The following is a 115343-nucleotide window of genomic DNA, read 5'->3' on the forward strand; positions in this document are numbered from 1 at the left end:
TCCCATAGCATAAGCTAGTAAGACCCCTGAAAGACGATCAGGTTGATAGGACAGAGATGGAAGTGTGGTAACACATGTAGTTGACTGTTACTAATAGGTCGAGGGCTTAACCAAAAAGAATCTGACACATGATGGAAGCAAAGATGGTGGAAGTCATGAATCAATGTGTAGTTTTGAAGATATAAGAGAAAAGCAAAACTCTAAGGGTATAAGAGCTCTTAGAGTTTTTTTGTGTTTATATATAAGAATAAAAAGTAAAAGAGTAAAAAGTATAAAAAGAAAGTAAAAGAAGAAAGTAAAGAGAATTGGGAATTTGCATAGACATTGATGGTTAATCATGTATATACAGCAATAATTTTAGATGATAAGAATATTGTGGAATTAGAAATATACGAAAAGGACGATTGGAAGTATATTAGTGATAAAATGTATCATTTAGAAGGATTGACGTGGTAGTTATTCTATGGTATCCTAAGTTAGCTTAAGCTAACCGAAAAATGTAGAAATAAGGAGACATAGAATGAAAAAGAAAATACTTAGTGTAGCATTAGCATTAACATGTGCTACTATATTTGCAGGTTGTTCAAAGACAAGTAATAATGTAAATCTGCAAGAAAATGAAACTGTTAACATAGAGGAAACAACCAATGATAGTACAACTTATCCAATGACAATTGAACATGCTTTTGGAGAGACTGTACTAGAAAAAGAGCCAGAACGAATTGTTACAATAGCTTGGGGAAATCAAGATGTTCCGTTGGCACTTGGCGTAGTTCCAGTAGGTATGTCTAAAGCGAATTACGGAGTAACAGATGACAGTGGTTTATTACCATGGACGGCTGAGAAACTTACGGAATTAGGAGTAGAATCACCTGTTCTTTTTGATGACACAGATAGTTTGGATTTTGAAGCAATAAGCGATGCAAAACCAGATGTGATCCTGGCAGCTTATTCGGGAATAACACAAGAAGATTATGATCTACTTAGTCAGATTGCACCTGTTGTTGCATATCAAACTAATGCATGGCAAACAAAATGGCGTGAGCAGATTCAATTAGATGCAAAAGGTATGGGGAAAGAAGAAGAAGGAAATGCACTTGTCGCTTCTTTAGATGAGTTAATTGCTGAAAAAGCAAGCGCTTATACACAATTAGAAGGAAAAACAGCAGCTTTCTTTTACTTCAATCCTGCGGACTTAGGAAAATTCTATATCTATTTACCAACAGATCCTCGTGCAGCGTATTTAACAGATTTAGGACTTGCATTCCCAGAAAGTGTTTATAAGATTGCAGAAAGCAGTGATAGTTTTTCTGTTGAATTAAGTGCTGAAAATCTTGATTTATTATCAGATGTTGATGTTATGGTTGTATATGGAGACCAGACGTTATTAGAAGCAATGCAAGCAGATCCTTTAGTTGGTACAGTTCCAGCAGTGAAGAATGGTGCGGTTGCTCTTGTTGAAGATGGTACAGCTTTAGCAGCATCTTGTACACCAAGTGCTTTATCGATTCCTTCAACAATTGATACGTATCTTGCTTTACTTGGAGAAGCTGCTAACAACGTACGATGAAACAAAAGAGATTAGGCGTTGTAATGGGAATTAGCCTATTCTTATTAGTAGGATGTATGCTAACTTCCCTTGCATTTGGCGCCAAATATATAGAATGGAAGGAAGTTATCTTTGCACTGTTCCATATCGAAGATACTTCATTTGCGTCATTGGTAGTACGAGAGCGAATACCAAGAACTATATTTTGTTTGATAGCAGGCGCCTCTCTTGGTGTTTCTGGAGCAATCATGCAGGCAATAACACGTAATCCTATTGCTGATCCTAGTATATTGGGTGTAAATACAGGGGCTTCTTTATTTGTAGTAGCAGGTATTACATTTGTTCAAATTAGTTCTGCTAACCAATATATATGGCTTGCATTATTAGGTGCAGGTATTACAGCAATTTTTGTATACGGAATAGCTTCTATAGGCAGTGGAGGAACAACGCCTATTAAACTAGCGTTGGCAGGTGCTGCAACTAGTGCTGCTTTGTCCTCCTTGATTAGTGCAATGACATTACCGCGTACGGATGTTATGAATGCCTATCGTTTTTGGCAAGTTGGTAGTGTAAGTGGCGCAACTTGGGAGGGAATAAGAGCGGTATTACCATTTATCATGGTTGGTATCATTATTAGTCTACTTTGTATACCGGCACTGGATATCCTTGCTTTAGGGGATGAGGTAGCAACTGGATTAGGTGTAAATACCGGAATAATCCGTTTGATTGGTGCATGTGCAGGGGTATTATTGTGTGGCGCAATTACAGCACTTGCCGGCCCAATTGGATTTGTAGGATTAATGATACCGCATACTATGCGTTTGATTGTTGGACCCAATATGAGAAGGATAATGCCAATGTCAGCAATAGGAGGAGCAATCTTATTATTAGTGGCTGACATTATCGGAAGAGTGGTTGGAAGTCCAAGTGAGTTGGAAGTTGGCATAATAACTGCATTTTTAGGAGCACCTATTCTGATTGTGATTGCTAGAAAGGCTAAGGTACGTGCATTATGATTACAAAAGAACATAGCTTTTTAAGAGAAGGGTATAGCAAGAGAAGAAGGCGAATGGTGATTGTTACAATGGGATTGTTGTTGCTAACTCTTATTCTTAGCATTACCATGCTCCTATACGGAAATACAAGATATTCTGTTGATACAGTTGTGCATGTTCTTCTGGGGAAGGATATAAAAGGGGCTACTTTTGCAATTGGTTCAGTACGTTTACCAAGAATGTTGATCGGTTTATTGGTAGGTATGGCTTTTGGAATGGCTGGTAATACGTTTCAAACAATATTAAGAAATCCATTAGCAAGCCCAGATATAATTGGTGTAACTTCAGGTGCAAGTGTAGCGGCGGTATATTGTATCTTGATGTTGAAATTAAGCGGTAATATAGTATCGATCGTTTCGTTAGTTGCAGGAATAGCAGTTGCTATATTAATCTATCTTCTATCAGGAAGAGGAAGTTTTTCAGGTGGAAGATTAATCTTAGTAGGAATAGGAATGCAAGCAATGTTAAGTTCAGTCATTTCTTTTCTCTTGTTACGAGCAAATCAATATGATGTCGCTGGAGCAATGCGATGGTTAAGTGGAAGCTTGAATGGTGCACAGATGAAAAATGTGCCAAGGCTCGTGTATGTTGTACTTGGAATAGGTAGTATATTACTAATACTTACAAGACATCTTCACATATTAGAGCTAGGAGAAGAGTATGCAATTGCATTGGGACTTAATACGAATCAGACTAGAGTAATCCTTATTGTATGTTCCGTGTTTTTGGTAGCATTTGCAACAGCAGTAACAGGACCTATTGCATTTGTAGCATTTTTAGCAGGACCAATTGCAAAGAAATTAATTGGAGCTGGTAATCCAAGTGTGATTGCAGCGGCATTGGTCGGTGCCTCCCTTGTATTAGGCGCAGATCTTATTGGACAGTTTGCGTTTAGCACAAGATTTCCAGTGGGTGTGATTACTGGTATTGTAGGAGCTCCATATTTGATCATATTACTAATCAGTATGAATAAGAGAGGAGTGGCATAAATGATTCAACATGAATATCAAGCAAAAGCGGTTGTTACCGGTTATGACAAAAAGATTATATTAAATGGCATTGATGTCACAATTCCAAGTAATAAGATCAGTGTTATTATTGGTGCAAATGCATGTGGCAAATCCACATTGCTAAAGACATTTGCAAGATTAATGAAAGCAAGTAGTGGTGATATTGTACTTGATCAGAAGAAAATATCTTCTATTCCATCAAAACAATTAGCCAAGGTATTAGGATTACTTCCACAAACGCCAATTGTACCAGAAGGGATTAAGGTAGCAGACTTAGTAATGAGAGGACGATTCCCACATCAAACAGCGTTCAAAGGAATGACAAAGAAGGACTTTGATGCAGTGGAAGAAGCATTGCAGATTATGGGAATTACAGAATTGGCGGACCGTCATGTGGATGAATTATCAGGCGGACAGAGGCAGAGGGTGTGGATTGCTATGGCTTTGGCACAACAAACTGATATCTTGTTACTTGACGAACCAACGACTTATCTTGACATTACCCATCAAGTCGAAATCTTAGATCTATTAACGGATCTTAATAGGAAACGTGGAACAACGATTGTTATGGTTTTACATGACATCAACCTATCTGCAAGATATGCAGACTATATGTTTGCCTTGAAAAATGGGAATCTAGTATCTGAGGGTGCACCAGAAGAAGTTATAACGGAAGAATTAATTAAGAATGTATTTGATCTGGCTTGTACCGTAATAAAAGATCCCATATCTGGCACACCATTTATCGTACCAAAAGGTAGACATCATGTAGAAAAAGCAGTTTAAATAATAGAATAGTTTAGAGTAAAAAGCAATTGTAAATAAGGTGGATTGAATCGTTGGTATTAATCCACTATTTGCAATTGCTTTTATGCTATGATAAGGACAATAAGAATGTGAAACAATATGATATCTTTGGATAGGCATTGGAATATGTAACTGCTATAATAAGTGTATATTACTAGAGAATCGGGAAAAGTATGTTAGAACACATATGGTGGGTGTTTGGTTTTAACAAAGATGATAGAATTAACTGCTCTAGTATTCAAAATAGTTATGAAGGTAGAGGGAGAGCGTAATTGTGATAGAAAATGGTGTGAAAGATCTTCCATCTAGTATGGTTTCCTGTTTGATTGATGGGGAAGAGGCACAGATTCTGGAATTGGGAATGGAAGGATTTATTTTTCGAATTGATAATAGAATCGAGGATATTCAAAGGATTCAAGTAAATTACTTTTTTCTTGAGGATAGCGTATACGAAGAAAGGACTCTACAGGAGTTTCAAGTTAATGAAATTGAAGAGAAGGAATTCTTTTATGTAATAGAAATTAAGACAAATGATAACGAGTATCGTGAGCGAACGGGGCGTCTATTGAGAGAGTATGGAAAGTATATTACTTGTAAGAGCATGGATGACTCTTATTGTGCTAGTGAAATTGCAGGATATCCCGTGGAATTTGATGAGACTTTCATGGAAACTTTTGAAGAACAACGTAGAGAATGGTTTGAAGAAAGAAAACTGGTTGAAGAAGATAAAAAACAATGGATACAAGTGATGAATAACCTGGAATTAGCCATTGCAATAGACAGGCCAGATCGATACACATCGTATATGGAAAAAGATTGGGAGGATTATTGTAAATATTATTGGGAGCAACAGAATCTAGAATGGCATCCCATATCCAAGAAAAAGGTTGGGTGTATCTATATTGGAAATACTTTTTGTCATAAGCTGTTTCCAAAGGAAAAAGAGTTATTTACTATGATGGAGAAGGCTAGAAACAATGGTACACAGATTGTTGTAGTATTCTCGTATCTTCGGGATTGTTATGTGGAAACCACTAAGAGGTTATTAGAACGGTTAGAAGAATGGTGTACCAGATATCAAGTGGTAATGGAGATTGTAGTAAATGATCTTGGATTATTACAATTACTAGTAGGGAAAGAGAAATGGTTCAAGATATCATTGGGTGAATTATTGAATAAACGAAGAAAAGACCCAAGGCTTTCTTACAAATTGGGATATGAACAGCAAGCCTCTTTACTTAAAGAAAATGCTTTAAATACCAAGGAGTATCAGGAATTGCTGGATTCCTATGGTGTACAGGAATATGAATATGAGAGTTGTAGTTATCCAATCAAGTTGAACAATAGAAAGGCACATCTTCATTTTCCATATTATCAAACGAATACATCACAGTACTGTACCTTATATGCAAAGTGTCATAACGGAGATCGTGGAAAACAGAAGCTAGTAAAGAATTGCCCATATTATTGTAGAGAATGGGTGTTTCTATATCCAAAACATTTGAAGATGGTAGGGTACTATAATACACTTTTTGGTCTGGATGACCAGATTCTGAAAGAGTACACCATTTTACAAGCGTATGTTGCACAAGGACTAACAAGAATTGTTTCCAACTTGCTGTAATCATTGGGCGGACATATCTAGAATGGCGTCAATTGATGTGTGGTTTGGAGGAATAATCTCTATAAATGAAGTTAATAACAAAGTTAATAACAAAGGAAAGAAGAAAATGAAGATTGTATCAGGATTAGGATCAGTTGATGAATATATCCCCTATGTAAAAGCAGGGGCAGATGAATTCTTTTGTGGCTATGTTCCTTATGAGTGGTTAAGAAAATACGGCGTGTTCCTTCCACTTAATAGAAGAGAAGTTGTATGCTGTCAAGTTCAGATTGGTTCACGTAGTGAATTGAAGATATTAGGGCATATGATGGAGAAGTATGGGAAACCTATACAGATTACACTGAATTCCCTCTATTATATACCAGAGCAATATGCAATTATTGCAGAAATGATTCAGGACTGTATGGAGATCGGATTTGACACATTTATTATTGCTGATCTGGCATTATTAAATTATATAAGAAGGCAAGGAATCCAATGCAAAGTGCATATAAGCGGGGAGATGGCAGAGGTAAATCGACCAATGATGGAAATGTTAGATTCATTTGATATCGAGCGTTACATCTTTCATCGTAAGAATACAATTGAAGATATGAGATCTTGTATCGATGAGCGTAAGAACAAATCCACTGAATACGAAGCATTTATCTTGAATGAATGGTGTCATTTTACAGGCGCCTATTGTAATTCTCTTCATTGTGATGAACTACCACACTTATGTAAAGTACCTTATGAACTGAAAAGAATTGAGAAACAGACAAAAAACCAAATAGGAAAAAGAATGGAAGAGCCAATGTGGAAGGAATCCCAAGAGGAAACCTTTCATTATCAAACAGGAAAAACAGGTTGTGGATTGTGTGCATTAAAGCAACTTCAAAAAGCAGGGATTACCCATCTTAAATTAGTTGGTCGGGGCAACTATCCAAGTTTCATGCAAGAGGACATTAAACAATTAAAAAGAGCAATGGAATTGTCTGAAGATATAGAAAATGAAAATGAATTTAGACAAGAAATTCGATACAAGATCATGAATGGCAGCTGTTCACAAGTTTGTTATTATCGAGAAGAAATAGAGAACGCAGATTGATGGTGAATAAGTATGACAATATGTATCATAAAAAGGTCATCTATGTTATACAGCATAGATGACCTTTTAAAATTGGCTAGATGTTGTCCAATACATATCATTAATCAATTAAATTTTGTGCTACACTTAATGTGGAAGGACGATAGATGTTTGGTAACTCATATGTGGAGTCTCCATAAATCTTTTCTGCAAATAAACGAGTAACAGCTTCTAACGTAGCACGTTTGTATTTAAAATGAAAAACTGTAGCAATCTTATCAAATAAAATTGGATCAATACAGCAACCCCAGTTTGTATCATCATCAATAATGGAGATCAGTTCTAATGATTTAGGGGTGATTGGAAGAATCGTATTGGAGTCGGTATGAATAGCAGATAACGTAATTACATTATGGTGTACTTCGAACTGTAATTCATATGTAAGAGTACAATCATAATCCACTAAATTGCTTAATACTTCTTCCGTTTCATTTTCAGTTTTTTCCGTAATACCAGCGATGTCAAATTTTAATAGATCAAAATCCTTATTGGATAGTAATTGTACTAGCTTATCAATGCTTTCTTGGGTAAGAACAGTAGTTTGCAATCCTTTTTTTTGATCAATTAAGAATTGAACCAAGGTATCAATTTCTTTCTGTGATAGAAGTGCTTTATTGTTTTCGCTCATTTATTTGCCCCTTTCGACATAATATCTATTATTGTAATTATATAGCAAATCCAGAGTATTATCAATAAAGACATTTTACTATATTAATGCGAATATACGGGGAATTAGCGAATCACAATTTCACCGAAAACTGCTGAATAATCAATATAAATGGTTGGTTTATTCGCATTTTGGACAGTAGAAGCATGATTTTTTAATGAACCAAATACTTGTGTACCAGAAGGTTTAATATTTACTGTTGGTGGTACAAGAAGCTGAATATCGCCAAATGCACAGGAACAGTGTATCACAATGTCTTGTGTAACAATGGCACCAGTAAGATCAATCAGTAGATCACCAAATACGGAATTCAAGGATGCTCCATAGAATGGTTCATTAGGTACATAGATTTTTCTTGAGTGAAAAACAGTCGTATAGTATGAAGAATTCTTATCATAGTGAATCTCAAAATCATGAATGTTATTGTGAATCGTATTGCGTGCCATATTCTTGAAGATAATACCAAGACCGATAATCACAAAGATGATTGGTATGATTAATTTACCTGTCATTGCATGGTCGATCACATCTTGTCTCATTAATAAAAGAAGGATACCAATGGTTAATCCAATTACAGGACTTATATGAATACCATCGGATATAATTCGTATAGCACATGGTATGATAAGGAATAATGTCCACCATCCATCAAAGAATAAGGTCACATCCCAGAAATTCACAATGTTACCGACAATTAGTATTCCAATACTTATGAAGAATAATCCCCATAGGGTTGAAGACAAAGTTTTTCTCATAATTATCTCCCCTTTCTATCTATAGAGTAGCGTATTTACAGTCCATAAGCAAGTTACATTTGTCATATGTTCAAGTTTGATTCATTCATTTGTTTGCTATCAATATAGGTATTATAAACCAATCCAAAGATGATTAAGATACCACCAATAAGTTTCCCTATGGATAAGGTATTGTAGCGCAACCAATCGATGAGTAATCCAGTAAAGATCTGGCTGATGAATAAGATGATTGTCAATTGAAATGCGGAAATTCTCGGGGTAACATAGTTTGAGAGGGAGACGGATAATACGCCCACAATTCCACCAAGATACATGAGGGTACCAGACCATGTTTTTGGGAGGGAAAGTGCTGGTAGAGTTTCTTTTGACAACAATAAGAACAGAAGGGCTACCACACTTCCAGTTAAATAGTTATAAAATGTACTAGCCGATATCCGAATGCTTTTTCCTAACTGCGCATTGGTGGTACGGCTTATTACAATGGTAATACCACAGGCAAAAGCTGCTAATAATTCCATAGTGATTCTCCTTTCGATTAAAGCATTGCAAAAATGCCTAGACAGATACAGCTTAAGCCAATTAACTTATGCTTGTTGAAGGGGTGCTTTTTCATTCCTAATAATCCAAAATGATCAAAGATCAGTGAGATGACGGTTTGTGCAAATAAACAAATACCAAGTGTCACAGTGACACCAAGTTTATTGATCGCAACATTGGTAAATACTACAGTCAAAACACCAATGATTCCACCAGAGTAAAGATAGAGAGGAATCTTTTCCTGTGTTTGTGGTGTACGTTTGTGTTGTCTCCAATAAAGGACTGCAATAGGTAGAAGTCCTGATAAGTGAATAAAGACCGTGGCATGATAATTTCCTATTTGTGCTGCTAAATCACCATTCATGGTTGTCATGGTGGTAATAAGGATACCATTAAGTATCGCTAGTAATTGTATCATAGTAGCTCCTTTCTAAACGGCTATATAAACCCTTCGGGGGGATGTGCACTTTGTTATAAAGTATTTTCTTTGATTATAAAAAGAATCCTTGCAGAAGTATATGACATATGTCATAGTATAGGAAAAAGATATTTCATGTATACATACGTAGTGTATATCGATTTCTTTAGACCATAAATCTGCAAAGATAATCTAGTTGAGAAAAGAAATACGATTGGAGAGGGGCAATATGATACAGATACAGGATAACGCAATAATTGAAACATATGTTAAGAAGTATGCAATTGATAAAATCCTTACGATGGAAAGAAGATATGAACTTCAATTGTGTCAGTTCCGTCAGGGAGAATTCGTATGTCGTGCAGGAGATGAACTTCGTTATCTCTATTTCTTTTTGGTAGGAAAAGCGAAGGTATATACGATGATGGAAACAGGAAAATCTCTTTTGTTCTCCTTTTATGATACGTTTGATCTGATCGGTGACGTGGAATTCATATTAGGGACTCCTATTCAATGTAATGTAGAATGTATGACACAAGTGTATTGTTTACGAATCTCATTATTGAATTATCGTGAGGAATTATTACAAGATAACCGTTTACTAAGGGGAATCTCCAACCATTTAGCCTCGAAACTTAGCGGAATATCCAATAATAGTGCAAGAAACCTATTATATCCTCTAGAAAATCGCTTGGCAGCATATATCTTATCAATGGAAAAAGAAGATATTTTTTCAGAAAATCTCGTTCAGACGGCGGAGTTATTGGGAACAAGTTATCGGCATTTGCTACGATGTATCAAAAAGTTTTGTGAATATGGCTACATGAAAAAAGAAGGAAAGGGTTATTCTATTATAGAACAAAAAAAACTACTGGAATTAGGTGAGCGAGTCTATAAATAGAGGTAAAGTCATATCATATTTTTATATAGCTATGGAATACAAGACTTTAAAATATTTGCTGGGGTAGAAATCATTTTAGATAATAAATTTGATTGACAAATGATACGAATTTGCTTAGAATAAAAATATCATACTCTTTGCACTGCATATAAACCTACAGTACAAACTGAGCAGGCGACGAATTTATCGTGGAGCCGGGCCATACTATTATGGCAGCAGATGAAACATATATACATCTGTGGGACAGTAGTTTACTTAAATTATTGTTCCATGGGTGTTTTTTTTATGGAACGACAATTGCAAGTGACATAGGGCTATCTTAATTATGGAGGTAACTATTTATGGAACAAACAAAAAGTCAAACAGAAAAATCACAACAGACTGAAACACAAAGCGTCCAAACATTGGAAAGTACGAAGCTAGCAATGCGGGTTTCAAAAGTTAGTATTATTGTAAATGTGCTTCTGTCTGTGGCTAAATTACTAGCAGGTATTGTTGGGCATTCAGGGGCGATAATCTCTGATTCAATACATTCTGCATCGGATGTATTTAGTACATTTATTGTTATTATTGGCGTGTCGATTGCTGGAAAAAGTTCAGATGAGGATCATCAATATGGTCATGAGAGACTGGAATGTATCGCATCTATTTTCTTGGCTGTGGTTTTATTGGCAACAGGAATAGGAATTGGCTATACGGGAATTACAAAGATTATATCAGGTAATTACACAGAACTGGCAGTACCAGGATTATTAGCGCTGGTTGCAGCAGTAGTATCCATAGTGGTAAAGGAATGGATGTATTGGTATACGAGGGCAGCAGCAAAGAAGATCAATTCAGGAGCTCTTATGGCAGATGCTTGGCATCATCGTTCGGATGCGTTATCCTCAATTGGAGCATTTGTAGGTATTGCAGGAGCAAGAATTGGATACCCTGTTTTGGATTCAGTGGCAAGTGTTGTAATTTGTGTCTTTATTGCCAAAGCATCCTTTGATATCTTCAAAGATTCTATTGATAAATTAGTAGATAAATCTTGTGATGAAGAGATTAGTACTAAAATGCGAAAAGTCATCTTAGCACAGGAGGGGGTACTTGGTATTGATAGTTTACGTACTCGATTATTTGGAGCAAAGATTTATGTGGATATTGAAATTGTTGCTGATGGTTCAAAAACATTGAATGAGACACATCATATAGCAGAAATGGTACATGATGCCGTAGAAAGAGAATTTGTCAGTGTAAAACATTGTATGGTTCATGTGAATCCAGAAGAAGAGAAGGAAAAGTAAAAAAATGTTCAAAGAAAGCGAAGATCAATCGTATCGATGCTCTCTAGTTAAGAAGGAAGAAGATATTTCGGATAAGAAATAAAACAATAGCAGTTGTAATAGAGAGGGAAAGCGTCTGGAAAGCTGGCGCTTTCTCTCTCGTGATTAGATGAAAAATGTAGATAAAGAAAGAAATAAAAAAAAATGAATAAATATTTAAAATTATATTGACAATTAAAACAACTTATTGTATTATATAGAAGTACTGTTGATGAGCTACTCATTAAGAGACAATTGAATATAGGGGTATAGTTCAGCTGGTAGAATATCGGTCTCCAAAACCGCAGGTCGTGGGTTCAAATCCTACTGCCCCTGTTATAAAAGCCTTGTAAACATTGTGTTTGCAAGGCTTTATTTGACGATAAAATAGATAAACAGTGCCATAAACGGTGTCACCTCAAAAGAATCATAACATCGTATTCGTATTTGTTAATTGTTACACGATTTATTTTGGTCATTCTCTTTTGTACTTTTACAGCATGCTTCTAGATAACTTTCATTAGCTAGAATTGCTACGATCGTATCACCTAATTGAACCAAAGAAGCTGATAATAAATTTAACTCTTCCTCTGAAAGACACTGGGATAGTGTACAAGCAATTCCAGTAAGAGAAGCAACAAGATTACAAGAATTCATGTTTGTTCCACCTATATTTGAATATTTATTAGGTATATATGATATATATGGTTGTCATTATTCACAGATAATTATTAAGGTGTAAGTATAATAATTTCAATTCTAACTATACTAGTTACGTATAGTGCTTAATTGTGTTGCATAATATAGAGTTAATACTTGGAATAAGTGGAAAGATGCATAGGATGCGATATGTAATGATCAGATGCTTGAAAGGAGTAGAATTAAAATGAACGAGAAGGAAAAAATGAAACTGGAAGAAAAAAAGGAGAGAGAATTATTCAATAGTGTAACGAATAAAGTTAAAGTAGAAAATCAAAATCAGACCCATAATGTACGTGAAGAAGGGATAGGAAGACAAGGAAATAGGAGATAATTGTGAACATTTTTAAAAAGCGTATCATATGATATCATAAAAAGTGGCAAATTAGTATAGTTTGTATAAGTTTTTATAGAAATTTTTGTCATTTTATCGTTTGACTAAATTGGCTAAATATGTTATAACTATAACATTCACTTAAAAGAAACTTATAGTAATGTATACGCAATAGAGTTATTCGCCACTTTCTATTGCAATTAAAGGAGTCGTGTTTATGGAAGCTGTAGAAATTAAATTACAGGCACCAGAAGATGTAAAGGAATTAGTATCAGCCGCTGAGAAATGTGATTTTGATATCGATGTTATTTATCAAAGAATCATTGTCGATGCAAAGTCATTTTTAGGAGTACTTAGCATGGGATTACAAAAGTCATTAACCGTATCTTGCCACGGATACGATGAAGCTTTTTCCAATACATTGAAAAAATATGCTGTTATGTAAGCCGTAACAACAGTGCTAACAAACAAAGGAATCATCATTTCATGATGGTTCCTTTTTGTTTTGGGACTATAAAAAATAAATAATGTTTGCATACAAGTATTAAAACGTTAAACGCTGAATAATAGGAACTATGAAAGTATATGGATTAATTCTTCAGGATGCAGTGGTTTACTATATAGGTATCCCTGTATCAGATCACATTGTTTTTCTCTTAATAGATTTAGTTGGTTTGGATCTTCAACACCTTCTGCAACAACTTTAACTTCAAGATTGTGTGCAAGAGATATGATTGCTTCCGCAACATAATTATCCTTTTTATTCAAGTTAATCTTATCTATAAAAGCCTTATCGATCTTAAGAGTATTGATCGGCATTTGCGTTAGATAATTTAAGGAAGAATAGCCTGTTCCAAAGTCATCTAAGGATATACGAATACCAATTCGTTGGAGTTCTTCAAGTATGGAAACCGCATCACGAATTGAGGAGGCAATGGCACTTTCTGTTATCTCTAATTCAAGGTATTCAGGGGAAAGTCCTGTTTCTTTTATAGTATCAAGTACAAGATTTGCAAATCCTTTTTGGTTCAATTGAATAGTAGAGATATTGACCGCAACAGTGCAATATGGAAAACCACTATTCTGCAGATGGCGGTTAAAGTTACAAGCTTCTCGCAATGCCCATTGGCCAAGATCATTGATCATTCCACTTTCTTCTGCGATGGGGATGAACTCTGTTGGGGACAGTTCTCCAAGTTTCGCACTGCGAATTCGCATTAATGCTTCAAAGCCAATAATTCTTTCAAGATTTAAGTCAAATTGTGGCTGGTATACAAGATAAATTTCATTATTTTCAATTGCATGACGAAGAATTTCAATAATTTCAGAGTGTCGGCTAATTTCTTGCTGCATACTATCATCAAAAAGAGTAAGTCGGTTTTTTCCAGTGTCTTTCGAACGATACATGGCAATATCAGCGTTTTTGATTAGCGTATTGTATTGGATTCCATTAAGTGGGTAGAGGGAGATTCCAATACTCATGGATATATATATGAATGTACCGTTGATATTGACAGGGTCTTTGAATGTTTCAAGGATCATCTTGGCAAGGTCGAGGGCGTCATCTTGTGAAGCGATATTGGTTTTAAAGAATAAGAATTCATCTCCACCTGCACGAGCTAAAACATCTTGACCTTTAATGAAATAGTTCAGTCGTTTCGCAGTTTGAATTAGCAATTCATCTCCATAATCATGTCCTAAGGTGTCATTTACATTTTTAAAGTTATCCAAGTCAACAAAGAAGATTGCATGTGCTTGGGAACAACCAGGTTCGGAATTTAACGTTTTACTGAGATAGTCGTAAAAGGCAGCTTTGTTTGGCAGTCGAGTTAAGGAATCGTGGTATGCAAGAAACTCTATGTGTTCATAATTGGAGCGTAGCTGTTCTTCTTTTACAAGTAATTTTTTATGTATAAAAGATAGTTCATCGTAGTTGGATTTAATGATATGAAGCATTTTGTTAAAACTTCTGGAAAGTTCGCCAAATTCATCTTTGGATTTCACATTACATAATACGGTTAAATTGCCATCGGCAGCCTGTCTCATACAATCTCGTAGGTTCAGAAGAGGAGAAGTAAAGCTTTGGGCAATCTTTCGGCTTGATATAAGTATGGTAATGAGTAATATTATTATGCAGATGAGGACGATTGTTATTGCATAAGAATAAACCGTATGAAACAGATTTACATTTTGTCCAATTACAAAATAACATTGCATATTCTCTAGATAGTAATAAGAATAGATAGCACCAGAGTAGGAAGAACCCATATGAAATGTTCCCTTTGTTGGTTTGACACGGATGGCATGTAAAAAGAAGGAGGAAAAATCCTCTCCCTTCTTTTGAAAGGCCTGTCCATCCCCATGTGATAAAAGTGTTTCTCCCGTTTGATCAATAATACAGGAATAATTTGAATCTCCCAATTCAAGACCAGATAGATAATCTTCTAAAAAGGCTACGTCTACAGTTAAGACAAGATAGCCAACAATATGGTTACTCTGTTGCTGAAATATAGGAGCACCAATTTCGAAAAGAGTATTATCAGCTGGAATCGTTTGATAGGTTCCTTTTTGAACAGAACCAATTGCAGTTTCCTTGGTCTTTGTAATTGTTTGAATTAGTAGGGATGAGGAAACATTCTGGTAATTTTCCAAGCTACTTGTGGTAGCAAGTACATCACCCTTATGATCATATATCGTTAGCATCTCATAGTTCGGATTAAGGTGTAGTTTCTGTAACAGATCTTTTTGCAACTCCTGGTAAATGTTTTCGTAACGATTCTGTGTCTCCGTAGTGGTACAGATGGATACAATCTCATTCTGTCGAGCAAGAAAAGATAATTCCGATTCCTGGGTACGAAGGATACAAGATATAATCTCGGAACCGGACCTTACGCTTGATAGGAGGTCTTTATAACGATCGGATTCTATCTTCTTTCCATAAACAAACAATGTAATCGTAGTGATAACGATTAGTGGAAGTATGGAAAAGATGATTAAGATAGTGTTTAATTTTGTTTTCATTTACACTGGCCCTTTCAATTGTAATTATTATGAAAAATCTACAGGAATTACCAAATATTGTATATTAGTATTTTAGCAAGAAAAATAAGGAAAATCAACAGAAATATTCATAAAAGATGCTTTTTTTATTCGAAGTTGCAATGAATTTGTTAGTAAATGCAATGAAAATGTTAGAATTACTAGGAGCTTTGAACTATAATGAATAAAAACAAAGAGAAGAAAACAAAATCTATATAGATGGTTTTTGTTTTAATAAAAAGTGGGGGTGAAGCTATGGCACATGCAATTGAAAGAGATATGACAAAGGGAAATCCGACAAGACATATAATCGCTTTTGCTTTACCATTATTAATTGGAAATCTGTTTCAACAGTTATATAATATGGTGGATACGATCGTAGTTGGTAAATTCATTGGACCAGATGCAGTTGCATCGGTAGGTACTTGTAGTTCTGTGGGATTTTTGATGTTTTCATTAAGTGCAGGTATTGCAATTGGTATTGGAATTATGGTTGCACAATATTTTGGTGCAGGTGATTCAGAGAGTATTCGAAGAACAATTGCCAATGCCATATATGTACTTTCTGTAGCCTCTGTCATAGTTGGAGTTCTAGGAATTGTACTAGCGCCTCCTATATTAAAGCTAATGAAAACACCAGATCATCTGCTTGCAGATGCAGTAACCTATATGCGTGTGACCTGTGTGGGAATCATAGGTATTGCAGCATATAATGGTGTATCGGCAATAATGCGTGCGTTAGGAGATTCAAGGACACCAATCTACTTTTTGATTTTGGCTAGTATTATTAATGTAGTACTTGATTTGGCATTTGTATTAATCTTTCATTTAGGGGTATTTGGTGTTGGCCTTGCGACCATTATCTCACAGTTTGTTTCTGCCATTACTTGTACTATATTTGCTTACAAGAAAATCTCCTATTTTAAGAATCTGAGAGAGTATATGGTTCCTCAAAAATATTATATTATGAAATCATTATCGTTAGGTATACCAATTGCATTACAGAATTCACTGATTGCAATATCCTGTATTATACTCCAAAGTGTTGTTAATAGTTTTGGTGCCAATGTTATGACGACCTTTACGATTACAGGACGTATCGAGCAGTTGATCCAGCAACCATATTCTTCTCTTGCAATGGCTGTAACAACGTATACAGGACAGAATATTGGAGCCAATAATATTCAGAGAGTAAAGAAAGGGTATCATCGGGCAACCATTATAACGTTAATATTTAGCCTTTGTATGTTACCAGTAGCATATATATTTGGTGCATCGATTATCAGAGCATTTGTTAGAAAAGAAGTTGTGGTTGATTTAGGAGTGCAGGCATTACGAATCACGAGTTTATGCTATTTCCCGTTAGGTATGATTTATGTACCAAGAGCTTTGCTCAATGGTGCAGGGGATACAAGATTTGCTATGATTAATGGAATCACTGAAGTAGCTTGTCGTATTGTATTTGCCAATGTATTGACTTCGATTCCTTCCATTGGATATTGGGGAATTTGGATTACATCAGGAGCAACTTGGACGGTGACCGCTTTGGTTTGTCAAATTCGATATTTCAGTGGAATTTGGAAGAGCAAAGCAATCATGAAAAAGTAGCAGTAAGTAGACATGAATGAGTAATATTAAGTGAATATGATTTTGTGATGAAGTAGATCAATTTAACAGTTAAGAAACAAAATCCCGTAGTGATACGAAAATAATCGAATCACTACGGGATTTTTTGGTTAGAAGAATTGACATTATAAACGAATAACAGTAGATGATATAAGATGTCAATAAGAGTATGGAGGCAGTTATCGCTTATTTATAAATTTTTTCATCATATCTAGTTTCATTTTGTCTTGAGGTGACATATCCTTACTCAATACCTGAATCAGTAGTTCGTTTTCTTCTGGAGAAAAACTTAGATTTTGGGCACGCAGTTTGGTATTTGCATTCATTATAAAAGGAAGGCTTTGGTCCAATGGTTTTCCTTCGGCTTCATTGGCAAGGTCAACAAGTATGGCTAATTTACGCGGATCAATATTCTCCATTGCTGGATGATCAATCCAAGACAGATCTTTCATAAAATGCTCCTTTCGTTTCTTTGAATAGTAAGGGTTTATTCAACTTCAAATGAGGAATTCCAATTTATCGGTTCATGTTCTTCATTTTCGGGTGAGAGGTCCATGGTATGTAATTGATTCATGGTGGGTGGACTCATGGAATTTCGATAATTCATGTTGTTCCTACCATTAAAAAGCGTATTGTTGCGAGGATTACCCATTCTGTAAGGTCCAGTATTCATAGAATTATTGGTATTACCGGTATTTGGTTGAGAATTCATAGTAGTGAAAGAGGAAGGATTCGTATTATTCATACCATCTGGTGTGTTCACATTATTAGGTGCGTTCATGTTATTAGGTGTGTTCATGTTATTAGGTGTGTTCATGTTATTAGGTGTGTTCATGTTATTAGAGACGTTCCTATTATTAGGTGTATCCATGTTGTTAAGTGTATCCATGTTGTTAGACATGTTCATGTTATTCGATGTGTTCATGTTATTAGAGGCATTCATGTTATTAGATGTGTTCATGCTATTAGCGACATTCATACCATCTAAACTGTTTACATTATTATTTGGTGTGTTCATGTTATTTGCAGCATTCATATTTTTCATCGTGTTCATTACGTTCACCAAATCCATTGGATTCATGGAATTATTATTCATACCAGAGTAGTTCATAGGATTAGAGGCATTGTTCATAAAGTTGTTCATATTGTTATTATTGTTATTTGCCTGTGTACCATTCATAGAATCAGCTCCATTCATGGCATTCATCATGTTCATTGTATTCATCATACTGGTGATATTATTAAATGAATTGCGTTGATCCGGTGTCATGAAACTATCCAACATCTCTTTCATTGCAGGATTATTAAGAATGGTATTCATACGATTCGTATTCCCAGTTTGTGTTGTATTTCCGGAAGCCTGTTTTCTATTTCCAAGGCTGGCTGCACTTAATGTTGGTTCATTTGGAAGTGTAGAAGCGATGGATTGGTAGGTTTGGTAAAAACGTCTGGCACGTATGGTATTCAGTAGCATAGTGATGATATCTGCTTCTTGTCGGTAACAAACACCTTGCAGACTGGTTAACAGTCCCTCCATGTCAAATCCACCTTTTGCTGAATTTATGCTGCAAGCAGATAACTCTGGTTCGGGGTTCCGTACAGAATTCATAAGCTCGGACATCTTTAAGAAGATATTCATGGATTTTTGACGATCGGGCGTGGCATAAGGCAAAGCCGCACGGATTAACTCTGCTTGGTGGCTAATTGGATTAGGTTTTCTAGACTCTTGTGGAATCTCCTCTGAATTTTCTTGAAATGAAGAAAAGTCAAAGGTAGAATCGGAGTCATATTCATCTGTAGAAGGCTCTTGTAGATCGGAATTTGGTATTGAAGAAAAGTCACTCATATTAGAAAAGACAAATAATTAATATCTGTCTAACCTCCTTTGATTCATTTATTAGTAATGTATATGAGTAAAAGAAAGAATTATTCTTGTCTTTTTGGACAGAGACTAAATTAAATCGTTGCATAAAAAAAGAACCTCTATCTAAGTACGATGAGAAGCATGTTGGAATTACAACGTACATACATAAAAGGTTCTGTGATTTTGAATTATTGTGGATATACTAGGTTTTCTGGTTTAATGTTGTAGAGAACTTGATCCAGATAACGTTTCGCTAGATATTTTGCCATATCAAGGTTTTGATCGAGGTAATTTCCACAGTTTTTAGCCGCTGCACCTGGAATTTCCCCTTCAAAATCACGGATAAATTCAAACATTTCAGTTATTAGTGGAACGATATCTTTGGAATCGTAATCTCCTGCTAATAAGAGATAGCAACCAGTTCTACAACCCATTGGTCCAAAATAAACAATTTTCGAACCAAATTCGGCATGATTTCTTAAGAACGTTGCGGCTAAATGTTCGATGGTATGAAGTTCTGCATTGTTCATGACAGGTTCAAAATTTGGTCTTGTCATTCGAAGATCAAAGGTGGTGATCACAGCATCTCCATAGGAATCTTTTCTAGAAACATAGATGCCAGGTAATAATTTTAAATGGTCTATTGTAAAACTTGCAATTGGTTTCATTGGTATCCTCTTTTCTATAATTATTGTATTTTTTTATTATACCATAGTATGATTCAACTGACAAATGTCTGCAATTCCTGTAAAGCAGTTTATCACATGATAAATAGAAGATACAAGAGGAATGTACTTATACAGGGGGAATTGTAAGAGAGTAAGAGTGCGTGTTTAATGTTCACGTATTAGATAAGCATTATGGTCAGGATCATAGAAGGTAAACATTTTTCCATAAGGCATGTCCATCAGTTCCTTAATATCTACTCCTCGTTCTTTTAAGGTATTATACGTTGTTTGGATATCATCCGTTGATAAGATCAAAGAAGGATGAGTAAGGGGATTCTCTGGATTTTGCTGTTTCATCCATTCTTTTTCGTAAAGGACAAAAGAGGTAGAAGATGCTTTATTGGGTGCCACTTCAAGCCAAGTCATAGTTGGTCCCATTGGTTGTTCTACTATAATTTGAAAATCCATTTGATCAAGCCAGAATTGCTTTGCTTTATGTTGATCGGATACGTAAATTGTGATCTTTGATATTTGTTTTATCATAATATGTCCTTTCTTTGCTAATCTTTGCTATAGTATCTGTAGTTGTGTGAAATCTATTCTGTTTTATATTCACAGGATTGCAAATAGTTACATAGTTGAATTCTACGATTATTAGAATAGGAAAATGGGACTTGGAAAGAATAAAAGTAGGATTCGAAAGAAGTAAGAATCCATTTAAATGATACAAGTGTCAAAAGAAAATTTTGACATCCACATGTAACCTTGTAGAGAAAAGAGGTGTTTCTATGTCAAAAGTAGGAAAAACAATGAATTCGGTAACGGAAGGCGTTGTTAAAGTAGGCGGTGTGGTTACCAAATGTAGTGGCGAAGTGCTTAGCGAGATTGGAAAGACAGTAGGAGTATCGAAGAATCTATGCGATAAGGTGGAAGATAAAGCCGATATGCTTGGAAAAGATATGTATTACGCAAGCCGTAAGATTGGGCATAAGGTGGAGAAGGCAACAGAAGAAGTAGTAGATGGAACAAAACGCGTGTATGAGAATATGACCAATAAGATAAAATAGCGAGAAAATGGTAAGTACACGATAAACCAAAGAAATAAATAAACAAAAATAGTAATACGAAAAACAAAAAACTAAAAACAAAAAACTAAAAACCAAAAGACTAAAAACCAAAACAACAAAAAAACAATTTTCAATGGACTGAGAATCTAAGTTCAAACACATAGGGGTTGACTTAGATATCCAATTCTTGAAAATTGTTTTTTGTTGTTTTTATTTATACGATGTTTTATATAACAAATTCTTACAAGTTCCTATATAAAACATCTATATCTGTTTGAGGTATATCATGATAATGGAGTCAATAGTATGTCCGGTTATTGAGACATTACTTCACGCCACTTTTCATCATAGTAAGCAGTCATTTCATCGCCAAGGTATTGGAATGTTTCACAGTTACTTATGATCGAACTATCTGGGAATGCCACTTTACTGTTTCGGATATCATCATCTTCAATCATTTCTTTCGCTGCGGTATTAGGGGTTGAATAGGTGATGTATTCAAAGTTTAGTAACGCGATATCAGGACGACATAAGAAATTAATGAATTTCTCTGCATTTTCTTTGTGTTCGCTGTTTTTTGGAATAACCCAGCCATCAATCCAGATATTGGAACCCTCTTTTGGTACAACATATACAAGGTCGGAATTCTCACGTTGCGTGTAGATTGCTTCCCCAGAATAGATAATACCGATTGCAGCATTATTACCGATCATACTATCACGTACCTGGTCCACTACATAGGATTGAACCAAAGGTTTTTGGTCAATCAATAACTGCGTTGCTTCCTTTAATTCCTCCTTGTTTGTGGAATTAAGGGAGTATCCTAAGTATTTCAATGCAATACCCAGTGCATCACGGACACTGTTGATCATCAGAATGTTGTTCTTGTATTTTTCATCGAAAATAGCACCCCAGGAATCAATTGGTTCATCCACCATTGTTTTATTATATAGAATACCTACCGTACCCCAGCAATAAGGAACGAAGTATTTATTCCCTGGGTCAAAAGACTCTGCACTTTGCAAGTAATCTTTACCAATGTATTTGATGTTTGGAATGTTATCATAATTGAGTTCAGACAATAGGTCGGCATCAATCATACGCTGTACCATATAATCGGAAGGACAGACAACATCGTATTTTACAGCGCCCGTTTCAACCTTTGGAAACATCTCCTCATTCATCTCGAATTCGTCGTAGACAACTTTGATACCTGTTTCTTGTTCAAACATGGTAATTACATCGGGATCGATATATTCACCCCAGTTGTATACGTTAAGAGTGTCACCCCCAGAGGTCGAATTCATACCAACTAAGGAACCAATAATCAAAGCGGAAATCGCAACGACAGCGATAACTGGTTTTAAGAAACTATAATTGCGTTTGGATTCATTATGAATTCGTTGCTTCTTGTTTTTCTTTGCGGTTTCTTCTTTTGGTGCTCGATTGATTAGAATCAATAACGTAAGGACAGAGAGGAAGAGCAAAGTAGATAATGCATACATCTCTGGCTTAATACCCTTACGAACTTCGGTGTAGATCTTTGTAGATAACGTATTAATTCCAGGACCCTTTGTAAAATGGGTAATAACAAAATCATCAAGTGACATGGTAAATGCCAACAGAAAACCGGACATGATACCTGGAAAGATATCTGGTAAAATAACTTTTCGAAAAGCATAGAAATGGGACGCTCCCAAATCAAGAGCTGCTTCGTAGGTATTCTTGTTCGTTTGTTTTAATTTAGGCATAACACTTAGTATGACATATGGTATGTTGAAGGTTATGTGAGCAATCAAAACACTGGTGAAACCTAACGTGTAATGAATGGCTACAAAGATCAACATAAGGGAGATACCAGTAACGATATCAGCATTTAACATAGGAATGTTGGTTATACCCATCAGTATGGTTCGTGGGGTACGCTTCATGCTGTTCATTGCAATGGAAGCAGCAGTACCGATAATCGTAGCAATCAAAGCGGATACTAAGGCAAGAACCAGGGTCGTATAGAGCGCGTTCATGATTTGCTCATTTGCAAAAAGTTCCTTATACCAGTTAAGTGTAAATCCACCCCATTTGGCACGTGATTTGGATTTGTTGAAGGATAAAACAATCAACACAGCAATTGGTGCATAGAGGAAGAGGAATAATAGTGCTATATATAATTTTTGTATAAATTTCTTTACCATATATTCGTACCCTCCGAATCTTTATCGTATTTCGCAAGGATAGCCATACTTAATAAAATGAATATCATAAGAACAAGGGATAGACCGGAACCAACATTCCAACGGCTGGAACGGAAGTCTTGTTCAATGATATTTCCAATCAATAAAATCTTCGCACCACCTAAGATATCAGAGATAACGAAAGTAGTAAGCGCTGGAACGAATACCATTGTGATACCACTGACAACACCTGGTAAACTTAAGGGGAAGATGATCTTCATAAATGTCTGGGTTGAGTTTGCACCAAGGTCACGTGCAGCGTTGATCACGTTTTGATCAAGTTTGATCAGTGTATTATAAATCGGTAAAACCATAAATGGTAAAAAGTTATAAACCATACCGAGAATAATAGCACCGGAAGTGTTGATGATTGAAATTCCAGGTAGACCAAGATGTCCCAGAATGGTATTGATTACACCATTTTTTTCAAGTAAAGTCTGCCAAGCTAAAGTACGTAATAAAAAGTTCATCCACATAGGAAGTATGAAGATGAGAACGATGAAACTATGACTGTTCATCTTTATTTTCGTTAAAATCATGGCAAGTGGATATGCCAATAATAAACAAATGATCGTACTGATCAAGGATAATTTTAAGGAAAGCAACAAGGCTTTCATGTTATTGTGTGTTGCAATATTCTTAACGTGTTCCAACGTAAAATTACCGGAATCATTGGTTAAACCATAGTACACGATTAGAATGAGGGGAATAATGATAAATGCTGCCAACCAGACGACATAGGGTGTGGCTAACCATTTTTTCTTATTCATCTAAAATCACCGCCTCTTCGTCATCGGATTCTGGTTTATTCATGATCTGAATGTCGAATGGATCAACATGGATTCCAACTTCTGCACCAACTGGGGAGAGATCAGTACTGTGTACCAGCCATTCATGACCATTTGCCATAACTTCCATCTCATAATGAACACCTTTGAAGATAAGAGAAGTTACCCTTCCCGTAATGGTTCCTTGTTCTGGAGCAACTAAATCGATATCTTCTGGACGGATGACAACATCAACCGGTTTGTTCTTGCCAAATCCCACATCCACACAGGCAAAGTTTGTTCCAAGTATATTCACCAACTTGTCTTCAACCATGGTACCTGCAATAATGTTACTTTCTCCAATAAAGTCCGCAACAAATGCATTCTTCGGTTCATTATAGATGTCTTCTGGGGTACCAATCTGTTGAATGTAACCTTGGTTCATGACCACAATGGTATCGGACATGGTCAAAGCTTCCTCTTGGTCATGGGTAACATAGATAAAGGTAATCCCAAGCTCATTTTTCAAACGGATCAATTCGTATTGCATATCTTGTCGAAGCTTTAAGTCCAATGCACCAAGTGGTTCATCAAGAAGAAGAACTTTTGGCTCATTAACAATGGCACGGGCAATGGCAATACGTTGTTGTTGACCACCAGATAAGGAATCTGGTTTTCGATTTTCATAGCCATCTAAGTTTACTAGTTTTAAAGCATACTTAATCTTGTCATCAATATAACTCTTGGATTTTTTCTTGATCTTTAATCCAAATGCAATGTTTTCTGCAATAGACATATGGGTAAATAAAGCATACTTTTGAAAAACGGTATTCAATTGTCTTTGATTTGGTGGAAGCTTGGTGATATTCTTGCCATCAAATATGACATTTCCCTGATCTGGATTTTCAAAACCACCGATGATACGAAGGGTTGTTGTTTTACCACATCCACTAGGACCAAGTAGTGTTAGAAATTCATTTTCTTTTATATAGAGATTTAAGTCATCGAGGACAATGTTATCACCGTATGCTTTTGTTATGTTCTGTAAATCGATTAATTTATTCATCGCTATACCACTACGTATCGCAAAGAATACTTACGATACTGCCACTTCGATAATCGTCTGTACACGACTATGGGGCAAATTCCTTTCTTTTTTAATGTTAAAAACTTGGTGGTGTTGATACCCATAGGAGACTGGCTCCTGATTTATTATTCGCTGTGAGAAAATGTTTTTTATTCGGTGTAAAATAAAAAGCTTCCCCTTTTTTGGCTTTGTAGATCTTATTGCCTATGTGAATGGAAATGCTTCCATTTAGCACATAACCGAATTCTTCTCCTTCATGGGGATTATCGGGATAGGTGGAACCTTCAGGCTCTAATGTTAATAAGATGGGTTCCATCATATTTTTTTGTGCATTGGGAATGATCCATTGAATTTCATTCTTGAGTTCGGAATCGTATTTTTCAAAAAAATCTGTTTTATGGAATACGACTTGTTCCGAGGTTGTATTAGAAAAGAACTCTTCTAAGTTTGTTCCAAGGCATTGCAGAATATCAACTAATGTTGCAATAGAAGGAGAGGTAAGGTCACGTTCTAACTGTGAGATAAAACCTTTTGATAATTCTGCACGGTCTGCTAATTCTTCCTGTGTCAGGTTTTTTTGAACACGAAGTTCTTTAATCTTATGACCAATCTGCATGGTAGCTTCCTTTCTATTATGAAGTATGTGCTTTCTATTCAAGTTTTTACGATTCAATCAAGCATAGATTGCCAGAAAAAACCAGGATAGATTAGCATGACTGCACTCAAAGTTTAGCAAAACTAAACAGCAGCATAATTTATTATACACAGAATACCTATGCTGTCAACAGGATTTTACATAAAACTATAAAATTTCATAGAAATATTGTGCAAAGACGAAAAAACGTGATTTTATAAGGAAAAACAGAGGAAAAGAATAAGAAAAAAACAAAAGAAGTTAACTTTTACTAAACTGGGAACAGTAATGATAGTAAACTGTAATCATAGAATATTTAGATGGATAGAAAGGAAAACTGTTCAGAGCAAGCTTATGAGATTGCTCTAAACAGTTACAGCAGTAGCGATATAGATAAATGGAATATATTAATCCTTTGTATAAAAGGCAGTAATCCTGTCCATTCGAGAACTCATATTGATAAAGAGAAGATCCACTAAGGTAAGAGCAACCATGGACTCCACCACAACCACTGCACGTGGAACAATGATGGGATCATGACGACCTTTGATTTGTATATCGATGTTTTCGCATGATTGGTTAATGGTATGCTGGGTTTGTGATATGGATGGAGTTGGTTTGATTGCTGCACGTAATCGAATGGTACTTCCATCGCTCATACCACCAAGTATTCCACCGGCATGATTGGTTTCTTTTTCAACATGCCCGTCTTTGAAGCAGAAAGAATCGTTGTTCTCACTTCCAAGTATGGAAGCACATTCAAAACCATCACCAAACTCGACGCCTTTTACAGCACCTATTGACAGGATAGCTTTGGCGAGATTGGCATCTAGTTTATCAAAAACAGGTTCACCAATACCTGCAGGCATACCATCTACGATACATTCAATGATTCCACCTACGGAGTTTTGCTCCTTCATCTTTTCTAATAGAAAGTCTTCTGCACGATCAGAAGCTTCTAAATCAGGCATATAAAGTGGACTTTTCATAATATTAGCCAGATCACTGGTTTGTTCATTAATGGAGATTGGACCGATCGAACGGGTATAAGCTTGCACTTGTATCCCTAGGTTGGATAAGATTGCTTGGGCGATGGCTCCAGCAGCGACACGGGCAATGGTTTCTCGTCCAGAAGAACGTCCGCCACCACGATAATCCCGAAACCCATATTTGGAATCAAAGGTATAATCAGCATGTCCAGGTCGATAATAGGAAGCAATTTCTGAATAATCAGCAGAACGTTGGGTTTGATTATAAACGATCATAGAGATTGGAGTACCTGTGGTACGACCTTCAAAAACGCCGGATAAGATTGTAACAGAATCATCTTCTTTTCGTGGAGTCGAATATTTGGATTGTCCTGGTTTTCTACGATTGAGATATTTCTGAATATCTTCCTCAGATAGAGATAGACCAGAAGGACAACCATCTACAACAACGCCAATTCCCTGCCCATGGGATTCCCCCCATGTTGATATCTTGAATAGAGTACCTAATATAGAACCTGCCATACAAACACCTCTTTCTATAGAATAGACACCGAATTACTGTGTCATGTATTGTTGAATTTACACCATTTGAATTATTATAAGGGAAAATTGGATGAATAGTCAATGTAAATGTGGACATTTCTTCGTCGTATTTCATATATTATAGTAGGAATATTAACTTCTTGCCCTTGCCATCATTCTATAGATACGCTTTGTTGTATTTGGTGTGTTTCATTAGGAATAAGTCAAAGGGGGAAAAGAGGATATTCTAGGAATTTGACAGCTGCCTTTGGTGGTTGCACACTTCACTTCGCTACGGCGCAACAATCATTTGCGTTTTCATAATAAAAGCTAGGAGGAGTAGTATGGATAATTATTATAGCAAGGTTACACAAGATAAGGTAGATGAATATAGGCAACGCTTTGCGAGTATCGAATCGGAAGGAGATACGAGGGGGCGTACGCGAACGGTGGATAAGAGAGCGGATTGTGAGATTATAATAGATGATACAACAATCTATGAGATTGATTTGAATTGTTATGAGTGTTTGAAGAAAAAAATGAATAAATATTCAAACTTTCGCTAAACAAGGAAAGAGACCATCGAAGAATCGATGGTCTCTTTGGTGTTAATTAGCAGAAGCCATTTCCACCACAACAGCAGAGGATAAGAATAATCCAGATAATACAGCTGCAATCATTTCCGCCACAGCCTGAACCGCAGTTGTTTCCACCAAAGCCATTACCGCCACAGCAGAATAAAAGGATAATAATCCACCAACAGCCAAAGCCTCCATCATTATTGCATCCGCATCCACATCCAGAACCACAGTTTGTTGCTGCTAAATCACTCATTTTAGTTCCTCCTAAAATTAACTTACAATGTATCATATGTGATAGGGCTTGTCACCTTTACAATTTTTTCAGGTCATTAAAAAAGAATTGATTGTGTTTATTCGAGATTTTATTCTAAAATTGTGGAGGGAAAAGATAAAATATTCACTTCAATTGACTAAAAAAAGCAATTATAGGAAAGAAGGGGCATAAAAATTATATGTGTTCTTAATTAGAGTATTGAATGAACAAGAAAAAACAATACGGAAATCGAAGAATTTGTGTAAAATGTTGTTAATTGAAACTACATGTGCTATTCTAAAAAATGAAAATCGTAAAGGAGTTAGGGAATACGCTCAAATGTCTATATCGATAATATTTACAGGGGAAAAATTTAATAAGAGAGGTAGAGATGAATGAATCAAGAAAAACGAAAGAAAAAGCAGTTCCTTGCAACTGTTTTGTGCCTGGTATTGATTATAACTTCTATTCAAATACCAAATCGGCGCATTAATGCGGAGGAATATGACGCACTTGAGAATTACATTGAGAATGCACAAGTGACGAAGAATGGAGTTGATGTATCTGATCAAACAAATTTGAAGATAACAGATTACAATTCATTAAAGGTAGCGTATCAGATTAACCTTCCCAAGACACAGATTACTTCAGGCAGTGCAATTACGATGGAAATTCCAGAGAAAGTAGTTGCTTCTGTTGATTCGGTGGAAAATATAACAGCACCGTATACGTTAGCAGTATCAGGTTCTGCAATTGTGTTGTCTTGCTCTGGAGAAGACCCAGACCCAGGAGAAGAACAGCTAAATGGTAGTTTTACAATGGATTATGCGATTGATGCAACGCAAGTAAATGTAGGAGATCAATTTGATTTTCCAGTAAAAACGAAGATGGGGATTACCAATTACCAGATTATGTATACGTCAGCAGTTGATTTTATTACAGATATATCTTTACGCCTGAATGGAGCTGCGATTGGATCAACAGCAGTAGATAAAGATTCCAGTGTGGTACTGCGATATGAATTTTCTTGTGAAGATGGTGCCATGTTATCTGATTTTTCAGTAGGGTTACCGAATGAAATTTTAGTCGGGGAGAGTTTTTCAAAACAATTGACGGATAATAGCGGAACACTACTATGTACTGCGAGTGTGGATCAGGCTTCCCGTCAGATTACATATTCCTTTACAGATGCCATAAAGAAAATGAAAAAGATAAAAGGATTCTTTGATTTTGGGCTTCGGTTCAACAAAGAGGTTATTGGAAAAGCAGATTCCAAAGAAATTCTATTTGACAAAGGTAATGGTAGCGTAGGTATAACGGTTAATTTTAAGATACCTGCTATTGAACCAACGATTACAAAAGAACAGGGAGAGTTAACAAACCGAAAAGTTGATTGTATCACAACTGTAACAGTGGGAAACACAGTTACGGGGGCGGCCATTATACAAGATACGTTAGACCATCAGGAATTGGTGGAAGGTTCCGTTAAAGTAAACGGGATGCCGTTGGATTCCAGTGAGTATACATATAGTAAGAATTCCGATGATGTGAATATATTACAATACACCATCCTAGACATGGGTCTTTATGATGAATCGGATGAAATCAAATTGGAATATCAGACAAAAGTTATGGATTCTGTCTACACGGAAGGTGAAACGAAAATATTAAATAATACAAGTGCACTGTACAACAGTGATGCTGTTTTGGTTGCTTTTTATGAGGGAACAGCGGGACAGATTACGGTAACGCCAAACTGTATTGAACAAATTGTTGAAATTGATTTGCGTCAAAAATTAGCAACTTGGTCATTCGAAGTGAATCTAGATGAATTGGATATGTATTATCCGATCTTTACATGGCAAGTAAATGATGAATTTCTTACATTACGCGATGGTAGTTTTACCGTTTCAGATGGAGTAAGTTCGTATGTCACAAGTATTGCACAGCTAAATGAATTTTCTGCAGATGGGTGGAAAGTGAATAGCGAAACAGGGTATGGAAGTGGAACGTATGCATTTAATAATGCGGGGACATATGGAACCCTTTTAGACAGAAAAATAACAATTACATTTATTACAGATATCAAGGATAGTTTCTTCCAACAAAATAGACAAGGATATATCTTTCATATTGCATCGAATATCTCTTGGCTACCAAAGACAGGTGGTTCTGGTGGTGGTCGTGTTGACCGAAACAGTAGCCCTGATGAGAAAGAACAGAAGATATCCTACGCAGTTGTTAGAAAGCAAGCAGTTTCCTATGATGAAGCAACAGGAGAAATCCTTTGGAAAATCAGTTTGAATGATAATTCAGATGCTTCTGAGTTACAGTTATCCAACGTTGTAATTACGGATAAGATTGGCGCAAATCAAACCTTTGTTCCAAATTCCATTGAATATGAGAAGGAAGGACTTACTGATAAGGTGACCGTAGATCAGGATGCAGCGGATGGAGAATATTATGAGGTTACGACGGTAGATGGAGAAGAAGCGGTAGCAATCCATTATAGTTTTATTTCGGAAAAACGAGATACCTATATAAGAACAAAAGTAAATGATGCAATCATTTACAAAAATGTCACCAATAAGGTTATGAGCAATTCCATTGATGTGACAGCGGATGGGATTGAAGGTATACAAAAAGTTGACAATGCAACGAAGAAGATTAGTAGCCAGTTGTTACAGAAAACTAGCACCTATGATGAAGCAACCCATACCATCACATGGAAGGTTTATGTGAATAAAAGTACGCTACCAATCAACAATCCAGTATGGACAGATTGTATACCAGATGTGGATATGGAGGAATATGTAGAAGATTCTTTTTCTGTAAAGAATGTAACAAAAGGAAACATCAAGGTGGCAGATCAGAATAATCTTGATCAGGATTTACTAAGTGCTGACTCGACCTTATCCTATGATTTTACAGGAGAGGCAGTAGCGGGACAAATCAACGATTATTATCTAATTACATATAAAACATATATTTATGATGTGGATAAATTCTATACAAACAGTGTGATTGATGTAACGAATACAGCAAAGCTTGAAGGAGATAGTGGATTAGATCTAACAAGCCCTGTTCATTTTGTGGTAACGCATACGAGGATACAACCTGTAACCGTTAAAGTAGTAGCAAAGGAAGCAATATTTGCTAATAATCAATACAACATTCAATGGAGAATTACGGTTAATCGAGATGAGTTAGAACTAAAAGATGCAACGATTACCGATTGTTTTGCCGACTTACCAGGAGATTTGGAGTTCGATTCTTCTGACATAAGGTTGATCCAAGGAGAGCGAGATAGTGCAGGAAAATGGAAAGTAGATGGAAAAGGAGCCTGGGCAGGACCAGAGATAGAAGTTTTAGCAACGGACTTTTCTTATGATATAGAAACAAAAACTTTAGTATTCCATCTACCAGAAGGCTCTACTCATGCATATCAATTAACATTTACAACAAAGATTAAAGATAAGACGTTAGATGCCATTCGAGCAGAGAATACAGCTTACTATAGGAATACTACCTTGGGAAATCAAGTAAAAACAGAGTTTGCCAGTGCAACGGCTGAGGGATTCTTACCAACTGGTGGAATCAGTGGAGAAGAATCGGGTACATTGGTCGTTAACAAATACGTTAAGGGCACGACAAATCCAATTCAAGATACAAAATTTGTCCTCTATGATAAATATGGGGTACAGGTTGGTGAGGTAAAGAGTACAGATGAAGAAGGAAAGGTAACATTTGATGATCTTACCGTTGGAGCAGACTATACGGTACATGAGGTGGAACCTGCAATCGGATATCAGATTGATGATACAATTTATGACACACCATCTACTGTGGGAAGTAATACATTTCAAGCGACGAATTCCACTGTTGTACGGTATTCTTATGCAGAGAAGTTAAAAGCGGATATCACGTTCAAAAAAGTGAAGGAGTCTGCAAGTGGGGATGGATTAGCAGGTGCAACATTTGCTCTATATGCAGCAGATGATGTAGAGAAAGCTACAATTATAGCTACAGCAGTTAGTGAAAGTGATGGTTCCACAACCTTTGAAGACATTCCTTATGGAGATTATACCATTGTTGAAAAGACTGCACCAACGGGGTATTACTTATCCTCTGCTACAATTTCAGTTTCCATGACAAACCAAAAAGTTGGAGAGGGGGCTGCTGTTCATTATCAAGCCATCGTACAAGTTTCCAACGCCGTATATATTAACACAACAATGCCAGGTAGTATCGTGGTAGAACTGTCCGATGAAGAAACAGGAAAGCCAATCGCAGGTGGTGAATTTAAGGTCTATGATGATAAAAACCAACTGGTTACAACGTTCTTAACAGATAACGATGGTCAGGCAGAACTGACAGGTATTCCATTAGGTACGTACACCACGATTCAAAGCAAAGCATCTAGTGGCTATATTAAGAGTGAACAAAGAAAAGAAGTGACACTGATTCCAACAAATCGTGACCAGATTGTGGAGTTTACAAATCATCAGATCTTGGCCGACATTATATTCGTAGTGAAAGGATCAGACGGTTCCGATCAACCGGTGGTAGGTGCAGAATATACGATCTACGATGAAACAGATACAGAAGGAAAAAATCCAATTCAAGTAGCGACAAGTACAGAGACAGGTGAGGTACATTTTCGAGATCTTCCAAAGGGAAAATATCACATTATTCAAACCAATGCGCCAAAGGGATATCTAATCAATGAAGAAAAGATTCCTGTTGTGGTAGATGATACAATTACCAGTCTAAATCAAACCATTGTACCTGAATTGCCAACACCAGGAACGCAGACAGCAGATAAGGTAACAGGAGATATTGTTGTTCAGGTTGCGACCCATATGCCTGGTATCACTTATACACTATATGATAAAGATGGGAATGAAGTAGCCTCACAGGTAACGGATGCTTCTGGTAAGGTAATATTCCCTTCTATTCCTTATGGTGAATATACGGTAAAACAAACAAAAGCTCCAAATGGATACGCGGTAATCGTAACAGAGTATACCATTTCAATTACAGAACAGGGGCAGAGTGAAAAATCGAAGCTGAAAATCCGAAGAAACTTGGAAATGGAAATTATGAACTAGAAGTGGATGATGAGGAAATCGATCAAGAGGAAGAGGAAACAGTCCCAGAAGAAGATTCCAAAGATTCGGAACAAAAAGAAGATAGTTCGAAGCAAGACGGGAACAAGGATAAAGATAAGAAAAAAGATAAGGATAAGAAAAAAGATAAAAATACAAGCAAAGACAAGAATTCAAACAAGAATTCAAACAAGAATTCAAACAAGAATAATTCCGCCAATAATAGTGGAAAGAATGCGAGCAAAGATAAGAATGCAAACAAGAATAATAATGAGCGCAATAGTGGAAAGAACGCCCAGAATGATGGGAATGGAGATTCCAGTATATCAAGTAAACAAAATTCTGCATCTGATACAAATGGTGGAAAGAAATTACCACAAGCAGGTTACTTCTTTGACCTTCCAGTATTGCTTTATCTTGCCGTAGGTTTATTAGGAACAGGTATTATATATGAAACGAAACGGAAAAAGGTACGTAGGTAAATTCCTGATCCTTCTTGGATTGCTCCTCCTGATTATTGTAGGAGCAATCCATTTCTATACATGTTACATGGAGAAGAAGAAGGTCGAGTCTTTTCTGGCTTACCGTGAGATTTACCAACAGAGTATTGACACAACAGAGAACATCAAATCCACAGAGGATCAGGAAAAGACAGAGGGGAATGAAACGAAGACAGAACCAGTGGATGAGGAAAGTCAAGATACACCTACATCGGAAGATGGTGACATCGATCAAGAAAGGGCTTTCCAAACAGAAACAGCAAAAGATGGCCTAATCGGTATTCTCTATATCGATCGGATTAATTTGCGAGTTGCAATTGCAGAAGGAACTGACAAAGAAGCACTGCGGTATTCGGTGGGACATTTTGAGAATACTGTTTTTCCGGGAGAAAAGGGGAATGCGTGTTTTACGGGACATCGAAGTTATGCATTTGGACAGTATTTTAATCGACTTGATGAAATGCAGGTAGGAGATCGGATCAAAATTCTTACCCTTGATCAAATACTGGAGTATGAAGTGACAGAGAGTTTTGTTGTTGAACCAGAAGATACATGGGTATTAGATCCTACAGAAGAGGAAATCATTACATTGATTACATGTACACCTGTGCGAATTGCAACACACCGCTTAATCGTTAGAGCCAAAAGAGTTTAGAGCTTTTAGCAAACAAGGATAGCGTCTTTCATGACGTTTGAAATGGTTTGCAAAAGCTCTTTCTTATGTTAGAATGAATGCGAGATGTATGAAAAGGAGAGCGGATATGAAAGCAGAACAGATAAAGGAAGTATTTCATAAGAACATTATGTTGATTGGTTTTATGGGAACAGGCAAGAGTACAATCTCTTCTTACTTGAGCAAATGGCTTGGTTTAGAAGAGGTGGATCTTGATGCAAAGATTGTTGAGAAGGCAGGCATGAGCATACCCAAAATCTTTGAACAGTATGGAGAAGTGTATTTTCGTAACTTAGAAACGGAAGTCTTAAAAGAAGTACAACAACGGGAACAATTAATCGTTTCTTGTGGTGGTGGAATTGTATTGCGTGATGAGAATGTTGCCCAAATGAAGGCACATGGAAAGATTGTATTGTTAACAGCAACACCTGAAACCGTATATGAGCGTGTGAAGGATAGCAAAAATCGTCCAATCTTAAATGGACATATGAATGTAGAATATATAGCACAATTAATGGAAAAACGTAGGGAACGATATGAGCAATGCGCGGATCTTGTTGTTGCGACAGATGGAAAAACGGTAGAACAGATTGGGGAAGAGATGATGATGCAACTATTGGCATAAATCTATCCCTAAATGAAAGAACCCTCATATTATAATAGTAAGAAAGAGTAGTATACAGTGCTCGAAATTACTGGAGGGTTAAGGAATGAATCGGGCTCGAGATATTGTGCATGCAAAGGCAGCATATGAAAGAGGGATTTATGGGAATGGCATTGGCGTTGCTGTCGTAGATACTGGAATTATGTCCCACATGGATTTTATAGCAGATGGGAATCGAATCGTCGCATTTAAAGATGTCATACATGGTAGAGTCGATCTATATGATGACAACGGGCATGGAACACATGTCTCTGGAATTATCGGAGGGAATGGAGTCGCTTCTGATGGTAAATACATGGGAATAGCACCTAAATGTAATATCATTAGTGTAAAAGCGTTAAATTATAAAGGAAACGGGAATGTTTCCGATGTATTATCTGCATTCGAATGGATCATAGAAAATCAAAAGAAATATAATATACGAATTGTAAATATATCCGTTGGTTCTACTTCGGAAGAAGCCAGTGAAGATTCCAATTTGGTTGTTGGCGTAGATGATCTATGGGATCGAGGATTCGTCGTTGTTGTTGCAGCAGGGAATAATGGACCTGGGCCAAGAACAATTTCCATGCCGGGAATCAGCCGAAAAGTAATTACAGTTGGAGCAAGTGATGATAATGTATCAGTTGAGGTATTCGGAACGAGGACGATTGACTATTCTGGACGTGGTCCAACCCCTGCTTGTATAAAGAAGCCAGATGTAGTGGCACCAGGAAGCAACATTGTCTCTTGTTGTCCTCCAGGTAGTGAGTCACATGGCAATCGAGGGTTACTATTCGGAAGGGCTAGAAATGAACCATATGGAAAAATGTATACGAACAAAAGTGGTACGTCCATGGCAACCCCGATCGTTACAGGTGCAATGGCACTTTTGTTATCTGCGTATCCAGATATGACAAATCGTGAAGTAAAGATTCGGATTAAGAATAGTTCTACAGATATGGGGTTACTCCATCAGCAACAAGGGTGGGGTTTGTTAAATATTAAGAAATTGATCCCTTAATGAATGGTTCAATGTCCTGTTCATAGGACCTTCTGGTATACATTCGTTATAAAAAATATGAATTACGTAAACACCTACGCTACTTATGGTCTGGGATGTGTGAAGTCGAATAGCGATTAAGCTTCACACATCTACCTAGTAGAGTAGAGAAGATAAGATAGAATAGAAAGGGAAAACACAGGCTTTTTCGAAAGCGTGTATAAGAAGAAAATGAAAAAGACTTTAGTTATCGGAGCAACTGTTTTAGATTTGATTATTCAGATTGATCATCTACCAAGAACAAGTGAGGATATTCATATCCAGAAGCAGAGAATGGCATTAGGAGGCTGTGCTTACAATGCTGCGGATATCCTTCGTAAGTTTGAAATTCCATATTACCTCTTGTCACCAATTGGTAGCGGAAGATATGCATCAATTGTTGAAAACATGCTAAAGGAAAAAGGAATGGTCAGTCCTGTTAAGATCGAAGAAGAGGATAATGGGTTTTGTCTATGTATGGTAGAAAAAGATGGAGAACGAACCTTTGTTGTTCATCATGGCGTTGAGTATGGATTTCAAAAAGCATGGGTTACAGATCAGATGAAAAAGGAAGTGGATAGTGTCTATATCTCTGGATTCGAGGTAGAAGAGAGCAATGGAGAAGAAATCATCTCGTTTTTGGAAGAAAACAGGGAATTCCAAGTGTATTTTGCACCAGGACCTCGTTTGGGCAAGATTCAGCCAGAGCGCATTAGCCGAATCTTTGCTTGTAATCCAATTATTCATCTGAACGAAGAGGAAGCAATGGAATTAAGTAAGGAAAAAGATTATGAACATGCTGCAAAAGCAATCTATGATATAACAGGCAATATGGTTATTATTACGTTAGGAAAAGCAGGTGCATATTACTATGAAGATGGACAGGGTCATCTAGTTCCAGGAAGAGAAGCAACAGTTGTGGATACCATAGGAGCAGGGGATTCTCATATTGGAGCGATTATGTCCTGTAGAAAATTAGGATTTTCCATGCAACAGTCAGTAGAATGTGCGAATAAAGTATCCGCAGCTGTAGTTGGTGTACAAGGCTCATCCTTGAATGAAGAGCAATTTAAGCAAGCAATTGGTCAGATTCCCCGTTGAAGAATGATAACAGGTGTGCTATAATAAGCGCTGTGCGTTTGAGCAAAATTCACAGTCATTATTGACACAGAAGTTTGCATTACTTTTTTAAGTAATTTCAAAGTGTTTATAGTAGACATTTTGAATTAAACACAAAAGACTAAATTATGAGACAAAGGAAATGAGAAAAAGTTATGAGTTACAGTGATATTGAGAAAATCTCTGCTATGGCAGCAAAGAAGAAGAATATTGCAGAGAAAAATCCAAAAAATTATTTATTTCGCTCCATTGTTGCAGGTTTTTACATAATTGTAGCAACAATATTATCTTACACGATGGGAGCAATTTTAAATCCAAAGTATCCAGAATTGGCAAAGATCATGGTTGCAGCTTGCTTTGCAACTGCCATTGTATTGATCTATATGTTACAGGCAGAATTATTTACTGGCAATAATCTGGTTATGGCTATGGGAGTCTATGATAAGAAGACAAATTGGCTTGATGCCCTACGTGTTTGGGGATTCAACTACATTGGAAACTTTATCGGATGCTTTATCTTAGCATTTATCTTGGTATATTGTGGTTCTAATAAAGAAATCTTGAATGATTATTTTACACCGTTGATTGATAAGAAACTACATATACCTGCTATGGAGATGTTCTTACGCGGAATTCTATGTAATTTCATGGTCTGTATCACAGTCGTGATTGGTGTGAAAGTAAAAGAAGAAATCTCCAAGATTGTATTGATGTTCTTAGTTATTACAGCCTTTGTAATTGGCGGTTTTGAGCATAGTGTTGCAAACATGGGAATCTTCTCAATTGGATTTTTCCAACAAGGTGCACTCCCAGCAGCATTAGTAGCAAAGAGTATGTTCTTTGTAACATTAGGTAATATTGTTGGTGGAGCAATTGTATTGGGCTTACCTCTTAAATTGATGAGCGTAAAAGAGTAATTTCGAAATAAATTGATAAGTAAGGAAACTTCCGCTATGAAACAGGAATCGTTTTGCGATTTATGTTTTCCATAGCGGAAGTTTTTTCATTTAGTATCGGAGATGATTCTACATAACCTTAGCTCAGACGTAAAAATGAAATATAATCCTAAAAGAAAAACAATATAAAAATTCTATAAATAGTAGTAATTATATTGACTTTAAGAAAAAACTTACTATAATTAAAAGTTATCTAAGGAAATAGTTTCTTTGAGAAACTATTTCCAATGACAAGTATGAACTAGATGAGATGAGAGGAGGATCGTTAAATTGGGAGAGGCTGAGATTTCATATGGGCAGGAATTGATTGAAGTATTGAATAAACTGCATTGTATGAAAAAAAAGAATAAAGGATTCAAAGAGTTTACACATATGGAATGTATGATTTTATTCTATTTGGAACAAAATTTGAATGAGAGTAATCCTTTGGGAGTGAGAATTGCTTCGATTACGTCTGATCTGGATATACCCAAACCAGCTACATCAAAAGTATTGAATTCCCTAGAAGAAAAGGGCTGTATCCTACGTAATTATGATTGCTCTGATCGTAGAGCAACATTTATCCGACTAACAGAACAGGGGATAGAAAGCATACAAAAGATAGTGAAAAGGAGAGATCAATTAGTTGATGAGTTGATGAAAAAACTTGGGGAAGACGATGCAAGAGAACTAATCCGTATTATTGACAAACTATACCACATTGTAACAGGGGAGTAATCTTCCTGGGTTTAAAGTTTTCAGATAGGGAGATAGAGCATTTTGAAACATGCTCTAGAATAAGAATAGGAAGGAAGATAAGATGAAAAAAATAATGCGTTATTTAAAACCGTTTCGATTATCCATCTTAGCGGTTGTGGTACTGCTTTTTATACAGGCATTCAGTGACTTGTCTTTACCACAATATACATCGGATATCGTAGATGTTGGTATTCAACAAGGAGGTATTGAAAACAGTGCCCTAGAAGCAATTCGTGTATCTACTTATGAAAAAATGCAGTATTTTATGAGCAGTGAAGATGCACAGTATATGTTAGAACATTACAAATATGTTGGAAAAGATTCTGTTTCTGAATCCGAGTATAACAAATACAAAAAAGATTATCCAATCTTAGAGACAGAGGATATCTATGTACGAGATACAAGTAAAAAGGATACCGTTAATAAATTAAGCGCAATCATTGAAAAACCACTTTTTATTGCAGCAATGTTTGATGGTTCTATTAGTATGAGTGCAGATTCTGATGCATCAGGTGATACTGCACAGCAAGGTGATTCTAGTAGCATGTCCTTTTTACCAGAAGAATTACAAGGGCAAGATATCTTTGCAATGTTATCTATGATGACAGAAGAACAGATAGCAGAATTTAATCAGCAGCTTGATGCAACTTTGGAAAAAATGCCTTCTATGATCTTAGAGCAAAGCGCTGTTGTTGTAGTAAAGCAGGAGTACAAAGCAATTGGTATTGATGTGAATCAGATACAAAATCGTTATATCTTTATTGCAGGTGCTAAAATGCTAGCCTTAGCATTAGTTGGTATGATGGCGGCTATCATTGTTGGTTATCTTGCTTCTCGAATTGCAGCTGGAGCAAGTAGGAATATACGTAAAGACGTATTTGGTAAGGTAGTTAGTTTTTCAAATGCAGAGTTTGATAAATTCTCTACTGCTTCCTTGATCACAAGAAGTACCAATGATATTCAGCAGGTACAGATGCTCTTAGTTATGATGCTACGTATGGTATTGTATGCACCAATCGTTGGTATTGGAGGTATCATTAAAGTAACCAATACGAAGACGAATATGGGTTGGATCATTGTTGTTGCTGTGTGTGCAATTTTTCTTCTTGTAGGAATCTTAATGATAATTGCTATGCCAAAATTCAAAAGCATGCAGAAGTTGGTTGACCGTCTAAACTTAGTTACAAGAGAAATTTTAACAGGTCTTCCTGTTATTCGTGCATTCAGCCGTGAAAAACATGAAGAGAAGCGATTTGATATTGCCAACAAAGATTTAACAAGAACGAACTTATTCGTTAATCGTACAATGACATTCATGATGCCTACGATGATGTTTGTAATGAATGGAATTTCTTTGATGATTATCTGGTTTGGAGGAAAAGGAATTAATGCTGGAAATCTTCAAGTTGGTGATATGATGGCATTCTTGTCTTATACAATGCAGATCGTAATGGCATTCTTAATGCTATCCATGTTATCGATCATGTTGCCAAGAGCAACGGTTTCTGCAAATCGTATTATGGAAGTTATGGATACTGATAGTATGATCTTAGATCCAAAGAATAAGAAAACATTTACACAGGATAAGAAGGGTGTAGTTGAATTCCGACACATGTCATTCCGCTATCCACATGCAGAGGAAGATGTTCTTGTAGATATTAATTTTACTGCTAAGCCAGGAGAAACTACAGCAATTATTGGAAGTACTGGTAGTGGTAAGTCAACCTTAATCAATCTGATCCCACGTCTGTATGATGCAACCGAAGGTGAGGTTCTTGTTGATGGTGTGAATGTAAAAGAAGTTTCACAACACGATTTACGAGAGAAGATTGGTTTTGTTCCTCAGAAGGGAGTATTATTCTCTGGAACAATTGATTCAAACCTACGTTATGGAAAACAAAATGCGAGTGAAGAAGAAGTTAAGAGGGCTGCTCGGATTGCCCAGGCGCAGGATTTCATAGAAGAAAAACCAGAACAATATAAGGAGAGTATCGCACAAGGTGGTTCCAATGTATCTGGTGGACAGAAACAGAGATTGTCCATTGCACGTGCAATTGCAAAAGATCCTGAAATCTATGTATTTGATGATAGTTTTTCTGCTCTTGACTTTAAGACCGATGCAACACTGAGAAAAGCATTAAAAGAAGAGATTTCGGACAGTACGATTATTATCGTTGCACAACGTATCTCAACAATCTTACATGCGGAACAGATTCTAGTATTAGATGAAGGAAAGATTGTAGGAAAGGGTACACATGCAGAATTGTTAGCAAATTGTGATGTATATCGCCAGATTGCATCTTCTCAGTTATCAGAAAAAGAAATCGAAGCAAGTATTGCAATGCATACAGAAAACGTGAAAGGAGATGAGAGCCATGAGTAATGAAGCGAAGCACACATCAAAGAGTAGAGGGCCGATGGGTGGACATGGAATGGCACCAGGAGAAAAGCCAAAAGATTTTAAAAAAGCCATGGCTGGTTTAGGTGGTTATCTCGCTCGTTACAAATTTCGAATTGCCATTGTTATTCTATTTGCCATTGGTGGAACGATATTTAGTATTATTGGACCTAAAATCTTAGGTAATGCTACCACTGAGATTTTTGAAGGTTTAGTACGTAAAATACAGGGTACTGGTGGAATCGATTTTGATGCAATTTTGAAAATTATTATAACTATTTTAATCCTATATGCGGTATCTATGTTATTCTCTTTAATTCAAGGATTTATCATGACAGGTATCTCTCAAAAGGTAACCTATGAATTAAGAAAAGAAATCGCTGCAAAAATCAATCGTATGCCAATGAAGTATTTCGATTCAAAGACACATGGAGAAGTTTTATCCAGAGTTACGAATGATGTGGACGTATTAAATAACAGCTTGAATCAAAGTATTACCCAGACCATTACTTCGATAACAATGGTTATTGGTATTACGGTAATGATGCTTTCAATCAGTGGTTGGATGACATTAGTTGCTGTATTGACATTGCCTGTGTCCATGATCATCATTTCCATGATTATCAAGAAATCACAGAAATACTTCGTACAACAACAGGAATATCTTGGTCATGTAAATGGTCAAGTGGAAGAAGTATATGGTGGACATAACGTTGTAAAAGTATTCAACGGCGAAGAAGATGCCACACAAGAATTTAACAAAGCCAATGATAAATTATTCGAATCTGCATGGAAATCACAATTTTTATCAGGTATGATGATGCCAATCATGCAATTTGTAGGTAATTTAGGATATGTAGGGGTTGCAATCTTAGGTGGATATCTTACGATTAAGAATCGAGTGTCTGTTGGTGATATTCAAGCATTTATTCAATATGTTCGAAGTTTTAATCAGCCAATTTCACAGATGGCACAGATATCCAATCAATTACAATCTACTGCTGCAGCAGCAGAACGTGTTTTTGAATTCTTGAATGAAGAAGAGGAAGACCAGACGGTTGAAAATCCTGTGGATACAGAAAAACTGGAAGGTAATGTAGAATTTAAGAATGTTCATTTTGGATACAATCCGGATAAGATCATTGTAAATGATTTTAGTGCAAAGGTAAAAGAAGGCCAACAGGTTGCCATTGTTGGACCTACTGGTGCAGGAAAGACAACGATGATCAAGTTATTGATGCGTTTCTATGATGTAAGTGAGGGTGCAATCTTAGTAGATGGTCATGATGTCAGAGACTTTAATCGTAGCGAATTACGTGAATTGTTTGGTATGGTATTACAAGATACGTGGTTATTCAATGGTACAATTATGGAAAATATCCGTTATGGAAAACCAGATGCAACAGATGAAGAGGTAATAGCAGCAGCAAAAGCAGCCCATGTGCATCACTTTATTCAAACATTACCAGACGGCTACAACATGGTACTGAATGAAGAAGCTAGTAATGTATCCCAAGGTCAGAAACAGTTGCTTACCATTGCCAGAGCAATCTTGGCAGATCCAAGAATCCTGATTCTAGATGAAGCAACTAGCTCCGTAGATACGAGAACAGAAATCCGTATTCAGAAAGCCATGAATAACCTGATGAAAGGTAGAACAAGTTTTGTTATTGCCCATCGTTTATCAACCATAAAAGATGCAGACCTTATTCTTGTTATGAATAATGGAGATATCGTGGAGCAGGGAACACATGAAGAACTTCTTGCCCAAGGAGGCTTCTACGAAAAACTCTACAACTCTCAATTTGAAGAAACTGCATAGTATGCAGAAAACGCCTGTTTCGTTGGAAACAGGCGTATACTTTATGAGATAAAGGAGGAAAAACCATGCAGGATCGAAGCGTATTAGTACCAGGGACGCTCATGAGACATTTTAAAGGAAACCTATATCAAATCGTAGCAGTAGCCGTACATTCGGAAACAAGAGAAGAATATGTAGTTTACCAAGCATTGTATGGAGATTATGTTGTAACGGTTCGCCCACTGACGATGTTCCTTAGTGAAGTGGACCATGTGAAATATCCGGATGTAAAGCAACAATATCGATTTGAAGTATTTGATCCGAAACATCAAATATTACCTGTACCACAACTAAAGACAGAAGTGAAAACCAATGAAGTACAGATGAGAAGCGAGAATATGAAAGAGCGACAGGAAACAGATATACAAGCGAATCTGCTTACATTCTTGGATGCCAGATCTTATCAAGAAAAATTGGAAGTTTTGGGTGCAATTAAGAATGAGATTGATGAGCAGATGGTCAATAGTATTGCCATGTCATTGGATCTTGTCTTAGCAACAGAGACAGTTGAAGAACAGATTGATGAAATCAGAAATTGTCTAACTACCCATGTGCGATTTGAAGATCGAAGATTACGTTAGTTTTCTTAACAAATATAGACAAATAAAAAACAATTTCCGTACCTGGAAATTGTTTTTTATTTGTCTATATATTCGGTGTTAATTTTCTTTTTAGCTTCTCATTTAATGAATAGCCAGTTTTTAAACACAGCATAAAATTTATTTTACGAAATGAGTTCCAGTTTTCCCTTTTACAGCAATCTTTGCTTTATCAAGGTTTGTAATGATTGCAGTATGGGAAGCATTCGTTGATACAAAATTAATGGCAGCTTCTACTTTTGGTTGCATGGAACCAGCAGCAAAATGTCCTTCTTCCATATACTTCTTAGCTTCCGTTGTGTTAACGGTATCAAGTGGAGTTTCATTCTCTTCTCCGAAATGCAAGCAGACACGATCCACTCCTGTTAATAGAAGCAAGGTATCTGCTTCAAGTAATTCAGCTAGTTTTGCGCTCACTAAGTCTTTTTCGATTACAGCACTGGCACCTTTTAGTTTAGTTCCTTGCTCTAAAACTGGGATACCACCGCCACCACAAGCAATGACAACTTGACCAGCATCTACTAAAGTACGAATAGCATCAATCTCATAGATGTCTATAGGCTTTGGAGCAGCTATTATTCTGCGGAATCCATCACCTTCAGGAATTACATAATTCCCTTTCTTTTCTTCTTCTTTTGCTTCTTCCGCAGACATGATTCGTCCAATCACCTTTGTTGGATTGTGAAAGGCAGGATCAAACGTATCTACGCGAACTTGCGTAATGATCGTTGAAACCGTTTTATAAATCCCACGATTTAAAAGTTCTGTACGGATGGCATTTTGTAAGTCGTATCCGATGTATCCTTGACTCATTGCACTACAGATTGACATTGGTGCAACGGTCTGTTCTTTGTCAAGACGGCTGTATTCCGTCAAGGCTTTATGTATCATACCAACTTGAGGCGCATTACTATGCGTGATCACTACTTGATATTTGGCTTCGACCAAATCAGCGATAGCAACAGCAGCATTCTTAATCGCTTCTTGTTGTTTTGGAAATGTCTTTCCAAAGGAGCTGTGTCCTAAAGCAACTACAACTTTTTTGTTCTGCATGGGCATTACCTCATTTCTTAATTATGTATTCCTAGAGAGTGTCTCATCATTATAAAATGATCAGGTATTTGTGAATGAAAGATTCCTAGTATTATACAAGGAAGAATCGTTCAAACAGAGGCCAAACGGTGATTTGACTCTTTGATACTAATATAGCATAAAAAGAGGTGGATTCCAATGTGGTATTTGTAATCTTTTCATTTTCTTTGGTTGCGTTAAGGAAAATTTCTAGTAATATATGTTCTTGCTTTGAACAAGTATGAAAGAAAAAGTAAGGCAAAAAAGTAGTAGTAATTTATGAATAGGTATGATATAGTTATGTATATATTAAAAAAGTATAAAGAAAGTATAAAATATATATAAAATTACATAAATAAGCAAATTCGGTAAAAGTAAGTAAAGTACTAATAATTCAATAAACCATTATCAAATTGGTTTCCTTTCGCTAGTTCCTATATTTACATAAAGAACTAAGTTATGAAAAATCTAATCATGGATAAATCTACATGGATAGGGAGAATGAAGGAAATGTTTAGATTACATGATGATTTAAGATGTGGAGGGGATTTCATAACAAAAAAAGAATAAAAGGAGGAATAACAATGACACTTTTAGGAATCTTATTTTTATTAGTAGGAGCAGGGTTAGCAATCTATGGATATAGTTTGAACAACTCTGTAGAAGCACAATTAGAAAGTTTCTTCTCCAATGGTTCAACTAATCCTGGAACAATCTTTATCATCATTGGTATTGTTGTTGCTGTACTTGGAATTGTATTTATTTTGAAAAAAAAGAAACAACAATAGAAAGTATATCATAGCATCAGCAATAAGAGAACTTAAAACGAATGAAAGAATGAGTGGGAGTATTGATATGACTTAACTTTTCAAAAGTATATTTTGAGAAGTTAAGTCTTTTTTTCTATAATCGAAAAGTCCTCCGACTTTCCGCTTATAGAAACCCTCCGGGGGGATGCGCACTCGCACATAAGGAAGATGTGAGATGGAGTTTACAGTGCTAAAAAGCAATCCTAGCATACTTCTGAAATTGGACAATGATTGAAAAAGATACTTAAAATTGTCTTTTTTACTCTTCAATCTTAAAAAAATTAAAATTTTTTCTAAGAAAAATCACAAAAATAGTTACAAATGATAGAAAATAATATATAATATATTTGTGTAGTGTAAATATTTGAAAATATTTTGTAACATAACAACTTACTAATGTTGAGATATGATGAAATACGAAACATAACAATTTTTTGGGATCGAATACTCTGACATAAATGCTTAAACTTAGGGGTAAGGGAAGCAGAAGGTGATACATATGGATACAATATTAGAGAATGTTCCAATACAATTAATGGGGATAATGTTAGGCTTTGATGAGAATGGTACGGTCGTTTTATGCTCACCAAAAGCTATGGTAGAGTTCGGCTATGAGGAGACGGAAGAAGTTACAATTTATCAGCTATTTCCATGCTTTGAAGGAAAATCAATAGAGAAAATAGGAGCAAGTCTGTGTAATTATGATGGCAATGAAGTTGCGTATCGTAAGAACCAGACTTGTTTTTTTTCACATATTAGTATGGTGGAATGGAAAAAGGATTCCGTCCACTATTTATGTACCATTGAAAATTTAGAGAATAAACAAAAGTTAGAGAAAGAAGTAAAACAGACTGAAAAAAAATTAGAAGATGCATTGCAAGCAAAATCGGAGTTAGTAGCCAATGTAACACATGAACTTCGAACGCCGGTTAATGGAATTAAAGGGCAGATCAATTATCTATTAGAACAGACGTCTCTTGATGAAGAACAGACGAAAACATTACAGATTGTAAACCAGTGTTGTCTTAATATGGAGAAGATCATCAACAATTTATTGGATTTTTCTAAAATGGAAGCGGGAAAGTTTACTTTATCAATTGGAGAATTCTCTCTTCGTAATACGGTTCAACAAGCCATTGATACGAATATACGACAGGCAAATGCAAAAGGAATTTCCTTAAGTGCACATATATCGGAGCATATTCCGGATCGATTGTTTGGCGATCCTTTACGAATCGGACAGATCTTGAACAATCTCTTGTCAAATGGAGTGAAATTCACACATTTTGGATCGGTGCGATTGGAAGTAGATAAGATTAGCAGTACAGGGAATAAAATAGAACTGTTTTTTATGGTTATCGATACAGGTATAGGAATTGCCCAAGAAAACAAAGATAAATTATTCAAGAGTTTTTCCCAAGTAGATGGGTCAATAACAAGAAAGTATGGAGGTACTGGACTAGGACTTGCCGTTACAAAAGAATTGGTCAATATGATGTACGGAAACATATGGGTGGAGTCGGAAGCAGGTAAAGGTTCAACATTTGCATTTACCATATTTGTTCAAACAGATGAACAAAAAACAGAGACGGTAGAGATTACAAGTAGGTTAGGATTTCCACAATTAATCGCTTCAAGGGTACAGGAAGAGAACAGCATCGTTTATCAATGGGGAAGTAAAGAGAATAGCCAGGAGTTTAAGAAGAATATGGAGAAATTAATTCTCTGTATTGAGATGGGAAACTGGGAAAGAGCAGAAACAATTGCAAAAGTAGTGAAAGACCTTGCAAAAGGTGCAGATATGGAAATTATCAAACAGATCTTCAAATTGGAAATGACAATACGAAGAGAGGATTATGAACGAAGTGTTAGTGAGTATGAAAAGGTAAAGAAAATGCTGCCTACCCTAGAAAAAGAGGAGTGAGTACATATGAAGGAAGGGTTACAGGGAATAAAACCAAGAATCTTAGTTGTAGATGATATGGAAGCAAATCTATTGATCTTAAGCAGAATTATAGAGAGTCTAGGATATATTGCATTAACTGCAAAAAGCGTTAAACAGGCAATATTAATATTACAAAAGGAATTACCACAAATCATCCTAACCGATTTATCTATGCCAGATATGAATGGATACGATTTTATATATCTATTAAAAGAGAATCAATTGACGAAGGATATACCAGTTATTATTGTATCTGGATTAGATTCCTCTCCGGACAAAGTGAGAGGCTTTAAAGCAGGTGCAGTTGATTTTATACCAAAACCATTTGAAGTGGAGGAGGTTAAAGTAAGGCTTGCTACCCATCTCAAGATCTATAGCATGCAGCAGGAGATGGAGATGTGTAACCAAAAACTAAATGTAATGGTGCAAAAGCAGATGTTTCGAATCGAAGAAGAGCAAAGGAATATCCTGTATGCATTAGCCAGGTTAACGGAGTTTTCTGATGCCGAGGGAGGATATTCTCATCTATCCAATGTATCCAATAATGCAAGAATACTGGCTGAAAGCTTATCCTTAACCTTAGAATATGAAGATATCGTTACAACGGAATTCGTGGATACCATCGAAATTGCTGCGTTGCTTCATGATATAGGTAAAATTAGTGTTCCGACCCGTATTCTTGGTAAACCAGGAAAACTTAGTAAAGCCGAGCAAGAGTTGATTCAGGAACATACATCACAAGGTGCAAGGATCATTCATGAAATACAAAGATCTTGTGGAGAAAATCGATTTCTCAAAATGGCAGAAAGAATTGCACTTTCTCATCATGAAAGGTGGGATGGTCTCGGTTATCCCAATAGAATAAAGGGAGAGGATATTCCATTGGAAGCAAGGATCATTAATATTGTAGGTGTATTCGATGTCTTGACGAATGAACAGGTATATCGTAGTAAAATCTCTCGAGCAGATGCATTAGAAATTATGGAAAACGAAGCAGGAAAAAGTTTTGATCCAAAGATTTTTCAGATTTTTGGAAAAATCATCAAACAGTTGCACTAAGTAGGTAGAGAATATGTCAGAAAAAGAATTCTTAAGAATTGTTAATTTTATTGAACAAAGATGTGGAATCATACTGATCGATAAAAGAGTATTAGTGAAAGGTCGATTAGAACCATATCTTATGAAGAATGGGTTCCATAGTTATACAGAGTATATGGACTATGTGGAGCAAGATATTACAGGAAAAGAAGTAGAGAATCTAATCAATATCCTTACGACAAACCATACCTACTTCATGCGAGAAAAGGAACATTTTATCTACTTAAAAGATAACGTACTTCCACAATTGAAGATAAGGGAGGAAAATAGCAAAGATATTCGAATCTGGTGTGGTGCTGCTTCAACTGGTGAAGAACCCTACACACTTGCTATGATCATTCACGATTTCTTTGGGTTTGAATGGAAGGATTGGGATACGCAGATTCTTGCTACCGATATCTGTACGGATGCATTGAAGATCGCAATGACAGGTATGTATAGCAAAAGCCATATTGCAGAGATTCCTGAAAAATGGAAAAAACTCTACTTTAGAAAAAAGGACGACGAGTATGAGGTTATTCAGGAGATAAGGGATAACATTTTATTTCGAAGTTTTAATTTAATGTCACCTTTTCTATTTCGAAAACCTTTGCATGTTATATTTCTTCGTAATGTTATGATCTACTTTGATAAGGAAACAAAGACAGAATTATTGAATAAAGTGTATGATGTGTTGATGCCAGGTGGGTATCTGTTCATAGGAGCAACGGAATCCATTAACCGATCCATAATCCCATTTGAATACATTCAACCATCCGTTTATCGAAAACCATTATAAAGGAAGTAAGTACAATGCGACGAATAAAAATACTTGTAGTGGAAGACTCCATTGTTTTCCGAGAACTGTTGATAAGAATGTTAAAAACCGATCCAGTTCTTGATGTTGTAGCAACAGCTAATAACCCTTATGAAGCAAGGGATGCCATATTAGAGTATCATCCAGATGTAATGACATTGGATATTGAACTCCCAAGAATGAATGGAATTGAGTTTTTAAGAAAACTCATGCCACAATACCCGTTGCCTACCGTGGTGATTAGTGCATTATCGGAAGGGGTGTTTGAGGCTCTCGATGCGGGAGCTGTAGATTTTGTTAATAAACCTTCAGGCATGAATGGGAAGCAGTTAGCGGATTTCATGAGGAATGAACTGATCACAAAAGTAAAGATTGCATCTACAGTAAAGGTAGGTAATTTAAAGCGATTACCTTCTTCACCAGGAGGAAGAATAGCATCTGCTAGTAGCAGATCAAAGAAAATAATAGCGATTGGAGCTTCTACGGGTGGAACAGAAGCAATATTTGATGTAGTAAAGTGTTTTGATCGAGATATCCCAGGAGTAGTCATCGTACAACATATGCCACCAGGTTTTACTAAAATGTATGCAGAACGTCTGAATAACCAATGTGTTGTTTCTGTAAAAGAAGCGCAGACTGGAATGCAGGTTTTACCGGGGCAAGTATTAATTGCACCAGGAGATGCCCATATGCGACTTATCCGAATGAATGGGGGATATCAGGTGGAGTGCAAAAAAGGAGAACGTGTTAGCGGTCATTGCCCTTCTGTGGATGTGTTGTTTGAATCTGTTGCAAAAGCAGCAGGTAAAGATGGGATTGGTGTGATCCTGACAGGTATGGGTGCAGATGGTGCACAAGGTTTATTAAACATGAGACAAGTCTCAGCTGAGACAATTGGTCAGAATGAAGCGAGTTGTGTTGTGTATGGAATGCCTAAAGTGGCTTACGAGATTGGTGCAGTAAAATATCAAATTCCCTTAAATGGAATTGCACAAAAAATCTACAGCCTTTTAGATAATTAACAAAAAGGGAGGGTGAAAAATGCGAGTATTGGTTGCAGAGGATGATTTTCCTAGTAGAAAATCGCTCATGAGGTATCTAGCGCAATATGGCGAATGTGATGCCACTGTAGATGGAATGGAAGTTACATTTGCATACATGATGGCATTAGATGAAGGAACTGGTTATGATCTAATTTGTTTGGATGTTATGATGCCGGTTTTGGATGGGTATCAAGCGTTAAAAACAATACGAGACATGGAAAAGGAAAGAAATGTTCCGGAAGATAAAAAAGCTAAAATTGTCATGATGTCTGCCCTAAATGAAGAAAAGAATGTAAAGATGGCTTTTGAAATGGGCTGTTCTGCTTATTGTGCGAAACCAATTGACTTTAAAAAATTTGAAGAAGTATTAAGAAAATTAGATTTGATCCCATGAAAGGAGGGGGTTATGAAAAAAGAATCGAGAAGGGAGGATGAAAAATGGCTGAAGAATTTAGTACAGAAGGTATGTTAGACATGTACCTCTATGAAAACGGGCAGTTATTAGAACAAATGGAAGCAACCACCTTAGAGAAGAAAGATGACGAAAGCTTTGATGAAGCGACCATCAACGAATTCTTTCGTATCATGCATACCATTAAGGGATCTTCTGCAGTTATGATGTATGATAACATCACAGAACTGGCTCACAAATTAGAAGATATCTTCTATTATATAAGAGAATCCCATCCAAAACATGTTCCACATATGGAAATGGTCGATTACATTTTTCAAGTAACTGATTTTATCACTGGTGAGTTTGAAAAGATTAAGAATGGAAACGAACCAGATGGTTGTCCAGATGAACTAATCGAAGAGATTAAAGCTTTTTTGGAAAAGATTAAGAATAACATTGAGAAAGCAGGAGAAAAGGTACCAGAGAAAAAGGAAACAGATAACGTAGCACAATATTATGTAGCTCCTGTAGCCAATGTGAAGAGTCAGTTCTTTCTCTTACATATCTATTACAAGCCTGATACGCAGATGGCAAACTTAAGAGCATATTCTACAATATTTGCATTGAAAGATATTGCAGAGGATCTGCAATACACACCAGAGGATGTTGTATCCAATGCAGAGAGTTCCGATCTGATCTTAGCAGAGGGATTTAAAATGCTGTTGCAGGCGCAGGCAAGTAAAGAAGAAGTAATGAAATTAGTTGATACCAGTTCAGAAATCTCATCGATTGAGATTGATGAGATTAGTGGAGAAGACTTCTTAAAAGGATTTGCTGAGAATGAGGATAATAATGAAGTCATTGATCTTGTTTCTGATGTTTCTGTAATACAGGAACGGGCAATGGCAAAACAAAAGGAAGAAGATAAGAACGAAGAAAAAAAATCCCCACAACCTGGCGACTATGTTATTAAGACAAAGGAAGCAGGTAAGAAAAAAGTCTTAGCCAAACAATCCAAGGAGAACAAGGAAAAACATCAACAGAACTTTATCAGCGTTAATGTAGAAAAGATGGATTCATTGATGGATCTAATTGGAGAAATCGTAATTGCCGAATCGGTTGTACTGCAAAATCCAGACTTAAAAGTTCCGGGATTGAATCTATCCAATTTCCAAAAAGCGGCGAGACAATTGACCAAGTTTACCTCCGAAATGCAAGATGTCATCATGTCTATGCGTATGATGCCCCTTACGAATGTATTTCAAAAGATGAATCGTATCGTCTTTGATACGTCAAGGAAATTAGGAAAAGAAATTGACCTACAGATTATAGGAGAGACAACAGAAGTTGATAAGAATATTATTGAGCATATCTCAGATCCTTTGATGCATCTGATCCGAAACTCTGTGGATCATGGAATTGAGGATAGTAAGGAAGAAAGAATTGAAAAAGGAAAACCAGAGAAAGGTCAGGTTGTACTAGAAGCCAAGAATGAAGGCGGAAAAGTATTTATTATCGTTCGAGACGATGGCAAAGGTATGAATCCGAAGAAGATCTTTCAAAAGGCTCAAGAGAATGGCTTAATTAGTGACAAAATGGTACAGTCCGACCTTACGGATAAGGAAATCTATCAATTCATTACCTATCCAGGATTTTCTACAAAAGAGCAAGTTACGGAAGTATCTGGACGTGGAGTTGGAATGGATGTCGTAGTGAAGAATATACAGGAAATTGGAGGAAGGCTGGATATTGAGTCAACGATGAATGAGGGAAGTACATTTACATTAAAGATTCCTTTAACCTTAGCAATCATTGAAGGGGTTGTTATGGTAGTGGGAGAAACAACATTTGTAGTAGAGACAAGTGCTGTTAAGGAATTCCTTAGCATAAAGGAAACGAAGTTCATAAAGGAGCCAAATGGCGAAGAGTATGTAATGGTAAGAGAGGAATGTTATCCACTATTACGTATGGATGAACGGTATCATATTAAAGATGCAGGGCAGGAACCAGACAAAGCAATCATCATTATTCTAGAACATGAAGAAAAGAAAGTCTGTGTATTGGTTGATCGATTAATTGGGGAACAAGAGATTGTTGTTAAACCAATACCTACCTATATCAAGCGTGTAGATGGAATTAGTGGTTGTACCCAATTAGGGGATGGCAGTTTAGCACTAATTCTTGATGTAGGTGGTCTTGTCTGAATATAGAGAGGAGCTGAGATAATGGAAGAAAATATGGAGGAATACGAAGAAGATACGCAGGAAGGAAAGTATCTAACATTTCGTTCGGGAAATGAGTATTTTGGATTAGAGATCCGTATTGTCCAAGAAATTATTGGCATACAGAAGATTGCAGAAATTCCAGAAACGGAAGATTATATCAAAGGATTAATCAATCTACGAGGGAAAATCATACCAGTAATTGATGTAAGAATACGATTTAAGCAGGAACCATTTGAGTATACGGATCGAACTTGCATTATTATTATATCAGTTAAGAATACAGTTGTAGGTTTAATCGTTGAGAATATTGCAGAAGTAGTAACGATCAATAAGGAGGACATCGCTCCACCGCCATCTTTGACACATGGAAATGCTAAGAACAAATATGTGTATGGATTGGGGAAAGTAGGAGACTCGGTAAAACTTCTATTAGATCCAGAAAAACTTATTAATAACGAAGAAATCACACTATTTGAGAGGGTAACGGAAGAAGCTGAAATGGCTACGGAAGAAGGGAGAAGTGAATAATATGAAGAAGGATATTAAAATTAAAACTAGAATCATTTTAAGTTATATCATACTTAGTTTCATTATTGCTTTGATCGGGGGAATCGCTTGCTACACAAGATATAAAGAAGGTAATTACTCTATGGTAGCAAATTATGTGGTTATTGAATCAATTGGTATAATTGTTGCCATCGCATCGATTATCACGATTATATCAAGAGTTAATAAGCCAATCGACAAAATAGTAAATACACTGGAGAAGATGAGTGAAGGAGATGTGAATGTAGATATCGTAAAAGAGTACGATAATGAATTAGGTGTGATCATTGATGCACTAAATCGCCTCATGGTGTCTACAAAAGAACAAGCGCAAATCATGCATGAAATTGCAAAAGGGAACTTAAATATGGAAGTTGAAGCGAAATCTTCAAAAGACCTTTTAGGAAGTGCCATCGTAGATATGGTACGTGACAACAATCTTATACTTGGAAATATACGTGAATCAACAATGCAGGTTACAGCAGGAGCAGAACAGGTCTCTGATGCCTCTCAATCCTTAGCTCAAGGTTCAACGGAACAAGCAAGTGCCATTGAAGAAATTACGGCTTCTATGGATGAAATTGCAGAGAAGACGAAGAATAATGCAACACAAGCAACTGTAGCTGACCAGATTGTTCATGAAGTTAAAAATGGTGCAGAAAAAGGAAATGTACAGATGAAGGAAATGATGAAAGCAATGCATGACATCAATGACTCAAGCGAAAGTATTTCTAAGGTTATTAAAGTAATTGATGATATTGCCTTTCAGACCAACCTATTAGCATTAAATGCTACAGTTGAAGCAGCAAGAGCGGGGGTACATGGAAAAGGATTTGCGGTCGTAGCAGAAGAAGTACGTAATCTGGCAGAAAAGAGTGCAGCAGCAGCCAGTGAGACCAATGAGATGATTCAAGATTCTATTCGAAAAGTACATAGCGGTTCTGAATTAGCAAAAGACACGCAGGTCGCATTAAGTGGCATCGTAGCATCTATTGAGAAAACAGTGGAATTAATTGATAATATAGCAACTGCTTCCAATGAGCAAGCAACGGCAGTATCACAAATCAATCAGGCAATTACCCAAGTATCACAAGTTGTCCAGACTAATTCTGCTACTAGTGAAGAATGTGCATCAGCAAGTGAAGAATTATCAAATCAAGCGGAGAATTTAAGAGATTTACTGAGCAAATACAATTTAAAAGACGGTAACTATGGTGGAGCTTACTATTCACCTAAGAAAAAATTCACTTCTACAGGAAAATATAATAACGTAAAGAATGAGAGAATCATATCATTAGATGATAGTTTTGGAAAATACTAAATAAAACCTCTTCTAATAGGATGAGCTGTAGATCTTACAATTGATGGGGAAAATAGAGGTCGGTCTGAGAAATTCATACTGACCTCTTGAAACTTATGGCTAGAAATATTATGATAAAAAAACATTTTTTATAGATAAATAGGGAGTAGATTTACAGGGAGTAGATCGAAAGTGACTTAAAATTTACATAATATATGAGGGAGAGTATGACATGAATCAAGTATTAGAAGAACTAAAACAAAAAGGTTGTAATGTGGATACAACACTCGAACGATTTCTTGGAGATGAGGATTTTTTTCTGGAATGCTATGAGATATTACTTCATGACCCTAATTTTAAAGAACTTGGAGAGGAATTACAGGAGCATCATGTGGAACAAGCATTTGAAAAAGCACATGCTTTAAAAGGGGTTATTGCTAATATGGGGGTAACGCCCATTCTAACTAGTATCATTCCAATTGTAGAGAAGCTTAGACAGAAAGATATGTCGAATATTATGTCTCAATATGCAAAATTATTAGAGGAGAAGAAGAGTTTACCACAATAAGCACACTAGTACTAACGAATACTCTATGGGGGAATAGGTATGAGATATAAAACATTAGATGGACTTGGGAAAAAAGCCTTGCTTGATAGTATTCCTGGGGCAGTAGCAATTTATCGGCTATCGAAGAATGGAATTGTGAGAACGGATTATATATCACAAGGTTTAGCTAACATGTGTGGATATGAAAGGGCGGAAGATTTCTTTCAACTACTTAAGGAAGATGCATTGAGTAATTTAGTTGAGGAGGATATTCCAAAGATAAAGAATGCAATTGAAATTGGATTAGAAAATAACGAGACTATATGTGCTTCATACCGTTTCTATACAACAACGAAAAAAGAATTGTGGATTCGTTTAGATGCCAATATTATTCGAGATTATCCGATTGAGGAAAATGATATTGCAGCATTTTATGCGGTACATACACTGATGTCCAAAGAAGCGATTCTATACCAAGATCTTTGTAACCAAGCAATAGAGAACATTTATGTAATTAATCCACACACACATGAATTGTTATATATGAATGAGGCAATGAAAAAAGTAACAAATACAAATGAAATACCAACAGGTTGTAAATGTTATGAAAAAATATTTTCGAAAGATAAGCCTTGCGAGTTCTGTTGCCTTAAGCATACAAAACCTCACACGATCGGGGAAATGAAAATCAAGGAGATCAATCATACCTATCTTGTTCATTATGAAAATCTACCTTGGGGCAAAGATGAAGCAACTGCAATCTATACCATCGAATATACCGAACAATCCCAATATAGAGAACACATTATGGCTGAGCGAGAAAAATACCGTCTTATATTAGATAGCATGGAACTTGCTTTTTGTGAATGGGATAAGGAGGGAAATTTCTTTGCTTCAGAATTCTATCAAAAATACAGAATTAGTGAAAAGAGTGATCATCGAGTTCTTGATGAAAAAGTAGCGAAAGAAATGATCTATCCGGATGATTTACCTTTATTTAAACAGTATATGCAGGACATGCTTCATAAGAAAAAGAAAGTATCCACAACACTTCGGTGCAAACGAAAAGATAATATATACCGTTGGACAGAGATTGCAGGATATCAATTTTTTGATGAGGCCGGAAATAATACGCAAACAATAGGAATCATACGAGATGTTGATGCGGAGATGACCAAATATAAAGAAATGGAGGCTAGACTCTCTGATGCCGTGAAACAGGCAAATGTTTACCTATGTACATATGATATAAAAAATAATATCTTATATCAATTCAGTGATCGCCCACTGTTTCCAAATGCTCCAGAAAAGCTTGATGATCCATTGAACTTAGTTAAGAAATATCAACTAATTGATCCAAGAGACCAGGAGCGTTTTTTTGCTTACTTTGAAGAATTGTGTACAACCAAGGAAAATCAGCTTCAAATTGAGTTTCGTATTCTGCAAGAGGAAAGGGATAGTACCGCAAACCAATGGATTCGAATCAATCATACAATTTTACGGAACCCTCAAGGAGAACCGCAAACCGCCTGGGGAGTAGTGCGGGGAATTGATGCAGAGAAAATTGCAGAAGAACGATTTATTGTTGAAAATACAAAAAGATACGGAGAAGAAAAAGATCTCCTGAAGTCCATTGTTGTTGATGTTACGAAGAATCAAGTTTTGCGTACATCAAGTGAAGAGGGAGATATTGAACTAAAGACTTACATAACTATTGAAGAGATGTATCATGAGATGAGCAAGAACTATGATTTTCCGTGGGATGGTGCAATTTTTACAAGGTCCGGTTTGTTACAAGCCTATAACAGTGGGGAAGAAAAGAGTATTGCGGCATGGGGTAGCGGTATCGTGTTACAGCATCAATATATTCGCATTAATGTAAAATTCCTATGTCATCCGCGAACGGAACATATTATTGCATTTATATACATCTATAATGAGACAAAGAAACAGATTCAAGAAAATGTGATGCGACAAACGGGAAATCGATACTATGATTTCTTAGCAGTTGTAAATCTGAATACCGATGAATATTACACCATAAGCCAATGCCGTAGAGATCCGAATGACAGAGTACCTGAAAGTGGATATCTGCATGAAATTATGAAAGAACGTTTAGCTTGCTATGATCCGAAAGAAGTAGATTTTGCAAAAGAGCAGTTTACCATTAATCGAATTGCGAAACGTTTGGACTTGGAGGAAGATTACTCCTTTATTTTATCCATGCGCATGAATGACGGGAGCATTATGAATAAGCAATATCAGTTTTTTCGAGTGGATGATGCGCCAGAGTATGTCTGTATCTTATGTTCTGATGTAACGAATTTATTAAAAAAGAACAAACAACAAAAAGATATGTTGGAGAGAGCATTGTTACAGGCACAAACTGCAAATATTGCAAAGAGTAATTTTTTATCCCGTATGAGTCATGATATGCGAACACCTATGAACGCCATACTTGGATTATCAAATCTGGCAATGGATATGGTTAATATAGATGAATTAAAAGATTATATGGCAAAGATCAATGAATCCGGACAATACCTTCTTGAATTAATTAATGAAGTTTTGGATGTGACTCGAATTGAAGCTGGTAAGATGATGTTAAATCCAGAACGTACACGCAGCAAGGAACTTCTTAACGCTATTATTAATCCAATTAAGATCACTGCAAGACGCAAAGGAATCCAATTCATTGTGAATGTAACTGGGGTTAAGGACCATACGCTTTATGTGGATGCTTTACAATTGAAGAAAGTCTTCGTAAATCTGTTATCTAATGCAGTAAAATTCACTCCTGTTGGAGGAACAGTTACTTTGCAGGTGGAACTATTAAAAGAAGAGAATTCTTACGAATATTTAAGCATACTTGTTCGAGATACAGGAATTGGTATGGATGAAGCCTTTATTCCACATATATTTGAGCCGTTCACACAGGAAAATCTGGAAGTGCGATCCAACTATGAGGGCTCTGGTTTGGGTATGACGATTGTTAAGAATATCGTAGATCTACTGGGTGGAAAGATTGAAATCTGTAGTAAGAAAAACCAGGGAACGCGTATTAAAGTCTGGTTACCTCTCTTAATAAAGGATGAGGAAGGACAGAAGAGTAATTCGGATACATCGTTGAATCGAAATACAGAAAAGAAAAAAGAGGATACTCAAGAGAATCTCACAAGAGATTTAGCCAAAAATCAAAGGAAAGAGTATACCAAACAGCAGGCAGAAGATCAAACAGAAGAGCGGAGAGAACAGCAGGCAGAAGATCAAACAGAAGAGCGGAGAGAACAGCAAGCAGAAGATCAAACAGAACAATTGAGAGAACAGCAGGCGGAAGTTCAAACAATACAACAAGTAGAACAAGGAAAAGATCCGCTATATAACCAGACAAAAGTGCCAAAACGAATCCTACTTTGTGAGGATCAACCATTGAATGCAAAGATTGCACAGAAGATGTTGGAAAGAGTGGGATATCAAGTAGAAACGGCTGAGAATGGAAAAATTGGTGTGAAGATGTACGAGGATGCCCAATCGGGATATTATGATATGATTCTTATGGATGTTCGAATGCCGGTCATGGATGGACTGACAGCAACAAGAAATATACGTGAGATGGATAAGGCGGATGCAAAAGTAATTCCAATCATTGCATTAACTGCTAATGCATTCGAAGAAGATGTTTGTGCATGTATGGACGCAGGCATGAATGCCCATCTTGGTAAGCCAATTGAACCAGACAAATTATATAAGATGATGAAACAATGGACAGAGGGCTGGAGAGCATAAGCCAATCACAAGTATATACGAAAGATTTATGTGAAAGGAATGATAACAATCAAGAAATGGTAAGTTATCATTCCTTTTTGTGTATGTGGGGGGTAAAATAAAGGAATAGCCATTGTACTTTTCATAAAATAAAAAAGTTTCAAACTTTATTGTAAACATACAAATAATGTTCTTCGACAATAAAGTTTGAAACTTTTTTGAATATAGACTCTTATTACAAAATATTGAATAGCCAATGAAATTTCTATGCTGTATACTTTTGTTTGATTATAATTATGGAATGATTTAGGCGTCAAAAATGATAGACATTTTGATGATTAAATCATAGAATAGGAAAAACCGATGAAACAGAATATGTTCAAGGCAATATAAGGATTTTAGTAGAGCAGTCGATTGGTAGATATACTAGTCGGCTGTTTTCTTTGTTGTTATTTTTTGTGTGTAGATGTAAAATAGAAATTAGGAAAAGTTGAAGTTTATGGAGTGATAATGAAAATACTTTGTATGAACCTAAATGGTAATAAAGACGATATATTATCAAATGAGAAAGATAATCTTAAATGTGATATATATGCATATCAAGAAAGTAAGTATGCCTTGCCTGAAAAAACTAGAATTAATACAGTGATTATAGGTGCGGATAATATAATACATAAAAATGTAAATAATTTCAAAGATATATGGAATGAATATTTTCCATGGTTAACATTTCCAGAAAATTATTTTTCGGAGTATGATTATATAGATGTGAACAGCAAAATTATTTTCAAATTAATAAATGTGCATTTGGCAGGTTTTTGGTCCGAAAAAAGACATTTATTGGAATTTGTTTTATTGCAAAGATTACAACAAGAAGAGTTGCAGAATTTAAATGTAATTTTGGTGGGCGATTTTAATGCTCAAAAAAAATATAGTGGTAAAAAGACTAGTGGAACTTTGTTTTTAGAAAAATTAGAGAATTTGGGATTTGATGAAAAATTCTCGACTAGTGAGGAGAACAATAATTTGGTAGTACCAACATACTATAATCATGAAGATGGTGTACGATTGGATCATATATATATAAGATGTTCACATGATTTTTACAATAATGTTGAAGTAAATTATTATCCAGCTTATTCTGATAATGAAATGTCAATAGAGTGTGCATCTGATCATCGAGGTATTATTTTGGAATTAAATTGATGGAGAACGAAATGAAAATTCTAGCTTTTCTAAGAGTTGGGATCAACAGAAGATTTGAATTTGACGAAGTAGTGATTTGGTATGAAATGTCTATATTTTGGTAATGAAATGGAACTTGGTTATATCTAATGTCGAGATGGTATTGCATGGGGAAAAAAGAAGAAACTTATTGCAGCATTATTAGCACTTGGAGCAGAGATTGTTCTAAATAACGATGCGGGAGTTTTTTCTGGAACACGGTTGAGACATACAATTGTCCTAATTGCAAAAACTTATTATCGGCTATACAGATTGAAAATTATGATTTATCATATTAAAAAGATGAGGGGAAAAAAGTGAAATATATAGATGCTACAACACAAAGCTTCTTGAAACAGGGGGTAATGGAACTATTAAATCTTTCAGCTGGCGAGATGACACAGATGTTTATATCCATTTATGAAGATACGGAAAAGGAACCGTGGGAATGGGTTAGAGATTTTCTTTCTGATTATGGTGTAAATGAGACACTCGAATATATTCAGATGTTTCATCTTTCTCGAAGATTGGATGGAACTGACATAAAAGTAAATAATAATCTGGAACAGCTTTTGATAGATGAATCTCCGCTATCTGATTTCTTCAAAAAGCATATGGTAACTTTTAAACCGAATGATGGTCATATTGATTTGTATTATAAGGGAGAGTTGCAGCCTCTTGAGGATGAGTTTAGATATAACGGCGGAAATATTTATTATCTTAGATCCAGATTGGGATTTAACAAGAGTCAAGATTACTGTGTAAATGGGTTTGCGTTTCGGTCGTATTTAGAGGAGAATCAGTATTTTTCTTTATTGTCGTACTGTCCCGAATTGGTAGGAAATATTGAAAGGCTTCTTGATATACATGGGCTGAGTACTGATTACTATAATAACAGTAAATATTATTGTATTGAGTATTTGATTCCTATGACGGATGTGTTATTTGACATGGGATATCCACCAGAAACTGTTAATGAAAAGACCGTAGAATTTTTGCATCAGGCAATATTAAGATTATACGATGAATGGAGAGGAAGTAGCTTTGTGTGTGATGATAATCTTATACTAAGACTTTCGGACGATGCTTGCGTCAAGCCGGAGTGGTTTGTTAAAGCAGAGGAATTATAAAAATTGAGATAGAAACGTTCAGGGTGACCTGATATATCTGTTTAAGGCAGTACTACAAGACAAAAGTAAAAATTATAAGATGATTCAATCGTTATGATTGTATCATCTTCTTTGTACTAACGAATTACTATAAACATCCGAATAAGGAAACAGGGATAATTTATTCACTGGGTATTGTATATTACAAGGATAATATTTTAAATTATGCCAAAATATGTTATTATAGTAATAACATGTTTAGTCACCTTATTAATGAAATAGTAAGTTATATATACTTTACGGTGAGGAACATAATTTATGAAGCAAAAGATAGATGGAATGCAAAAGAAAATACTATGGAGGTTATGTAGGCAATGGCAGACAACAAGAAAGAGATGAACTTCATCGTACCATATGGGGAATGGCAAATGATCTTAGAGGTTCTGTAGATGGTTGGGACTTTAAACAATATGTACTTGGAATATTGTTTTATCGGTATATCTCAGAGAATTTCACTAAGTTTGTTGATGATGGAGAACACGAAGCAGGAGATGCATCGTTTAGTTATAAAATGTTATCCGACCAAGATGCAGAGAGTGCAAGAGAGGACCTTGTAAGAACCAAGGGATACTTTATTCTAACATCGGAGCTATTTATCAATGTAAAGCGAGACTCTGAAAGTGATATAGCTACGTTTATTGATAAAAATGGACATAAGAGAAGTGTAAAAGACAATCTAAATGAGAAGTTAGAACTTGTTTTTAAACATATTGAAGCATCAGCACAGGGAACACCATCAGAAAAGGCATTTAAAGGCTTATTCGAGGACCTTGATGTAAATAGTAATAAGCTTGGTGGAACTGTAGCAAAGAGAAATGAAAAACTTGTTAACTTGTTGAATGGTGTTGTAACAATGAAGCTAGGAGAGTATCAAGACAATACCATTGATGCTTTTGGTGATGCGTATGAATATCTAATGGGTATGTATGCATCCAATGCCGGTAAGAGTGGTGGAGAATACTTTACTCCACAGGAAGTATCAGAACTGCTTACAAAACTTGCTGTATATGGGGAAAGACAGAAGTAAACAAGGTTTATGATCCAGCATGTGGTTCGGGCTCATTACTATTGAATTCAGCAAAGATTTTAGGACAGAATCACGTAAGACAAGGCTTCTTTGGACAAGAAATAATTTTATTATGTAAAAACTTAATGTTATTAAATGCTTAATAACTTACGTTTATCGTTGAATATGCTATACTATAGAAAATGGTACATAGCACATTCCTGATAGAAATTATAAAACGGAAAATGAAAACTGTAAAAAAGTATTTCACATACATTAGTAGATTGTAGAAAGGAATGAATATCAATATGGCTAATACAAGTTTACATGCGGCCAAGGATGCTAAAAACGATGAGTTTTATACTCGCCTGGAAGACATCAATGAAGAAATGAATCATTATGAAGATAAGTTTCGTAATAAAGTGGTTTTCTGTAACTGTGATGATCCTACTTGGTCAAATTTTTGGAAATATTTTCATATGAACTTTGAATATCTTGGTCTGAAGAAGCTAATTACTACTCACTATGAGCCAGGAGAAGTTCAGACATATAAAATTGAGTACACAGGTGGAAATGACCTCGATTTTGAAGATGGTGTTGTAACACCACTAGAACAGAATGGAGATTTTCGTTCTGATGAGTGCGTTACACTTCTCGACGAAGCAGATATTGTTATAACTAATCCACCATTTTCTTTGTTTAGAGAATATATAGCACTTCTGATGGAACATAATAAGAATTTTCTAATTATCGGAAATCAAAATGCTACGCACTATAAGGAAGTATTTCCCTTATTGAGAGACAATAAAATTTGGCTTGGCTATAATCATGTAAAGGAATTTTTACAACCTGATGGTAACATAAAAAAATTTGGCAATGTTATTTGGTTTACTAATCTTGACCATAATAAGCGTCATGAAGTTTTAGAAACAGTTTATATTTATTCTAAAAAAGATACTCTTTATCCAGACTTATATCCCAAATATGAAAATTTTGATGCAATTGATGTTAGTAAAATTGTGGAAATACCTATGGATTATAATGGAATGATGGGGGTTCCCGATTCATTTCTTGAGCTGTATAATCCTGACCAATTTGAGATTATCGGTATAAGTGCAGGAACTATGGCAAAAGAAATCGGTGTCAGAAAAAATTATAGAGGAAGAACTGATGTGGCGTATAAGGATAAAAACGGAGTAGACAAATGTCCTTATAGTAGAATTATTATTCGCAAAAAGGCGGGTGATAATAATGGCTAAAAACTCAGATTTAGGTAATGCTAAGACTGCAAAAAAGGATGAGTTCTATACTCAGCTTGAAGATATTAACTCTGAGATGGTTCATTATGAATCACAATTCAAAGGGAAGACAATTCTTATGAATTGCGATGACCCTACTTGGAGTAATTTTTGGCGTTATTTCCATATGGAATTTGAACGTCTTGGACTTAAAAAGATAATAGCCACACATTATGAGTATGGAGAAGTGCCTTCTTATAAGATGGAATATGAAGGTGGTAATGATGAAGATTTCGAAGTTGGTTTACGCACAGAGCTTACTCAAAATGGAGATTTCAGAAGCCCTGAATGTATTGAACTTCTGAAAGAAGCTGATATTGTTGTAACAAATCCGCCGTTTTCTTTATTCAGAGATTTTATTGGTATTCTTATTGAATATAATAAAGATTTTATAATCATCGGTAATGTTAATGCACTGACATATAAAGAAGTTTTTCCACTTGTGAAGAATGAAAAACTTTGGTTTGGGGCTTCTATCCACTCAGGCGATAGGAAGTTTTATGTTCCTGACGACTATCCACTAAATGCTTCAGGTTGTGGGATTGATGATGATGGTAGAAAGTTCATCAGAGTAAAAGGCGTGCGTTGGTACACCAACATGGATTATTCAGCTAGACATAAAGATTTAGAGACCACATATATGTATTCCAAAAAGGATACACTATATCCTGAATTATATCCTCAATACGCCAATTATGAGGCAATAAATGTTAATAAAACAAATGAAATTCCTATGGATTATGATGGTGTTATGGGTGTACCTATTACTTTTTTTGATTTTTATAATCCTGACCAATTTGAAATCGTTGGTTTAACGTCTTTAGCAGATACAATGGATAAACCTGTTATGCTAGGACAAGAATTTGTAAATATGTATAGAAGTCAAGGCGGTACAGGTCACTTTTCAACTAATATGTATGGTGTTTGGTACATAGATAACGATGGTAAAGCAGTTAAACCATATGGAAGAATACTAATAAAACGAAAGGCAGGTAACTAATATGTCACTTACAATGTCAATTGACCTAAAGCAAATTAAACTTCGTGACTTATTTGATGGCTATGTCAACAGCGACGAAGACGGTGTTGTTGGCTATGGTGGAAGGCTTGATATCCGACCAAAATACCAACGTGAGTTCATTTATGGAGAGAAAGAACAGTTGGCAGTAATTGAGACTGTAAAGAAGGGATTTCCACTTAATACTATGTATTGGGCTGTCGCTCGTGATGAAAATGGTAATAAGATTCTTGATGCAAATGAAAATGAAACATATGAGTTGATGGATGGTCAGCAGAGAACAATCTCTGTATGCGAGTTCCTTGCAAATCATCTTGTAGTCAATTTTCAGAAGTTCTTTAATATTCAGAAATCAACTCCTGAATTTGCAGAACAGATTCTTGATTATGAACTTTCAGTTTATATCTGTGATGGTACTGTTGCTGACAAGCTTGCTTGGTTTAAGACAATTAATATTGCAGGCAAGCCATTAACTGAGCAGGAGCTTCTTAACGCTCAGTATGTTGGTGAATGGCTTACAAAGGCTAAAGAGTATTTCAGCAAGACAAACTGCAATGCAGCTGAGCTTATGGTTATCCGTGGTAAGAAAGCGTCTGATTACATGAGTGGTTCTCCTATCAGACAGGATTATCTTTCTACTGTTCTCCAGTGGATTGCTGAGTATCAGGGGTTGAAGCCACGTACTGATGAGGGAGATACCTATATGGCTAATCATCAGGGTGATGATACTGCAACAGAAATCAAGAATTACTATGTTGCCGTAATGGAATGGTTTGGTAGCAAGTTTAAGGCATATCGTAAGGAAATGAAAGGTCTTCCTTGGGGGTATTGGTATAATAAGTATCAGCGTGGTGAACTTGCAAACAATATCATCTCAAAGACTGCTGATGAAATTGAGGCTGAGATTGTAAGGCTTATCGGTGATGAAGAAGTAGAAACTGTTAAAGGTATCTATGAATACATCATTACAGGCGAAGAAAAGTATCTTTCACTTCGTCAGTTTGATGATAAAATCAAGCGTAGAGTTTATGAAGCACAGGCTCATAAATGTCCTTATTGTGACCAGCATATCGGTGGACATACATACGCTCAGGGTATAACTGAGTATGATTATAAGGAAATGGAAGGCGACCATATTGTACCTTGGTCACAAGGTGGAAAAACAGAAGAAAATAACTGTCAGATGCTTTGCAAGTGGCACAATGGTCATAAATCTAATAATTAAGAGATGACTAATATCCTGAAAAGTTAATGCAGAATAAAACATAAAATAAAGGCATTTCCCTCTTTTGAGAGAAGTGTCTTCGTTTTATTCTAATAGATTATTTATAAAGTTTAATGTTATGTAAACAAAATATAGTTTCTTTTATTATACAAGAGGCAATTTAGAGAGAGCGGCACCGAGGACTTCGAGATATTCAAGAAGCAGCTGATATTTGCCTTTTAATAATGCATTTTCTTTTTCAAGACTAAGTGTAAGGGAATTGAGCAAGAAATGCTTTATAGTTCTCGTGTGCATATATCCACACTTAAGCGGAATATTTTTGTGGATTATGATAGTACCACCTTCAATTACTGTCCCCAATGTATTAAGGACAATAATAATTTATTAATAATTAAGAGGGAACATCAGATTTCAGGGGTATGTGTATGTGCACTTCATGAGTGTTTCCTTGAAAAGTATGCTATTAGAAATAGACGGGATCGTATTAATTTTAATAGTTGTGATTTTTCAAAGAATATCATAATTAATAGTAATAGAATGCTGACGGATATTTCGAAGCATGTTTGCTATGTTTTTAAAGAAACAAAAACAGTTGAATTTATAGAATTAGTAGCATTCTTAAAAACAGTATTAATTGCTGAAGGAATATTAAGTAAGGATGGACATTCTAATATTAGCAAAGAGATTCTTTTTAAAAAAAGTTTTGATGATGATCCTGAGATATATAGAAGTATAATGTGTGCTTGTTCCTTGGAACAGAGTTTTAATTTAAACAGTTATTCATTAATTAAACCATTAATTTATATACTAACAATAAATAAGCTGTTTGATAACTACGAAAGCTTTTACAGAGAAGTGTTGAGCACTGTGAAAAATAACTCATAAGGAGTTATTTTTTTTGTGTTAAAAAAGTTTCAAACTTTATTGTAAACATACAAATAAATTAGTACGTTACCATACTAAAATATAAATTGACAAACATGGTATAATTGTATACAATAGAAAAAAGAAAATGCAAAAGCTTGATAATAAAGCATTATTATTGTATACATAAATCGTGGTTATGGGGAATATAACCGAAGGAAATGGTGCTTTGTTACGAAAAAGGCATGAATAATTATACAAGGAGTGAATATGATGGAAAATCGTAGAGTATTTATGAATCCACACAATAACCTTTTACAATTGGAAGAACATATGTATCCGCTTGTAGATGTAGATACGCCGAATGTATTTCGTAATTTATTTCCATATGATGAGATCCCAAAGATCGCTTTCAATGACCGTATCGTCCCTCATAATATGCCAGATCAAATTTGGATTACGGATACAACTTTTCGTGATGGACAACAATCGAGAGCACCATATACAACGGAACAAATCGTAAAGATTTATGACTGCTTTCATAGGTTAGGCGGACCGAAAGGAATCATTCGTCAAAGTGAATTCTTCTTATACAGTAAGAAAGACCGAGATGCGGTTTACAAGTGTATGGAAAGAGGTTATGAGTTCCCAGAAATTACTTCATGGATTCGTGCTAGCAAAAAAGATTTTGAATTAGTAAAAGAAATTGGATTAAAGGAAACAGGAATTCTAGTAAGCTGTTCCGATTATCATATCTTCTACAAGATGAAGATGACAAGAAAAGAAGCAATGAATCATTATCTAAGCGTTGTTCGTGAATGTTTGGAAACGGGTGTTGCTCCTCGTTGCCATTTAGAAGATATTACACGTTCGGATATACATGGATTTGTTATTCCATTCTGTATGGAATTAATGAAATTAGGGGAAGAGTATGGAATCCCTGTTAAGATTCGTGCTTGTGATACGATGGGATATGGAGTGAATTTTTCTGGTGCGGTTATTCCACGTTCTGTTCAGGGAATTATCTATGCACTTATGATTCATGCAGGTGTTCCTTCTGAATTGTTGGAATGGCATGGACACAATGACTTCTATAAGGCAGTTACGAATTCTACAACTGCATGGCTTTATGGAGCATGTGGTGTAAACTGTTCCTTATTTGGTATCGGAGAAAGAACTGGTAATACCCCTCTTGAAGCAATGGTATTCGAATATGCCCAGTTAAAGGGAACGCTTGACGGTATGGATACAACAGTAATTACAGAATTAGCGGATTACTTCAGACATGAGATCGGTTATAAAGTTCCATCAAGAACACCATTCGTTGGTCAAAACTTCAACGTGACAAGAGCAGGGATTCATGCAGATGGATTATTAAAGAATGAAGAAATCTATAACATCTTTGATACAGAAAAATTCTTAAAGAGACCAGTATTAGTAGCCGTATCCAATACTTCTGGTTTAGCGGGGATTGCCCATTGGATTAACACATATTACAAACTACAAGGAGAAAGAGCAGTTGATAAGGCGCATCCAGTTGTAATAAAAGTGAAAGAATGGGTAGATAAAGAATATGAAGATGGTCGTGTTACAGTAATTACGGATAACGAGTTGATCAGAATCATTGACGATGCATGTAAAGAATTGAATGTAAACATCTTATATGATACACTATAGGAAATGATGTAAAGACAATAGAATAGAAAGAATCGATTAATTAGGAGGATTACGATGAACCAACAGCAAATTGAAGCAGCGAAAGAACATTTTGGAAAGTTATTAGAGAAACAACTTGCAAGAGTAGAGACAATGAAGGCACAAGGAGATTTTGTCAATTATAAAGAACTTGATAAGATTACCATTGGTGTATGTGGTGGAGATGGAATTGGTCCAGCAATCACAGGTCAGGCACAAAGAGTCTTAGAATACCTATTAAAAGATGAAGTGAACGCAGGTAAAGTTGAATTCAAAGTAATCGATGGTTTAACAATAGAAAGAAGAGCTGCAGAGATGGCAGCAATTCCAGCAGAAGTTTTAACAGAATTAAAATCATGCGATGTAATCTTAAAGGGACCAACTACAACTCCAAGAAAGGGAGATGGCTGGCCAAATGTAGAATCTGCCAATGTTGCAATGCGAAAAGAACTTGATCTATTTGCAAATGTACGTCCAGTTCGTATACCAGAACAAGGAATTGATTGGACATTCTATCGTGAGAATACAGAGGGTGGTTATGCTGCTGGTAAAGAGGGTGTAAATGTAACAGAAGATTTAGGTATCGATTTTACTATTGCAACTTCTCAAGGGTGTGATAGAATTATTCGTGCAGCATTTGAATTTGCAAAAGCAAATGGAAAAACTCGTGTAACAGCCGTTACAAAAGCGAATATCATTAAGACAACAGATGGAAAGTTCCTTGATACATTCTATCGTATTGCAAAAGAATATGATGGAATTACAGCAGATGACTGGTACATCGATATCATGACTGCAAAATTAGTAGACGAAAAGAGAAGAAAAGACTTCCAAGTAGTTGTATTACCTAATCTATATGGTGATATCATTACCGACGAAGCAGCAGAATTGCAAGGTGGTGTTGGTACTGCTGGTAGTGCAAACATTGGTAAAAAATATGCGATGTTTGAAGCAATTCACGGTTCTGCTCCACGTATGGTACAGGAAGGCAGAGATATATACGCAGATCCATGTAGCGTAATCCGTGCAGGTGCAATGTTGTTAGCTCATATCGGTTATACAGAGAAAGCAAACCAATTGTATCAAGCACTTGATATCTGTACAGTTACAGAAAAGAAATTAGTAATGACTGGTAGAGATACTGGAGCAACAGGTGCAGAATTCGCTGATTACATTATGGAGACGATTGCGAAGAACTAGGAGGAAAATTCTTTGGACAGTTTTCATGAGCAGAAGGAATCATCTGATAAATATTCCCTAAGGGGACGGGTATTCCATAAGATACGTGATAACATATTATCTGGGAAATACAGCCAGAATGAAGAGTTGAAAGAAGTGACAATAGGCAATGAACTAGGAGTAAGCAGGACTCCTGTTCGAGAAGCATTACGGCAATTGGAATTAGAGGGATTGGTCAATATCATACCGAATAAAGGTGCCTATGTGAATGGAATTACAGCAAAAGATATTCATGATATCTACATGATCCGATCCTATTTGGAAGGACTTTGTGCAAGGCTTGCCTGTGAGAACATAACAGATAAACAGATGGAGGAAATGGACGAAGTCGTTTATTTATCTGAATTTCATACAAGACGTTCACATGACGAACAGATTTTTGAATTGGATAACAAGTTCCATGAATTATTATATGATGCTTCTGGTAGTCGAATCCTATGTCATCTCCTATCAGATTATCATCAATATGTACAGAGAATACGAAAAGCATCCTTATCATCTATGAATCGCGCTATGCGTTCCAATGAAGAGCATATTGCAATCATGGAGGCGATTAAGGAACGTAATCCAGATAAGGCAGAATCCCTTGCTCATCAGCATATTACGAATACGATTCGTAATATCAGTGAAAAAGGATTAGAGAAACTATTATAAGAAAAATAATAGTATAGAGATCGGCATATTTCTAATGATGTTGCGGATCACTAAATCATTGAATAAAAGGAATTACAAAAAACAATTTTCATAAGTTGTGTGTTAAGTTTACGATGACCAAGGTCATTTCTTAACATACAATTTCTTGAAAGTTGTTTTTTTATTTAATCGGGTTCGGTGTCAAAAGCCCTTATTTATTTTGAGGTCCGTCAATTTGCACAAATTAAGTTTGTCTAACATGTAAGACAGGATATAGTTCACTCCGGGCACGCTCTCGCCCCGCTGAAGTTTGTAGTGGTACATAAGTCTCTAATGCACACTCGCACATAAGGTAGATATCAGCTGAAGCTGACTGTGCTCGGCGCGGAGAACAAAGTGTACATTGATAAAATACAGCTTGACATAATAGACCAATCGGTCTATTATGAAAATGTAAATAGGAAGTACAATTTCTTGGAGATACTATTTGCAATCTATGCATAGAGAATCGTACGTATACTGTCGCACAGAATAGGAATGAGATAAGATGAGTGAAGGAATCAAACAAAGGAAAACAGACAAGAATCCAGTCTGTATGGATCGATGTTCTCATGAAGCAAATGAGGCGAACAATGGGAATATAGCGAAGGAAGGTAAGCAAAATACTTGTAAAACGGATGCCAGTAAATCAAATGATAGGAAACGTAATGATAGTAAAACAAAAGGCGCAGTTACGAAAGAGCGAATCATTTCTTGTGCAGCAAAACTCTTTCTTACCAAAGGGTATAATCATACTGGTCTTAGCGATATTTTAAAAGAAACCAATTTGCCGAAAGGATCATTCTATTTTCATTTTAAAACCAAAAAAGAACTTGCCTTAGCGGTAGCAGAGTACTTCCGAGATTCTTTTGGTGCCTGGCTTCAGGAAGAAGCAAAAAATCGAGAGTGGAAGGCATTTGTGGAACATTTTATGGATCAGATTATAGAGGATGCCAGTGAGAAGAGATATTATGGTTGCCCATTTGCCATTTTGGGGTGTGAATTGGCTTTTTTGGACGCAGAGATAGCCAATTCCTATTTGGAGCCGATGAAGAATCTAATGGTATTATTTGCACAGGTCTTAAAAAGATCAGGAATAGAAGAAGCAGAGGTAGAGGAGTATTCGTATCAGGCATTGGCTTTGTTTGAGGGATATATCTTATATTATCGTGTATCAAAAGAGCTTTCTGTACTTTTACGTTTAAAGAAACAATTAATGGAAATTGGAGACAATGAAGAAAGGAAAAGATAAGATATGAGTGAAATTACAATAAATCAGAATAAGGAAAATTATAGTGTATGTAATATTGGTGAATTGGAGCAAATCAAGGATTTTGCATTTCGTCATCCCCTTTTAACGGAGAAGATGAAGGGAAAAGTATTCGTTGGAGAAGCATTACATACGACTTCTATGGAGATATCCGTACAATGTCTACCAGCAGGAGAAGAGATTCCATTCGATCATAAACATCGTACCCATGAGGAAGTTTATGTAATCATAAAGGGAAAGGCTGAATTCATAATAGATGGGGAAGTAAATGAAGTTGAAGAGGGAAGTTTTGTACGAATTGCGCCAGATGCAAATAGAAGATTCCGAAATCCATATAAACAAGATCTGCTTGTTATGGTCATTCAGGCGGTAGCTGGTACGTTAAAGCAACATACCGTATTCGATGGATATGTAGAAAAGTAATTGTAAATTGCTTATCGATTGCCCAAACAGGACTAAAGCCTCTTTGATTCCTTTAAAAAAATGGTATTATTTACATGATGACGTATGGTAGCGTTGTCGTGTATGATAGGACAATAAAGTTTAGAAAGTAGAACTGATATCACTATGAAATTGCATTGTGATAAAGTGACAGGAAACAAGGTTCTAAAGAGGTATCATTTTTTATGTCAGACAAGAAAAAAACAGCAAGCAAAGGTTTCTCAGGTAAAATGGGATATGTACTTGCAGTAGCAGGTTCCGCAGTTGGATTGGGTAATATATGGAGGTTTCCTTATTTAGCTGCCAAATACGGTGGGGGAATCTTTTTGCTAACGTATTTAATATTAGCAGTAACATTTGGTTTTACTTTAATTATGACAGAAACAGCTCTAGGACGTAGGACAGGAAAGAGTCCAATTGGAGCATATCGAGCATTAGGTGCAAAGAAGATGATGTTTGGCGGCTGGATCAATGCCATCATTCCCATGCTCATTGTACCTTACTATTGTGTAATCGGGGGCTGGGTATGTAAGTATTTTTTCTCCTTTTTAGGTGCGAATGCTTCACAATTACAGGAAGATACGTATTTTACTAACTTTGTAAGCAAACCAATAGAACCACTATTTTGGTTGTTATTCTTTGCAATTGCAGTTTTTGTGATTATCGCAAGGGGAGTTGAAAAAAGGATTGAACAAATCAGCAAGATTCTTATGCCTTTGCTTGTACTTATGGCATTTGCGATAGCAATTTATTCGGTAACGAGAGAGGGTGCTTTGGAAGGTGTGAAGTATTATCTGATACCGAATTTTAAACAGTTTTCCATTAAAACAGTTGTAGCAGCAATGGGACAGATGTTTTACTCCTTATCCATTGGAATGGGAATCTTATATACATATGGTTCTTATATGAAGAAGGATATTGATATGGAATCATCCATACGACAGGTTGAGTTGGTGGATTCCATAATCGCAATCTTAGCAGGATTGATGATCATTCCTGCAGTATTTGCTTTTGCAGGTGGAAATCCGGAAACACTACAGGCAGGTCCATCGCTTATGTTCATTACCATGCCAAAGGTATTCCTCAGCATGCCAATGGGAAGAATTGTTGGAATGGTATTCTTCCTACTGGTATTTAGCGCAGCATTGACAAGTGCAATATCATTGATGGAGAGTGGTGTATCTACCATAACAGAGCAAACAAATTGGAGTCGGAAAAAGAGCACGGTAATAATGTTAGGAATTATCATTATTCTCGGAATACCAAGTTCCCTTGGATTTGGGGTATTATCCTTCTTAAGACCACTGGGTGGTTCCATCTTAGATTTTTTTGATTTCATAACGAATTCAATCATGATGCCAATTGCAGCAAGCTGTACCGTAATCTTAGTGATGAAAGTTTGTGGTTTTAAAGTGGTAATAGATGAAGTCAAGTCTTCTTCTAAGTTCCGTAGAAAAGGGATATACCTGTTTATTGCGAAATATCTTGTATTACTGTTTCTAGCAGTAATCTTGATTAGTTCCATTCTTACCGCGTTAGGAATTACAAAGATTTAAGCTTAATACAAAATGTTGCACCACCACCTTTGGTATCCGTAACATAGATCTTACCGTGGTGCAGCGTGATTAATTCTTTGGCAATGCTTAGGCCGAGACCAAAATTATTCTTATCGTTTCTGGAGTGATCCATTCGATAGAAACGATCAAATATTCGATCCTTATTGGAATCTGAGATCCCCACACCATAGTCAATCACTTCAATGTTGACATGTTGTGGGGTATTGTATGCCCGTAAGGTGATACCCTTATCTGCAGGTGTATAGCGATACCCGTTGTCAATTAATATTGTTATGACCTGTTTGATTCGGTCCTTATCACCCAATACCTTATGAAGGGGTTCTTCACATAGATCGAATTGAAAGATACGATTTAGAGATCCTTCATAGATACTATAATAGTCGAACATTTCGATCAGCAGGGTTTCCATATCCAGTTCAGTCATGGAGAGTTGCCATGTATGGGTGTCGGTAGCAGCCAATAGGAGCATATCGTTGATTAACTTGGAAGAACGAGAACATTCATTTTCCAGTGTAGGAAGGAAACGTTGGCATTGACTCACCTTATCGGTGGGATTCATATCACTGGATAGAGTGGTATGAAGGTTAGAGATACCCGTTGTTAATACAGTAAGAGGTGATTTCATCTCATGGGATACAGAAGCAATGAATTCCCGTTGCTTCTTCTGATTGGTTTCAAGTGGCTTCAAAACAAGGGTAATGAAGAAACGGCTGAATAGGAAGAAAAAGAGAATACCCATCAAGGCAATGATGGAGTATCGCAATAGGACGGGATATTCAAATCCATAAGTGTAATCCACTTCTTCAATAAGGTAAATGGTTCGGTATCCATTTTTGATCGATGTGGTCATAAGTGTACCATAATAATAGGTTTTTTCACCCTTGTGGAGGAGATAAGTCTTGCTCTCATATGAGTTGGAGTGAAAAACAGGATTGGTACAGTCAAAGCCGTCTTGTTTCGCAGCTTCTTGCAGTTCTATTTTCAATTGTTCTTTTGGTATTCTTGTTTGTATAGAATTCAGCAACCGTAAATCAATGCCGTTATCTTCTAACATGATCATAATATTGGTATCTTGTTCACAACGTACTAGCCAGGTGAAATTTATGTACTCGGTTGTTTTCAATGACTCAAATAGATTAATGCTGTTTTTGGTGTAGTCATTTCGTAATTGTAGAAGTTGTTCGTGATAGTTGGAATAGAAGAGAATTCCCACTACGAGCAATAGGATCAGGCTGGTAGAACAACCGTAGATGAGAATTAATTTCCGTCTTAATTTGTGCAGCATAAAATCCCTTCTTTCCTATTCTACAAGGTGGTAGCCTACAGAACGTACCGTCTTGATCGTTACATGACTATGTACGGATTTAATCCGTTTACGCAAGAAAAAGATGAAGTTATCTAGGTTACCATCAGAAACAAAAGAGTCTACACCCCATACACGGTTTAAAATCGTATCTCTCGATAGAATACGATCCTTATTTCTAATTAAAAATACAAGTAAGTCTAATTCCCGTTTGGATAAGATGCATTCCTCCTTGCCACAGATTAATTTCATCAAGTCGCGGTCAATGGTAAGATCAGAAAAAATGAGAGTATTATCCGTATGAATTTCTGTGTTTCTACGAGCGATGGCACGTATACGTGCAAAAAGTTCTTCAATCTCAAATGGTTTGATGAGATAATCGTCAGCACCTGCATCCAATCCTTCTACACGATTCGTTAATGTATTCATGGCAGTGACTAAAAGCACGGGAGTAGTATTCTTTTCCTTACGCATTTCTTTTAAAATGGTCAGTCCATCTTTGTGAGGAAGCATACGGTCTAATAAGACTACATCATATACATCCCGTTCAATATAGAGTAGCGCTTCTAAACCATCGTGACAAAAATCAGCAAACCAACCTTGCGTATTAATCTGAAATTCCAATAAGTTACATAGATCAATATCATCTTCGATGACTAAGATTCGCATCGAATCCCTCCTTTGTATCAGTATTTTCCTTTCTATAGCAAATGTCTATTTTCAGTCCTATGTTTTGAAATACAAGTATAGGTAAGGTTTTTGAAAATAAATATCCTTGTAGATTTAACAGTAACTTTTTGAAGGCATTTGTTACATCGTTATTACTTTGGATTATAGAGTATTTATGATGTATAATCAATGGATAGAAGGAAATTAGAGATTCATTAGAGATAGAATTAATCCTTGTTAGAGATTGGAATGTTATACTTAGGAAAAAGATTTGAATGAGGTGAAAGAATGAGAAATCGTAACACAAAGAAAAGAAGAAGGAGCATGCTTCTATTACTTATGGTTCTTCTGTTGCTTTTTGTAACAGGATGCGCAAGTAAGAAGGCGGAGCAGAAGAATAAAGGGAGGTATGTAGAAAAGGAGGTTTCATTACCTGAATTTGAGGAAGGGGAAAATATTCTCCAAATCAGTACGAACAAAGAAGGAAATCTACGAATCTACAGTATTAAATACAAGGATTCACATATGAAAGCAGACATTTATCAATATGATTGGTCGAAGGAAGAATTATTTACAAAAAGTAAAACAGAGTGGCTTCAGGATCTTCCTATTGGTGAAGTAAATTCAGAACAAAACAAATATATATATGACGGTGGAGATGTACAATACGCGTACTTCAATTGCTATTCCAATGATGTTTGGAAGAATTTACTCTACTGTACGAAGGATGAGAAGATGGGAGAGCAACTACCAGTCAAATCATGGGAGAAAGAGAATCAGGAAAGTGTTAACATGGGTGCAACACAGTCAGGGAAACTCTATGAACAAACGTCTACCGATTTACTGGTTTATGAGGAAGATAAAAAGGACTTTGTCAGTGTGTTAGATATTCAGGATTATTCAAACGGTGCAATGTGTACTGGTGGGAATAAGATTATTCTATATAGTAAGAACCAAAATGGTGAGATTGCGCAGTATAACGTCTGGAATGAAGAGGAATTACAGAAGGAACCACAGACATTTAATGTTGACCCGACCTTTGATGTATTTGGATTTGTTAACAAGAAGAACGACATTGCCATGGTGGATAATACAGGAATTCATCAAATTGTAGAAGGAACGTCAGCAGCACAGACAGTGGTAGATGGTTCCATGAATATGATGTATGCAATTAGTAGTTATCCGAAAGAAATCGTAATGGATGATGCAGAGAATTACTTCGTCTTATACTATCTGATTGATCGAGATGAGTACCAGATCATGGAATATACCTATGATCCAGAAGTGGCATCTGTACCTGAAAAGACTTTAACGGTTTATAGTTTGAATTACGATTTATGGACGAGAGAAGCCGCTACCATTTTCCAACGGGAACATCCAGATGTAAGAGTAGAGTTACATGTATCCCTAGATGAGAATGCAACTGCAACACCAAAAGACTACATACGTCAATTAAATACCGAATTATTAAATAATGAAGGACCGGACGTGATGGTAATGGACGGTCTACCATTGGAATCCTATATGGAAAAGGGAACATTACTTGATATTCGTGATGTGATTAATCCGTTGTTGGATCAGGGGGAACTACTTGAAAATGTTGCTGCGTTCTATAAGCAAGAGGATGGCAGTTATTATACAATGCCTGCGAATATTGAACTACCAATGATGCTATCCTGTAAGGAAGGAGTAGAAGCATCTTCCTCCCTTGATGGAATTGCTGCATATGTGAAACAGGCGAAAGATCCATCCAAGGTAATGGGAAAACAGTCATGGGAGAAATTGATGAATTATTTCCTACCAGTATATCTTCCAGAATTGATTAAAGGGGATGAAATCAATACGGCACAAATTGCAGATTTTCTAGAAAAATTACAGGTAATTTATGACGGGGGTGGATATTCGGAAGAGGATAAGCAAACAAAAGAGGAAGAATTTTATGATGATTATATGGGTGCATTGGAGATGATTGATGGTTTACAGATGAAATACATCCAAGGAAGAGGCTTCTATAATATCTGTTTACCAGAGGGGGTATCCAGGGTACTAGAAGGAAAGGTAAGCGTAATTGATCAAACTTTTTATCCAATCTCTAGTCTGAGTATCAATAAGAATTCAAAGAATGTGGAACTTGCCAAAGAATTCATTCAGTGTGTCTTATCCCAGAAGATACAGGAATCAGAGTTCCAGACTGGTTTCTCGGTTAATCCAAAAGCATTAGAGGCAAGAAAAGGGGATAAGAAAAAGCAAGAACAATTGAAATGGACATATGATTTACCAGATAAAGATGGAAACACCGTAAAAATTCCATATGGCTGGTTAGAGGATGATAGATTAGACAAATACATACAATTGTGTAATACAGTAACCAAATCGGGGGATAAGAATCCCTATCTGATTGCTACATTTGTGGAAAATTCTACGGATTTTGCGGAAGGCAAGGAAAGTGCAGAGCAAGCAGCAGAAAAGATTGTTGAAAAACTGAAAATATATCTGAAAGAGTAATAATGAAGGTATTAATAACGTTAGATTCCCTAACCAATATATGAAATATGAAATTTGAAATATGAAGAAACAGGAAAACGCCAGGATGAAATGTGTGACGACCTCCAAATGTTAGATTTAGGTTTAAAGCTTGGAGACCGGGCATTTCATCCTGGCATTTTCTGTATAATATAGAAAGTCTTCCGACTTTCCTAATAATAAACCTTTCGGGGGATGCGCACAAACAACCCGTTTTAACATTCTAACAAGTTATTCGGATAATTCTTCCCATTGTTCCATTAACGTTTCTAATCGTTCTTCTAAAGATTTCTTCTCTTGGTTGAGTTCCATTAAGCGAGATACATTGGTATAGATTTCTTCCTGTGTGAGTAGCGTATCAATCTCTTCATTTCTTGTTTCACAGGCAGTGATTTCATCTTCTACTTTCTTTAATTCATTCTGACGCTTCCGTTCTTTTGCTTGTTGCTCTTTTTGCTGTTTCCAATCTAACTTATTGTCGCTTTGATCGGTGGTATTCAGATCTTGGGTAGAAGCAGTAGATACGGAAGACATCGTCATATTGGAATGACCAACTTTTGTGGTTGTTGTATTATCTGCGTGTAAACCGAGATGCATACGTTCTACTTCTGGTTTTTTCTCGAGATAGTAATCGTAATTTCCAATGTAGTTTAGAAGTTGGTTACTTGTTAAGTCAAGAATTCGAGTTGCTGTCCGATTGATAAAGTAACGGTCATGGGATACATACAATACTGTTCCAGAATAACTATTTAAGGCATCTTCTAAAATCTCTTTGGATGCGATATCCAAATGGTTTGTTGGCTCATCGAGGATTAAGAAGTTTGCTTCTGAAAGCATCAATTTGGCAAGAGAAACACGACCACGCTCCCCACCACTAAGTTCTTTGATCCGTTTGAATACATCGTCATTGGTGAATAAGAAAGCAGCAAGAATATTACGGACTTCCGTATTGTTTAAAGTAGGATAGGTATCCTGCAATTCATCAAAGATCGTTTTTTCAGGAGACAATACTTGATGTTCCTGATCATAGTAACCAATCTTAACTTTGGAGCCTAGGCGTAGGTCTCCACCATCTGCGTCTAACAATCCGTTAATGATTTTTAGAATGGTCGTTTTACCAGTTCCATTATTGCCGATGATCGCAACTTTTTCTCCGCGTTTGATATCGAAAGCAAGATCGGAGAAGAGATGTTTTGGACCAAAAGATTTGGTGAGACCAGTTACGGTTAATACATCCTTACCACTAACGGTGTGAGGCTCTAATTGAATGGAGATATGATGCTGTTCCATGATTGGTTTGTCGATTCTCTCAATCTTGTCTAGCATCTTTTCGCGGCTTTCTGCACGCTTAATAGACTTTTCACGGTTAAAGGAACGAAGTTTAGCAATAACTTCTTCTTGGTGTTTGATTTCTTTTTGCTGGTTTAGATAACTCTTTAACTGTGCATCTCTTACAAGTGCCTTCTTTTCAGCAAAAGCAGAGTAATTACCAAGATACATCTGGGACTTGCTGTATTCAATCTCAACTACTTTTGTTACAATCTTATCTAAAAAATATCGGTCATGGGCAACAATCACAACGGCACCACGATAATTAAGTAAGTAATTTTCCAACCATGCGATGGATTCCAAATCCAAATGGTTTGTCGGTTCGTCAAGGAAAATTAGGTCTGGAGAGGTGAGAAGGAGTTTACCAAGAGCAACACGGGTCTTTTGTCCTCCAGATAACTGATCAATGGGTTTGGAAAATTCCTGTTCAGTAAAACCAAGACCTTTTAGGATTCCTGTTACTTCACTTTGATACGCGTACCCATTCTGAATTTCAAATTCATGATTTAGTCTGGCATAAGTGGAGAGCATATTCTCTAATTCATCGCCAGTTGCTTCTTTCATATCCAGTTCCAATTGACGCATTCTTTCATATAAGGAAATAACATCTTTTTTCACATCAAGTAATTCTTCATATATAGAGTGATGGGAAGTGAGAGCCTGATGTTGTGCCAGGTAACCAATGCTGGTTCCCTTGGCAAACGTTACTTCACCAGAATCTGCACTTATTTCACCGATAATTATTTTAAGAAGGGTGGATTTACCAGCTCCATTAACACCAATGATCGCCGCCTTTTCCCCTTCATTTACATGGAAGGAAACATTCGATAATACCTGCTTGTCTACGAATGTTTTATTTATATTATTACATGATAAAATCATGAGTAATTCATCCTTTCTTCGTGAGGATCTAAGCTACACCAAAGGAAAAAGACTGTTCCAGTGGTACTTGAAAATCAACAGTTATTTTATCATACTTGAGTAGTGAATGCTAGATAAAAATAAGAAAAAGGATGCATTCCCTGGACAAAAAGTATATCATATACTTATATAAGTAGTTTGTGTGTCAAAAGCCCATATTAATTTGAGGTCCGTCAATTTGCACAATTTATAGCAACCACCTACTCGAATTAATAGTTTCGATGTGCGAAGTTTGAGGTATTAACGAATAATTAAGGATACAAGGGTTAACAAATCATCAGATAAAGGAGGCAGTAGTATGGGAATAGAGTTTGTAGGTAATTTACGTGATATCAACTATTTGTCTATTATGGTTCGAATGATTTTAGCACTTTTATGTGGGGGTATCATCGGATATGACCGAGAGAAAAAAGGAAGACCTGCTGGTTTTCGAACGCATATCCTGGTGTGCATCGGTTCTACATTAGTAATGATGACAGGGCAATTTATCATAGACATTCAACATATGAGTACAGATCCAGCCAGATTGGGGGCACAGGTAATTAGTGGTATTGGTTTCCTTGGCGCAGGAACAATCTTGATTACTTCAAAACAACATGTGAAAGGCTTAACAACCGCTGCAGGCTTATGGGCATGTGCCTGCATGGGACTTGCGATTGGAATTGGTTTTTATGAAGGAGCGATCCTTGGTTGCATCTTCATTCTGGCTAGTATGAAAGTGTTACAGGGATTTGACGCAATCCTATTATCTAAAGCGGATGTGATCGAACTGTATATCGAACTTACCGGTGTAGAAGGAATTGGTGAAGTACTTGGTTTGCTAAAGGAAAACCATTTATCGATTATTCATTGTGAAACCGTGACAAGTAAAGAATGTAACACTTCCATTGGGTTATTTGTTACTGCATCGAAACTTAAGGACTTACCGACGGAAGAAGTTCTAGATATTATAAAAAACCATGAAATGGTAGCAACAGCTTATCATATCTAAAATTGACAAGTAATTAACGAATCGTTATAATGAATCATAAGGGTTTATGACCGAAACACAGCTTTGAAAGATGATATGGAACTAGTTATAGGCGCATCCGATGATTTTCAGAGTGGATAGTTTGGGTTTATAACATAAGGAGGGTGCATTGTGTACGAGAAAGAAATATCATTAGCGGTTATCAAAAGACTTCCAAGATATTATCGTTACCTAGGTGAGTTGTTGGAAAACGATGTTGTACGTATTTCTTCAAAAGAACTGAGTGAAAAGATGCAAGTAACAGCTTCACAGATAAGACAGGACTTGAATAACTTTGGTGGTTTCGGACAACAGGGCTACGGATATAATGTGGAGTATCTTTTTACGGAAATTGGAAAGATCTTAGGTCTTGATCGGAAGTATCATGTAATTATTATTGGGGCAGGTAATTTGGGTCAGGCATTGGCCAACTATACGGACTTTGAAAGAAGAGGTTTTTTGATCAAGGGAATCTTTGATGTGAATCCTCGCTTAGAAGGAATTTCTATTCGAGGAAATGAGATTCGTATGATGGATACGCTTGAGCAGTTTGTGAAGACAAACAGCGTTCATATAGCAGCATTGACCATACCAAAAGCAAAGGCTCCACAGGTCGCAGCAGATTTAGTAAGCTGGGGTGTAAAAGCAATCTGGAATTTTGCACCTACCGATTTGAATTTACCAAAGAATATAACGGTAGAGAATGTTCATCTTGCAGAGAGTTTAATGCGATTATCATATAACTTGAAAGCTAGAGAAGAGCAAGAGAGCGAGAACAACAAAGACGAGTAGCCTACTTGTAAAGGGGAGAAGCCATGGTGAGGAAAAAGGATAGGAGTAGTCAACTAAAGCAAGCCCTACAAGGGAAAAAATTACCAATCCTGACGTTAGATGAGCGGTGGTATCAATTACTTCCTGAGCATGAAAAACCTGCGCATATCAAGCAATTAGAAACGAATCTGAATAATTTGTTAAAAAAACAAGGTCAAATGATCAACGATATCAAGGATATGAAAAAACTAAAGAAGAAACTGATGAATGAAATCGTTGCGAATATGGAAGCAGATAATTCACCTGCAGGGCGTCTTAGAGCCAAAAAATTAGAAAAGAGTCATCAGTTCATTGAGGAATTAAATGAGAAGATGCAGAACGCAGATGACGTGCTTTTGGATATGCCTTATGAAATCAAAAAAGCGAATGAAGAATTAATGGTGGAGAGTATGAAAGTCTGTTATGCAAAGCTGAAAAAAAATCAGAGAGATATTAGTGAAGCGGAGCAATGGATTAGTAAGACAAGAGAAGCATTGAAACTTCGAATACTGGAAAAACAGGACAAGGAAATAGAAAATAGTTCGCTTTATTCCTATATGCATGATATACTAGGCAATACAGTTATCGATATATTGGATGATAAAGAGTAAGGATGGATCAAATTGATTATTGGAATTGGAGTAGATCTGATTGAAGCAAAACGCGTCGAGAAGGCTTGTGAAAAAGAGCATTTTCTAAAACGATGTTTTACAGAAGCAGAGATTGATCTAATACAGCAGGATAAGAGAAAAGCCGCAGATAATTTCGCAGTGAAAGAAGCAGTATCTAAGATGTTTGGCACGGGGTTTCGTGGATTTTCTTTGACAGAAATCGAAGTCCTTCGGGATGAATTAGGTTGTCCTTATGTTGTCCTGTACGGGAATGCGCTTGCATTAGCAGAGAAACTTGGGATTATGAGAGTCCATGTTTCTATAACGAATACGAGGATCTATTCCAATGCGTATGTAATAGGAGAAGGGAAAGAATCATGAAATATCTAGTGGATGCTGCTAAGATGAAATCCATTGATGAATATACAAGTAATACCATTGGAATTCCAAGCCTTGTTTTAATGGAAAAAGCCGCTATGGCTATTGTGGAAATCATGAAGGAAATGATTACTCCAACAGATCGAATTCTAGCAGTATGTGGAACAGGGAATAATGGTGGTGACGGTATTGCTGCCGTTCGATTACTAATGCAACAGGGATATCAGGCAGATGTATACCTCCTTGGTGAGGAGGAACATGCAACGGAACAAACAAAGCAACAATTACACATTCTACGGAATCTGGGTGGGAATGTGTATGAGGATGTGCAAATTGAAGGATATTCTGTAATAATTGATGCAATCTTTGGAGTTGGTCTAAGTAGACCAATAACAGGAAGATATGAACAGGTAATCCGTATGATCAACGAGCATAGGAATACGGTGTATGCAGTAGACATTCCTTCTGGAATTCATGCAGACCAAGGGAAGATTATGAACGTTGCAGTTAAGGCAGATTATACAGTGACATTTGGTGTGAATAAGATTGGTCTTGTCCTTTATCCAGGAAAAGAATATGCGGGGAATACGGTCGTAGCTGACATTGGTTTCCCTACAAAAGCAATCGAATCTGTAAAACCAAATATATTTACTTACGAAAGAGAAGATATAAAACGTTTACCATGTCGCAAGAACTATTCGAATAAAGGTACCTTTGGTAAGGTATTAATTATAGCAGGCTCTCGCAATATGTCTGGAGCTTGCTATTTATCTGCAAAGGCGGCGTGTCGTAGCGGAGCGGGATTAGTGAAAGTCATGACAGTGGAGGATAATCGCAGTATTATGCAAAGCCTGTTACCAGAAGCAATCTTAGCAACCTATGATCCTGCTGATCTTAAGAATAAGTTAGAAGTCGACCGGATCGTAAAAGAAGTAAAATGGGCATCTGCTATTGTAGTAGGGCCTGGAATAGGAATATCTGCAGCCGCAGATCATTTACTAGACATTGTTTTGAACTACGCAACAGTACCAGTAGTTATCGATGCTGATGCATTGTCTTTGTTAGCTGGTAAAACGCAGTATATACTGAAAGATAGTGAGAAAGAATGTTTTAGTGACATTGATTTACCAGAGAACGTGATCATAACACCACATCTGAAAGAAATGGCAAGGTTATTGGATTGTAGTGTTACGGATATACGAGAGAATTTATTAACAATTGCAAGAAACGCAGTAAAAGGAAAGAGATTTGTTCTAGCCTTAAAAGATGCGAGAACAATTGTATCGGATGGTTCTCGTTGCTATATAAACCAATCTGGAAACAATGGAATGGCTACTGCAGGAGCAGGAGACGTATTAACAGGAATTATCGTAGCTTTACTGGCACAAGGGATGGATCGATATGAGGCAGCCGTTTTGGGTGTGTATATCCATGGATTAGCTGGAGATGAAGCAGTGCGATCAAAAAGCACATATTCATTGATCGCAAGCGATATTATTGAAGCACTTCCATTAGTACTTCATGAGTGACTGAAGAGTAAGGAACAGATATGTTACGTTCTGTAACAATGTAAGGAGGCAGTTTTCATGAATGAATACTACAGAGTAGAGGCTCGGATCAACCTCGATGCAATCTGTAATAATATAGATGAAGTTAGAAGGAATATTGATACCAATACAAAAATCATGGCAGTTATCAAAGCAGATGGATATGGACATGGAGCAGTTGCACTTGCCAAGGCATTGAAAGATCGTGTAGATGCCTATGGTGTTGCAATCATAGAAGAAGGAATCGAATTACGAGAAGCAGGTATGACAAAACCGATACTTGTATTAGGATTTATTCCTTCTCAACAATATGAAAAATTAGTATCCTATAATATTATGCCAACAATCTTTGGCTATGATATGGCAAAGCAGTTATCAGATGTTGCAGTCTCCCTTGGAAAACAGGTGAATGTTCATATAAAAGTAGATACTGGAATGACACGTATTGGATTCAAAGATAACGAGGAAAGTATTCAGATCATTAAGAAAATCAGTGAATTGCCAAATCTACGTATTGATGGATTGTTTACACATTTTGCATGTGCAGATGAAGCAGATAAGGCTTCTGCAAACAAGCAATTGAAACGATATCTTTTGTTTGCAGACAAATTAGAAAAGGAAGGCGTTACGATACCAGTGAAGCATGTATCCAATAGTGCTTCAATTATTGATTTACCAGAAGCAAATCTTGATATGGTGCGAAGTGGAATCTCCACATATGGTATGTACCCATCTGATGAAGTAAATAAGAGAAGGTTATTATTAAAACCTGCCATTACCTTACTGAGCAATGTTGTATTTGTAAAGGAGGTAGAAGCAGGCGTTGGGATCAGTTACAATAGTACTTTTACTACAAGTCGTAATAGTATGATTGCTACGATTCCAGTTGGTTATGGGGATGGGTTTCCAAGACAACTCTCTTCCAAAGGAAGAGTGTTGATTCATGGCAAATCAGCTCCTATTGTTGGTAGAATATGTATGGACCAGTTTATGGTGGATGTTACCGATATTCCTAATGTAAAAGAAGGAGATCAAGTAACATTGATCGGTCAAGATGGAAATGAATCCATTACAGTGGAGGAGGTTGCAGCTTTGGCAGGATCATTCAATTATGAACTTGTTTGTGACATAGGAAAGCGTGTACCGAGAGTATACTATAGAGAAGGAAAGAAAGTTGGTACAGCAGATTATTATCATTGTCTGCAACAAGTTTTAGAGTTGTATTTGTAGTTAAGACGAGTAACAAAGTGAATTTATTTTGAGTTAAAGTAAGGTATGCCCTGCTATTAGGAGAGCATGTTGTTAAGAAATAGTATAATACTAGATAATAACCGTAGAAAAATAGAACACTTTAGGAATACACAGGTCAAAACTGGCAATAATAAAGCTAAAGCCAATAAATGGAGTGTGAATAAAGTGATAATAAAACGCGGTGACATATTTTATGCAGATCTGAGACCGGTAGTCGGTTCAGAACAGGGTGGTGTACGCCCAGTATTAATCATTCAGAATGATACAGGAAATAAACATAGTCCCACAGTAATCTGTGCGGCAATCACATCGAAGATGAATAAAGCAAAGCTTCCAACACATGTGGAGTTAGATGCAGAGAAGTACGGGATTGTTAAGGATTCTGTAATATTGTTAGAACAGATTCGAACAATTGATAAAACAAGATTAAAAGAAAAAGTCTGCCATTTAGACCAAGACGTATTGAAGAAAATTGATAAAGCATTGCTAATTAGTTTCTCTTTGGATACATAGTGTCTATTGCATGTCAGGTGGTATACAGAAAAGGAGACAAGATTTTTCATGGATGACGGGTATCCAATATTAGGTATCGTTATAGTGGTGTTGCTTCTACTAGTAAAAGGAATCATTTCGTTTGGTGCAAGTGCAATCGAACAGATGAATGAAGGAGCAGTTCGAAAAAAAGCAGAGGAGGGGGATCAGAAAGCAAAGACGTTAGTCGGCTTTCTTGATGAACCCAATCGTTATTTGAACGCAATTGAAGTAATTCTAACAATGGCAAGTGTATTGGTGGGATATTTCAGTGCGAAACATTTTCTAGTTGTGGTAAAGAATGTAGCAGGGGCAAAAGAATTTGGGTTGTCTGATTCAGCTACAAGAGTTCTTTGTACGGTTGTTTTTGTGTTGATCATACTATTTGTTAGTATCTTATTTGGCAATGTATTTCCGAAAAAACTTGCCATGAAGGAGTCGGAACAAGCAGCATATGGTGTGGCGAACGTCGTATTGTTCTTTATTCGAATTGTAATGCCATTTGCATTTGTAATCGAGAAAACGACAAATCTGATCTTACGAATCTGTCATATTAAGCCAGAAGATTTAGAGGAAAATGTGACCGAGGAAGAGATTATCTCTATGGTTAATGAAGGACAAGAACAAGGAGTACTTGCTTCCAATGAAGCAGAGATGATATCCAATATTATAGAGTTTGATGAAAAAGAAGTAAAAGATATCATGACCCACAGAAAGAAGATCGTAGCAATCGATAGTAAGCAATCCGTCGAACAAACGTTACGATTTATGCTAGATAAGAGTTATTCCAGATTCCCAATGTATGAAGATGATATTGATAATATAGTTGGTATCCTACATGTGAAAGATGTAACGAGATGTTACATGTCTCCGAAGTTTAAAAATAAACCATTGAAACTTATTGCGAGAAAGCCTTACTTTGTACCAGATACACAGAATATAGATGTCTTATTTAATGATATGCAGTTAAAAAAGATACATATGGCTATTGCAGTAGATGAGTATGGACAAACAGCTGGTTTGGTGGCTATGGAAGATATCCTTGAGGAAATCGTAGGAAATATTCTGGACGAATATGATGTAGAAGAGAAGATGATCATTAAGCAGGGACCCGATCAATATCTGATCAAAGGGCTGACAAGTCTTGATGACATTGAAGATATATTAGGTGTTACAATTGAGGAAGATTTCGAAACATTGAATGGGTTATTAACCTTTTTATTGAATCGAATACCAAATGATGGAGAACATGTGTCTCTTTCTTACCAAGGTTATTTGTTTGATATCTTAGATGTAAAAGATAAGATTATTCGTTATGTTCGAGTTACGAAAGAACTAGAAGTTGATTTAGAAGATATGAATGAAGAACAGGAAGAAATGGTTTAGAGCAGGGCAAAAGCCCAAATATAATTCAATTTGTTTATAAAGCCTGTAAAAACAACAAAAGAACGCTTAAGCTAGCGTTCTTTTGTTGTAGGTGTTACTAGATAGGGCCTAATAACAACTAATCGTATAATAGGGTGGGAGTAGATAGTTGATTTACTATCTGTAAAATAGTATAGTAAAAAAATGTGATAAATCTGTGAAATAAAAGTGAAATAAATATGTTGCCAATGTTCGTATTTGGAGGGAAATAGAGTATTTATGAAAAAAAAAGATAAATTGGAAACAGTAGAAGCAGACGCAGTTGTCATGAAGGAAAGCATGGAAAAGGAACATCTTTCAAGACAAGAGAGACAAGCGCAGTATAAGTTATTAATGGACACCGCACTGCTTGCAGGGCAAATCATGTTGAAAAGTGGAGCAGAAACCTATCGTGTGGAGGATACCATATGCCGAATCCTACAAACATCAGGATTGGAAACGGCGGAAACCTTTGCGACCGTTACGGGATTGTTTGTAACGTTAGCAGATCCTAGCATTGATGCCATCACACAGATTGCTCGTGTCAGTGAGAAACAATCCAATCTAAGTCAAGTATATGATGTAAATGATATCTCACGTAGTCTATGCGGAGGAAAAATAACGGTACAAGAAGCCTATGATCGTTTGCTGGTCATTAAAAAGAAGCAGGAATATCCGTTGCATATGGTTTACATTGGTATTGTCATGACGTCTTCCTTCTTTACTTTATTACTTGGAGGAGGAGTGTTGGCATCTTGTTTATCTGCATTGAATGGGTTATGTATTGTGCTTTGTCGTCATATAACAGGAAAAGTGAAGTTAAATAATTTTATAACAGATATGCTATCCTCTTTTATTATCGCAGTTGGAACTATGTTTTATGCACACATGATACATAATTCTGCGATTGTGGAGATTACCATTGTTGGTTCTATCATGCCATTGGTTCCTGGTGTAGCAATCACCAACGCCATCCGCGATACGTTACAGGGAGATTATCTCTCTGGGGGAAGCCGTGCCATTGAAGCTTTTGTCATTGCAGCATGTATTGCAGTGGGGATTGGAGTAGGGTTGGCATTTTCAACCGTTGTAATTGGAGGTAGCATGTTATGATCTTACAAGTAATTGGTGCTTTCTTAGGTGTGGTAGGTATGTCGATCGTTATCGGTGTCCCTAAAAAACTAATCATATATTCAGGCTTTGTTGGAGCATTTGGCTGGTGGGTCTATCTAATGATGGAAGTTCAGTATCCAAAGTTGATTATTTTACAGGCATTTACTGCTACGATGGTTGTTTCCTTGATCTCTCATATCTGTGCAAGATTACTAAAAGCACCAGGAACAATATTTTTAATTCCAGGGATCATGCCAATGGTACCTGGTGCAGGAATGTATCGGACGGCATACTATGCATTTAAAGGAAACTCAACGGTTGCATCATATCATTTGTCACAAACGGTGCAAATTGCAGGTGCAATCGCTTTGGCAATCTTTATTATGGATTCCATCTTTCGAATTATTCAATTGAAGAAACAATGGAATCGTTAAGAGAGGAGTAGATAATATGATATGGGGAATTATAATTGGTGTAATTGTAGTAGTATTGCTTCTATTAAGTGGAGTTGAGTATGGTTTCTTCCGCTACGCCATCGATCGGTACGGTGTAAAAGAACCAGATGACGAGCACATGTATATGGGAGAGTGGAAGACCTACGAACCAACCCTACGGGCAGGAGTGAAGTGGGTAAAGGATCAAAACCCAGAAGAAGTATCCATCGTTAGCAAGGATGGCTTGCAATTAAAAGGATATTTGTTATTAGCAAAACATGCAAAACGTACCATCTTGTGTGTACATGGTTTTCGAGGAAATGGAATCAAAGACTTTGGTGCCATTGCTTCCTTCTACTACGAACAGGACTGTAATTTGTTGATCATTGACCAGCGAGCACATGGCGCAAGTGAAGGAAAATACATTACATTTGGGATCAAAGAACGTTATGATGTAAGACGATGGATTGATTTCTTGAATGAACGTTTGGGAGAGCAGATGCCTATCGTATTAGATGGTGTATCCATGGGAGCAGCAACGGTTCTTATGGCAAGTGGATTGGACCTTCCTAGCAATGTACAAGGAATTATAGCAGATTGTGGATTTACCTCTCCAAGAGCGATTTACACACATGTTGCTAAAGAGTATTACCATTTGCCAGCATGGCCACTGATTCCTATCTTTGGTCTGCTTTGCCGTTTCGTTGCAGGGTTCTCCATGGATGAGATGAGCACCAAGGAGGCGTTGGCTAAGAATACACGTCCCATTTTGTTCGTACATGGTTCCGTGGATCGTTTTGTACCAACTTATATGAGTCAAGAAAATTATTCCTATTGTAAAGCAGAGAAATACATAGCGATTGTACCAAAGGCTGGTCATGGACTAAGTTATCTAGTTGAGATGGAGGCTTGTCAGGAGAAGATCAAAGCGTTTTTCGATATTCTTTCTGGTACTGCTTAGGAGAAGTCGCCTTACTTTCTTTAAAAAGTTTGATGAAATAGCTTGTTGTGTTGAAACCTACTTGATTGGAAATCTCCGTAATATTCAGATCGGTAGTCATGAGTAGCTTCTCGGCTTCATTCAAACGTATATGATTGAGATAATCATTAAAATTCATATTCATCACATGGTTAAAGACTCTGGAAAAATAACTGGAGCTCATGTTGCATAGAGACGCCATATCTGGCGTCTTTATTTCGTTCATATAATTATCCAGTACATAAGAAAGGGCTGGTTGAAGTCTTCGTAGATAGAGTTCATCTTCCCGAATGTAGCCTGTCTTTGGATTACATTTATGAAAATACCGCAAGATCCATAAGAAGATTCGACCAATATGATTTCGAATGGCTAGTTCATATCCATAGGATTGTTCCTCCATTTCTTTTAAGGTATCCCATAAAAGTTCAGGGATAAAGGTGTCTTGGATTAATTCCTTAGCAATGACCTTAGGTTGACCTGGAGTTTCTAGTAGGAAAGGAAGGGTGTATTTTAACTCCGCATAGTTTTGAAACATGGTATTGTAGATGACTTCTGGCTCAAAACGAAGCACAATATAACTACCACCGTCCTCATCAAGGGCGTTGATTTGGTGTACCTCTTTGGAGTTAATTAGGATTAGATCCCCTTTCGCAAAATAATGGTATTTTCCATTTAGCAATACATGGAAACTGCCCTGTAGTCCATATAGGACTTCAATATAGGAATGATAATGGGCAGGAAAGGAAATTCCTGCTTTATTAACAGAGTGAATGTTACAGATGTAATTGGAAGGAATCCCATTAATGAGTTCTTTTTTCTGTTCTAGATATTCCATATCGACATAAATCGCAACGTAATTGAAATCGCGAATCCTTTCTATATAATTGAAGGTATGACAAAATTTTTATATTTTTTTATAGGAAAATTATATCATATCTGAAAACAAATGACTATAATAAACATAGAATGAGTTGTCTAACAACTTATAGAATGGTTTGTGTATTTTGACACCAAAACCAGATATAGATTTGATAACAGAAAGCAGATGTATAAGAAACAAGATTGAAAAGTCACAATATGATAAAGGAAAGGAGATCGTAGTAAGGGAGAGTATCCAATTATTACGAGAGAGAAGTATGGATCAAAAGTATATTATGGAACATAAGATTGGTGTTCCTTATGAAGGGTTTGCTGAATTTACAAGAAAAGTTGGAGCAGAAGGTATTGTATTACTTAAGAATGATAAGAATGTACTTCCTTTGAAGAACGGGGAGCGTGTATCGGTATTCGGAAGAGCACAGATTGACTATTATCGAACAGGTACTGGTTCAGGCGGATCAGTGAATGTCTTATATACTTGCAACATTGTTGAAGGATTACGAGCAAAAACCAACCTATCTGTAAATGAAGATTTAGTGAACGTGTATGAAGAATGGATTAAAGAGAATCCTTTTGATAATGGTGGTGGAGCATGGGCAGCAGAGCCTCCTTGCCAAAAGGAAATGCCAGTAACCGAAGAATTAGCAAAAGAAGCCGCAGCGCATTCCGATAAGGCAATTGTTGTCATCGGAAGAAATGCAGGAGAAGATAAAGACAACCATTCGGGAGAAGGTAGCTACCTTCTCAAACAAGAAGAAATTGAGAATCTGGAAAACATCACAAAATATTTTGATCAGGTAATCGTTCTATTAAATGTTTCTAATGTTATTAATATGAAATGGGTAGAAGACGAACGGTTGAAAGACAGCATTCAAAGTATCCTATACATATGGGAAGGTGGTATTGAAGGTGGGAATGCAGTAGCAGATGTATTAATGGGCGATGTAACACCATCTGGTAAACTTACCGATACCATTGCCTATGCATTGGAAGATTATCCATCGCATAAAAACTATGGGAATGAAGTATTCAATCTATATGAAGAAGATGTCTATGTGGGATACCGCTATTTTGAAACATTTGCACCAGACCGTGTACAGTATGAATTCGGATATGGTCTGTCCTATACAACATTTGCTATGTCAAAGGTAAGTGGAAAAATAGCAAAAGCAGAGGAAGTAGAGAAATCTGCAAAAGAGAGACGGTTCTGTATGGAAGGGGATTCTTATGTTCAGATTGAAGTGACTGTTAAGAATACAGGAGCAGTCTATTCAGGAAAAGAATCCGTTCAGGTATATGTGGAGGCACCACAAGGTAAGTTAGGACAACCAGTAAGAAAGTTAGTTACCTTTGCAAAGACAAGATGCCTTGCACCGGGAGAAGAACAGGATGTTGTACTTACTTTCCCAATGGCAGAATTAGCTTCCTATGATGACAGCGGTGTTACAGGACACAAATCCTGTATGGTATTAGAAGCAGGAGAATATAGCTTCTATGTAGGAAATAGTGTTCGTGCCTGTGAACAAGTTGCTTTCCAAACGATTCAAGAAGAAATGACCGTTTGCAAAGGAATGGGTTCTCTTCACACAGAAAAGAATGCTGTAACAGTTGTGGATACGGTTGTAGTAGAAGAGTTAGAAGAAGCATTATCCCCAGTAAGAGAATATTCCAGAATGAAACCAGGGAAAAGACTTGCTGATGGAACGTACGAGCTTACGTATGAAACGGTTCCAACAAGAACCTATTCCATGAAAGAGAGAATTGAGAAGAATCTTCCAAAAACATTCGAGCAAACAGGCAATAAAGGAATCATGCTTCAAGATGTGGCATCTGGTAAAGCAACGATGGAAGATTTTATTGCACAATTGACGACAAAGGAATTGGCAGCGATTGTTCGTGGAGAAGGTATGTGTAATATTAAAGTAACGCCAGGAACAGCGGCAGCATTCGGTGGTATTGCGGATACGTTATTCATGTATGGTATTCCTCTTGGCTGTGCATCAGATGGACCTTCTGGTATTCGTATGGAGGGTGGCTATAAAGCGACACAGGTTCCAATTGGTACGTTACTAGCAGCAACATGGAATACGGAATTGATCGAAGAGATGTATGTGCTAGAAGGGAAAGAACTACTTCGAAATGAGATTGATACCTTACTTGGACCAGGTATGAATATCCGTAGACATCCACTAAACGGACGAAACTTTGAGTATTTTTCAGAGGACCCAATCATTACGGGAGCATTTGCTACGGCACAGACGAAGGGAATCTTAGCAGGTGGCTCTACTGCTACATTAAAACATTTTGCTTGCAATAACCAGGAATACTATCGTGGATTTGTAGATGCTGTTGTATCCGAACGTGCATTGCGTGAAATCTATCTAAAAGGTTTTGAGACAGCTGTTAAGGTTGGTGGAGCAAATTCTATCATGTCAACATATAATCCACTAAATGGATATTGGAATGCTTCCAATTATGATTTGAATACAACGGTTCTTCGAAACCAATGGGGATACCGAGGCATCGTTATGACAGACTGGTGGGCAAAGATGAATGATCCAATCGAGGGAGGAGATGCAGATTCTTCGAATACCGCAGGAATGGTTCGTGCCCAGAATGACCTGTACATGGTAGTGAGCAATGATGGAGCAGAGATCAATGCCAGTGGAGATAATACAGAAGAAGCAGTGAAAGAGGGACGTTTGACGATTGGAGAATTGCAGCGATGCGCTATGAATATCTGTGATTACTTAATGCGAGCACCTGTATTTGGTAGAAAGCAAGAGTTCAACATGGAAATCCCAACATTCGAACCTCTGAAGGAAAGCGTGCAGGCAGTAGAGGTAAGCCAGAATGCAATTGTTCCAATTAAGAAAAATGGAAAAGCGTATATTACGGTGAAAGCAGGAACGTATGTATTAGTTGGTAAAGTACGAAACAACAATGGTAGAGTGGCACAATCCGCTTGTAAGTTGTTACTCAATGGTGAGACTGTCCTTGTCTTACAAGTAAATGGAACGGACAATCTCTGGAGTATTATTCGCATGACTCGTGTGAACCTAAAAGATGGACAATACGAAGTGTCTATGGAAGGAATGAAAGACGATCTAGATATCGAACACATTGAGTTTCGATTGGCGGAATAAGATAAACTTCGCACTTGTAATGAACGAGTAGGTGGTTGCAACTTTCGTGTGCGAAGTTTGAAGGATAGCTTTTGGCAACATGTAAAAGAAGAATTAATCTTCTTTTACATGTTGTAAGAATTGCGTTGGCGTTAAGCCAACGCTTTTTTTGAAGGCTTTGCTAAAATGATACTCATCGCGGAAACCCACAACTCTGGCAATTTCATAGGACTTCATTGTTCCATGAAGAAGGAGCTCTTTTGCTTTGTTGATGCGTATAGTAAGCAAATAGGCAAAGATCGTAAAGCCAGTCTGCTTCTTAAAGATCCGATTGAGATAATCAAAATTCATGTTCATTTCTTTTGCAATCTGTTCCCCTGTTAGTTTCTCCTGATAGGATTTGCGAAGATAAGCAAGGAGTTCCTGGGTCTTTGACAGATGAACTGCCATGGAATGTTGCCCAGCAGGGTCACGAAGTACTTTATTGGAGAAATAATTGGATAACAGGGTTAAGATTTCAATCAGTTTACAGGAACAGATTAATTTAAAATGTTCATTTTGCTCTTCATAGGAAAAGATTGCTTCTTGAATTCCCTGTTCAACCTGCTCAAAGACTGACGAGTCGGTGATCCGTAAGTCTTTTGGTATGAAGAGACGGGATTTGGTATAAGGTTCATAACTGAGTGGATCACAATTATAGAAAAGTCGCTTATTGGCAAGCAATGTACTTTCAATGGTATCGAATTGGCTGCAGTCAAAGGTTGTAAAGGTATCAGCAGAAAAATGAATTGCGTAATAGTCACAGGAGGATTCTTGGTATCCCTCATGGGAAAAACCTGGTTCTAATAGAAGCATATCTCCTGCATGGAGAGCAAATTTTATGCCACGTTCCTGTACATATAGTGTACCAGAATGAATGAGGTAGAGTAGATATTCCTCTGAGTTGCGGTTATGATGAACCCAATGTTTTGGTGTTATTGTTCGACCGATATAAGATACTTTCGGCAGAAGATCCGTGTTGAGACAGAAATACATAGGTTTGCTGGCTCCTTTCTCTTTAGGTTTTGGCTATCGTTTTTATTCCTTACCTTTGGGGGCTTTTCAATTTTCATTATTGAGAAAAACGTAAGCTAACAAATTATAGTAGTTTATAGTATTTATATAAGTACTGTATCATAGTTCATGAGGGGTGTAAATTGTGAATTAAGTCGCTTAGATACAAAAAGTGTACGGTACAAGACATTTTGGATTGGCTTGGTTTGGAGTAGAATAGGGGTATGTTCAAAGCCAGCGTTACATAAATTCGGTGATCTGCATTATTAGCGAACGTATTATTTCGCTGGCTTTTGAATGGTACATAGAATAAGGACGTAGGGTAGTAGGTGTATAAGGATATATATGGGAAGAAGTATCTTTGTGTTTTGAAAAATAGTCGTTCAAATAGAGAGGAGAGTATAAGATGTATCAAGCAAGTGATAAACGATATGATCATATGAAATACAAGAAATGTGGAAATAGTGGGGTAAAATTACCTCGAGTGGCATTAGGGTTATGGCATAACTTTGGATCAGTTGATCCATTTGAAAATCAGAAGGCGATGGCTTTCGAAGCGTTTAACCAAGGAATTACTCATTTTGATCTGGCAAATAATTATGGACCAGTGTATGGTTCTGCCGAGGATAATTTTGGACGGATCATGGAAAGTGATCTTCGTCCGTATCGAGATGAGATGATCATCTCTACAAAAGCGGGGTATGATATGTGGCCAGGTCCTTACGGAGATGGCGGCTCTCGGAAGTATTTAATGTCAAGTATCGATCAAAGCTTAAAACGAATGAAAGTGGACTATGTGGATATATTCTATCATCATCGGTTTGATCCAGATACCCCATTAGAAGAAACGATGGGTGCTTTATCCGATATCGTGCGCCAAGGGAAAGCACTTTATGTGGGAATCTCCAATTATAATGCAGAACAGACGAAGAGAGCAGCAGAAATCTTGAAAGAAAATAAAACCCCATTATTCATCAATCAAGTCTGCTACAATATGATGAATCGTTGGGTAGAGGAGGATCATCTTCTTGACACATTAGCAGAAGTGGGAGCTGGTTGTATCTGCTTTAGTCCATTGGCACAAGGAGTTCTGACCAATAAGTATCTTCATGGGATTCCAGCAGGTAGCCGTGCTACAAGAAATCATTTCTTACACGAAGATAGCATAACACCTGAATTAGTTGGGAAGGTAACGAAATTGAATGAAATCGCTTTGAATCGTGGACAGACACTTGCGCAGATGGCATTATCTTGGGTATTACGAGATGGTGTAACAACCGTTTTAATTGGCGCAAGTCGGCCAGAGCAAATTAAAGATAATGTAGGAATTGTGGATCATCTGGAATTTACCTCGGAAGAATTGAAGGAAATCGATCGAATTTTAGCAGAATAAAGTTTTCATACAAGTTACCCAACACACTTCTGTAAGCAGGTTGCAAGGGTAGGAATGATTTCAAAAGAAACGGAACCGCCATCGAGTCGGCATTCTGCCTAAACTTAGGCTGGCTCCGTTTCCTGCCTTGCCTTCCTAGCTTATCTAGTAACCATTAAGAAGCTAAGATGTTCCGCTATTGTTCCTTCGTTATTGCTTACTCCCAGGGAAGCAGATTTGGGGAATATGGTCTGACTACCCAATTAAGCTTTATTCTTTGGACTCTGTTTTGACTGATTCGATTGATTCAATTGATTTGTATGCGTTGAATTCTTATCGATATCAGGAATATCGCCATCACCATATTCGCTATTCCAATCGTAATCTAGATTGATTTTATTTTCTGTCTTGTTCTTTTCTGATTTCTTTTCCATGTATGAAACTCCTTTCATAAAAACAGTAGTAAGGAAAAACAATTCCCTCCATAGTATTACAAAGTGAGTGAAAATTACTCCTAAAAAGTACCGCTAATATTATAGAACGGTGGGAGATAAGTACCATATACGTAAAATTGTAATTGGTATAAAATTACATAAAAATACTTATGCTAACTGGAGGAAATATGAATTATAAATTATGTAAAACCAAATTACCACTGTTCACATTAGCAGCAGAACTGCTTATATGTATTGTGGTAAGTGTTTTATTTGCTTTATCATTAAAGAATATGGATTTTGCAACTCCTAGTCTTTTGGAGAAAGCTACAGAGAATGATAGTATTACAGGGTGGTTAATAGCTCCCTCTATGATGCTTGACATGGTATCCCTATTGGTATATATCGTGATTGTTGCAGGGCCAGTTGTATTTTTCTTTAGCTGTATATTCAGCCTTGGGTGGAATATTGCATTCAATCACATGAATAAGGACCATAAAGTTTGGCTGGAAGTGGTAGCCGTATTACCTGCCTGTTTGAGTGCTTGTTATATGATTTACCTTTGCATTGTATTAGTAGTGGGGAATCTTATACCTGTTCTGCTCTTTATGATTCCTGCCCTTTTGCTATTGGCACATTCCGTGATTCAAGTTCGTGTATTTATGAAAGAGTTTCATCAAGAAGCTGCGTAAGAGAACGATTACAAACAGAGATCAGTTTTATTATTCTTTGGTTAAAGGTTTACTAGGGGAATAATAAAGCTGGTCTTTTTTATATGGTGGGGAAATCCTCCAACTTTCCTACTAAATAACCCTCATTGGGATGCGAACTCACACATAAGGGGAATGTCAGTTGAAGCTGACTGTGCTCGGCGGGGAGAACAAAGTGTATTTTGAAGCAGATAGCACGAGCGTGTACCAAGTACACGGCGTTTTAAAAATAAATCTTGAAATATAGACAGTAGTATGCTATAACAATGTTATATAACATTGTTATAGAAAGAAGGAAAATGATATGCCACCAAAAAATAAGGTCGAACGAGAACAAATCATTGATGCAGCATTTGAAATGATGCGACAGGAAGGTTTTGAATCCATTACCACAAGAAAGTTAGCTACGAAATTAGAATGTTCAACACAACCAATCTACTATATATTCAAAAATATGGATGAACTGAGAAAAGAAGTGTATGTGAAAGCACGTGCATTCTTTACGGAAGAAGTTCGTAAGAGCAAGAATACCAAAGATCCAGAATTCTTAGCAGCAGGTGTTGCTTATATTATGAAAGCGAAAGAAGAAAGTCAATTGTTTCGGTTTATAACGATGGGGAACAATTATTCGTTAGATGGAATTGAGGATTTGATGAAAGGAACGCATCTGCCAGATAAGGAAGCAGATCTATTTTTCAATATGTGGATCTATGCCCATGGTATCGCCGCTATTGTATCAGTGAATGATGTTAAAGTGGAGGAAGAGAACATTCGAAAAATCTTGCTGCGTGCAGCAAAAGGATTTGATGCATCCTACGAAACAAAATAAACAAAATAACGACTATAAAAAAGCAAAGGGGAGGAAAAAAATGAGTAACCAATTGAAAATAAATAAGGAAAGAACTTGGGTGTATTCACCTACACCAAAAATTATTATTAAGACAAGGATTAATAAGCGAATCAATGTTGAAGAACTAAAGAAAGCGATTGATAAAGCCATTCAGGTAAATGAGTTACTTCGGTGTCGGATTACATTTGATTCAAAGCAAGATACGTATTATCAAGTTCAAAAGCATATGGATTTTCCACTAGAAGAGTATACGACAGATTGGCAGGAAGTTGTGAAAAAAGATGAAAAGGAACCGTTTCGCCCAGAGAAAGGAAGTTTGCTGCGGTTTTATTATTCCCTTGGAGAGGAATGTACGGAACTCTTACTGATTGCACACCATTTGATGGGAGATGGTACGTCTTATGCGTATCTGATTAAGGACATTCTATTGGCATTGACGGGAAAAGAATTAACCCAGAAACCAGTTTGCCTTTATTCGATGGAGGACTTACCAAAGAAGAGTAAATTGGCATTGCCAATGCGGATTATGATGAAATTCCTAAATCGAAGTTTTGCAAAGACAGGGAAACATTTTACTACAGACGAATACTATACCATGGCAAAGAAGTATATGGAGAAGACCGATACAAGAATTGTTGTGAAAACATTTACAAAGGAACAATTCCAACAGATGAAGCAATATGGAAAAGCAAATGGGATTACCGTGAATACGCTTATTGTTACAGCACTGTTGCAAGCTGCCAAGGAAAAATCGGATATTGGACATGCAGTGAGCATTCGTAAGAAAGGGTACGAGGGCATGGGGAATTTCGCAACGGGGGTGTCTACCCAGAACCAATATGATCCTTCAAAAACTTTTCTTGGAAATGCGATGGATTTTCAGAAAAGTATGTATGAAAAACTGAACGATGAGAAAAAGAAGTATTTCCTTCTTCAGTTTATGGGTGGAATTACAGGAAGCTTACAGGATGCCATCTACTTTGCTGCATGTGATGGTTATGAGAATAAAACAGCAAAACAGTTTGCGAACATGTTTGGCTATATGGGAACACCAAAGGGAATCAGTGTGACGAATCTTACCAAGTTAGCAATTCCGCATACCTACGGGGATTTGGAGTTAGAAGAGTTTACCTTTGTACCACCCCTTGTATTAAACTCGAAACGAATTATTGGAATCGCTACCCTTGGAGAGACGATGACCATTACCTTACATATTAAGAAGGATGCGAGCGAAGAGGAAAATGTGGCATTCTTCCAAGAGGCAATGCATACGCTGGAATTTGCAACTTACTGATGTAAGAACGGTACCTGTTCAGAAAATTCGTTACTCTTTTAAAGGGAACAACGTCTATATAGGTGAAAGAAGTATTCATAGGAAGGAGGTACCGTGTGGACGATCAGGAAATAGTGGAACTTTATTTTAAGCGTTCGGAAGCAGCCATTGCAGAAACAGAGCGCAAATACAGCCAATACTGTAGTACAATTGCAAATAACATACTTCATTCCGTGCAAGAAGCAGAGGAATGTGTGAATGAAACATGGTTTAAAGCATGGGGCACGATTCCACCAAATCGACCTTTGCGCCTTTCCGTTTTTCTTGGAAAGATTACTCGAAATCTATCTATTGACCGTTATCGCAGAGCGAATAGGGAGAAACGTGGTTGTGGGCAAGTATCCCTTTGCCTGGAGGAACTTGCGGAATGTGTGGGATGTGGACAATCAATCACAGACGATATCGCACTGAAAGAGCTATTGAATCAATTTCTGAAAGAATTAAAACCAAAAGCACGGCGTGTATTTATGTTGCGGTATTGGTATATGTATTCTGTTAAGGACATAGGGGAGAATTGTTCGATGAGTGCAGGGGCTGTAAAGATGTCGCTTAAGCGAACACGTATGGCTCTAAAAGAATATCTTGAAAAGGAGGGGGTTCCGATATGAATAATAATGAAAAACTGTTGGACTTCATTGGTGATGTAGATGAGGACTTCATTCCTGAATTAAAGCAGCAGACAAAGCATCACACAAAGAAGAATCGTATAAGAACATGGATCACCACAGGAGGCATATGTGCAGCAGCGATGCTTGGATTATTCATATACCTTAGCAGGTATGTTGGTTTACCCCCTACCGATCAGCCGATTAACAGGATTTATCCTGCATTCGATTTGGAACCAGCCTCCAAAGAACTTGTTACCCTTTCTTCTCAGTTTGAAGCGGAATCAATGGGGTTTGAGGGATTGCTGGCATATGATATAGCGGAGCTTGCCAATCAAAATCCCTGGAGTGTAGATCAGAACCTTTCGTCTTTACCAGTGTTTCGAAATCTGTCATATACGGATAGTAGCAGTGGAGGGATAGCCGTATACCTCTCTGAAGAAGATATGAAAGTTATGGCAGAAAATGTAGCAGCTACCTTAGGAACATCTATAACTGGTACCCGTTATGAATATGTGAAGGATATAATGGGAGATGGAGTGAATGAGGAACTTGCTAATGCGCCATATTCCTATGAGGCAACTTGTGATGGGAAAAGTCTTGGAATCAAAGAAATCGAAATATCCATTTTCGGAAATGGGGATATTCGGATTGGATTTTCTGAAAGCATCCAGTTACCGAAACAATACAGTTTTACTCATAGCAATACCGACAATGAACAGGCAGATGATACGTTGCAATACCTGACAAAGAAATTCAGCAAGTTACTACAATTTGATTCCCCTACCACATATAGTTGGGCAGATCGGGATATCTATGGGGAAGAGAATCGAAGTTATTACGTGTACAATTCTTCAGAAGATACCGTAGAGAATATTCTTGGGTACAATTTTACCAGTGCTTCATTTGCTCCTGATGATCAGGGAAACTTGATGTTGATCTGGCTTACCAATGCCCTGTGTGCTTCGGAATGTCTGGGAGAATATCCAATTATAACAGCGGATACAGCACAGAACCTGCTTATCAAGGGAGAATATATTACCTCTGTTCCTACCGAGTATCTGAAGAATGGGGAGATTGCAGTAGATGATATTAAAAAAACAGAGCTAGTCTATCTGGTAGGACGAGAAGAATATTATCAACCGTATTATCGTTTTTATGTAGAACTTTCAGAGAACCATAATGGGGACCTACCCGAAGGATTGAAGGTTTATGGCGCATTTTACGTTCCGGCAGTAAGTGGAGAGTATCTGGTGGATTATCCGGCGTGGGATGGCAGTTTTAATTGAAGGAAGATGGAATATGTTTGCGTAAAAGTACGTTTCTTTTCTGAAAAGTACATGTTATAATGGAAATAACTGACTGAAAATTAGAGGCTGGACGGAAGACGGTTTATTAGAATTGCTGTTTCAGCTGAAGGAAGAAGAATACAAGGTCTTGAAAGTTTGTAAGGTGCAGGCTGTAGTGGATAAAAGAGTATGGTTTATCCGTATAAATAAAGATATGCATCAAGAGGGGAGTAACGAGTATAATGGAAGATGTACAAGAGGTGAAACAAATTACGAAAGAGGAAATGATTCAAGCGCAAGCTTGTACCCGAAAAATCTATCGTATTGGTCTTGTATTAATAAGTATTACAATCGGAATATGTGTGTTCCTAAATTTCAAGCTTCGAGTATCTTCACCAGTAGTGCTACCTGTTTGTATGGAGATAAGAGCAGAAACGGTGGATTCTGAGAATCAGACAGAGTCCGCTTCCTTTTATATCTATTATGTAAACAATCGTGGTGCCAAAGAGAAGGTAAATGCGGTTACATTTCCAGAGCATCCAGAATGGAAAGGGTATGGAATGGATGGGATAGATCCTAGCGCAACATTTACACCGTTTGTTGATTCATCAATTGTTTGGAGTTATGTGGATCGGTACGAAATTCATAGGATTTATGTGGAATTACAAAGCATTCCACTACAAGAAACCGTAGAGCTTAGTCAGCTGAATTTACATTGGAGCAATGGAAAGATTACAACCGAGGACATCGGGGAAATTGTCATCTGTCATGATGAAAACTTGTCGGAGGATTTGGATCAGTACTCTAGTTCAGGGGATTCAAGTGGCGTAACATCAGTTACTTGTAAAGCAAATACAGATATGACAATTCAATCGCTTCAATCAGAATTATTACCAGAAGATCTCATGGATCTTACTGTTACTGTGAATGGGGAAGAATATGAATTGCAGACGAATCCCCAATTTGATATACCGCTAAAAGCGGGAGAAGAAATTACATTAACATTTCGGGAAAATGAACTTTCAAATAGAATGGGTAAACCCAAATGGAATCAATTTACCTGTATGCCGAAATTAGTATATCGTACGTCAACAGGAGAAGACGGATATTGCCGTTTATGGGGAATCAATCAAGAACAGTATTGGCGAGACCAATGGAAACTATATAAGTATTGGAAAGAAGTCCAGAATTGAAATACGCAACATTTTGAGTTTGGTTGGTATAGATCGCATTGATCAGACACAATGTATGATAAGAAAGCAATGCATGAATAAGAAAGCAATGCAAGATAAGAAAGCAATTCATGAATAAGTAAGCAATGAAAGATAAGAAAGCAATGCATGATAAGAAGGAATGCATGAATAAGAAAGCAATGTAAGATAAAAAAGCAATGAATTATAAAGAATGGATCACATAGAGTTATATAAAAATGAGAATGAATAAGCAGGTTAAAAAAAGAACAGTTGAAAGGACAGGGGAGTTAGAATGACAAAAGCATTTAATTATATTGTATGGGGGCTAATATTTGCTACCTTTCATATTAATTTGGGTTCACTACAAATCCTACCAAGTTTTGTTGGCTGGATTTTCGTGGCAATCGGTATACGACAAATGATAAAGGTATTTGATGAACAAAAATTAAAGATGGCGTCTCACTTTAGTGAACTGCTGGCATTGATAACAGCTGTTGAATTGGTTGCTCCTGTTTTTGGGTTCTCAAGCACAACTCCGTTTCTTGGTTCCATTATTGTTTCTGTCGCTGAATTTATGTTTATCTACCGATTCTTCCAAGGTATCACTACAATCTTATTAAATACGGGGAAGATCCAATTGGCAGGTGATAATGAAAAGATGCTACGAAACTACCTAATCTGTCATATTGTTGGAATCATCGCAATGGGGATTATGACAATCAGTTATGATAATACGTTAGATGGAATTCTTGCAATCTATATGATTGTACTTCGCATCTATATCACATATCGAATGAACAAAACAGGCAAATTCTTTTTACCACAGGAACCACTTCGAAAATTCACGAAGGAACAAGAATTATAGTACAGTTGGCATGGTAGTGATTATAGGGTAGAATTATAAAAAAGTAAAAAGTACAAATAATGTTACGTAAGCTAGAGGAGAATTCATGAAGATAACTGTTTTATGTGTAGGAAAGATTAAAGAAAAATATTTTACCTTAGGGATAGAGGAATATGCAAAGCGATTAAGTCGTTATTGTAAATTAGAAATCATCGAAGTGCCTGATGAGAAGACGCCTGACAATGCCTCCGAGAATGAGGAACTCCAGATCAAAGCAAAAGAAGGCGACCGCATTCTGCGCTATATTAAGGATAATGCGTACGTAATCGCCCTCGCCATTGAAGGAAAGATGCTGACCAGCGAAGAGCTGTCCGAGAAGATGGAACAACTCGGGATCAATGGCGATAGTAATGTGGTATTTGTTATCGGAGGTTCACTTGGACTTGACAAGAGGATTCTTGATCGAGCAGATTATAAGCTAAGCTTCTCAAAGATGACTTTTCCACATCAGATGATGCGGATGGTGTTGTTGGAGCAGGTGTATAGGGGGTTTAGAATTATGAAGGGAGAACCGTATCATAAGTAAAACCCTTGTAAAATAAGGGGTTACACAACCCTAAAATCACGCTTGACTTCCGTTTGACTTCCATTATAAAAATCGTTCATTTGACTTCCGTTTAGTAAATCACTTTCTGACAAATGAGTGTATATATCAAGAGTTGTTTTTATGTCAGAATGACCTACCCACGACTGAACTGTTTTTATATCTATTCCAGCGTAGTAGCATTCTGATATAAAATTATGCCTAAATGAATGAGGAGTAATATCTGTACAATCAATACCGCACTTCTTTAATATATTTTTAAGTCTTTTTGATTGATTTGCAGGATATAAAGGTTTGTTATCGCCTATTGTAAACAATAAGTCATTATCATTCTTTAGACCGCTCACATATTCATATAACACTTTATATAGAGGAATAAGAATAGGCACTTTGCGTTTACCTGCTTCTGTTTTAGGAAATTGTTGTATAAATGGGTGTGTATCCACTTTTGTACTTACTGTTTTATTGATATCTATATACATGTCTTTAAAATTTATATCTGACTTGCATAGAGCGTTTATTTCGCTAACTCTTGCACCTGTGTAACGTAGCAGAAATAAAAATACCTTATCGTAAATAGGTAATTCTGCATTTTCAATTTTTTCTAATTCGACTTTTTCTAGTTTACGTTTTTCTGGTTTATTTCTAGGTATACTCATTCTTTTACATGGATTTTTCATAATGATATCATGATCCACACAATAGTTAAAAAACCTATTTAATATTATAAGTTTAAATCTAGCTGCTTCATTACCAGTTTTTCTAAATTCATATATTGCGTGTTCAATATGATACATTTTAATATCGTTCACTTTAAAACAACCTAGCTCGTTGTATATAGACGTGAATGAGTAAATGTATTTTCTTCTTGTGTTCTCTCTTATATTTGGTTCAACATCTATTTTGTACCATTCTTCCATAAGTTCTCTTAATGTTGCAATGTTTAGGTCGAGGTTTATCCCTTGCTCTAATTGTCTTTTTAGATTCATGTAGTTTTCTTCTAGTTGCTTAAGCGTCTTACCGTATACTGTTTTCTTTACTGGCTTTCCGTCCTTTATACCAATCGTTATTTGTTTTGCATAACGTCCATCTTTTCTCTTTTTTAATGATGCCATAATATCATTCCTTTCAAAATAAGTAATTGATATATATAAAGTAGAATGATATAATATTGTTGCAATAGAATATTATATCGTTCTTATAATAAAAAGCCCTTATTTTACAACAAGGGCTTTTTATTATTGAAAACCATAAAGCCATTCATATTCACTATTAAATATCTCTCGACTGTTGTCAGTATAAATTAATGGATTACGACGTTTTTTGCTATTTTTTATCTTGTAATACTCATTAACATTATCAGAAAGCATATCCCATATATGACAGTCGTCTTTAGTGTCACTATAATATGATTTTCTTTCAAAAGTATTGATCCTTTTTATCGCTGCGTCTTTAGATACATAAAATACTCCTAAAATATCATTTACACTAACTTCACCGTAAATACATTCCATTTTGTAAATAACATATTCTGGCATAATTAACTGAGCAGCAAAGAAGTGTGCTTCAATTTCTTCTTTTTCGGTATCTTGTGTATGCCCCATATAAATATGCCCTATTTCATGTGCGATAGTCCAGTTAATACGTGACTTACATAGTTCTTTGTTATAAAGTACTATGTACATACTGTCCTCTGGCAGTATTATTGTATAACCATCAACAAGTTTACCATTTTGATAGAAATCAGTAATTGGCTTGTTTACAGTTTTGGTATAATCTTGAATTGAATAGAAAAATATATTCTTATCATACAGTAGCTTCATTACATTAATTTTTGAAGATCTCAATTTCTGTTTTGCAAGAAGCTCTGTTGCGTTTTTTTGACAATTAAAAAAATCAATGTACAACTGTTTCCCTCCCTCATTTTAACCCCTTAGCTTTTAAAAATATATCAATAGAATTTTTAAAGTTATTTATTAGTGCTTCTTTTTCTTCTTCTGAGACATCTTCCATACTTCTACAAAGAACTAGCATCTCACGTTCCATCTTATCCTTAGCAGCATAGTCATTATTATTATCTTCTTTCTCACCATCTTTTCCATTAATAAGATAATCAACTGATACATTAAAGTAATCAGCTATTTTTTGCAATTTGTCCTGTTTTGGAACATATTTTCCTTGCTTCCACGATGTCAATGTAGCTGTAGTTATGCCTGTGTCTTTTGCCACTTTGTATGCTGTTATCCCCCTACTTTTAAGCAATTTTTCAAATATTTCATACATAATTATTACTCCTTCTTGCTAATATTTTAAAATAAGTTAGAAAAATTACTCAAAATTATGTTGACACACTTAGAAAACTATGCTAATATACATACATAGCTTAGATAACTAAGTTAAACATAACTTTGATTTCTTAAATAACTTTGTTTGGCAATATAAGTATATAAGGAATCTTAGCTAATGTCAAGCGTTTTTTAAGGGGGGTGATATATTGTATAAAAAATTCGAAGAATTATTGCTTAAAAAAGGCGTAACAGCTTACAAAGTGAGCAAATCAACTGGTATTGCTACAGCTACACTAACAGCGTGGAAGCAAGGAAAATATACTCCTAAAGCAGATAAATTGCAAAAAATAGCTGAGTATTTTGGAGTTGCTATTGAATATTTCCTTACAGAATAGGAGGTACATAATGAAAACAGAGATATGGAACGGTTATCAAATCCGATTTGTTGAGAAAGACGGAGAGTGGTGGGCAGTAGCTAAAGACATTACCGATGCTTTAGGTTTTAGAGACGCGAATGTTGCTACAAGAAAAATGCCTGATAAATACAAGGGTACGCACAAAGTACGTATCACATCAGATAAGGCGAAATCCCCAGAAACACAAGAAATGATAGTTCTCAATGAAAAAGGTCTATATCGACTAATCATGAGAAGCAACAAGCCAGAAGCAGAGGAATTTCAAGACTGGGTATATGAAATGCTCAAACAACTTCGACAGTCAACTGGTTTAGAGGGATTCCAAGTATTCCGTATGCTAGATAAGGAGCACCAGAAAGAAGCAATGGCAAAACTTAAACAGTCCTTAAAGAATCCAGTGCAAGTTAGCTTTATAAAGGCTAATACAATAACAAACAAGGCAATATCAACTAAATATGGTTATCCTAAGATGATTAAAAAGGCAGATATGACACCCAAAATGCTAGTTGAAAGGCAAGAGGTGCTTGATTGTACTGTTGAGTTGATGGGAGTTAAGGAAAAGTATGGACTAGATTTTTCCGTTAGCGACGAAGTTAACAAAGTTGTTACAAAACAGACACAAACAGCATGATGAAAGGTCGTGAACAGTCCATATGGAAGAAAAAATATTAAGTGTTATTGAGTATCTCAGAGAAAATTATCAAGCAAGCAAAGATATATGTGGAGAAGAAGACAACATTAACACAATTCCATCTAAAGAAGCATACAAGAACATGCTAGCAATCTACAGTGAATTAAAGTCAATAGGAATTATCAAGTGATATTGCATACTTGGAAACTGCGTAAGGAGGGATGCTATGCAAGCATTAACCGTAAATGAGCTTTCAGATAAATTCTCGATGTCTAGGAATCAGATAATAGAGATATGTAAAACAAAAGGTAGTCCAGCATTCAAGAAGGGCGTAGGGAAAACTAGTCCTTGGCTATGTTTCCCAGACAAGTTTGAAATTTTTTTGAAACAATTATCTGAAAAATACAAAGGGTAGAAAGGAGATCATATGAACGAAAAACAAAAAATAACTGCTCCAACTAAAGATAAGCAAGAGCAGTTAATAAAAAAAGGTAATACAGAAGTAGTTATTTCTGCTGATTCAGTAACTGTAAAAGCAGAAAAAATCACTATTCAGGAATGCTAAATGTTCCATCGTTGTTGTTAATCATTGGAGAACTAGTTTGTATTTTTACTTCATCGGCTTTTTGAATCATTTTTAATACAAAACCATTTGGATATGTATTAGTGGTAATTATACAATCATCAGTTTGGATAACATCAACTTTTATGTCACTAAGTTTTATATTTGGTGGATTTATTATTTTGAATTCACTCATAGATTTTCTCCTTTCATATGTATTCCGATGGCAGTCGGTACTTACATTATAGGAGAAAAACCAATTTATTACAAGAAAGGAAGATCATATGAATCAATTAACAATTTTCGAAAATCAAGAGTTTGGACAAGTCCGAACAGTAACTATTAACGAGGAACCTTATTTTGTTGGTAAAGATGTAACAAATGCTCTTGGGTTTAAAGATTCTGTTAATGCTTTAAAGCAACATGTTGAATCAGATGATATGGCGAAACACCACCTCACAGATTCGCTTGGAAGATTGCAAGAAACAACGGTAATCAACGAAAGCGGAATGTACGCATTAATCTTTGGCAGTAAATTAGAATCAGCAAAAAGATTTAAGAAGTGGGTAACCAGTGAAGTATTACCTAGCATTCGCAAAACTGGTACATATCAAAAGCCACTGACACCACAAGAAATCATGAGAGAGCAGTTGTCAATGATCGACAACGTATCTGATCGTGTCACAGTATTAGAAAACAACATGACAATTGATTATGGTCAACAGCTTCAACTTGAAAGACTTGTAAATAAGCAGGTAACAGATGTACTTGGTGGCAAAAACTCGGAAGCTTATAAGGAAATAAGCAAAAAAGTATTTAAGGAGATTGGTAGAGACATTAAGAATTACTTTAATGTTAATAGCCGAAACAATATTGCTGTTATCGACTTTGAAAAGGCTAGAGAGTTTATATGGAACTGGAAACCTTGCTATACTACACAGTTGACTATCAATGATTGCAACGCACAAATGCGTATGAATTAGGGAGACAAGCCTATGAAAGTAAAAACAGAACGGTTTATCCATCGCGCAAGCATCTTAATTGTAATTATGCTATTTGTACTGTCATACGGTACACTCGGAGCTTTAGAACAAGAAAACATTGAATTGATGGTAGCAACACGGAGGTTGGTAATATTTATCCCAATTATTATCTTTGGTAGCTGTGTAGCTTACTTAACTAGAGAGGAGCGATAACATGAAAACAACAAATTTTAGTAATTTATCTGAACAAGACAAAGATTTAGTAGTTGGACTTTATCAAAGAGGTGTAAAGAACAAAGACATCATTGGTATTACTAAGGTATCAGAAAAATGTATCTATGCAATCTTAAAAGAAAAAGGAATCAAAAAGAAAACAGAGTTGCAAAAAGAAGCAATGGAAACTAACAACACCAATAAAGAAGATACCCAAGAAGATACAGAGTTGTATGCAATATCAAAAAAACTTGATATTATCATCGACATGCTTCGTATTCGAAATGGGTGATAACATGCTAAATGCTTTTACATTTGTATCACTGGTAGTATGCACCATCTTAATTATCAAATACGGAGTAAGGGAGGTAAGAGAGTGAGCATTAGTAAAGCAAGTAAGATGAACGGTATTGCAAACCAGTTACATAACAAAAAGCCTGCTGATTGCGGTTATGGTAGCAAACAGAACAACGTCGGAATATTTGGAAACGGTCAAGAGTTTAGAAAAGCACTTAAAGAAGCACTTGAGAAAGGAAATAAAAAGCAAGAGTGGAATGAAAGAATCACAGAAGTACTAAGAGAAATTCCAGATCATGAAGGCTACTTACTTGTACGAAAGGCATTCATCGAATGCGGACTAAGAAAAGAATCCTAAGGAACCGCCATTCCAAAGGATTCAGCAACTAAACAAAATATTCAAGGTGAGAATATCACAAACGGAGGTAAATGTCAACATGTTGCAGATAGTTGGTTGCGATGATATTACATGCAAGCACAATCGAGACGGTAATAAATGCATGTGCTGTATACCTAATCATGAGGTAGTAACTGTTAACAACAAAACATACAACGTGTGTGTTTCATATGAAGATAACAGGGAGGAAGAACATTGAAAACAGTAATAGCAAACTTAAGTGGTAAGCTAACACATGAAGATATGTGCGACCTGTCAAGATTACTTGTTAAGGCAGGATACGCAGCCGTGATAAGAGATAAAGAAGTAAAGAGCAAGAAATTAAAATGCGTAGTGTTTGGTGGTGAAGATGATGTTGTTTGATAACGTAGATTTATTCGAACAGCACGACCAACAGAAAGAAAAAGATATGGAATATTACAACAGATTTGGAACTGATAGATGCAAGCTAGGGCACAAAGACGAGTGCCTAGAAGAAATGGGGGAAGAAGATGGCAACATTATATGATTTAACAGGTGAGGTATTACAACTATACCAGATGATGCAAGATGGTGATATTGAAGAAGATGTATTTAAGGACACATTGGAATCGGTTGAGGGAGATATTGAATTTAAGTGCGACAGTTATTGCAAGGTAATTAACTCTATAAATTCTGAAAGCGATTCTTTGCAAAAGGAAATTGATCGTTTAAAAGCAAGACAAACAAGCCTTGACAATAACGTAAAACGTATGAAATCAGCACTTCAAACCATGCTAGAAGTTACAGAAAAACAAAAGGTAAAAACACCGCTGTTTACTGTGTCATTACGCAAGACACCTGCAAAACTTGTTGTAACTGGTGAAGTACCAAGCGAGTACATGATTCCACAGGACCCTAAAGTTGACAATTCAAGAATCAAAGAGATTTTAAAAACACAGGAATTAGAGTTTGCACACTTGGAGCAATCACAAACATTACAGATAAGGTAAGGTGATCCAATGAATATCTATGAAAAACTGCTAAAAATACAGGTTGAGTTGAAAGCACCTAAGAACCAGTACAACTCATTCGGTAAATACAATTATAGAAGCTGTGAAGACATATTAGAAGGCGTAAAACCATTACTAAAAGAAGTTAATGCTGTACTTACTGTTAATGACACCATAGAGTACATAGACGGCAGACATTATGTAAAAGCAACAGCAACCATTATCGATTGTGAAACATCAGATAAGATCGAAAATACTGCATATGCAAGAGAGGAAGAATCAAAAAAAGGAATGGATTCTAGCCAAGTTACCGGAGCTACTAGCTCATACGCTCGTAAATATGCTTTAAATGGATTGTTTTGTATTGATGATGTGAAAGACGCTGACAGCATGGACAATTCAAATAAGCAAGGGAAAGAACCTCATGTATGTGCAAAGTGCGGAAAAGAAATAAAAGGATTTACTAGCCAAGGAAAAACTTACACAGATGAACAGGCTTGGGATTTTGCACTTAAGAGAGGAAACGGACAAGCACTTTGCGGATACTGTGCTAAGAAGTAGGTGATTGAATGTATGTACTGGCAAAGTTAACAGGCTACAGAGTAAATCAAGAAGGCACAGAACTAAAGGTATTCATTCCTAACATAAACCTTCAAGAATCTATAGAAACCAAGAAGATGCGAAATGCAGGAATATGGCTTGATGATGGCAGACACATAAGCGCAGAGCAGAGAAAGAAAGCATATGCAACTATAGCAGATATATCAAGACATACTGGATACTTGCCAGAGGAAGCAAAAGAGTGGTTGAAGTATTTACACATTGCACGTACTGGTTGCGATTACTTTTCATTGTCCACATGCACCATGGATACTGCAAGGGAGTTTATCAATACGCTCATGGAGTTTGCCATAGAACATGGTGTGATTTTAGAAGATTTAGGAGTAAACCGAACAGACGATGTATCGAAGTATCTGTATTATTGCATAAAACATAGAGTGTGTGCTGTATGTGGTAAACCACTATCAGATATACACCACTGCGAAGGATCCAGAGTTGGCATGGGTAACAATCGAAACAGAGTTGATAACAAAGGAAGATTGCTTATAAGCCTGTGTAGAGAACACCATACAATATGTCACAACGATGAACTAAAGTTTTTTGAAAAGAATCATGTTTACGGAATCGTGTATAACGATGAAATAGGCGTAGAGGTAAGTTAGATATACAAATTCTCTACCTCAAACAATTACCCGCCTAGAAATCGATTGTACGAGGTCGAGGACGTATATAAATGTAACTCATTAACCACATAATGCGTAAGCACTATGCACCAAGGATTTTAGATATATCACAGTATTAAAACTCCTTATCCTGGGGAGTGTGGCAGCTCCCCTATGAAAAGAAAGGCGGAAACGCATGACAATAGATTTTACTATACCAGGAAACCCACAAGGGAAGGCAAGAGCAAGAACATTTTATAATACAAGAGTTAAACATATGAGTAGCATTACACCAGAAAAAACTGTTTTGTATGAAAACTTGATTAAGACTAGATGCTTGGAAGCTTTAGAACACCAAACATTGCCATTTACAATATTTGAAGGGCCTCTTGATGTAACAATAAAGTGCTTCTTTGCTCCACCAAAAAGTACTTCTAAGAAAGTAAGAAAGAAGATGCTTGATTCAGAGATCCTTCCAACAAAGAAACCTGATATTGATAATATATGTAAGGTTGTACTTGATGCACTTAACGGTATTGCTTACAAAGATGATACACAAGTAGTACAGCTGCAAATGGAGAAACTTTATAACGATGAACCTTATGTAAGAGTTTGGATTAGCGAAATGTAGGTGATTATATGGCAGATGTTAAATGGATAAAGGTTGTTACGGATATCTTCGACGATGAAAAGATGTTACTAATTGACGCAATGCCTTGCTCTGACACGATCATAACAATCTGGTTCAAACTGCTTTGTTTAGCAGGCAAAACAAACAATGATGGAGTATTTTTATTGTCAGATAAAATTGCTTACACAGATGAAATGCTAAGCGCAGTATTCAGAAGAGAAGTACCAGACGTAAGAATGGCTTTAGAAAAGTTCGAGCAACTTGGAATGGTAGAGATAATTGACAATACTATAACAATTCCAAACTGGAACAAGTACCAAACGTTGGATTCATACGACAAAAAGAAAGAGAGAGATAGGCTGTATCAGCAAGAAAGAAGAGCTAGACAAAAGCAACTTATCGAAGAAAAATCGTCTGACAATCGTCTGACAACCGACGATTCATCGTCATGCGTCGCTGTTTCAGAAGAAGAAATAGAAAAAGAAAAAGAAGAAGATATAGATAAAGATATAAAGAAAAAAACAAAGAAACTCGCTACCGCTCAAACATATTTCCCTAATGATGAAAAACTCAACTCTACATTTATTGAATTTATCAAAATGCGAAAGAGCATTAAGAATGGGAAAATGACAGAACGAGCAATAACGATGATGATTAACAAACTTAACAAGTATGACAACGATACGGCAATAGCAATGTTGGAAAAATCAATATTGAATAACTGGAAAGACGTATATGGACCTGATGGAAATGTAGGCAAGCAACAAAGCAATCAAGGAATAGATTGGAGCAAGGTATGATACGACAAGAAGTAGTTAAGATATTGATGATTATTTCGTCAGCTTTTCCAAACTTTAAATCTGACAACATGAGCAATACGGCAGATGTATGGGCAACATTATTAGCAGATTATGATTACAATGTTATACAAGCTTCGCTTATGACTTACATAGCGTCAAGTAATAGCAGTTTTGCACCAAGCGTATCGCAATTGATTGCAGGTACAAGGACGGTTACTGGACTAGAAGGAAAGTATGAAAACGAAGAGGAAGCGTGGTCATTAGTATACAAGGCAATTTGCAAGAGCACGTATTACAGCGTCGAGGAATTTAATAAACTTCCAGCACTTTGTCAAAAGGCAATAGGAAGTCCAGATAATCTACGTGAACTAGCAAAGAGCGATGTTAGTGTATTACAGTCGGTTGAAAAATCCTTGTTTGTAAAAACGTACAGAAATGAGTTAGCAAGACAACAGCAACATGATCTGATACCTATATCAGTAAAACAACAATTTGGACTTGCTGACAAGTATTGCAAGCAACTAGCAATTGAGCAGCATGAGGAACAACATAGGGGGCCGGTTAATAGAGACATGCAGGAATCAACAATAAAAGCATTGGAAGATATTAAGAATGGATATTGGGAGGAATGAGCATGGACGAATATTTTAAAGCAAAGTGCAAGAACAACAGCTTATGGAAAGGCTTGCTTACAGTAGGAAAAGGATACAACGTAACTGCAATAGGTAATGGTTGCTACTACGTGATTGACGATACCGGAGAAGAGGACGCTTTTCCTATGGAGTTGTTCGATGGAGGTAGGCAATGAGAAGTAAAGAGGAAAATAGAATGCATGTA

115 protein-coding genes, 1 tRNA gene, 1 rRNA gene, 1 pseudogene and 1 riboswitch (1 of these 119 running past the window's edge) are annotated in these 115343 nt (G+C 36.4%); of the genes and pseudogenes, 91 read left to right on the plus strand and 27 right to left on the minus strand.

What is annotated here, in order from left to right:
* The 8 genes from HBB17_RS12510 to HBB17_RS12540 all read left to right on the plus strand — a co-directional run.
* Positions 1–114 (plus strand): 23S ribosomal RNA (locus HBB17_RS12510); the annotation flags it as partial.
* Positions 115–327: 213 nt separating this feature from the next.
* Positions 328–456 carry a hypothetical protein gene (locus HBB17_RS20650; protein WP_274380787.1) on the plus strand — a complete coding sequence of 43 codons (129 nt, stop codon included), beginning with the start codon at positions 328–330 and terminating at the stop codon, positions 454–456.
* Positions 457–520: 64 nt separating this feature from the next.
* Positions 521–1570 carry an iron-siderophore ABC transporter substrate-binding protein gene (locus tag HBB17_RS12515; RefSeq protein WP_167957842.1) on the plus strand — a complete coding sequence of 350 codons (1050 nt, stop codon included), beginning with the start codon at positions 521–523 and terminating at the stop codon, positions 1568–1570.
* Entirely contained in the window at positions 1567–2565 is a 999-nt protein-coding gene (locus HBB17_RS12520) for a FecCD family ABC transporter permease (RefSeq protein WP_167957843.1), read from the plus strand. Before HBB17_RS12515 ends, HBB17_RS12520 begins: the two co-directional genes overlap by 4 nt.
* Positions 2562–3593, plus strand: coding sequence for a FecCD family ABC transporter permease (locus HBB17_RS12525; RefSeq protein ID WP_167957844.1), 1032 nt, complete (start codon positions 2562–2564; stop codon positions 3591–3593). Before HBB17_RS12520 ends, HBB17_RS12525 begins: the two co-directional genes overlap by 4 nt.
* The gene (locus tag HBB17_RS12530; RefSeq protein WP_167957845.1) at positions 3594–4400 is read left to right on the plus strand and encodes an ABC transporter ATP-binding protein; all 807 of its coding nucleotides are present in this window, start codon (positions 3594–3596) and stop codon (positions 4398–4400) included.
* Positions 4401–4695: 295 nt separating this feature from the next.
* Positions 4696–6045: a hypothetical protein gene (locus tag HBB17_RS12535; RefSeq protein ID WP_167957846.1), complete on the plus strand. Its 1350-nt coding sequence runs from the start codon at positions 4696–4698 to the stop codon at positions 6043–6045.
* 22 nt (positions 6046–6067) lie between these two features.
* Positions 6068–7132, plus strand: coding sequence for a U32 family peptidase (locus tag HBB17_RS12540; RefSeq protein WP_330588225.1), 1065 nt, complete (start codon positions 6068–6070; stop codon positions 7130–7132).
* A 100-nt stretch (positions 7133–7232) separates the two neighbouring features.
* On the opposite strand, the gene HBB17_RS12545 is transcribed toward HBB17_RS12540, so the two are convergent.
* The 4 genes from HBB17_RS12545 to HBB17_RS12560 all read right to left on the minus strand — a co-directional run bounded on the left by HBB17_RS12545 (position 7233) and on the right by HBB17_RS12560 (position 9548).
* The gene (locus HBB17_RS12545) at positions 7233–7799 is read right to left on the minus strand and encodes a hypothetical protein (protein WP_167957847.1); all 567 of its coding nucleotides are present in this window, start codon (positions 7797–7799) and stop codon (positions 7233–7235) included.
* Positions 7800–7903: 104 nt separating this feature from the next.
* A complete protein-coding gene (locus tag HBB17_RS12550) occupies positions 7904–8593 on the minus strand; it encodes a LiaF transmembrane domain-containing protein (RefSeq protein ID WP_167957848.1) in 690 nt (229 codons plus the stop codon).
* Between the two features lie 62 nt (positions 8594–8655).
* Complete coding sequence (locus HBB17_RS12555; protein ID WP_167957849.1) at positions 8656–9111, minus strand: DMT family transporter; 456 nt, start codon at positions 9109–9111, stop codon at positions 8656–8658.
* 17 nt (positions 9112–9128) lie between these two features.
* Complete coding sequence (locus HBB17_RS12560) at positions 9129–9548, minus strand: DMT family transporter (protein WP_167957850.1); 420 nt, start codon at positions 9546–9548, stop codon at positions 9129–9131.
* A 229-nt stretch (positions 9549–9777) separates the two neighbouring features.
* On the opposite strand from HBB17_RS12560, the gene HBB17_RS12565 reads away from it, so the two are divergent.
* From HBB17_RS12565 to HBB17_RS12575, 3 genes are all read left to right on the plus strand, one after another.
* Positions 9778–10449, plus strand: a complete 672-nt coding sequence (locus HBB17_RS12565; protein WP_167957851.1) for a cyclic nucleotide-binding domain-containing protein — start codon at positions 9778–9780, stop codon at positions 10447–10449.
* A 156-nt stretch (positions 10450–10605) separates the two neighbouring features.
* A riboswitch (NiCo riboswitch) is annotated at positions 10606–10698 on the plus strand.
* A gap of 176 nt (positions 10699–10874) precedes the next feature.
* On the plus strand, positions 10875–11738 hold the full coding sequence (locus HBB17_RS12570) for a cation diffusion facilitator family transporter (protein WP_334297185.1): 864 nt from the start codon (positions 10875–10877) through the stop codon (positions 11736–11738).
* Between the two features lie 281 nt (positions 11739–12019).
* A tRNA-Trp gene (locus tag HBB17_RS12575) sits at positions 12020–12092 on the plus strand.
* 114 nt (positions 12093–12206) lie between these two features.
* Here HBB17_RS12575 and HBB17_RS12580 read toward each other — a convergent pair.
* Complete coding sequence (locus HBB17_RS12580; protein ID WP_167957853.1) at positions 12207–12413, minus strand: DUF6774 domain-containing protein; 207 nt, start codon at positions 12411–12413, stop codon at positions 12207–12209.
* A 229-nt stretch (positions 12414–12642) separates the two neighbouring features.
* On the opposite strand from HBB17_RS12580, the gene HBB17_RS12585 reads away from it, so the two are divergent.
* Both HBB17_RS12585 and HBB17_RS12590 read left to right on the plus strand, forming a co-directional pair.
* Positions 12643–12789: a hypothetical protein gene (locus tag HBB17_RS12585; RefSeq protein WP_167957854.1), complete on the plus strand. Its 147-nt coding sequence runs from the start codon at positions 12643–12645 to the stop codon at positions 12787–12789.
* A gap of 217 nt (positions 12790–13006) precedes the next feature.
* Positions 13007–13234 (plus strand): HPr family phosphocarrier protein, encoded by a 228-nt coding sequence (locus HBB17_RS12590; RefSeq protein ID WP_167957855.1) that lies wholly within the window; start codon positions 13007–13009, stop codon positions 13232–13234.
* Positions 13235–13362: 128 nt separating this feature from the next.
* Here the strand turns inward: HBB17_RS12590 and HBB17_RS12595 are convergent, their stop codons facing one another.
* Entirely contained in the window at positions 13363–15810 is a 2448-nt protein-coding gene (locus HBB17_RS12595; RefSeq protein ID WP_167957856.1) for a bifunctional diguanylate cyclase/phosphodiesterase, read from the minus strand.
* A gap of 273 nt (positions 15811–16083) precedes the next feature.
* On the opposite strand from HBB17_RS12595, the gene HBB17_RS12600 reads away from it, so the two are divergent.
* Positions 16084–17436, plus strand: a complete 1353-nt coding sequence (locus tag HBB17_RS12600; protein WP_167957857.1) for an MATE family efflux transporter — start codon at positions 16084–16086, stop codon at positions 17434–17436.
* Positions 17437–17633: 197 nt separating this feature from the next.
* Here the strand turns inward: HBB17_RS12600 and HBB17_RS12605 are convergent, their stop codons facing one another.
* From HBB17_RS12605 to HBB17_RS12620, 4 genes are all read right to left on the minus strand, one after another.
* Positions 17634–17906 carry a hypothetical protein gene (locus tag HBB17_RS12605; protein WP_167957858.1) on the minus strand — a complete coding sequence of 91 codons (273 nt, stop codon included), beginning with the start codon at positions 17904–17906 and terminating at the stop codon, positions 17634–17636.
* A 35-nt stretch (positions 17907–17941) separates the two neighbouring features.
* Complete coding sequence (locus HBB17_RS12610; protein WP_167957859.1) at positions 17942–19300, minus strand: hypothetical protein; 1359 nt, start codon at positions 19298–19300, stop codon at positions 17942–17944.
* A 206-nt stretch (positions 19301–19506) separates the two neighbouring features.
* Positions 19507–19986 (minus strand): S-ribosylhomocysteine lyase, encoded by a 480-nt coding sequence (locus HBB17_RS12615; RefSeq protein ID WP_167957860.1) that lies wholly within the window; start codon positions 19984–19986, stop codon positions 19507–19509.
* Between the two features lie 165 nt (positions 19987–20151).
* Positions 20152–20529, minus strand: a complete 378-nt coding sequence (locus tag HBB17_RS12620; RefSeq protein ID WP_167957861.1) for a VOC family protein — start codon at positions 20527–20529, stop codon at positions 20152–20154.
* A 245-nt stretch (positions 20530–20774) separates the two neighbouring features.
* Between HBB17_RS12620 and HBB17_RS12625 the strand changes: the two genes are divergently transcribed.
* Positions 20775–21053 (plus strand): hypothetical protein, encoded by a 279-nt coding sequence (locus tag HBB17_RS12625; protein WP_167957862.1) that lies wholly within the window; start codon positions 20775–20777, stop codon positions 21051–21053.
* Between the two features lie 314 nt (positions 21054–21367).
* Here HBB17_RS12625 and HBB17_RS12630 read toward each other — a convergent pair whose 3' ends face one another.
* From HBB17_RS12630 to aroC, 5 genes are all read right to left on the minus strand, one after another.
* Positions 21368–23245 carry an extracellular solute-binding protein gene (locus HBB17_RS12630; protein ID WP_167957863.1) on the minus strand — a complete coding sequence of 626 codons (1878 nt, stop codon included), beginning with the start codon at positions 23243–23245 and terminating at the stop codon, positions 21368–21370.
* Entirely contained in the window at positions 23239–24054 is an 816-nt protein-coding gene (locus tag HBB17_RS12635; RefSeq protein WP_167957864.1) for an ABC transporter permease, read from the minus strand. The genes HBB17_RS12630 and HBB17_RS12635 overlap by 7 nt, the downstream gene beginning before the upstream one ends.
* The gene (gene potA, locus HBB17_RS12640) at positions 24047–25117 is read right to left on the minus strand and encodes a spermidine/putrescine ABC transporter ATP-binding protein (protein WP_167957865.1); all 1071 of its coding nucleotides are present in this window, start codon (positions 25115–25117) and stop codon (positions 24047–24049) included. Before potA ends, HBB17_RS12635 begins: the two co-directional genes overlap by 8 nt.
* Positions 25118–25214: 97 nt before the next feature.
* A complete protein-coding gene (locus HBB17_RS12645) occupies positions 25215–25754 on the minus strand; it encodes a helix-turn-helix domain-containing protein (RefSeq protein ID WP_167957866.1) in 540 nt (179 codons plus the stop codon).
* A 425-nt stretch (positions 25755–26179) separates the two neighbouring features.
* Complete coding sequence (gene aroC / locus HBB17_RS12650; RefSeq protein ID WP_167957867.1) at positions 26180–27283, minus strand: chorismate synthase; 1104 nt, start codon at positions 27281–27283, stop codon at positions 26180–26182.
* 344 nt (positions 27284–27627) lie between these two features.
* On the opposite strand from aroC, the gene HBB17_RS12655 reads away from it, so the two are divergent.
* Positions 27628–27849: a hypothetical protein gene (locus HBB17_RS12655; RefSeq protein WP_167957868.1), complete on the plus strand. Its 222-nt coding sequence runs from the start codon at positions 27628–27630 to the stop codon at positions 27847–27849.
* 42 nt (positions 27850–27891) lie between these two features.
* Here the strand turns inward: HBB17_RS12655 and HBB17_RS12660 are convergent, their stop codons facing one another.
* Positions 27892–28092 carry a hypothetical protein gene (locus HBB17_RS12660; protein ID WP_207717349.1) on the minus strand — a complete coding sequence of 67 codons (201 nt, stop codon included), beginning with the start codon at positions 28090–28092 and terminating at the stop codon, positions 27892–27894.
* A 420-nt stretch (positions 28093–28512) separates the two neighbouring features.
* Here HBB17_RS12660 and HBB17_RS12665 point away from each other — a divergent pair, with 420 nt between their 5' ends.
* The 11 genes from HBB17_RS12665 to HBB17_RS12715 all read left to right on the plus strand — a co-directional run bounded on the left by HBB17_RS12665 (position 28513) and on the right by HBB17_RS12715 (position 43736).
* The gene (locus HBB17_RS12665; RefSeq protein ID WP_167957870.1) at positions 28513–33228 is read left to right on the plus strand and encodes a SpaA isopeptide-forming pilin-related protein; all 4716 of its coding nucleotides are present in this window, start codon (positions 28513–28515) and stop codon (positions 33226–33228) included.
* A 2-nt stretch (positions 33229–33230) separates the two neighbouring features.
* The gene (locus HBB17_RS12670; RefSeq protein WP_167957871.1) at positions 33231–33707 is read left to right on the plus strand and encodes a hypothetical protein; all 477 of its coding nucleotides are present in this window, start codon (positions 33231–33233) and stop codon (positions 33705–33707) included.
* Positions 33708–33774: 67 nt separating this feature from the next.
* The gene (locus tag HBB17_RS12675) at positions 33775–34380 is read left to right on the plus strand and encodes a class D sortase (RefSeq protein WP_167957872.1); all 606 of its coding nucleotides are present in this window, start codon (positions 33775–33777) and stop codon (positions 34378–34380) included.
* Between the two features lie 106 nt (positions 34381–34486).
* Positions 34487–35023 carry a shikimate kinase gene (locus tag HBB17_RS12680; RefSeq protein ID WP_238483742.1) on the plus strand — a complete coding sequence of 179 codons (537 nt, stop codon included), beginning with the start codon at positions 34487–34489 and terminating at the stop codon, positions 35021–35023.
* A gap of 85 nt (positions 35024–35108) precedes the next feature.
* Positions 35109–36065, plus strand: a complete 957-nt coding sequence (locus tag HBB17_RS12685; RefSeq protein ID WP_167957873.1) for a S8 family peptidase — start codon at positions 35109–35111, stop codon at positions 36063–36065.
* 195 nt (positions 36066–36260) lie between these two features.
* On the plus strand, positions 36261–37184 hold the full coding sequence (locus tag HBB17_RS12690; protein WP_238483743.1) for a carbohydrate kinase family protein: 924 nt from the start codon (positions 36261–36263) through the stop codon (positions 37182–37184).
* A gap of 173 nt (positions 37185–37357) precedes the next feature.
* The gene (locus tag HBB17_RS12695) at positions 37358–38119 is read left to right on the plus strand and encodes a formate/nitrite transporter family protein (RefSeq protein ID WP_167957874.1); all 762 of its coding nucleotides are present in this window, start codon (positions 37358–37360) and stop codon (positions 38117–38119) included.
* A gap of 309 nt (positions 38120–38428) precedes the next feature.
* Positions 38429–38875, plus strand: a complete 447-nt coding sequence (locus HBB17_RS12700) for a MarR family winged helix-turn-helix transcriptional regulator (RefSeq protein WP_167957875.1) — start codon at positions 38429–38431, stop codon at positions 38873–38875.
* Between the two features lie 82 nt (positions 38876–38957).
* A complete protein-coding gene (locus HBB17_RS12705) occupies positions 38958–41279 on the plus strand; it encodes an ABC transporter ATP-binding protein (RefSeq protein WP_167957876.1) in 2322 nt (773 codons plus the stop codon).
* Positions 41272–43116 carry an ABC transporter ATP-binding protein gene (locus HBB17_RS12710; protein ID WP_167957877.1) on the plus strand — a complete coding sequence of 615 codons (1845 nt, stop codon included), beginning with the start codon at positions 41272–41274 and terminating at the stop codon, positions 43114–43116. The genes HBB17_RS12705 and HBB17_RS12710 overlap by 8 nt, the downstream gene beginning before the upstream one ends.
* A 65-nt stretch (positions 43117–43181) precedes the next feature.
* The gene (locus HBB17_RS12715; protein WP_167957878.1) at positions 43182–43736 is read left to right on the plus strand and encodes a DUF1653 domain-containing protein; all 555 of its coding nucleotides are present in this window, start codon (positions 43182–43184) and stop codon (positions 43734–43736) included.
* A 138-nt stretch (positions 43737–43874) separates the two neighbouring features.
* On the opposite strand, the gene arcC is transcribed toward HBB17_RS12715, so the two are convergent.
* Positions 43875–44807: a carbamate kinase gene (gene arcC / locus HBB17_RS12720; protein ID WP_167957879.1), complete on the minus strand. Its 933-nt coding sequence runs from the start codon at positions 44805–44807 to the stop codon at positions 43875–43877.
* Between the two features lie 602 nt (positions 44808–45409).
* Here arcC and HBB17_RS12725 point away from each other — a divergent pair.
* From HBB17_RS12725 to HBB17_RS12840, 24 genes and pseudogenes are all read left to right on the plus strand, one after another.
* Entirely contained in the window at positions 45410–45613 is a 204-nt protein-coding gene (locus HBB17_RS12725; protein ID WP_167957880.1) for a DUF3185 family protein, read from the plus strand.
* A gap of 520 nt (positions 45614–46133) precedes the next feature.
* Positions 46134–47558, plus strand: a complete 1425-nt coding sequence (locus HBB17_RS12730; RefSeq protein ID WP_167957881.1) for a sensor histidine kinase — start codon at positions 46134–46136, stop codon at positions 47556–47558.
* A gap of 6 nt (positions 47559–47564) precedes the next feature.
* Positions 47565–48638, plus strand: a complete 1074-nt coding sequence (locus tag HBB17_RS12735) for an HD domain-containing phosphohydrolase (protein ID WP_167957882.1) — start codon at positions 47565–47567, stop codon at positions 48636–48638.
* A gap of 13 nt (positions 48639–48651) precedes the next feature.
* On the plus strand, positions 48652–49455 hold the full coding sequence (locus HBB17_RS12740) for a CheR family methyltransferase (RefSeq protein ID WP_167957883.1): 804 nt from the start codon (positions 48652–48654) through the stop codon (positions 49453–49455).
* A gap of 14 nt (positions 49456–49469) precedes the next feature.
* Positions 49470–50495 (plus strand): protein-glutamate methylesterase/protein-glutamine glutaminase, encoded by a 1026-nt coding sequence (locus HBB17_RS12745; RefSeq protein ID WP_167957884.1) that lies wholly within the window; start codon positions 49470–49472, stop codon positions 50493–50495.
* 19 nt (positions 50496–50514) lie between these two features.
* A complete protein-coding gene (locus HBB17_RS12750) occupies positions 50515–50910 on the plus strand; it encodes a response regulator (RefSeq protein WP_167957885.1) in 396 nt (131 codons plus the stop codon).
* A 44-nt stretch (positions 50911–50954) separates the two neighbouring features.
* Entirely contained in the window at positions 50955–53114 is a 2160-nt protein-coding gene (locus HBB17_RS12755) for a chemotaxis protein CheA (RefSeq protein ID WP_167957886.1), read from the plus strand.
* Between the two features lie 21 nt (positions 53115–53135).
* A complete protein-coding gene (locus tag HBB17_RS12760; RefSeq protein ID WP_167957887.1) occupies positions 53136–53663 on the plus strand; it encodes a chemotaxis protein CheW in 528 nt (175 codons plus the stop codon).
* Position 53664: 1 nt separating this feature from the next.
* Positions 53665–55002 (plus strand): methyl-accepting chemotaxis protein, encoded by a 1338-nt coding sequence (locus HBB17_RS12765; protein ID WP_167957888.1) that lies wholly within the window; start codon positions 53665–53667, stop codon positions 55000–55002.
* 211 nt (positions 55003–55213) lie between these two features.
* Positions 55214–55549 (plus strand): Hpt domain-containing protein, encoded by a 336-nt coding sequence (locus HBB17_RS12770; protein WP_167957889.1) that lies wholly within the window; start codon positions 55214–55216, stop codon positions 55547–55549.
* 39 nt (positions 55550–55588) lie between these two features.
* Complete coding sequence (locus HBB17_RS12775) at positions 55589–59314, plus strand: hybrid sensor histidine kinase/response regulator (RefSeq protein WP_167957890.1); 3726 nt, start codon at positions 55589–55591, stop codon at positions 59312–59314.
* Between the two features lie 504 nt (positions 59315–59818).
* A complete protein-coding gene (locus HBB17_RS12780; protein WP_167957891.1) occupies positions 59819–60499 on the plus strand; it encodes an endonuclease/exonuclease/phosphatase family protein in 681 nt (226 codons plus the stop codon).
* Positions 60500–60834: 335 nt separating this feature from the next.
* Positions 60835–61647: a hypothetical protein gene (locus HBB17_RS12785; protein WP_167957892.1), complete on the plus strand. Its 813-nt coding sequence runs from the start codon at positions 60835–60837 to the stop codon at positions 61645–61647.
* A gap of 313 nt (positions 61648–61960) precedes the next feature.
* A pseudogene (locus HBB17_RS12790) lies at positions 61961–62850 on the plus strand (type I restriction-modification system subunit M); the annotation flags it as partial.
* A gap of 150 nt (positions 62851–63000) precedes the next feature.
* Positions 63001–63951: an adenine-specific methyltransferase EcoRI family protein gene (locus tag HBB17_RS12795; RefSeq protein WP_167957893.1), complete on the plus strand. Its 951-nt coding sequence runs from the start codon at positions 63001–63003 to the stop codon at positions 63949–63951.
* Entirely contained in the window at positions 63944–64990 is a 1047-nt protein-coding gene (locus HBB17_RS12800) for an adenine-specific methyltransferase EcoRI family protein (protein ID WP_167957894.1), read from the plus strand. The genes HBB17_RS12795 and HBB17_RS12800 overlap by 8 nt, the downstream gene beginning before the upstream one ends.
* Position 64991: 1 nt before the next feature.
* The gene (locus tag HBB17_RS12805; protein ID WP_238483744.1) at positions 64992–66233 is read left to right on the plus strand and encodes an HNH endonuclease family protein; all 1242 of its coding nucleotides are present in this window, start codon (positions 64992–64994) and stop codon (positions 66231–66233) included.
* Positions 66234–66770: 537 nt separating this feature from the next.
* Positions 66771–67118, plus strand: coding sequence for a hypothetical protein (locus HBB17_RS12810; RefSeq protein WP_167957895.1), 348 nt, complete (start codon positions 66771–66773; stop codon positions 67116–67118).
* 252 nt (positions 67119–67370) lie between these two features.
* Positions 67371–68774 (plus strand): beta/alpha barrel domain-containing protein, encoded by a 1404-nt coding sequence (locus tag HBB17_RS12815; RefSeq protein ID WP_167958129.1) that lies wholly within the window; start codon positions 67371–67373, stop codon positions 68772–68774.
* Positions 68775–68828: 54 nt separating this feature from the next.
* The gene (locus HBB17_RS12820) at positions 68829–69992 is read left to right on the plus strand and encodes an isocitrate/isopropylmalate family dehydrogenase (protein WP_167957896.1); all 1164 of its coding nucleotides are present in this window, start codon (positions 68829–68831) and stop codon (positions 69990–69992) included.
* Between the two features lie 12 nt (positions 69993–70004).
* A complete protein-coding gene (locus HBB17_RS12825; RefSeq protein ID WP_167957897.1) occupies positions 70005–70685 on the plus strand; it encodes a GntR family transcriptional regulator in 681 nt (226 codons plus the stop codon).
* Positions 70686–71211: 526 nt separating this feature from the next.
* Entirely contained in the window at positions 71212–71955 is a 744-nt protein-coding gene (locus HBB17_RS12830) for a TetR/AcrR family transcriptional regulator (protein WP_167957898.1), read from the plus strand.
* Positions 71956–71958: 3 nt separating this feature from the next.
* Entirely contained in the window at positions 71959–72396 is a 438-nt protein-coding gene (locus tag HBB17_RS12835) for a cupin domain-containing protein (protein ID WP_167957899.1), read from the plus strand.
* A gap of 203 nt (positions 72397–72599) precedes the next feature.
* The gene (locus tag HBB17_RS12840; protein ID WP_167957900.1) at positions 72600–73970 is read left to right on the plus strand and encodes a sodium-dependent transporter; all 1371 of its coding nucleotides are present in this window, start codon (positions 72600–72602) and stop codon (positions 73968–73970) included.
* On the opposite strand, the gene HBB17_RS12845 is transcribed toward HBB17_RS12840, so the two are convergent.
* Together HBB17_RS12845 and HBB17_RS12850 are read right to left on the minus strand one after the other, a co-directional pair.
* Complete coding sequence (locus HBB17_RS12845; protein WP_167957901.1) at positions 73957–75276, minus strand: sensor histidine kinase; 1320 nt, start codon at positions 75274–75276, stop codon at positions 73957–73959. The two genes, HBB17_RS12840 and HBB17_RS12845, sit on opposite strands and share 14 nt — an antisense overlap.
* A 15-nt stretch (positions 75277–75291) precedes the next feature.
* Positions 75292–75963: a response regulator transcription factor gene (locus tag HBB17_RS12850; RefSeq protein WP_238483745.1), complete on the minus strand. Its 672-nt coding sequence runs from the start codon at positions 75961–75963 to the stop codon at positions 75292–75294.
* Between the two features lie 288 nt (positions 75964–76251).
* Between HBB17_RS12850 and HBB17_RS12855 the strand changes: the two genes are divergently transcribed.
* Entirely contained in the window at positions 76252–78468 is a 2217-nt protein-coding gene (locus HBB17_RS12855) for an ABC transporter substrate-binding protein (RefSeq protein WP_167957902.1), read from the plus strand.
* Positions 78469–78717: 249 nt separating this feature from the next.
* Here the strand turns inward: HBB17_RS12855 and abc-f are convergent, their stop codons facing one another.
* Positions 78718–80697 carry a ribosomal protection-like ABC-F family protein gene (gene abc-f, locus HBB17_RS12860; RefSeq protein WP_167957903.1) on the minus strand — a complete coding sequence of 660 codons (1980 nt, stop codon included), beginning with the start codon at positions 80695–80697 and terminating at the stop codon, positions 78718–78720.
* A 337-nt stretch (positions 80698–81034) separates the two neighbouring features.
* On the opposite strand from abc-f, the gene HBB17_RS12865 reads away from it, so the two are divergent.
* From HBB17_RS12865 to HBB17_RS12915, 11 genes are all read left to right on the plus strand, one after another.
* On the plus strand, positions 81035–81727 hold the full coding sequence (locus HBB17_RS12865; protein ID WP_167957904.1) for an MgtC/SapB family protein: 693 nt from the start codon (positions 81035–81037) through the stop codon (positions 81725–81727).
* Positions 81728–81877: 150 nt separating this feature from the next.
* A complete protein-coding gene (locus HBB17_RS12870; protein ID WP_167957905.1) occupies positions 81878–82537 on the plus strand; it encodes a redox-sensing transcriptional repressor Rex in 660 nt (219 codons plus the stop codon).
* A gap of 23 nt (positions 82538–82560) precedes the next feature.
* Positions 82561–83166, plus strand: coding sequence for a hypothetical protein (locus tag HBB17_RS12875; protein WP_167957906.1), 606 nt, complete (start codon positions 82561–82563; stop codon positions 83164–83166).
* 12 nt (positions 83167–83178) lie between these two features.
* Positions 83179–83547 carry a holo-ACP synthase gene (gene acpS, locus HBB17_RS12880; protein WP_167957907.1) on the plus strand — a complete coding sequence of 123 codons (369 nt, stop codon included), beginning with the start codon at positions 83179–83181 and terminating at the stop codon, positions 83545–83547.
* A complete protein-coding gene (locus HBB17_RS12885; RefSeq protein ID WP_167957908.1) occupies positions 83544–85073 on the plus strand; it encodes an NAD(P)H-hydrate dehydratase in 1530 nt (509 codons plus the stop codon). The genes acpS and HBB17_RS12885 overlap by 4 nt, the downstream gene beginning before the upstream one ends.
* Positions 85074–85130: 57 nt before the next feature.
* Positions 85131–86321, plus strand: coding sequence for an alanine racemase (gene alr, locus HBB17_RS12890; RefSeq protein WP_167957909.1), 1191 nt, complete (start codon positions 85131–85133; stop codon positions 86319–86321).
* A 186-nt stretch (positions 86322–86507) separates the two neighbouring features.
* On the plus strand, positions 86508–86855 hold the full coding sequence (locus tag HBB17_RS12895; RefSeq protein ID WP_073291039.1) for a type II toxin-antitoxin system PemK/MazF family toxin: 348 nt from the start codon (positions 86508–86510) through the stop codon (positions 86853–86855).
* 48 nt (positions 86856–86903) lie between these two features.
* Complete coding sequence (locus HBB17_RS12900) at positions 86904–88259, plus strand: hemolysin family protein (protein WP_167957910.1); 1356 nt, start codon at positions 86904–86906, stop codon at positions 88257–88259.
* A gap of 258 nt (positions 88260–88517) precedes the next feature.
* Complete coding sequence (locus tag HBB17_RS12905) at positions 88518–89390, plus strand: threonine/serine exporter family protein (protein WP_207717350.1); 873 nt, start codon at positions 88518–88520, stop codon at positions 89388–89390.
* Positions 89387–89824: a threonine/serine exporter family protein gene (locus HBB17_RS12910; protein ID WP_167957911.1), complete on the plus strand. Its 438-nt coding sequence runs from the start codon at positions 89387–89389 to the stop codon at positions 89822–89824. The genes HBB17_RS12905 and HBB17_RS12910 overlap by 4 nt, the downstream gene beginning before the upstream one ends.
* A 16-nt stretch (positions 89825–89840) precedes the next feature.
* Positions 89841–90785: an alpha/beta hydrolase gene (locus HBB17_RS12915; protein WP_167957912.1), complete on the plus strand. Its 945-nt coding sequence runs from the start codon at positions 89841–89843 to the stop codon at positions 90783–90785.
* On the opposite strand, the gene HBB17_RS20655 is transcribed toward HBB17_RS12915, so the two are convergent.
* Positions 90748–91638 carry an AraC family transcriptional regulator gene (locus HBB17_RS20655; RefSeq protein WP_167957913.1) on the minus strand — a complete coding sequence of 297 codons (891 nt, stop codon included), beginning with the start codon at positions 91636–91638 and terminating at the stop codon, positions 90748–90750. The two genes, HBB17_RS12915 and HBB17_RS20655, sit on opposite strands and share 38 nt — an antisense overlap.
* Before the next feature lie 301 nt (positions 91639–91939).
* Between HBB17_RS20655 and HBB17_RS12925 the strand changes: the two genes are divergently transcribed.
* Complete coding sequence (locus HBB17_RS12925) at positions 91940–94828, plus strand: glycoside hydrolase family 3 protein (RefSeq protein WP_238483746.1); 2889 nt, start codon at positions 91940–91942, stop codon at positions 94826–94828.
* 93 nt (positions 94829–94921) lie between these two features.
* Here the strand turns inward: HBB17_RS12925 and HBB17_RS12930 are convergent, their stop codons facing one another.
* A complete protein-coding gene (locus HBB17_RS12930) occupies positions 94922–95842 on the minus strand; it encodes an AraC family transcriptional regulator (protein WP_167957914.1) in 921 nt (306 codons plus the stop codon).
* Between the two features lie 424 nt (positions 95843–96266).
* On the opposite strand from HBB17_RS12930, the gene mgrA reads away from it, so the two are divergent.
* Positions 96267–97253, plus strand: a complete 987-nt coding sequence (mgrA, locus tag HBB17_RS12935; protein WP_167957915.1) for an L-glyceraldehyde 3-phosphate reductase — start codon at positions 96267–96269, stop codon at positions 97251–97253.
* 242 nt (positions 97254–97495) lie between these two features.
* On the opposite strand, the gene HBB17_RS12940 is transcribed toward mgrA, so the two are convergent.
* Complete coding sequence (locus tag HBB17_RS12940; protein WP_167957916.1) at positions 97496–97666, minus strand: hypothetical protein; 171 nt, start codon at positions 97664–97666, stop codon at positions 97496–97498.
* Between the two features lie 188 nt (positions 97667–97854).
* Here HBB17_RS12940 and HBB17_RS12945 point away from each other — a divergent pair, with 188 nt between their 5' ends.
* The 8 genes from HBB17_RS12945 to rlmH all read left to right on the plus strand — a co-directional run bounded on the left by HBB17_RS12945 (position 97855) and on the right by rlmH (position 105076).
* The gene (locus HBB17_RS12945) at positions 97855–98358 is read left to right on the plus strand and encodes a hypothetical protein (RefSeq protein WP_167957917.1); all 504 of its coding nucleotides are present in this window, start codon (positions 97855–97857) and stop codon (positions 98356–98358) included.
* Between the two features lie 322 nt (positions 98359–98680).
* Complete coding sequence (locus tag HBB17_RS12950) at positions 98681–99205, plus strand: TetR/AcrR family transcriptional regulator (protein ID WP_167957918.1); 525 nt, start codon at positions 98681–98683, stop codon at positions 99203–99205.
* Positions 99206–99245: 40 nt separating this feature from the next.
* The gene (locus HBB17_RS12955) at positions 99246–100520 is read left to right on the plus strand and encodes a condensation domain-containing protein (RefSeq protein WP_167957919.1); all 1275 of its coding nucleotides are present in this window, start codon (positions 99246–99248) and stop codon (positions 100518–100520) included.
* Between the two features lie 95 nt (positions 100521–100615).
* Positions 100616–101167 carry an RNA polymerase sigma factor gene (locus HBB17_RS12960; protein ID WP_167957920.1) on the plus strand — a complete coding sequence of 184 codons (552 nt, stop codon included), beginning with the start codon at positions 100616–100618 and terminating at the stop codon, positions 101165–101167.
* Entirely contained in the window at positions 101164–102453 is a 1290-nt protein-coding gene (locus HBB17_RS12965) for a hypothetical protein (RefSeq protein ID WP_167957921.1), read from the plus strand. Before HBB17_RS12960 ends, HBB17_RS12965 begins: the two co-directional genes overlap by 4 nt.
* 242 nt (positions 102454–102695) lie before the next feature.
* The gene (locus HBB17_RS12970; RefSeq protein ID WP_167957922.1) at positions 102696–103646 is read left to right on the plus strand and encodes a hypothetical protein; all 951 of its coding nucleotides are present in this window, start codon (positions 102696–102698) and stop codon (positions 103644–103646) included.
* Between the two features lie 292 nt (positions 103647–103938).
* Entirely contained in the window at positions 103939–104511 is a 573-nt protein-coding gene (locus tag HBB17_RS12975; RefSeq protein WP_167957923.1) for a hypothetical protein, read from the plus strand.
* 85 nt (positions 104512–104596) lie between these two features.
* Entirely contained in the window at positions 104597–105076 is a 480-nt protein-coding gene (gene rlmH / locus HBB17_RS12980; protein WP_167957924.1) for a 23S rRNA (pseudouridine(1915)-N(3))-methyltransferase RlmH, read from the plus strand.
* Positions 105077–105096: 20 nt separating this feature from the next.
* Here the strand turns inward: rlmH and HBB17_RS12985 are convergent, their stop codons facing one another.
* From HBB17_RS12985 to HBB17_RS12995, 3 genes are all read right to left on the minus strand, one after another.
* The gene (locus tag HBB17_RS12985; RefSeq protein ID WP_167957925.1) at positions 105097–106209 is read right to left on the minus strand and encodes a tyrosine-type recombinase/integrase; all 1113 of its coding nucleotides are present in this window, start codon (positions 106207–106209) and stop codon (positions 105097–105099) included.
* A 123-nt stretch (positions 106210–106332) separates the two neighbouring features.
* Complete coding sequence (locus HBB17_RS12990; RefSeq protein WP_238483747.1) at positions 106333–107001, minus strand: ImmA/IrrE family metallo-endopeptidase; 669 nt, start codon at positions 106999–107001, stop codon at positions 106333–106335.
* 13 nt (positions 107002–107014) lie between these two features.
* Positions 107015–107377, minus strand: a complete 363-nt coding sequence (locus HBB17_RS12995) for a helix-turn-helix domain-containing protein (RefSeq protein WP_167957926.1) — start codon at positions 107375–107377, stop codon at positions 107015–107017.
* A 211-nt stretch (positions 107378–107588) separates the two neighbouring features.
* On the opposite strand from HBB17_RS12995, the gene HBB17_RS13000 reads away from it, so the two are divergent.
* The 5 genes from HBB17_RS13000 to HBB17_RS13020 are packed head-to-tail and all read left to right on the plus strand — an operon-like array spanning position 107589 to position 108994.
* The gene (locus tag HBB17_RS13000) at positions 107589–107777 is read left to right on the plus strand and encodes a helix-turn-helix domain-containing protein (RefSeq protein WP_167957927.1); all 189 of its coding nucleotides are present in this window, start codon (positions 107589–107591) and stop codon (positions 107775–107777) included.
* A 10-nt stretch (positions 107778–107787) separates the two neighbouring features.
* The gene (locus HBB17_RS13005; protein ID WP_167957928.1) at positions 107788–108429 is read left to right on the plus strand and encodes a BRO-N domain-containing protein; all 642 of its coding nucleotides are present in this window, start codon (positions 107788–107790) and stop codon (positions 108427–108429) included.
* Positions 108430–108451: 22 nt separating this feature from the next.
* Positions 108452–108619, plus strand: a complete 168-nt coding sequence (locus HBB17_RS13010; protein WP_167957929.1) for a hypothetical protein — start codon at positions 108452–108454, stop codon at positions 108617–108619.
* Positions 108620–108655: 36 nt separating this feature from the next.
* A complete protein-coding gene (locus HBB17_RS13015) occupies positions 108656–108844 on the plus strand; it encodes a hypothetical protein (RefSeq protein WP_167957930.1) in 189 nt (62 codons plus the stop codon).
* A gap of 12 nt (positions 108845–108856) precedes the next feature.
* Positions 108857–108994, plus strand: coding sequence for a hypothetical protein (locus HBB17_RS13020; protein ID WP_167957931.1), 138 nt, complete (start codon positions 108857–108859; stop codon positions 108992–108994).
* On the opposite strand, the gene HBB17_RS13025 is transcribed toward HBB17_RS13020, so the two are convergent.
* Complete coding sequence (locus HBB17_RS13025) at positions 108978–109187, minus strand: hypothetical protein (RefSeq protein ID WP_167957932.1); 210 nt, start codon at positions 109185–109187, stop codon at positions 108978–108980. The genes HBB17_RS13020 and HBB17_RS13025 overlap by 17 nt on opposite strands.
* An 88-nt stretch (positions 109188–109275) precedes the next feature.
* On the opposite strand from HBB17_RS13025, the gene HBB17_RS13030 reads away from it, so the two are divergent.
* The 13 genes from HBB17_RS13030 to HBB17_RS13090 form a co-directional block, all read left to right on the plus strand.
* Positions 109276–109974, plus strand: a complete 699-nt coding sequence (locus HBB17_RS13030) for a BRO family protein (RefSeq protein ID WP_167957933.1) — start codon at positions 109276–109278, stop codon at positions 109972–109974.
* 12 nt (positions 109975–109986) lie between these two features.
* Positions 109987–110187: a hypothetical protein gene (locus HBB17_RS13035; RefSeq protein WP_167957934.1), complete on the plus strand. Its 201-nt coding sequence runs from the start codon at positions 109987–109989 to the stop codon at positions 110185–110187.
* A 1-nt stretch (position 110188) separates the two neighbouring features.
* Entirely contained in the window at positions 110189–110479 is a 291-nt protein-coding gene (locus HBB17_RS13040; RefSeq protein WP_167957935.1) for a hypothetical protein, read from the plus strand.
* 84 nt (positions 110480–110563) lie between these two features.
* Positions 110564–110842 carry a hypothetical protein gene (locus HBB17_RS13045; protein WP_167957936.1) on the plus strand — a complete coding sequence of 93 codons (279 nt, stop codon included), beginning with the start codon at positions 110564–110566 and terminating at the stop codon, positions 110840–110842.
* A 234-nt stretch (positions 110843–111076) separates the two neighbouring features.
* Positions 111077–111244, plus strand: coding sequence for a hypothetical protein (locus tag HBB17_RS13050; protein ID WP_167957937.1), 168 nt, complete (start codon positions 111077–111079; stop codon positions 111242–111244).
* A 128-nt stretch (positions 111245–111372) separates the two neighbouring features.
* On the plus strand, positions 111373–111852 hold the full coding sequence (locus HBB17_RS13055) for a siphovirus Gp157 family protein (RefSeq protein ID WP_167957938.1): 480 nt from the start codon (positions 111373–111375) through the stop codon (positions 111850–111852).
* A 9-nt stretch (positions 111853–111861) separates the two neighbouring features.
* The gene (locus HBB17_RS13060; protein ID WP_167957939.1) at positions 111862–112413 is read left to right on the plus strand and encodes an ERF family protein; all 552 of its coding nucleotides are present in this window, start codon (positions 111862–111864) and stop codon (positions 112411–112413) included.
* A gap of 8 nt (positions 112414–112421) precedes the next feature.
* Entirely contained in the window at positions 112422–113075 is a 654-nt protein-coding gene (locus HBB17_RS13065; protein ID WP_167957940.1) for a putative HNHc nuclease, read from the plus strand.
* A 196-nt stretch (positions 113076–113271) separates the two neighbouring features.
* Positions 113272–113706: a RusA family crossover junction endodeoxyribonuclease gene (locus HBB17_RS13070; protein WP_167957941.1), complete on the plus strand. Its 435-nt coding sequence runs from the start codon at positions 113272–113274 to the stop codon at positions 113704–113706.
* Positions 113707–113714: 8 nt separating this feature from the next.
* Complete coding sequence (locus HBB17_RS13075; RefSeq protein WP_167957942.1) at positions 113715–114506, plus strand: phage replisome organizer N-terminal domain-containing protein; 792 nt, start codon at positions 113715–113717, stop codon at positions 114504–114506.
* Positions 114503–115138: a replicative helicase loader/inhibitor gene (locus HBB17_RS13080; RefSeq protein WP_167957943.1), complete on the plus strand. Its 636-nt coding sequence runs from the start codon at positions 114503–114505 to the stop codon at positions 115136–115138. Before HBB17_RS13075 ends, HBB17_RS13080 begins: the two co-directional genes overlap by 4 nt.
* A gap of 2 nt (positions 115139–115140) precedes the next feature.
* Positions 115141–115314, plus strand: a complete 174-nt coding sequence (locus tag HBB17_RS13085; protein ID WP_167957944.1) for a hypothetical protein — start codon at positions 115141–115143, stop codon at positions 115312–115314.
* Positions 115311–115343: the beginning of a hypothetical protein gene (locus tag HBB17_RS13090; RefSeq protein ID WP_167957945.1), read on the plus strand. 141 nt of this gene lie beyond the right edge of the window; the window shows 33 of its 174 coding nt (coding positions 1–33); the start codon lies at positions 115311–115313; the stop codon falls past the right edge of the window. Before HBB17_RS13085 ends, HBB17_RS13090 begins: the two co-directional genes overlap by 4 nt.

The organism is Anaerosporobacter faecicola, from assembly GCF_012070565.1.
Taxonomy (GTDB): Bacteria; Bacillota; Clostridia; order Lachnospirales; family Lachnospiraceae; genus Anaerosporobacter; species Anaerosporobacter faecicola.

What these genes read in the sequence shown, in the direction of transcription:
- HBB17_RS12755 (WP_167957886.1), top strand. Translation starts at nt 50,955, where the DNA reads ATGGCTGAAGAATTTAGTACAGAAGGTATGTTAGACATGTACCTCTAT.
- HBB17_RS20650 (WP_274380787.1), top strand. Translation starts at nt 328, where the DNA reads ATGGTTAATCATGTATATACAGCAATAATTTTAGATGATAAGAATATT.
- HBB17_RS12800 (WP_167957894.1), top strand. Translation starts at nt 63,944, where the DNA reads ATGGCTAAAAACTCAGATTTAGGTAATGCTAAGACTGCAAAAAAGGAT.
- HBB17_RS12710 (WP_167957877.1), top strand. Translation starts at nt 41,272, where the DNA reads ATGAGTAATGAAGCGAAGCACACATCAAAGAGTAGAGGGCCGATGGGT.
- HBB17_RS12620 (WP_167957861.1), bottom strand. Translation starts at nt 20,529, where the DNA reads ATGATAAAACAAATATCAAAGATCACAATTTACGTATCCGATCAACAT.
- HBB17_RS13070 (WP_167957941.1), top strand. Translation starts at nt 113,272, where the DNA reads ATGACAATAGATTTTACTATACCAGGAAACCCACAAGGGAAGGCAAGA.
- HBB17_RS12695 (WP_167957874.1), top strand. Translation starts at nt 37,358, where the DNA reads ATGAGTTACAGTGATATTGAGAAAATCTCTGCTATGGCAGCAAAGAAG.
- HBB17_RS12615 (WP_167957860.1), bottom strand. Translation starts at nt 19,986, where the DNA reads ATGAAACCAATTGCAAGTTTTACAATAGACCATTTAAAATTATTACCT.
- HBB17_RS13060 (WP_167957939.1), top strand. Translation starts at nt 111,862, where the DNA reads ATGAATATCTATGAAAAACTGCTAAAAATACAGGTTGAGTTGAAAGCA.
- HBB17_RS12610 (WP_167957859.1), bottom strand. Translation starts at nt 19,300, where the DNA reads ATGAGTGACTTTTCTTCAATACCAAATTCCGATCTACAAGAGCCTTCT.
- HBB17_RS12585 (WP_167957854.1), top strand. Translation starts at nt 12,643, where the DNA reads ATGAACGAGAAGGAAAAAATGAAACTGGAAGAAAAAAAGGAGAGAGAA.
- HBB17_RS12900 (WP_167957910.1), top strand. Translation starts at nt 86,904, where the DNA reads ATGGATGACGGGTATCCAATATTAGGTATCGTTATAGTGGTGTTGCTT.
- HBB17_RS12560 (WP_167957850.1), bottom strand. Translation starts at nt 9,548, where the DNA reads ATGATACAATTACTAGCGATACTTAATGGTATCCTTATTACCACCATG.
- HBB17_RS12765 (WP_167957888.1), top strand. Translation starts at nt 53,665, where the DNA reads ATGAAGAAGGATATTAAAATTAAAACTAGAATCATTTTAAGTTATATC.
- HBB17_RS12590 (WP_167957855.1), top strand. Translation starts at nt 13,007, where the DNA reads ATGGAAGCTGTAGAAATTAAATTACAGGCACCAGAAGATGTAAAGGAA.
- HBB17_RS12770 (WP_167957889.1), top strand. Translation starts at nt 55,214, where the DNA reads ATGAATCAAGTATTAGAAGAACTAAAACAAAAAGGTTGTAATGTGGAT.
- HBB17_RS12760 (WP_167957887.1), top strand. Translation starts at nt 53,136, where the DNA reads ATGGAAGAAAATATGGAGGAATACGAAGAAGATACGCAGGAAGGAAAG.
- HBB17_RS12595 (WP_167957856.1), bottom strand. Translation starts at nt 15,810, where the DNA reads ATGAAAACAAAATTAAACACTATCTTAATCATCTTTTCCATACTTCCA.
- HBB17_RS20655 (WP_167957913.1), bottom strand. Translation starts at nt 91,638, where the DNA reads ATGGAATATCTAGAACAGAAAAAAGAACTCATTAATGGGATTCCTTCC.
- HBB17_RS12625 (WP_167957862.1), top strand. Translation starts at nt 20,775, where the DNA reads ATGTCAAAAGTAGGAAAAACAATGAATTCGGTAACGGAAGGCGTTGTT.
- HBB17_RS12545 (WP_167957847.1), bottom strand. Translation starts at nt 7,799, where the DNA reads ATGAGCGAAAACAATAAAGCACTTCTATCACAGAAAGAAATTGATACC.
- HBB17_RS12745 (WP_167957884.1), top strand. Translation starts at nt 49,470, where the DNA reads ATGCGACGAATAAAAATACTTGTAGTGGAAGACTCCATTGTTTTCCGA.
- HBB17_RS12705 (WP_167957876.1), top strand. Translation starts at nt 38,958, where the DNA reads ATGAAAAAAATAATGCGTTATTTAAAACCGTTTCGATTATCCATCTTA.
- HBB17_RS12815 (WP_167958129.1), top strand. Translation starts at nt 67,371, where the DNA reads ATGGAAAATCGTAGAGTATTTATGAATCCACACAATAACCTTTTACAA.
- HBB17_RS12985 (WP_167957925.1), bottom strand. Translation starts at nt 106,209, where the DNA reads ATGGCATCATTAAAAAAGAGAAAAGATGGACGTTATGCAAAACAAATA.
- HBB17_RS12735 (WP_167957882.1), top strand. Translation starts at nt 47,565, where the DNA reads ATGAAGGAAGGGTTACAGGGAATAAAACCAAGAATCTTAGTTGTAGAT.
- HBB17_RS12905 (WP_207717350.1), top strand. Translation starts at nt 88,518, where the DNA reads ATGAAAAAAAAAGATAAATTGGAAACAGTAGAAGCAGACGCAGTTGTC.
- HBB17_RS12850 (WP_238483745.1), bottom strand. Translation starts at nt 75,963, where the DNA reads ATGCGAATCTTAGTCATCGAAGATGATATTGATCTATGTAACTTATTG.
- HBB17_RS12975 (WP_167957923.1), top strand. Translation starts at nt 103,939, where the DNA reads ATGACAAAAGCATTTAATTATATTGTATGGGGGCTAATATTTGCTACC.
- HBB17_RS13025 (WP_167957932.1), bottom strand. Translation starts at nt 109,187, where the DNA reads ATGAGTGAATTCAAAATAATAAATCCACCAAATATAAAACTTAGTGAC.
- HBB17_RS12910 (WP_167957911.1), top strand. Translation starts at nt 89,387, where the DNA reads ATGATCTTACAAGTAATTGGTGCTTTCTTAGGTGTGGTAGGTATGTCG.
- HBB17_RS12635 (WP_167957864.1), bottom strand. Translation starts at nt 24,054, where the DNA reads ATGAATAAGAAAAAATGGTTAGCCACACCCTATGTCGTCTGGTTGGCA.
- HBB17_RS12730 (WP_167957881.1), top strand. Translation starts at nt 46,134, where the DNA reads ATGGATACAATATTAGAGAATGTTCCAATACAATTAATGGGGATAATG.
- HBB17_RS12885 (WP_167957908.1), top strand. Translation starts at nt 83,544, where the DNA reads ATGAAATATCTAGTGGATGCTGCTAAGATGAAATCCATTGATGAATAT.
- HBB17_RS12540 (WP_330588225.1), top strand. Translation starts at nt 6,068, where the DNA reads ATGGCGTCAATTGATGTGTGGTTTGGAGGAATAATCTCTATAAATGAA.
- HBB17_RS13010 (WP_167957929.1), top strand. Translation starts at nt 108,452, where the DNA reads ATGGAAGAAAAAATATTAAGTGTTATTGAGTATCTCAGAGAAAATTAT.
- HBB17_RS12775 (WP_167957890.1), top strand. Translation starts at nt 55,589, where the DNA reads ATGAGATATAAAACATTAGATGGACTTGGGAAAAAAGCCTTGCTTGAT.
- HBB17_RS12780 (WP_167957891.1), top strand. Translation starts at nt 59,819, where the DNA reads ATGAACCTAAATGGTAATAAAGACGATATATTATCAAATGAGAAAGAT.
- HBB17_RS12520 (WP_167957843.1), top strand. Translation starts at nt 1,567, where the DNA reads ATGAAACAAAAGAGATTAGGCGTTGTAATGGGAATTAGCCTATTCTTA.
- HBB17_RS12665 (WP_167957870.1), top strand. Translation starts at nt 28,513, where the DNA reads ATGAATCAAGAAAAACGAAAGAAAAAGCAGTTCCTTGCAACTGTTTTG.
- HBB17_RS12840 (WP_167957900.1), top strand. Translation starts at nt 72,600, where the DNA reads ATGTCAGACAAGAAAAAAACAGCAAGCAAAGGTTTCTCAGGTAAAATG.
- HBB17_RS12845 (WP_167957901.1), bottom strand. Translation starts at nt 75,276, where the DNA reads ATGCTGCACAAATTAAGACGGAAATTAATTCTCATCTACGGTTGTTCT.
- aroC (WP_167957867.1), bottom strand. Translation starts at nt 27,283, where the DNA reads ATGGCAGGTTCTATATTAGGTACTCTATTCAAGATATCAACATGGGGG.
- HBB17_RS12835 (WP_167957899.1), top strand. Translation starts at nt 71,959, where the DNA reads ATGAGTGAAATTACAATAAATCAGAATAAGGAAAATTATAGTGTATGT.
- HBB17_RS12655 (WP_167957868.1), top strand. Translation starts at nt 27,628, where the DNA reads ATGGATAATTATTATAGCAAGGTTACACAAGATAAGGTAGATGAATAT.
- HBB17_RS13055 (WP_167957938.1), top strand. Translation starts at nt 111,373, where the DNA reads ATGGCAACATTATATGATTTAACAGGTGAGGTATTACAACTATACCAG.
- HBB17_RS13035 (WP_167957934.1), top strand. Translation starts at nt 109,987, where the DNA reads ATGAAAGTAAAAACAGAACGGTTTATCCATCGCGCAAGCATCTTAATT.
- HBB17_RS12750 (WP_167957885.1), top strand. Translation starts at nt 50,515, where the DNA reads ATGCGAGTATTGGTTGCAGAGGATGATTTTCCTAGTAGAAAATCGCTC.
- HBB17_RS12680 (WP_238483742.1), top strand. Translation starts at nt 34,487, where the DNA reads ATGAAAGCAGAACAGATAAAGGAAGTATTTCATAAGAACATTATGTTG.
- HBB17_RS12950 (WP_167957918.1), top strand. Translation starts at nt 98,681, where the DNA reads ATGCCACCAAAAAATAAGGTCGAACGAGAACAAATCATTGATGCAGCA.
- HBB17_RS12955 (WP_167957919.1), top strand. Translation starts at nt 99,246, where the DNA reads ATGAGTAACCAATTGAAAATAAATAAGGAAAGAACTTGGGTGTATTCA.
- HBB17_RS13085 (WP_167957944.1), top strand. Translation starts at nt 115,141, where the DNA reads ATGGACGAATATTTTAAAGCAAAGTGCAAGAACAACAGCTTATGGAAA.
- arcC (WP_167957879.1), bottom strand. Translation starts at nt 44,807, where the DNA reads ATGCAGAACAAAAAAGTTGTAGTTGCTTTAGGACACAGCTCCTTTGGA.
- HBB17_RS13015 (WP_167957930.1), top strand. Translation starts at nt 108,656, where the DNA reads ATGCAAGCATTAACCGTAAATGAGCTTTCAGATAAATTCTCGATGTCT.
- HBB17_RS13040 (WP_167957935.1), top strand. Translation starts at nt 110,189, where the DNA reads ATGAAAACAACAAATTTTAGTAATTTATCTGAACAAGACAAAGATTTA.
- HBB17_RS12685 (WP_167957873.1), top strand. Translation starts at nt 35,109, where the DNA reads ATGAATCGGGCTCGAGATATTGTGCATGCAAAGGCAGCATATGAAAGA.
- HBB17_RS13065 (WP_167957940.1), top strand. Translation starts at nt 112,422, where the DNA reads ATGTATGTACTGGCAAAGTTAACAGGCTACAGAGTAAATCAAGAAGGC.
- HBB17_RS12555 (WP_167957849.1), bottom strand. Translation starts at nt 9,111, where the DNA reads ATGGAATTATTAGCAGCTTTTGCCTGTGGTATTACCATTGTAATAAGC.
- HBB17_RS13030 (WP_167957933.1), top strand. Translation starts at nt 109,276, where the DNA reads ATGAATCAATTAACAATTTTCGAAAATCAAGAGTTTGGACAAGTCCGA.
- HBB17_RS12820 (WP_167957896.1), top strand. Translation starts at nt 68,829, where the DNA reads ATGAACCAACAGCAAATTGAAGCAGCGAAAGAACATTTTGGAAAGTTA.
- HBB17_RS12810 (WP_167957895.1), top strand. Translation starts at nt 66,771, where the DNA reads ATGCTGACGGATATTTCGAAGCATGTTTGCTATGTTTTTAAAGAAACA.
- HBB17_RS12530 (WP_167957845.1), top strand. Translation starts at nt 3,594, where the DNA reads ATGATTCAACATGAATATCAAGCAAAAGCGGTTGTTACCGGTTATGAC.
- rlmH (WP_167957924.1), top strand. Translation starts at nt 104,597, where the DNA reads ATGAAGATAACTGTTTTATGTGTAGGAAAGATTAAAGAAAAATATTTT.
- HBB17_RS12715 (WP_167957878.1), top strand. Translation starts at nt 43,182, where the DNA reads ATGCAGGATCGAAGCGTATTAGTACCAGGGACGCTCATGAGACATTTT.
- HBB17_RS12970 (WP_167957922.1), top strand. Translation starts at nt 102,696, where the DNA reads ATGGAAGATGTACAAGAGGTGAAACAAATTACGAAAGAGGAAATGATT.
- potA (WP_167957865.1), bottom strand. Translation starts at nt 25,117, where the DNA reads ATGAATAAATTAATCGATTTACAGAACATAACAAAAGCATACGGTGAT.
- HBB17_RS13075 (WP_167957942.1), top strand. Translation starts at nt 113,715, where the DNA reads ATGGCAGATGTTAAATGGATAAAGGTTGTTACGGATATCTTCGACGAT.
- HBB17_RS12795 (WP_167957893.1), top strand. Translation starts at nt 63,001, where the DNA reads ATGGCTAATACAAGTTTACATGCGGCCAAGGATGCTAAAAACGATGAG.
- HBB17_RS12925 (WP_238483746.1), top strand. Translation starts at nt 91,940, where the DNA reads ATGGATCAAAAGTATATTATGGAACATAAGATTGGTGTTCCTTATGAA.
- HBB17_RS12995 (WP_167957926.1), bottom strand. Translation starts at nt 107,377, where the DNA reads ATGTATGAAATATTTGAAAAATTGCTTAAAAGTAGGGGGATAACAGCA.
- HBB17_RS12725 (WP_167957880.1), top strand. Translation starts at nt 45,410, where the DNA reads ATGACACTTTTAGGAATCTTATTTTTATTAGTAGGAGCAGGGTTAGCA.
- HBB17_RS12740 (WP_167957883.1), top strand. Translation starts at nt 48,652, where the DNA reads ATGTCAGAAAAAGAATTCTTAAGAATTGTTAATTTTATTGAACAAAGA.
- abc-f (WP_167957903.1), bottom strand. Translation starts at nt 80,697, where the DNA reads ATGATTTTATCATGTAATAATATAAATAAAACATTCGTAGACAAGCAG.
- mgrA (WP_167957915.1), top strand. Translation starts at nt 96,267, where the DNA reads ATGTATCAAGCAAGTGATAAACGATATGATCATATGAAATACAAGAAA.
- HBB17_RS12915 (WP_167957912.1), top strand. Translation starts at nt 89,841, where the DNA reads ATGATATGGGGAATTATAATTGGTGTAATTGTAGTAGTATTGCTTCTA.
- HBB17_RS12675 (WP_167957872.1), top strand. Translation starts at nt 33,775, where the DNA reads ATGGAGAAGAAGAAGGTCGAGTCTTTTCTGGCTTACCGTGAGATTTAC.
- HBB17_RS12580 (WP_167957853.1), bottom strand. Translation starts at nt 12,413, where the DNA reads ATGAATTCTTGTAATCTTGTTGCTTCTCTTACTGGAATTGCTTGTACA.
- HBB17_RS12525 (WP_167957844.1), top strand. Translation starts at nt 2,562, where the DNA reads ATGATTACAAAAGAACATAGCTTTTTAAGAGAAGGGTATAGCAAGAGA.
- HBB17_RS12930 (WP_167957914.1), bottom strand. Translation starts at nt 95,842, where the DNA reads ATGTATTTCTGTCTCAACACGGATCTTCTGCCGAAAGTATCTTATATC.
- HBB17_RS13005 (WP_167957928.1), top strand. Translation starts at nt 107,788, where the DNA reads ATGAAAACAGAGATATGGAACGGTTATCAAATCCGATTTGTTGAGAAA.
- HBB17_RS12805 (WP_238483744.1), top strand. Translation starts at nt 64,992, where the DNA reads ATGTCACTTACAATGTCAATTGACCTAAAGCAAATTAAACTTCGTGAC.
- HBB17_RS12570 (WP_334297185.1), top strand. Translation starts at nt 10,875, where the DNA reads ATGCGGGTTTCAAAAGTTAGTATTATTGTAAATGTGCTTCTGTCTGTG.
- HBB17_RS12855 (WP_167957902.1), top strand. Translation starts at nt 76,252, where the DNA reads ATGAGAAATCGTAACACAAAGAAAAGAAGAAGGAGCATGCTTCTATTA.
- HBB17_RS12515 (WP_167957842.1), top strand. Translation starts at nt 521, where the DNA reads ATGAAAAAGAAAATACTTAGTGTAGCATTAGCATTAACATGTGCTACT.
- HBB17_RS12630 (WP_167957863.1), bottom strand. Translation starts at nt 23,245, where the DNA reads ATGGTAAAGAAATTTATACAAAAATTATATATAGCACTATTATTCCTC.
- HBB17_RS12940 (WP_167957916.1), bottom strand. Translation starts at nt 97,666, where the DNA reads ATGGAAAAGAAATCAGAAAAGAACAAGACAGAAAATAAAATCAATCTA.
- alr (WP_167957909.1), top strand. Translation starts at nt 85,131, where the DNA reads ATGAATGAATACTACAGAGTAGAGGCTCGGATCAACCTCGATGCAATC.
- HBB17_RS12565 (WP_167957851.1), top strand. Translation starts at nt 9,778, where the DNA reads ATGATACAGATACAGGATAACGCAATAATTGAAACATATGTTAAGAAG.
- HBB17_RS12965 (WP_167957921.1), top strand. Translation starts at nt 101,164, where the DNA reads ATGAATAATAATGAAAAACTGTTGGACTTCATTGGTGATGTAGATGAG.
- HBB17_RS12865 (WP_167957904.1), top strand. Translation starts at nt 81,035, where the DNA reads ATGGGAATAGAGTTTGTAGGTAATTTACGTGATATCAACTATTTGTCT.
- HBB17_RS12605 (WP_167957858.1), bottom strand. Translation starts at nt 17,906, where the DNA reads ATGAAAGATCTGTCTTGGATTGATCATCCAGCAATGGAGAATATTGAT.
- HBB17_RS12830 (WP_167957898.1), top strand. Translation starts at nt 71,212, where the DNA reads ATGAGTGAAGGAATCAAACAAAGGAAAACAGACAAGAATCCAGTCTGT.
- HBB17_RS13080 (WP_167957943.1), top strand. Translation starts at nt 114,503, where the DNA reads ATGATACGACAAGAAGTAGTTAAGATATTGATGATTATTTCGTCAGCT.
- HBB17_RS12600 (WP_167957857.1), top strand. Translation starts at nt 16,084, where the DNA reads ATGGCACATGCAATTGAAAGAGATATGACAAAGGGAAATCCGACAAGA.
- HBB17_RS12875 (WP_167957906.1), top strand. Translation starts at nt 82,561, where the DNA reads ATGGTGAGGAAAAAGGATAGGAGTAGTCAACTAAAGCAAGCCCTACAA.
- HBB17_RS13020 (WP_167957931.1), top strand. Translation starts at nt 108,857, where the DNA reads ATGAACGAAAAACAAAAAATAACTGCTCCAACTAAAGATAAGCAAGAG.
- HBB17_RS12550 (WP_167957848.1), bottom strand. Translation starts at nt 8,593, where the DNA reads ATGAGAAAAACTTTGTCTTCAACCCTATGGGGATTATTCTTCATAAGT.
- HBB17_RS12945 (WP_167957917.1), top strand. Translation starts at nt 97,855, where the DNA reads ATGAATTATAAATTATGTAAAACCAAATTACCACTGTTCACATTAGCA.
- HBB17_RS12645 (WP_167957866.1), bottom strand. Translation starts at nt 25,754, where the DNA reads ATGCAGATTGGTCATAAGATTAAAGAACTTCGTGTTCAAAAAAACCTG.